This window comes from Sinorhizobium kostiense, from assembly GCF_017874595.1.
GTDB classification, from domain to species: Bacteria; Pseudomonadota; Alphaproteobacteria; order Rhizobiales; family Rhizobiaceae; genus Sinorhizobium; species Sinorhizobium kostiense.
Genome location: NZ_JAGILA010000001.1, coordinates 1,074,481 through 1,189,823, shown reverse-complemented (window position 1 = coordinate 1,189,823; position 115,343 = coordinate 1,074,481). Strand labels below are relative to the sequence as shown.

Genomic DNA, 115,343 nt, shown 5'->3' with positions numbered 1-115,343 from the left:
AACCTGCTCGTCTTCTTCCTCGCCTTCTTCCTCGACTATTTCGAGCTGGCCTTCATCATCATCCCGCTGCTCGCACCGGTCGCGGAAAGCCTTGGCATCGATCTCATCTGGTTCGGCGTGATGTTGGCGATCAATATGCAGACAAGCTTCATGCACCCGCCCTTCGGCTTCTCGCTCTTCTACCTCCGCTCGGTGGCACCGGCTCGCGCCTATCGCGACAAGGTGACCGGCGAGACCATCCAGCCGGTCACCTCGGGCCAGATCTACAAGGGCGCGCTCCCGTTCCTCGCAATCCAGCTGGCAATGGTCGCGCTCGTCATCTCCTTCCCCGGACTCGTGACCCACTACAAGGCCGGCCAAGTGGAGGTGGACCCGTCCGAGATCCAGCTCGACGTGCCGATGCCGGGGGACGCGGAAAGCAATCCCTTCGGCACCCCGGCCGCGCCCTTCGGCACGGAAGACGGTGGGACGAGCCCCGACCTCTCATCCGTGGACTTCGGCTCGCCCACGCCGGATTTCAGCGCCCCGCAACAGTAAGCACCCCGTTACCACGTCCCACTGCCGCTTCGGCGCGGCAGCCGGCCGGAATCACCATCCAAAACCTGAGGAGGACCACGCATGCCCCATACTCTCAACAGACGGAACTTCCTGTCGAAAGGCGTGCTCGCCGGCGTCGCCACCGCCGCCGGCTCGACGCTCGCGGCCCCAGCAATCGCCGAGGAACTGCCAACGCTTCGCTGGCGGCTAACCTCTGGCTTCCCGAACAACCTCGACACGATTTACGGCGGAGCCGTCGTTATGGCCGAGACGCTGTCGAAGATCACCCAGGGCAAGTTCCAGATCCAGGTGTTCCAGGCCGGCGAGATCGTGCCCGGGCCGCAAGCTCTCGACGCAGTGAACGCCAACACGGTCGAGATCGCTCATACATGCGGCTATTATTTCACCGGCAAGGATCCGACATTTGCGATCGGCTCGACCATTCCCTTCGGTATGAACGCACGCCAGCAGAACGCGTGGCTTTATCATGGCGGGGGAAATGAGCTCTATAACGAGTTCCTCGCCGACTACGGCGTCGTTGGCATTCCGGGCGGCGCGACCGGCGCCCAGATGGGCGGCTGGTTCCGCAGCGAGATCAAGAGCCTCGCCGATCTCCAGGGCGTCAAGATGCGGATCGCCGGCATTGCCGGCCAGGTGATGGCGAAACTCGGTGTCGTGCCGCAGCAATTGCCGGGCGGCGACATCTATCCGGCGCTCGAACGCGGCACGATCGACGCCGCCGAATGGATCGGTCCCTATGACGACGAACGCCTCGGCTTCTACCAGATCGCGCCGAACTACTACTATCCCGCCTATTGGGAAGGCGGACTGACCGTGCACTTCTTCGTCAACAAGGCGCAATACGAGGCGCTGCCCGAAGCCTACAAGGTCGCGCTCGATACCGCCTGCAAGGCGGCCAACGTCAATATGCAAGCCATGTACGACGTCAAGAACACGACGGCGATCCGCACTCTGGTCGGCAAGGGCGTGAAGCTCAGGCCGATGCCACGGGATGTCCTTGATGCGGCCTACAAGGCCACTTTCGAGCTCTACAGCGAATTCGAGGACAAGCACCCCGCCTGGGCGAAAATCTATCCGCAGTGGAAGAAGTTCCGCGACGAGTCCTTCCAATGGTTCCGCGTCGCCGAATACAGCTATGACAGCTACAACTACGCGGCACAGGCAGCGGGGAAGTAAGAGCCCTCACCGGCTCCAGGCTCTTACAGTGCCGCGCGTTATCAGAGGCGCAAAGGTCGCTGTAACACTTTGAACTGCTGCATGTCTCTTTGCTTAAGTCGAGGTCGATCTAAGGAGACATGCAGCAGCGCCCGGAGCCAGGCTCGACGTGCAGGAGCTAGCGTGACATCCGCGCATCAGCGGCGGGCCTTGACCCACGCGATTATCTTCGGCCAAATCGTCCTAAAAGCCTCGCGCCCGACCAGGATTCCCAGGTGCTGCAGGCAAACGCCCGTCTCGCCTGGATATTCGATAATCTGCGCTTGCCCGCGCGGCATGGCCGCAACAAAGGGCCTGATCGACATCGGCGACGCCACGTCGTCATCGCTGTTGACGACGACAAGCGTGGGAAGAGACAGGTTTCCGGGACCAATCGCCTTGCCGCCGATCTTCAGGGTGCCGCGATAGAGACGATCCTCCCTGTAGAGCCAGTCGAGGATCTGATGGACCAGCCTCCCGGGGAGCGGCACCTCGTCGAGTGACCAGCGCTCGACGCGGCCATGGATTTCCATTGCGCGATGGTCGGACATGCTGAGACCTGCATCCATCAAGCGCGACCAAACGAACGTGTCGGGAGACGCCATCGCGCTCACATACGACAGCAGCGAACCTGGAAAAGACCCCGCCCCGGAAAGGCCTGGCGGAACCAGCGAAACCAGACCGTCGCGAAACCGGCTGGTTCCTGGCTGGAAGCAGAGCGGTGCGTCAAGGAGAATGAGACCCTTGGCGCTCTTCGGTGCGGAGGCACCGTAGATCGCGGCAAGCGTGCCGCCGAGTGAATGACCCGCCAGAACGGGTTTCGAATTCGAAGCATCTTTCGATACTTTCGCAATGCTGTCGGCAATGGCCTGCATATATTCATCCAGGCCGGGGTTGCCCGTCAGACGCGATGCCGGTTTCCACTCAAGCAGGTTGACGCGCAGGCCTTGCCGCAGGCAGTAGCGAACTGCACTCGCTGCGGGAGCGAGATCCCAAATATAGGGACGCTTGATCGGGGCCGCGATCAAAAGCAGGGGGGTGGCCGATGAGCCGCGGCCGCCGTAATCACGCAGCCGCCAATACGGTCCTGACGCCAGCACACGATAGGAGCGCTCCCTTGGATCAAGGCCAAACGCGCCGACGACATTGCCCTGCGCTCGACGCAGGATGTCGCTCCAGGCAAACTGCGCGCGTTGGACAATGTCCAAAGGCGTGTGCTTGAAGGTGGCCCGATCCGGCACAATCCCCTCCCGGTCGCGAACTTCGGGGGGTTCATTCTCGGCGCAAACCCCGTCGGGATCAACCGGATCGCGCGCTAATCAGGACGCTGCCTGAGCCTTGAGGTTGAGAAGCAGCCGTTCCTGTCCGACGCGGATCACGTGCTCCATCGCATGGCGCGCGCCCTCCTCGTTTCGGCGCCCGATTTCCTCGACGATGCGGATGTGGGCCATGGCGACGCGGTCGATCTCACTCCCGTCATCCGAGGGGCTGGTCCGCCTGAAGACGCCCACCAATGCGGCCTCTATGAGGCTCCCCACCGTATGCATGAAGGGGTTGAGCGAAGCCTCGAGCAGGCTCAGGTGAAATTCGAGGTCGGCCTGGGCGAGCGTCTGAGCGCTGTGTTCCGCATCGCCCATGGCAACGGCAAGCCGCATCATTCGCGCGATGTCCGCATCCGTGGCGCGCCGCGCCGCAAGACCGGCTGCATAGGGTTCGAGCGCCAGGCGCACTTCGCAGACATGACGCAGGAAACCCTCGTCTACCCCCGCATTGAAGTGCCAGGTCAAGACGTCGCTATCGAACAAGTTCCATTTTGGCCGCGGAAGGACGCGCGTGCCGATGCGAGCTCGGGCGAGAACAAGGCCCTTGGCAGCAAGCGTCTTCATTGCTTCGCGCAGCACGGTGCGGGAGACACTGAAACGGGCCGCAAGCTCCAGGTCGCCTGGCAATATGTCGCCGACGGCGAATTCGCCGCTGACGACCGCCTGCCCCAGCTCGTCAACAACGAGCCGGTGGCTTGTTCTCTTACCCGTCTGCCTGCCAAAACGTGACGCCGGCATTCACGCGGTCCTCCGCCTGGTCATACGTGTTGCCTGTCGCCGCGCGATATCCTGATGATGCCCTTCTGAAGGAGGATGAAGGCGAAGAGCAGCAGACCGATCAGGATCTTCGTCCACCAGCTCGATAGGGTTCCGTCAAAAGTGATGTAAGTCTGGATCAGCCCTTGGATGAGGATGCCGACCAGCGTTCCCGCAACAAATCCGGATCCGCCAGTCAGCAGCGTCCCGCCGATCACGACGGCGGTGATCGCATCGAGTTCGACGCCGACGGCGGCAAGCGAATAGCCGGCCGAGGTATAGAGCGAGAACACGATGCCGGCGAGGCCCGCGAGCAGTCCCGAAAGCGCGTAGATCCCGACGGTCGTGCTCGCGACCGGCACCCCCATGAGTTTCGCCGTCGCGGTACCCCCGCCGAGCGCGTAGACATTCGTGCCGAAACGGGTGCGATGCGCAACCAGGATGCCGAAGGCGAAAACAAGCAGCATCACGCCGCCGATCAGGGTGATGCGCCCGCCGCCGGGCAGCTTGTAGTAGAGCCCCTTCAGTGTCGCATAGAAAGGATGCTTGATCGGGATGGAATCGATCGAAAGCACGAAGGCCATGCCGCGGGCGAGGAACATGCCGGCCAGCGTGACGATGAAGGCCGGCATTTCCAGATAATGGATGATCGCCCCCATCAACGCCCCGAACGCCGTGGTGATGGCGAGGACCATTGCGAAGGCGACGAGCGGGTGCACGCCGCCCTGCTCGAGCACCACTGCCAGGAAAACACCGGCGAAGGCGATCACCGCGCCGACCGACAGGTCGATGCCGCCGGAAAGGATGACGAAGGTCATCCCGACTGCGGCGATGCCGAGGAAAGCGTTGTCGGTCAGCAGGTTGCCGATCACCCGCGTCGACAGCATGTTCGGGTATTGCCCGACGCAGAGCGCGTAGCTCAGAACGAAAATCAGGATGGTGGCCGTAAGCGGAAGATATTTTTGCTTCATTTCGCTTCTCGCTCGGTCGGTTTTCCGGCTGCGCGCGGGATTTGAAGGAATGTGAAGGCGCTGCGGAAGCGCGGCGACTGCAGCACCAGGATGAACACGATGATGGCCGCCTTGATGATCAGGTTGAATTCCGGGGGGAAGCCGGACAAGAGGATGCCCGTATTGATCGCCTGAATAATGATCGCCCCGAGCACCGACGCGGCAATGCTGAAGCGTCCGCCGAGAAGCGAGGTGCCGCCGACGACGACTGCCAGGATGGCGTCGAGCTCGAGCCAGAGCCCGGCATTATTGGCATCCGCTCCCTTGATGTCGGCAGCGGCGATGATGCCGGCAATCGCCGCGCAGAGCCCGGAAAGCACATAGGCAGCGACAAGGAGCACTGGAGTCAACACGCCGGAAAGCGTGCTCGCCTGGCGGTTGACGCCGATCGCCTCGATCAGCATTCCAAGCGCCGTCTGACGAACGAGCAGCGCGACAAGCACCCCGAAGACGAGCCAGATGACCACCGGCATCGGCAGCCAGCCAAAGGAGCCGCTGCCGACAAAGATCAGGCCGGCATCATTGAAGGTGAGGATTGCGCCTTCCGTGATGAGCTGCGCAATGCCGCGGCCCGCGACCATCAGCACGAGCGTTGCGATGATCGGCTGGATGTCGAGAACCGCAACAAGGAAGCCGTTCCAGATGCCGCAAAGAATGCCGACGGCAAGTGTGGCAAACAGCGTCTCGAGCAGCGAATGCCCCGAGGTGATCAGCGATGCGGCAACGGCGCCGCATATTGCCATGACGGCGCCGACGGAGAGATCGATGCCCTTGGTGGCGATGACGACGGTCATTCCGATCGCCAGCAGCACGACGGGGGCACCGCGGTTCAAGATGTCGATCAGGCTGCCATAGAGGCGACCGTTCTGGATCTGCAGGTTGAGGAACCCGGGGAACACCATTGAAATCGCGAAGACAATTGCCGCAAGTACGATCAACTGCGGCAGCAGCCGGCCGAGATAGGTTTTCACGGTCGCGGTCACGATGCCCTCCCCTGAGTGGCTGCAGCGATCGCTTCAACGATCTCATGTGCTGTAATCCGGTCGCCGCTAAGTTCCGCGACATGGGCGCGATCGCGCAGCACGACCACGCGCGTGCTGTAGGCGACCAATTCCTCGATTTCGGACGAGATGACGATCAGCGACATGCCCTTCTCGCGTAAGCTCTCGATAAGCCTGACGATCTCGGCATGGGCGCCGACATCGATGCCGCGCGTCGGTTCGTCCAAGATCAGGAATTCGGGTTCCGTCGCAAGCCAGCGGGCGAGAATCGCCTTCTGCTGGTTGCCGCCCGAAAGCAGCTTGATGGGCTTTTCCCGGTCGGCGGTGCGGATGTCGAGCGCCCGGATATAGTGGTCGGCCAGCCGGTTCTGCTCCGCCCGCGAGATCGGCCGCGTCCAGCCACGCCGCGCCTGCAAAGCCAGGACAATGTTTTCCCGTACCGAGAGGTCACCGACGATCCCGGCCGTCTTGCGGTCCTCGGGACAGAAGCCGAATTTCTGGCGTATGGCGGCGCGCGGCGACGACAGTTCCACGGCGCGGCCGTCGATTTCCGCCGTGCCGCTGTCAGCGCGATAGGCGCCGAAGAGCACCTCGGCCGTTTCCGTTCGTCCGGAGCCGAGCAGGCCAGCAATCCCGACCACCTCACCAGCCCTGACATCCAGATCGAAAGGGTCGATCCGGCCGCGACGGCCGTAGTTGCGGAAGCGGTAACGAAGCCTGCCCTCGTCCGCGGGGGTATGACGCGACTGGATTTCAGCCGCTAGTTCGCGACCGATCATCATCGCGATCAGTTCGCGCCGGTCGAGCTCCGCGGTCTCGCGCGTGCCGACGAGTTGGCCGTTGCGCAGCACGGTTATGCGGTCGGAGATCTCGTAGACCTGTTCGAGGAAATGGGTGATGAAGATGATGCCGAGCCCGCGAGCCTTCAGCCGCCGGACGATGCGGAAGAGCATCGCCACCTCGTGGGCGTCGAGACTCGCCGTCGGCTCGTCGAGGATCAGGACCTTGCCGGAAAGGTCGACGGCTCGAGCGATCGCCACGACCTGCTGGATCGCCACCGAGTAGCTGGCAAGGTCGCGAGTGACGTCGAGATCGAGCTCGTATTCCGCAAGCAGCTCGCGCGCCTTGCGATTCATCGTGCGTGTATCAGTCATGCCGAAGCGGCATGGTTGCCGGCCGAGAAAGAGGTTTTCGGCGACCGTCAGGTTCGGCAGCAGGTTCACCTCCTGGTATACGGTCCCGATGCCGAGCCTCTGGGCATCGAAAGTGTCGCGCGGATCGACCTCGGCGCCATCGAGCAGGATGCTGCCGCCGTCGCGCCGATAGGCCCCGGTCAGGCACTTGATCAGCGTCGACTTGCCTGCGCCATTTTCGCCGAGCAGCGCGTGAACCTCGCCGCGACGCAAGTGAAAATCTACCTTGTCCAAGGCCTTCGTGCCGGGAAAGCCCTTCTCGACGCGGATCGCCGAGAGAATATTGTCGCTATTGCCGTGCATGGATACCGTCTCTTCGCACCGACCGCCTGGCGACGGACGGAATAAGGAAGGCCCGCGCCGAAACGAGCGCGGGCCGTTTGTCGAGATCAGTAGCCGAGGCCTTTCTTTTCCTCATAGACCTTCATCGGGTCGTCGGCCTGGGTGTACAGCTTCGATTCCGTCTGGATCCACTTCGGCGGCTCCTTGCCGTCCTTGAGGTAGGCGTCGAGAGCATCGAAGGCGGGACCTGCCATGTTCGGCGTCAGCTCCACCGTCGCATTGGCCTCACCCGCAGCCATAGCCTGGAAGATGTCCGGAACGGCGTCGATCGAGACGACGAGGATATCTTTGCCTGGCTTCAGGCCGGCCTCCTTGATCGCCTGGATCGCACCGACGGCCATGTCGTCGTTATGGGCATAAAGTGCGCAGATGTTCTTGCCGCCGTCTTCCGCCTTCAGGAAGCTTTCCATGACTTCCTTGCCCTTGGTGCGGGTGAAGTCGCCAGTCTGGCTGCGAACGATCTTCAGGTTGTCATTACCGGCGAGAGCCTGTTCGAAACCTTTCTTGCGGTCGATCGCGGGGGAAGAGCCGGTCGTACCCTGTAGCTCGACAACGTTGCAGGGCTTGCCCGCCACCGTATCCACGAGCCACTTGCCGGCGACGCTGCCTTCATGCACGAGGTCGGACGTGACGGCGGTCAGGTAGAGATCTTTGGACGCATCGACGGTGCGGTCGAGCAGGATGACCGGGATTTCCGCGTCCTTTGCCTCCTGCAGCACTTCGTCCCAGCCGGTGGCGACGACCGGCGCGAGAAGAATGGCGTTGACGCCCTGCGCGATGAAGGAGCGGATCGCCTTGATCTGGTTTTCCTGCTTCTGCTGTGCGTCGGCGAACTTGAGATCGATGCCGCGCTGCTCCGCCTGCTGCTTCGTCAGCGTCGTCTCGGCGGCACGCCAGCCGGATTCCGAACCGATCTGGGAAAAGCCGACGACGAGATCGGCGGCCGAGGCGCTTCCGAACATGCAGGCAGCAAGGATCGTGGCACTCGCGAGTGCTTTGCGAAATTTCATGATTTCCTCCCAAAGAAAGCTGCTCTCCAGCAGCCCGTTAGGAAAAAATCATATAATATTACTTTTGTAAACTCAGATTCGTATTCGCACCCTTGCTTCTGCCAAGATAATTGGGGGAACACCCGCCGCCGGCCCTTCCGCCGCGGGAAGGCGAAAGCGGTACGGGCAGATGCGCCACCACCCGCCCGGCCGCGCCGTTCGCACGGAAGTGACGCAAACCACATGCGATCCGCGCCTACGCGCGATTGATCGTGGGCAGGTAGAGCTGCACTTCCCTCTGCATCTCGGGGCTCAGCGTCTCGACATAGCGCCTCCAGAACGCTTCGGCCTCGACCGGCTCCGGCTCCCAGTTGCGAATCGATGTCTGGTTATCGTCGATCACCACTCGGCGGTGCCCGCCGAGACGCAGATATTCATCCGCCAGCCTACGCGCGTGTGTCGGTTCCATGGCCGTCCTCCAGGTCTTAATCCCGGATTGCCCAGCTCGGCGCCTCCGTGTGCAGGGCCTTTCGGGGACATGTAACTCCAAACGTTATACCCGTACCGAGGTTCCGGTGCTTGGACTTGGCTCCGATAGCGCCGCGCGAGTCAGACGCACAAGGATTGCTGTGGCAGCTCGAAATGCTGAAATCGAGGTGAGGAAGCCATGCAGTAGCGGTCAGCGGCCCCGACGACGCAGAGTCACCCATCCGTCCTCGCCGAGCCGGGCCTCCACCTCGGTGTAATGCGGAAGCGTGACGTGCGTCGTATCGCCCGCCGCTCTATGCGCTCCGGTGATGACGACCACCTCCGCGCCAGCGGACCTGCCGGCGAGGATGCCCGCCGGAGCGTCTTCGAAAACGAGGCAATCCTCAGCCCGGACGCCGAGCCTCTCCGCAGCCAGGCGATAGCCCTCGGGATCTGGCTTGCCGATCGACACGTCCTCTCCGGTCACCATGTGGCGCGGAACCGGGATGCCGGCCGCCGCAAGGCGGCGCACCGCCAGCTCGAGCGGCGCCGAGGTGACTATCGTCCAGCGCTCCGGCGGCAGTGAACTCAGGAATACGCTGGCACCCGGAATTTCAACGATTCCTTCCACGTCCGCGACCTCCGCGGCCGCGAGTGCGCGCGCTTCATGCTCGGCGTCGACGGGCAAACCGAGCTTGCGAATCGTATCGACCGCACGAACGCCGTGCACCGACTGCAGCAGCCACACCGGATCGATCCCGTTGCGGACGGCCCAGGCACCCCAGACCCGCTCGACGACTGCCATGGAGTTCAGCAGGGTGCCATCCATATCGAACAGGAGCGCGGCGAAATCATTCGGGAAAATCGCTGAGGACGACAAAGTAGGCCCGGGCTCCTTTCGGTCGGAATGCCGGCAAAATTGACGGTCTAAGGCCAATAGGCATCTTGCTCGCCGGCGACAAGAAACTCGATCGGGCCGCCCGGCACATTGTCGTCGAAGACGGCGCAGGAGAGAACACCGCCGAAGACAGCGCCCGAGTCGACATTGGTCCTGTTGCCGACGGTCCTTGGGTTGGAGCGGCTCGGCGTGTGCCCGTGGCACAGATGCTTGCCCCAGTAATAGCCGGAATAGTTGGGCTCGGTGCGCATCCAAAGCAGGATCTCGTCCCCCTGTTCCTCCAAAGGGAGCGTCTCGTCGACACCCGCATGGGCGAAAATGCGATAGCTCTCCGTGATGATCGATGGCCGCTCAGCCATCCACACCAGGTGACTCAAGGGTATGGCTCCCCCATAGGATTCCAGGGTCTCGTAACCGCCGTTCGTCAGCCACAAACTCATTTCAGCGATGCCTTTGCGCGCGGCGACGAGCATTGCCTCGTGATTTCCCTTGAGCGTGATCCATTCCCATCCCGGCTTGGTCGGACCAGCCATGATCCTTTCGACGACGCCCCGGCTGTCGGGGCCGCGATCGACGAGGTCGCCGAGAAAGACTACCCTTCCTCCACCGGGCGCTGCGGACTCTATCGCCGCCAAGAGAGCCTCAAGCTGCTCCAGGCAGCCGTGAATGTCGCCGACTGCGAAAGTGAAATGCCGGCCATTCATTACTTTACTCCTATGGCCGCTCAATACGGTATTCTCCACCTGCAATTGACGAGGCGCCGCCCGACATCACTCGAATATCGCGCGTCAATACTTCAAAGGGAATTCCGCCGCATCGTTGCCGCGCGGAAATCGATGTCAGAACAAAATACAGAAACTCAAAGGGTTACGGCAATCCCAACATTTTGCCAGGTAACTGGCCGACACGGCACCCGGCACACCTCGGCAGGGGCCGGCCCCGCGAAACTCCGACCCGCTGAAATTGTAACGGCTCAACGCCGCGGCGTTCGCCTGGGGATCGTCGAACTGGTGATGGAGACGGGATCGCTCGCTGGAAACGTGTCCTCGAGCCCCTCCTCCAATTGTTCTTCCATCGCGTCCTGGTCATGGGCCTGGCGGGCGCTTGCGAGCGCCCCATCCGGCACCGAGGAAGATCGCCTCGTGCCGGTGATGCCGAGCGGAGCCTCATCCGCTTGAGCTGCGGCAGCAAGGATTTCCTTCGCCCGTGAAACGGCGTTCATCCTGTTGAGTGAACCCTCCGCGTCTTGCGGGCAGAGGATCGTCACGATCTCGCCGTTCTCGCCCACGAATTCGACGGTATATCCCGCTTTGCCGCCGCGCTCTGGATGGACCTGTATCTCAACGATCCGCATCGGTTCGCTCCCTTGAAGGGCAATGCCGCGCTTACGGAAAATGAACCGGAAAGGCCGCGGCTCCTGCGCTCAAGTCTAGCAGATTTGGCCGATTCCCGACAGCTTGCGCTCCAGCGCTCGACGGGATCGCGGCGGGTCCTTGGATTATCGTTCGGTTAGAGGGAACCCGCCGATGCCCCCGCGGCACCGTGTGACGCGTGATATCCCGATATGCCGTTCTTCCTCTCATTGGCCACGGGCCGCGTACAGGCGGCGAAGGCATCGAGGGAGCGGTCATAGACGCTCGTTCGCACGTCCATCATGCCGAGCACGGTGTGAAAGAGATTGTCGTGCGACTTCGGCTTATCGGCATCCCTGGCGAGACAAGCGGTATCGACCCCCATCGTCTCCTGGTAGGACTTGGAGAACCAGGCGACGAAGGGGACCTGCGTCTGCTCCTTGGGGGCGATCCCATAGGGCGCGCCGTGCAGATAGATGCCGTTCTCGCCCAGAGATTCTCCGTGGTCCGACATATAGATCATCGCCCCGGCAACATGGTCCTGATGCTTCTCGACGAGCCGTGCGACGCTCGCCAGGATATGGTCGGTGTAAAGGATGGTGTTGTCATAGGCGTTGACGATTTCATCCGTCGTGCAGCGCATCAGTTCCGGCGAGCGGCAGTCAGGCGTGAAGCGGCGGAAGGCCTCCGGATAGCGCAGATAGTAGGAGGGCCCGTGGCTGCCGAGTTGGTGCAGCACGATGACGCTGTTCGTCGTCACAGCGCCAAGTTTTCGATCCAGTTCGCCGAGCAGGATTTCGTCGAGGCATTCGCCGTTGTTGCAGAGCGGACTCCCCTTCTGGCGCGACATGCTGGCGTAGCTGATGAGGTTGGCGATGCCCTTGCTACCGGTGTTGTTGTCCCACCAGGTGACGGAAACGCCTGCATGTGTCAGGACGTTGACCAGATTCTCGGTGGAGCGCGCCTTCCAATCGCTGTACTGCTTGCGCCGATAAACGGAGAACATGCAGGGCAGCGAGACGGCGGTCGCGGTACCGCAGCTCGTCGTGTCACGATAATTGACCACGCCGAGCGCTTCCAGTTCCGGATTCGTCTCGCGCTTATAGCCGTTGAGCGAGAAATTCATCGCCCGAGCCGTCTCGCCCGCAACCACCACGACGACGACCGCCTTCCCGGCATCGGCAATGCGTGGCCCTTCCGTTGCGTCGGTCCCAAGCGGCTGTACCACCAGATTGCGCTCGCGGTAGGCGGAAAGGCCATAGCGCACCGCCGCCGAGATCGGTCCCGCCGGATTGAAGCGGGGCATCAAGTCCCTGTGCTCCCGCAGCGCATAGGCGATGGTGGCGAAATTGCCGTAGATGAGCAGCCCGCTCAGCACGAGTGATGGAGCGATGAAGAGGAAATTGACGCCGGCCTTGGCGAAGAATCTCCTATGAGTGATTTTGATCCAGCCGATCAGAAGCGTGGGAATGAGGGCATATAGCGCGAGATGAAGCGCAAGACTGCCGGTCAGCAGATGGCTCGCCTCCGCCCCGGTCGTCGCCGCAACATTGCCGATCATGTCCTTGTCGATTATGACGCCGAACCGATCGACGAAATACGAGCTGGAAGCCGAGACGAGAATAGAGAATATCAGGACCGGCTTCGTCACGTACTTCATCGAAAGTGCCGTGAGGGCTGAAAAGGTCGTGAGCCAGAGTGCCGCACCGAGCGCCAGTAACCCCGTCCACGCGCGATCGAAATAGATCACCGCATGGCTCCAGAAAGCCTTGTTTGTTGCTACCAGCAGATAAAGCGTCACAAGGGCGCTCAGCGCCACGCTTCCGATTTCGGGTGGGCGAATTCTGAAGGCAGCCAAAGCATCTTCTCCAATGGGAGCTCGTCGCTCATTAAGTCGCGGCGTCTCGGGGCGGCATCGACAGTGCGCGGATTGCAGCCGATCGCCGGCCGGTCTCGACACATCCGCCAGTAACGCGGGCTAACTGTCGAACTTCTGTCAGGGGTCGCCGCGGACGCGCGGGCGCCTCTGCTGGTGAAAGCCGCGGACGGTGTTTCGACAGCTTCGCGGCGGCACGGTCCTCTAGCCGTCGCGAAGGCGGCCTTTTCGTCAAAGGAACCGTTCATGAAATCGCTGTTGATCTATGCGCTGGCGGCGGCTGCTCTCCCTGGTTTTGCCAGGGCCGACAACGATGCATCCTGCACCAATGAGCCTAGATCAGCCTGGATGACACCGGAGCAAGCCGCCCTGAAGCTTCAGCAGGACGGCTATTTTGACAGGGCATCAAAACGGCAGGGAGCTGTTATGAGATCTACGCCTTCACGGCAAAGCACGAGCGCGCCGATGTCTACATGAATCCCGTCAACGCCGAAATCGTCAGGGCGAAGATAGAAGACTGATGCTCCTTGTTCCCTGAATGTTGCACTTCCGGAAAAACCTCATATGGTCCCGACCGTAAGAAGGTTTGCACTCAAGGAAGCGCATGCGCCTGCTGCTCGTTGAAGACAGTCGACGCCTCATCGAACTCGTGGGCGAGACCATACATGAGGCGGGCTGGCGACTCGATGCGGTTTCCAGCGTCCGCTCGGCAGAGGCCGCTATTGCCGAACGCGAGCACGATCTTGTGCTTCTCGACCTCGGATTGCCGGATGGTGACGGGCTCGATCTGTTGAGATGGATAAGGCAGGAGCATGCTGGCCTGCCTGTATTGATCATCACCGCCCGCGGATCGGTCGACGAGCGCGTTCAGGGATTGGACGCCGGCGCCGATGATTATCTGGTGAAGCCGTTCCATCATCGGGAACTGCTATCGCGATGCAGGGCCATGCTCAGACGCAACCCGCACGCAATCCAGCCTGTTCTCGAGGCCGGCGCCTTGCGCTTCGACCCGGCCACGGCGGAACTCCGTTGCGATGGCGTCGTCTTGCCGCTGCCACCGCGAGAACGGTCCTTGATCGAGATACTGATGCGTGAGGTCGGCCGCGTCGTTCCGAAGCGCCGACTTGAAATCGCGCTATCCGAATACGGGCAGGAACTCAGCGCCAATGCGCTGGAGCTCGCCGTTTCCCGCGTCCGCAAGCGGCTGCAGCCGCTCGACACGGGCGTGTCGATCGAAACCGTGCGCGGCATCGGCTATCTCCTGCGGACAGCCGCATGAAAAAGCGGAATCCCTCGCTGCTTGGCATCGTCGCGCTACGAATTTTCGCGTTTTCGCTGCTTGCGATGGTTCTGCAGATCGGCGTCGTCTTCGCCGATTATTGGTTCGACGATTACAAGCTCAGCATTCTGATGCTGCAGCAGGAGACGGAGACCCTTTCGCGGGCGATCACCAGGCACGAGGGACGCCTGACCTACACGCCGGACGAGGAGTTGCGGCAACGCTATCTCGACCATGACGGCAATGGAGCCGCGATTTATGTCCGGGTGCGCACCGCCTCGGGCTCGGTGCTCTTCTCCAACTGCACGACTGAGTGCGCCGAGCACTTCCTGCCCTTGAGCGTCGACGTACCGAGCTTCTGGAAACGCGTGATCGAGCCGGGAAAGCCCTTCAGCGTTGCCGGCGGCCAATCATTCGATCATGGCGGCGTCCCGGTTCTCGTCGAACTGGCGATCATCAATGATCCGAACGGTTTCATGTACAGTGCCCTGCTGCACGAGATGATCGATTCGATGATAGTGCCGATGACGCTCATGTTCTGTCTTGTCATCGGCGCAACCATCTGGTCGATCCGCAGCGCGTTGAAGCCGGTCGCCGCGACAGTCAGGGCCGCGGACGCCATCGACCCGCGCGACAGCGGCGCGCGCCTGCCTGTGACCCGCATGCCACAGGAAATCGAGCGGCTCGTGAGTGCCGTCAACCGGCTGCTCGCACGCCTTGGCGACCTCATCCAATCGCAAAAGGTCTTCTCCGCCTCGATAGCCCACGAAATTCGCACTCCGGTCGCGATCGCCAAGATGGAATTGAGCCGCATCGCAGATCCCCGTGCACGCAATGCCGAACGCGATCTCGATGCGCTCACCCATATCCTGGAGCAGTTGACCTCGCTCGCCCGCGCCGATGCGATCGACCCTTCCGCGTTTCAGCAGGCCAGTCTTTCCGGTCTCGGGGCCGAGATTGCGGAAGCAACGGCGCCTTTCGTCTTCGATCAGGGCAAGTCAATTGAGTTTATCGACCATGGCACCGCGCCGGTGACCATTATCCCCGGTCTGGTCGAAAACATGCTGAGGAACCTGATCGAGAACGCAGTGAAACATAATCCGCCGGGCACCGCAATCGTCGTCGCCTGCGGGCCTGGCCCGCAGGTCACCATCGAGGACAATGGCGGGGGCATCGTCGACCTGCCGGAGCACAGCGAGGAACTAGGCTACGTCAAGCGTTCCGGCCAGGTTGGGCTTGGCCTCAAGATCGTTCGCCGCATTGCCGAACTCCACGAGGCGAAAATCGCGATCGACACGGCGCGTCACCGCGGGACGAAAGTCACCATCAGTTTCGCGGCTCAGTAGTTCCGACCCCTATCACGGTGTGACATTTAATAGGCACGATGCATATTTTTTAACCTGCCGCGCTTTCTTGGACGCAGATTTCGTGCCCAATCTGCAATCGGATGCTATCAGCCTGTGCAGTTTCCGCCTCGCCCACCCAAAGCCCCGAGCATCCATGTCCAAGGCCACTCTCCTGTTTCGCCGCCTGGTTCCGTCTCTCGTGCCGGTCACTCACGTCGAGCGGCTTCGTTCGTCATGCGGCGCTCTGCTCGGGATCTTGTTGACGGGCTTCATCAGCACGATGGCAGTTGGCGACGATGCCAGTCTGCCGCTTCTGATCGCGCCGATGGGTGCCTCCGCCGTGTTGCTCTTCGCCGCGCCGTCGAGCCCGCTGGCGCAACCCTGGTCGATCCTCGGCGGCAACATCGTGTCTTCGGCAGTCGGGGTGACCTCTGCGCTTCTCATCCCCGATCCGGTCGTTGCCGCCGCCGTCGCCGTCGCGGTCGCGATCGGCGTGATGCTTCTTCTCGGCTGCCTGCACCCGCCAAGCGGCGCCGTCGCACTCACGGCCGTGCTGGGTGGTCCGGCCATTCGCGAAGCGGGCTACGCCTTCGTGCTCTCCCCCGTCGCCGTCAATTCGCTGCTCATTCTTACGGTCGCGCTTGTCTTCAACAACCTGACCGGCCGCCGCTATCCTCACCTGGCGCCCACCGCCAATCCGCACAAAACGCAGGATCCGCTTCCAAGCAGGCGCCTCGGCGTCGTGCCGGAGGATCTGCAGGCGGTGTTGGCGCAATATGGCGAGGTCGTCGACGTCAGCCCCGAAGATCTCGACAACTTCATCCATCAGGCACAGGTTCGCGCCTTTACGCGCCGGTCCGGCGAGATCACCTGCGGCGAGATCATGTCCCGCGACGTGGCTACCGTTGCGCCGGAAGCGCCGCTGCGCAAAGCGTGGCGCATGCTTGTCGATCACCGGATCAAGGCGCTTCCGGTCGTCACCGAAAAGGACGGCCTCGTCGGCATCATCACCCAGACCGACTTCATGAGGCACGCGACACTTACGCCGGACGGCAGGCTCCAGGTCGGTCTGCGCGAGCGGATCGGCAACATCATTGGCCTGCCGGTGAAGTCGCCTCGCCTCGTTTCCGAAATCATGACGCGGCGCGTCCAATCCGCCTTGCCGGAGACAATGATCGCCAAACTCGTTCCGCCGATGGCCGACATGGGGCTGCATCACATGCCCGTGGTGGACGCGGACAATCGCGTCGTCGGGATCGTCACCCAGTCCGATCTGATCGCCGCGCTCTTCCAGCGGCGGCTCGATACCGGTGAGAACTCCCGCGACGTCGCCTGAACAGCATCGACCTATTCGCCCGTAAGCAGCCTCTCACGAGGGCTCCGGATCGGCGCAATTGCGCTCTCAATCAAAATTCATTCGATTGACTTAGTCATGTGAGTGATGCATGATGAACGCCATGACAAAAACTGATCCCATTGCACAGCCCCGCGGTGACGCCACGCGCGACAAGCTTCTGAACGCCGCTATCGATGTCTTCGGGCGCTACGGCTTCGACGGGGCAACAACCCGAAAGCTCGCCGATGCGGCGGGCGTCAATCTGCAGGCGATCCCCTATTATTTCGGCGGCAAGGAAGGCCTCTTCATCGCCGCGGCCGAGCATCTCGCCTTGCTGATCGGCGGCCACGTCGCCGACCTTCGCACCACCCTTGCGCGCCGCTTTGACGAACTTGACCGGAAGGGCGAACAGATGGCCTCCGCAGAGGCGCGCGGCTTCCTCACGCAGATGGCCCAGCGGATGATCGTTCTCTTCGTCAGCGACCGATCCGAAAGCTGGGCGCGGTTCATCATTCGCGAGCAGATGGAGCCGACGGAAGCTTTTCGGCGGATCTACGGCCAGGTCATGCGGCCGATGATCGAGATGGCGCGTCGATTGATCGGCGCCATCCTGAACGATGATCCGGGGTCACAGCACATCAAGCTGAGGACGCTGTCCTTCGTCGGCAGCATCCTGGTATTCCGTACCGCGCATGCCGCCGTCTTTGCCCAGCTCGAATGGGAAAGCTCCGGACCGCGGGAACTCGAGATCCTGCAATCCCATGCGGCCGAGCTCGTCCACGTGCTCGGCGCGGAGAAGGATCGGCAGTCATGAGGAAAGCCGCCATCATAGTACTGCTCCTCCTCGCGGCAGTGCTCGCCGGAGGCTGGTGGTTCGACCTTCCGAGCCGCCTCGGCTGGGAGGAGACAAGCCGGAATACCGTGCTTTATGGCAATGTCGACATAAGGCAGGTGTCGCTCGGATTTCGGGTTAGCGGGCGCATCGCCGAACTCAGCGTCGACGAAGGCGATGCCGTAAAGGCCGGCGACCTGATGGCCCGGCTTGACCCGGACCCGTTCCAGCAGGCGCTGGACGCTGCGGAAGCGGAAGCGGATGCGCTGCGCGCGACGCTTGCCAAGCTGAAGGCGGGCGCCCGGAAGAGCGAAATCGCCCAAGCGCGGGCCACCCATGAGGAGCGGCTCGCCGAGCTTAGAAATGCCGAGCTAGCCTATGAGCGCGCCGAGCGGCTGCGCCCGGCCGGCACGATCTCGCAGGCAGAGCTGGACCAGGCCAGCGCAGCACGGGCGACGGCCACCGCCCGCGCCGCATCGGCGCGCGAGGCCGTCTCACTTTTGGAGGAGGGCAGTCGTGCCGAGGACATAGCTGCAGCGGAGGCGCAGGTCGATGCCGCGGCCGCCAGGGTGGCGAGCGCCCGTACTGCACTCGCGGACACGGAGCTTCGTTCCCCAAATGACGGCATCGTGTTGTCCCGTGTGCGCGAAGTGGGCGCAATCGTTTCCCCGTCGGACAGCATCTATGTTCTTTCACTGACGAAGCCAGTATGGGTCCGCGCCTATGTCGGCGAACCCGATCTCGGCCGCGTCCGTCCGGGAATGAAGGTCAAGGTAACGTCCGACACCAACCCGGCCCGCGGTTACGAGGCGACCGTCGGATTCATTTCGCCTGTCGCGGAGTTCACGCCAAAATCGGTGGAAACGCCGGAGCTCAGAACCGATCTCGTCTATCGGCTGCGGATCATCGTGGCCGATCCGGGCCTGGATCTGCGCCAGGGCATGCCGGTGACGGTGCACCTGCCGCCCGGGGAGGTATCGTGATGTCAGCCGCGGGCGTCGATAGTGCCCCCTTTGTCCGGTTGACAGCTGTCACCAAGCGGTTCGGTCGCGCACCGCCTGCACTTGACGGGATCGAAGGCATTGTGCGAGGCGGACGGATCACCGGGCTCGTCGGACCGGACGGCGCCGGGAAGACGACACTGATCCGGCTGATGACCGGGCTCATGCTTCCAGACGAGGGCACGGTCGAGGTGCTCGGCTACGACACCCGCCGGCAACCGGCCGCGATACAGGCCGCAGTCGGCTACATGCCGCAGCGCTTTGGCCTTTACGAAGATCTGTCGGTACAGGAAAACCTCGAACTCTATGCCGACCTGCGCGGATTGGCGAAAGGAGAGCGCGACCGAACCTTCGCTGAACTGCTCCAGTTTACCGATCTTGCCCGCTTCACGACGCGCCTCGCCGGCAAACTTTCCGGAGGCATGAAGCAGAAGCTCGGGCTCGCCTGCGCGCTCCTGCGCAAACCGCAATTGCTGCTCCTCGACGAGCCGGGCGTCGGCGTCGATCCGATTTCCAGGCGCGACCTTTGGCGGATGGTCGAGAATTTGACCGAGGAAGGCATCGGCGTCATCTGGTCGACTGCGTATCTCGAGGAAGCGGAGGCTTGCGATCACGTATTCCTGCTCAACCAGGGCAGGCTTCTGTTTTCCGGCCCGCCCCGAGAAATGACCGCCAGAGTGGAGGATCGTGTCTTTCGCCTCTCCGGCACCGACGGCCGCCGACGGCACCGGCTGGCACGCCTGCTCGAGCGCGAAGGCGTCGTCGATGGGGTGATCCAGGGCGAGGCCATCCGCCTCGTCATGAAGCCGGGCGTCACCCCTCCCCTCGGTGAGGACGAGAGTGTTGCCTCCAGCCGCACCGCCGCCACGCCGCCGCGCTTCGAGGACGCCTTCATCGACATGCTCGGCGGTGGCCCGGGCGGCCGTTCGAAACTGGCGGAGACACAGCGCTCCTTCGCCGTCGGGGATGGCAAGCCGGTCATTGAGGCGCGCGGGCTGACGAAGCGCTTCGGCGATTTCACCGCCGCCGCCGACATCACCTTCGATATCCCCCGCGGCGAGATTTTCGGCCTGCTTGGGCCCAACGGCGCCGGCAAGTCGACCACCTTCAAGATGCTGTGCGGCCTTCTGAAGCCGAGCGCCGGCGAGGGGCGCGTCGCCGGCTTCGATTTGCGCCGCGACGCGCCCGAGGCGCGCAACCGGCTCGGCTACATGGCCCAGAAATTCTCCCTCTATGGCGATTTGAGCGTCATCCAGAACCTGAATTTCTTTGCCGGGGTCTACGGGCTTTCTGGCATAACGAAACGCGAACGCATCGAGCTTATGAAGGAAATCTTCGATTTTCGACCAATCCTCGACTTGTCGGCAAAGGACCTGCCGCTCGGCCTCAAACAGCGGCTGGCACTTGCCTGTGCCGTGCTGCACGAGCCGGAGGTGCTCTTTCTCGACGAGCCGACCTCCGGCGTCGATCCGATTACCCGGCGGGAATTTTGGACCCATATCAACGGCCTCGTTGAAAAGGGCGTGACCGTGCTCGTCACCACCCATTTCATGGACGAGGCGGAATATTGCGACCGCATTTCGCTGATTTATCGCGGCCGGTCGATCGCTCTCGGCTCGCCCGACGAGATGAAGTCGCGCATTGTCCGCGAGGACCTTCCCGATCCGACGATGGAGGACGCCTTCATCGCCCTCATCGGGGCCTCTGAGGCGGAGGAGGCGGCATGAGAGCGAAGGCGTGGAGCGATCGGGGGCGCGTCGGCGGCAGGCGGCGCTTCGTCGCGCTCATGCGCAAGGAAAGCTATCAGATCCTGCGCGATCCGAGCAGCATCCTGATCGCCTTCGTCCTGCCCATGATCCTGCTGTTCCTCTTCGGTTACGGCGTTTCGCTCGATACCACCCGGACGCGGATCAGCCTCGTGGTCGAGGAGGAAACGCCGCTTACGCGCGACCTCGCGGCGAGTTTTACGGCGTCGCGCTATTTCGCCGTCACCCAGGGCCGCGATCGCCGCGAATTCGACGATGACCTCGCGCTTGGCCGAGTGCGCGGGATCGTGGTCGTTCCGGCAACCTTTGCCGCCGATCATGCGGCCGCACGCCACCCGGCGGTCCAGGTGATCGTCGACGGTTCCGAGCCGAATACGGCGAGTTTCGTCCAGAACTATGCGCAAGCCGCGGCTGCCAATTGGGAACGCCAGCGGTCGAGCGAGGGCAAGGCCAGGCCCCCGGCAATCGCCGTCGAGCAGCGCTTCTGGTTCAATCCGCAGCTGACGAGTCGCAATTTCCTTGTCCCGGGCTCGATCGCGATCGTCATGACGCTTGTCGGGACGCTGCTCACCTCCCTCGTCGTTGCCCGAGAATGGGAGCGCGGCACGATGGAGGCGATGATGGCGACCCCCGTGACGGCCGCGGAACTGCTCACCGGCAAACTTTTGCCCTATTTCATTCTCGGGCTGGCCTCGATGACGCTTTGCGTGCTGCTCGCGGTGTTCCTCTTCGGCGTCCCTTTCCGCGGATCGGTCACCGCTCTTTACGTGCTGTCAGCAAGCTTCCTGATGCCGGCGCTCGGACAAGGATTGCTGATTTCGGCTGCCACCAAGAACCAGTTCCTTGCCTCGCAGCTCGCTCTGATCTCCGGCTTCCTGCCTTCATTCCTGCTCTCCGGATTTCTCTTCGAGATCAATTCGATGCCCACCGTCATCCAATGGATCACCTACGTCGTGCCGGCGCGCTACCTCATTCCCAGCTTGCAGACGGTCTTCCTGGCCGGCGACATCTGGCCGATGTTCGGCCGCGCGATCGCGGTCATGCTTGCGATCGGCAGCATCTTCTTCCTGCTTGCGGCCCGCAGCACCCGAAAAAGGATCGGCTGAAATGTGGTGGGCGCGGCTGAAAGCGTTGATTGTGAAGGAGCTGCTGGCAGTGCTGCGCGATCCAAGGGCTCGGCTCATCCTCGTCGGCCCGCCGATAGTCCAGCTGCTTGTCTTCGCCTATGCCGCGACGCTCGAGGTGAAGAACGTCGATCTCATGGTGCTGAACCGCGACAGCGGTCACTGGGGTCGGGAGCTGGTGCAGCAGATCGGCGGCTCCCCCACGTTTCGCTCGATCAGCCTTGCGAACAGCCCCAACGACGTCCGCCTGGCGATCGACAGCCAGCGGGTACTGGCGGCGCTGGAGATCGGCCCCAGCTTCTCGCGCGACATCGAAGCTGGACGGCCGGCGGAAGTGCAGGTGATCCTCGATGGGCGGCGGTCCAATGCCTCGCAGATCGTCTCCGGCTATCTCAGCCGCATTATCGGCGCGCTTGCCGCCGAAACGCCGGCCGGAGAGCACGCGGCCCCCATGGCGGTCACCGTCGAGGCGCGCAACTGGTTCAATCCCAACCTCATCTACCAGTGGTTCATGGTGCCGAACCTCGTCGCCAGCATCGCACTGCTGATTGGACTGATTGTCACCGCCTTGTCCGTCGCCCGCGAACGGGAGCTCGGCACCTTCGATCAGCTGATCGTCTCGCCGCTGCGCACGCACGAGATTCTCCTCGGCAAGCTCATCCCGCCGATGATGATCGGGCTTTTCCACATCACGATCTATATTCTCGCCGCGGTCTTCGTCTTCGTCGTGCCGCTGCGTGGGTCCCTTTTCCTGCTCTACGGCAGCGCCATCTTCTACCTCGCCGCGGTCGTCGGCGTCGGCCTCTTCATCTCGGCGCTCTCTATGACCCAGCAGCAGGCTATCCTCGGGGCCTTCCTGTTCATGGTGCCGGCGATGCTGCTTTCCGGCTTCGCCACCCCGATCGAGAACATGCCGGCCTGGCTGCAGCCGGTAACGCTGGTCAACCCGCTGCGCTATTTCCTGGTGATCGTCAAAGGCGTGTTCCTCAAGGATCTGCCGGTTGCCGAGGTCGCGCGTCAGACCGTGCCGCTCTGTCTCATCGCCGTCGTCACGCTCTCGTCGGCCGCCTGGCTCTTCCGGCGACGGTTGGAGTGAGGATCAGACAACACGGATCGGGCCGGGGTAACGCCCTACGACCTCGTCCGAAGTGAGCAAACTCAACCCTTCGACAATCATCTGGGCTACAAGTATGCGATCGAAAGGATCCTTGTGGATCTGCGGCAGTTGGTCGATTGCGATCGCATGAGCGCCGGTTACTGCCAGTTCCTCATAGCCGTTATCGAGCAGGCCACGCCGCAGAATTCGCGGATCCACTTCAAAATCCGCCCGCCCGAGCCCCCGTTTAATGGCGACCTCCCACAGACTCGCCGCGCTGAAATAGAGTGCGTTCTCAGGGTCGTTGATCATCGCTCGCGCCTCGTCCGGCAAGCGGTTGGGATCACCGGCCGCCCAAAGAAGAATATGCGTGTCGAGAAGAATATTCATTCGCCGAACAGCTTCTCGATCTCATCGCTGCCCATCCGATCGAAATCCTCCGGAACCCTGATCTGGCCCGCGAGAAAGCCAAGGCGGCGCTTTTCGCCCTCTGGCGGTTGGTCGATCGGCACAACCTTCACCATGGGCTTTCCCGCCTTTGCAATGATGAAAGCCTCGCCGCGCGCAGCCTTCTCAACCAACCGCGACAAATGAGTCTTCGCCTCATGAATATTGATCGTTTCCACCGATGATCCTGACACAGGATAGACTAAGTTCAGTAAACTTAGTCTATCGTGCTCTCAAGTTCAAGCGGTGGTCAAGTGCCCGATCACTTCTCTACGAAGCGCCCGATCGCCGCGATTTCGTTCTGGCGGATGTCGTGACCGCCCGAATGCCACTCGAGCGCAACTACCGCCTTCTGTGATGTGAAATAGTCAGCGAGCGCTTGCGTCAGCGGCGCTGGGCAGATCGGGTCGCGCCCGCCGGCGGTGATCAATATCCTCCGGTCTGCAAGCTCCGGATTGGCTCTCGGCTTGAACGGGATCAGCGGATGCATCAGCACTGCCCTGCCGAACACACCCTCTTCGACCAGCACATTGGCGAGAATATTGGCTCCGTTCGAATAGCCGAGGCCGATGATCTCAGAGGCTCCATGCTCGGCCGCGAGCGCCTTGACAAAGCTCGCCATCTTCCGCGTGGCGCGGGCGAGGTCCGCCATGTCATAGACGCCCTCACCGGTACGCTTGAAGAACCTGGCGGCGCCATGTTCCGACACGTCGCCGCGCGGCGCGACGATGGTTGCATCAGGCAGCAACTCGGCCCCAAAGCCGAAGAACTGGTTCTCGTCGCCACCGGTGCCGTGCAGCACGACGAGAATCGGACTGCCGGGCTTGCCGGCCTTCAACTTGTGTACATAGCCGTGGTTGGCCATTGTCATCTCCTTACCGCTGCTCTTGCGACTGCCTCCCCGCGCGCGGACGATAGGAAGGGCTAGTTTCCGCCTAATCCTCGAGCTTTTGCAGATGGCTTTCGAGAATCGGCCGCAGGTGCTTGTGCTGTTGCGGCAGTTTCAACGCCTCGCCTAGATGGGCGACATCCTCGTCCCGGTCGAAGCCCGGCTCGTTGGTGGCGACCTCGAACAGCACGCCGCCGGGTGTGCGGAAATAGATCGCCCAGAAATAGTCGCGGTCGATGACCGGCGTGACGTGATAGCCGGTATCGACCAGTGCCTTGCGCACTTCGAGCTGCTTTTCACGGTTCTCGACAGCGAAGGCGACGTGGTGGACCGATCCAGCACCCTGCTGAGCGCGGTTGACGTTCGGCATCGTCTCGAGGTCGATGAGACCCGCGCCGTTGCTGCCCGGGACGATCAGCCGTGTGACCCCGTCCTTGCGATCGAGCTCTTCGTACCCCATGAACTTGAGCAATTCGGCCGTCGCACCATTATCGCGCAACCGCATGGCGACCGAATGGAAGCCGCGGATCGCATGATCCTCGGATATCCCGCCCCCGGTCCAGGATGCCCGCGGATCATCGCGGACCTCGACGAGCGCGAAACCATCGCCATCCGGACCGGCGAAGTTCAGGCGCTTCTCACCGAAGGCCTCCTCTTGCTTCAGCCCGTCGACCCCTAGCGCCGCCAGTCTATCCGACCAGAAGCCGAGTGATCCTTGCGGCACAGAGAAGACGGTGGTGCCCACTTCGCCGGTGCCGGCGCGGCCGCGCGGCATTTGCGGAAACGGGAAATAGGTCATCACCGTGCCTGGCGTGCCGATCTCGTCGCCGTAATAGAGATGGTAGACGTCGGGCGCGTCGAAATTCACCGTCTTCTTGACGCGGCGAAGACCGAGGGTGTTCGTGAAGAAACTGTTGTTGGTGCGGGCGTCTTCCGCCATCGAGGTGACGTGATGCAGGCCTTTGATCTGGTCGAGCATTTCTCGCTGCCTTTCTGCCCGCTTGATCCGGGCTCGTTGCTGGCGAATAAATGCGCCCTGCGGAGCCGAGAGAAAAGGTCACGGGGCACAAACGCATTGTCAACACTTCGTTGACGGAAATGCCCGGTCGTTCGCCGCGAGTCCCCTTCTCCCCGCATGCGGGGAGAAGGTGGCCGGCAGGCCGGATGAGGGGCAAATCGCAGTCGATAACCGCATGCGCCGTCCACCGGCTCACACGTTGAACGCGGCACCGATCAGCGTTCTCGTATAGGCCTCCTTTGGCGCCTCGAAGATCGCATCTGTGTCTCCCTCTTCGACGATGCGGCCGTTCTTCATCACGATGACATAGTCGGACATCGCCCTCACCACGGAAAGATCATGGCTGATGAAGATGTAGGAAAGCCCGTGCTTGGCCTGTAGATCGCGCAACAGTTCGATCACCTGCTGCTGGACGGAGCGGTCGAGGGCCGAGGTCGGTTCGTCGAGGATCACCACCTTCGGTTTCAGGATCATCGCCCGAGCGATTGCGATGCGCTGGCGCTGGCCGCCCGAGAACTCGTGCGGATAGCGATTGCGCGAAGCGGGATCAAGCCCCACCTCCTTCAGCGCCGCCACCGCGCGGCGGTCCCGGTCCGCGCGGCTGAGCTCGGGCTCATGCACGTAAAGGCCCTCGGTGATGATTTCGCCCACGGTGCGGCGCGGCGACAGCGAACCGTACGGGTCCTGGAAGACGAGCTGCAACTCGCGGCGCAGGGGCCGCATCGCACTTCGGTCGAAGTTGGAGATGTCAGTCGCTCCAAAGCGGTAATGGCCGCTGGCCGGCAGCAGTCTCAGCAACGCGCGGCCAAGCGTCGACTTGCCCGACCCGGACTCGCCGACGATGCCGATCGTCTGCCCGTGGCGCAGGCGCAGATTGACGCCTTCGACGGCCCGGAAGACGGAGGAGCCGCCGCGAAGAAATCCGGGGGACAGGGTGTAGTCGACCGCGACGTCGCGGCCTTCCAGGATGATGGGGGCATCGTCGGCCGGCGGCGACTTGCGGCCGCTCGGTTCGGCAGCGAGCAACATCTTCGTGTAGTCGGTCTTCGGCCGCGCGAAGATTTCCGCCGCCGTCCCGTGCTCCACCACCTCGCCTCGCCGCATCACCGCGACCAGGTCGGCGAAATGCTTGACGATGCCGAGATCATGGGTGATCAGCACGATCGACATGCCGAAGCGCTTCTGCAGCGTTTTCAGGAGGTCGAGAATCTGTGCCTGGATGGTCACGTCGAGAGCCGTTGTCGGCTCGTCTGCGATCAGAATGTCCGGATCGTTGGCGAGCGCCATGGCGATCATGACGCGCTGGCGCTGTCCGCCCGAAAGCTCGTGCGGATAGCTGTCGATGCGGCGCGCCGGCTCGGGAATGCCGACGAGCTCCAGGAGTTCGAACGCGCGCTTCTTCGCCTCCTTCAAGGTGACGCCGCGGTGATGGACGATCGGCTCGGAGATCTGCCTGCCGATCGTGTAGAGCGGATCAAGCGAGGTCATCGGCTCCTGGAAAATCATTGTGATCTTCGAGCCGCGCACGCGGTTAAGCGCCTTCGCAGGCAGGCCGACAAGCTCCTCGCCGCGATAGCGCGCCGAACCGGTCACCCTGCCGTTCTTTGCGAGCAGCCCCATGATGCCCATCATGGTCTGGCTCTTGCCCGAGCCGGATTCGCCGACCACCGCCAGCGTCTCGCCGGCATGGACGTCGAGATCGATGCCTTTCACCGCCTCGACGGTACCGTCTGGCGTCGTAAAGTCCACCTTGAGACCGCGGACGGTAAGAATAGTTTCCTTCCTATCTGCCATGTCAGCGGTCCTTCGGATCGAGCGCATCACGCAGGCCGTCGCCGACGAAGTTCAGAGAGAACAGCGTGACAACGAAGAAAATGGCTGGAAAGATGAGCAGCCATGGCGCCGATTGGATGTTGTTTGCGCCTTCGGAGATCAGTGCGCCCCAACTCGTCAACGGCGCCTGCACCCCGAGGCCGAGGAAGGACAGGAAGCTCTCGAGCAGGATCACCTTCGGCACCACGACCGTGACGAAGACGATGACCGGCCCGATCGTGTTCGGAATGATGTGGCGACGGATGATCTGCCAGTCCGTGAGACCGAGCGCTTGGGCGGCGCCCACGAACTCCCGCCGCTTCAAGGCCAGCGTCTGGCCGCGCACGATGCGCGCCATGTCCAGCCACTCGACCGCGCCGATCACGAGGAAGATCAGGATGAAGCTGCGGCCGAAGAAGACGACAAGCACGACGACAAGGAAGACAAAGGGCAGCGAGTAGAGGATTTCGACGAGACGCATCATGACGTTGTCGACGCGCCCGCCGATATAGCCGGAGGTCGCACCATAGACGACGCCGATCCCCAGTGAGACGAGGCTTGCGAGCAGGCCGACGGCAAGCGAGATCTGCCCGCCGAGCATGACGCGGACCAAGAGGTCGCGGCCGTTTGAATCGGTCCCGAAGGGGAAGTATTCGCGATCCACCAGTCCCTGAACCTTCATCGTCCGGCCGTCGTCTTCCGTAACGACGACCGAAGTGTTTTCGAACTCGTTGGCCCGATCGAAGTAACGCGTCGAGCGAGGGTCGATCGGCTGCTCCGATGTGACGGTGGCGGTGAAGGTTTCGCCCTCGACGGCGAATTCCGTCAGCGTGACGCGGGCGCGCGTTGCAACACCCTCCATCGCCTCCTGCAGCGTCGAGGCATCCGGCCGTGGCTCCAGGCTCGGCCCGATCGTCACATAGGACGGGAAAACCTGGTCGTAGCTGTGCGGTGAGAAGAAGGGACCGACGAAGGAGAAGATTGCAATCAGCAACAGCATGATGCATCCGGCCATCGCCGCGCGGTTGCGGCGGAAGCGGATCAGTGCCAGCTGGAAAAGACTGCGGCCTTTCGTCTCCGGCGATGCCGCCGGCACCTGCAGGATATCAGTCATGGCGAACCCTCGGATCGAGCAGACCGTAGAGGATGTCGACCACAAGATTGAAGACGATAACGAAGATGGCGACGAGGATCACGGTGCCCATCACCAGCGTATAGTCGCGGTTGATCGCCCCAAGAACGAAGTATCGCCCCACGCCGGGAATGGTGAAGATCGTTTCCACCACCGCGGAGCCGGTGAGAAGGGCCGCGGCGCAGGGCGCGAGATAGGAAACGACCGGCAACAGGGCGCCGCGCATCGCGTGGGTGATAACGACGCTGCGCACGGGCAGGCCATAGGCCTTGGCCGTTCGAATATGGTCCGTGTTGAGCGCCTCGATCATCGAGCCACGGGTGAGCCTCGCGAACACCGCAAGCTGCGGCAGGGCGAGCGCGATGATCGGCAGGATCAGGAAGCGGAAGGAACCGTCGCCCCAGCCGCCGGCCGGCAGCCATGACAGCATGATGGCGAAGATGAGCGTCAGCACCGGGCCGACGACGAAGTTCGGGACCGTCACGCCGATCGTCGATACCGACATGACCGCGAAATCGATAAGACTGTTCTGCTTGAGCGCGGCGACGGTACCGGCGATGACGCCGCCGATCACGGCGAGCAGCAGAGCGTAGAAACCGAGCTCCATCGAATAGGGCAGGCCCTTTCCGATCAACTGCGCGACATTGTTGTCGTGATAGATGTAGCTCGGACCGAAGTCTCCGGTCACGGCATTGCCGAGATAGGTCATGTATTGACGCCACAGCGGCTGATCGAGGTGATAGGTCCTCATCAGGTTCTCCATCGTGGCGGGAGGAAGAGGACGCTCGAGATTGAAGGGGCCGCCGGGCGCAAACCGCATTAGAAAGAAGGATATGGTGACGACGATGAACAGTGTCGGCACCGCACTCGCCAGCCGGCGAAGGATGAAGGCAATCATGGACGTGCTCCGGAAGCGACGCGCGGGCCGCCCGCGCGTCGCTTCAGCTCTTTACTCGGCGACGCTCAGGAACCGGCTCAGATGCTGGTTCGGCGAATTGTCCTGCCAGCCCTTTACGCGTTCCGAGACGAGCCAGAGATCGGCCTGGGTCAGAAGCGGCGCGATCGGCTGCTCCTTCATCAGGAGTGCTTCGGCTTCGTGCAGGACCTTCGAGCGTGCCGCCGGATCCTGCTCCTCATAGGACTTCTTCATCAAGGCGTCGTATTCGGCGTTTTCGAAGTGTCCATAATTGAACGTCTTGTTCGTGCTGACGCTCAGCGCCAGGAAGTTCTCGGCGTCCGCATAGTCGGCGACCCAGCCGGCGCGGGCGACGTTGAACTTGCCACCTTCCTGCAGATAGGCGTAGTGCGACGAAACATCGAGATTGACCAGCGAAACCTTGGCGCCGAAGGTGTTCTTCCACATGTCGGCGACGGCCGTTGCAACCCGTTCGTGGTTCGGGTTGGTATTGTAGCGAATTTCGATGTTCAGCGGCTTGCCGCCCTCGCCGTAGCCGGCTTCCTTCATCAGCTCGATTGCCTTGTCCTCACGGTCGAGCTGGGACGTATCTGCGAAATCCGCCTTGGACGGTTCGCCATAGCTCTCGATGCCTGGCGGCACCATGGAGTAAGCCGGAACCTGCGAACCGCTATAGATCTCATTCGCGAGAAAATCGCGGTCGACCGCCATCGAGAGCGCCCGGCGAACGCGCACGTCGCTATAAGGCTCCTGCCGGGTGTCGAAGGCGTAGTAGTAGGTCGCAAGCGTCGGCGAGACATGGACCTGATCGCCATAGGACTTGCGCAGCCGGTCGATCTGGTCGGCGGAGAAATTGTAGACAAGGTCCATCTCCTTCGCCTCGAAGCGGCGGACAGAGGCCGCCTGGTCGTCGATGGGATAGAAGATCACCTTGTCGAGCTTGACGTTGGCGGCGTCCCAATAATGCGTGTTCTTCTCGACCGTCAGACTGTCGTTCGGAACATGCGCGGTCAGGCGGAAGGCACCGTTCGAGACCATGACGCCGGGCTTGACGAAATCAGCGCTATTCTTCTCGACGCTCGCCTTGCTGACGGGAAGCGCGGTCTGGTGTGCAAGCAGTTCGAGGAAGAACGGGGTCGGGCGTTCGAGGGTGATTTCAAGCGTTTTCTCGTCCACCGCCTTCACGCCGAGCTGGTCGACCGGCAGCTCGCCCTTGTTGACCTTTTCCGCGTTCTTGATCGGGAAAAGGATGTTGGCATATTCCGCCGCGGTCTTCGGATCCTCGACACGACGGAACGAGAAGGCGAAATCCTCGGCCGTCACCGGCGAGCCGTCGGACCACTTGGCATCGGCGCGCAGCTTGAAGGTGTAGACGATACCGTCATCCGACAGATCCCAGGTCTCGGCGGCACCGGGGACGATCTTGCCGGCGGCGTCGTAAATGGTCAGGCCCTCATAAAGATCCTTGAGGATGAATTCTTCGATATTGATCGAGGTGTGCGCTTGGTCGAGGGTCTGCGGCTCGCCGGCATTGCCGCGATGCAGGACGGCCTCGGCGAGCGCCGGGCTTACGCCGATAAGTAGCGAGCCGATGAGCGCAGCGGCGCTGAGCTTGAGTTTCAGTGAAGCCATTTTTCTTCTCCTTCCCCTCGTTTTGAATGTGGTTGATCGCAGGAGAGAAGTGCAATTTCGCGCAAAAGGCAAGGCGATTCCTGCATCCTGTCTTACATGATGAGGTCCTGATTATCGCATAGGTTGCGCCTTTCCACGGCGAAATTCTGCCCGCCTTTCGACCAGGTGCCGGTAAGGAATTATGCGCCGAGCACCGCCAACTGCAACGTTTTAGATGCGCGGGAGGTCGAAACGATTGCCGCTGTCGCAGGGCTGCACGAAGGTCACGCAAATTCCATGTCCCGGTGGAGCACTTTACGTAATATGCGGGAAGTTTTGGCTGCTCATTCGCAATCTTGTTGCGGATGGATCTTTCAAGGCCGCCCATCGGGTCTTGGTCGCGAGAAGGCAGCGCCGCGCCCTGCGGGCTAAATGAGCCTCTCACCTGCGCCCGCTTCGCCGGTCCGCCAACACCAACCAGAAAGCGAACATCGCGCATTCGGGCGGAGGCGTTCCCAATCCACAGCAAATTCCGCTGACGCACGTCCATCAATTGAGCTGTCGCCTCCCCGCCCCGGTTGCCAAACGATCGGCATCAATTATTGTGCCCCTTGACTTTGGACGGAACGTCGGTTGGGAACCGAAGTGGGGCTGAAGCCCTCCCTCGAATGGACCGGCGAGCCAGGCCATACACGCTTCTGCGGTCTCGCCCGCACATTTCGTGGCGCCTGGAGTGGGCGCATCAGCACCAGGGAGATTTCGAATGGCATTGATCACGTTGCGGCAACTGCTCGACCATGCAGCGGAAAACAATTACGCGCTGCCTGCCTTCAATGTGAACAATCTCGAATACATACAGGCAGTCATGCGCGCCGCCGACGCGACCGACTCTCCGGTGATCCTCCAGGCAAGCCGCGGGGCGCGCGCCTATGCGGGCGACGCCTTCCTGCGCCACCTGATTTTGGGCGCAGCCGAAGAATACCCCCACATCCCGATCTGTCTTCATCTCGACCATGGCGACCAGCCGTCGACCTGCATTTCGGCGATCACCAATGGCTTCACCTCGGTGATGATGGATGGCTCGCTCGAAAAGGACGGCAAGACGGTGGCGAGCTATGAATACAATGTGGCGGTCACCGCCGAGGTGGTGAAGATCGCCCATGCGGCGGGAGTTTCCGTCGAAGGTGAGCTCGGCTGCCTCGGCAATCTCGAAACGGGTGCCGGCGACAAGGAGGACGGTCACGGCTTCGAAGGCAAGTTGTCCCGCGAGGAATTGCTGACGGATCCCGATCAGGCGCTCGATTTCGTCTCCAAGACCGGCGTCGATGCGCTGGCGGTGGCGATCGGCACGAGCCATGGCGCTTATAAATTCACGCGCGAGCCGGACGGCGACATCCTGTCGATCGAGACGATCGCCAAGATCAACAGGAGGCTGCCGAACACGCACCTCGTCATGCACGGTTCGTCCTCCGTGCCGGCCGATCTCCAGGAACTGTTCAATGCCTATGGCGGCAAGATGAAGAAGACCTGGGGCGTTCCGGTGGCGGAAATCCAGAAGGCCATCCCGCTCGGCGTTCGCAAGGTCAATATCGACACCGACCTTCGCCTCGCCTTCACCGGCGAGATCCGCAAGCATCACCTGGAACACCCGGACAATTTCGATCCGCGCAACTACCTGAAGCCGGCGATCGCGCATATGACGGAGGTCTGCAAGGAGCGGTTCGAAGCATTCCGCACGGCCGGTCAGGCCTCGAAGATCCGCGTGCTGCGGTTGCCCGAAATGGCCAAGCGCTATGCGTTGGCCTAGCGCATCGGCCCGAAAATCGAACCCGATTTTCGAAAGCGTGATGCGTAGAAGAAAAACTTGTAGCTTCTTTGTGCGTCCTAACCGGCGCACGGCGCTATAAGCCGCAATTTCAAGATAGGTGATGCCGCTCCAAAGAGAGCGTGCGCCGGCAGCTATTGCTGACGCTCCTTCGGCGTTTCGTGTTCGTAGAGCTGGTCCATGCTGAGTGAGGACACCGTCGCAAGCGGCGCCTGGCTTTTCACGCGCCCGCTGCCGAGGACGACAATGTCGTCGCAGAAGGAAATCGTGCTGCGATGATGGCTGATGACAATCGTCGTGCGCCGTCCGGCGCGCAGTTTCAAGGTCTCCACGATGGCTGCCTCGGACAAGCCATCGACAGCGTTCGTGGCCTCGTCGAGGATCAGCACGGCGGGGTCGCGCACCAGCGCCCTCGCAAGGGCGATGCGTTGACGCTGCCCGGCCGAGAGGCTTGCCCCCCTGTAACCGACTATCGTGTTATAGCCGTCAGGCATCTGCTCTACGAAGCTGTGCGCCTCCGCAAGCTTCGCTGCCCGCTCGACCTCCGCAAAGCTCGCATGTTGGCCATAGGTGATGTTTTCAAGAATGCTGCCATCGACCAGTTCCAGGTCCTGGCTGGCAAGGGCGATCTGGCGCCGCCATCCCACGGGGTCGATATCGCATAGCGGCACCCCGTCGATCAGAATCCGTCCGCCGTCGGGTTCGACGAACCGGCACAGGAGATTGACCACCGTGGTCTTGCCGGCGCCCGATCGGCCAATGATTGCCGTCGAGCAACCGCTGCGGATCTCGAAGCTCGCCGAACGCAGTACGATCGAGCGTCCGCCGGACGCGGGGTACTGAAAGCTCACCCGGTCAAATTCGATGCGCTGATGGAGCCCCTTGGCCGGCAGGCTGCCGGATGGCGGCTTCGCCTTGTCAGACGAATCCAGCAGCCACCGCACCTCTTCGAGCGCTCCGCTCCATCCCTGAATCTGGCTCCACGACATTTGCAGCGCCCGTACATGCGGCTGCAGCCGGTAGAGGAGGACGACGAAAGCGACGATGACTGGAAAACTCACGCCAAGGGACCAGGCGCTCACGACCGCGGCCAGGAACAGCGCCGCATGGAGCACTTCGGTCAATGGAGGCAGGGCGCCCTGACGGGTCTGCAGGACGAAACCGGCCCGACGCACGGCATCGGACGCACGGTCGAAAGCGGCCTTTTCGCGGTTTTCCTGGCCGAAGACCCGGATCAGCCGTCCGGCATGCACGAGATGCAGCATCCGGGCGGCAAGTTCGCTGTTGTAGGAGGTCACATTGCGACTCGGTTCCTTGAGCGTGGCCGAGATGGCGGCGTGCGCTACCTGGACCAGAATTAGGCCGAGCGTCACGAAAAGCGTCATCTCCCAGGACAAGAGCAACAGGAAGGCGAGCAGGATCACCGCTGCCGACGCGTGCACGATCGCCGCAACCGTGGTCTGAATTGCGTCGGAGGCGCGCCAGGATTCATTGGAAATGATGTTGAGTAGACGGCCGGGATTCTCCTGAAGGAAAAAAGGATAGCCGATCCGGAGTAACTGATCCGAGAGTGCACTGCGAATGGAGTGGCTGGCCTTTCCGTATATAAATGTCGTCAGCACCGCGTTCGCAAAGACGAGCACGTTCTTCAGCATGATCAGGGCCAGTACAGCCGCTGCGATGGCGAGCAGCCTTTCACCGTCCTCAAGTCCTGCGCCGACCTGCTGAAAATAGCCCGAAATCCCGCTCAACCCGGCAGGGTCGCCTCCCCCAGCTATAATTCCCAGCATAGGGATGATGAGACCGATACCGGCGCCTTCAAGCGCCGCACTGGCAAGACCCAGGAGCACGACCAGCGGCAGCAGACGCAACTGTCCGCCCAGCGCATCGCGCAGAACCTGCAAGCCGGGTACCAGCAGTCGCAACATCACGGACCTCGCTCCTGCTTCGGCGCCACCTCACTCATCGGCTGCAGCGCGGTCGGCGCAGCGCGGCCGACGATAAAAAGGCACAAGAACCTTGCAGCGCCGAGGAGGTTCATTGCCACGACAGGCCAATGCGAAAGCTGCAAGGCCGGGTCGAACCTTGCGCCGCCAAAGCTCTCGAGGCAAGCCGATCGCACCGTCCAGAGGAAATGTTTGACGAGCCACGGGGCCTTGACGAGGTGCTTCAGGCAAAGCGCGCCGTTGCCCAAGCTGTAGCTGCGGTGAAGTTTCTCGATGGCAGCACGCGCCCTTCGGCCGTGATGATGGAAGACCGTCATGTCGGGAACGTATTCGACCGGGATCCCGAGCGCGTAGGCCCTCACCAGATACTCGGTGTCCTCTGCGGAGCACAGCGGCGCGCCGACGCCGAAACGCTCGTCGAAACAGCCTACGCGCAGCGCCACCTCCCGGTCCATCGTCATGTTGCAACCGAGTACGAAACCGCCCGGATGGACATCCGGGGTCAGCCGGGCAGCGGCCTTCGACCGTTTGATCGTAAATGGCAGATCGTTGGGATTGCCGAGTTCGACGCGACCGCCGCGGATGACGCCATCGCCGCTCTGATAGTGCCGTTTGAGATCGCCGAGATAGGCGCGGTCGACTACGCAGTCGTCATCAATGAAAACGAAGATCCGTCCCCTCGCCCGCTCCATTCCGGTGTTGCGCGCGACGGCCAGCCCCTGGCGCGGCTCAGGAACCAGCGTCATCGGCACCTTCGAGGCGGCAGCGATACGTCGGAGTTCCGCATGTGTGCCGTCGGTCGAACCGTTGTCGACCACGATGAGTTCGCTTGCGATGGCAGGGTGGGCGAGGCACGTTGTCTCGATCGATCGGATGCAGGCGACAAGCAACTTCACCCGGTCGCGCGTGCAAACAATGAAGCTGGCGAACGGTCGCGCGCCACCTGAGGCCGCGGAAGCGGGGCCTGCTGCTTCGGACTCCTGTTTTTCGGTCACGGGAGTTACGAGCGCCATCTCAAGCTGAGCCAAATCGTGAAAAAACGGTAGTTGCCGGCACCGACTGCAGGTATCGCGCCACCCCATCAAGCTTACGTGTGGCGGCCAGCGAAATGCGGCTGCACCAGGGTGCGCGGGCGCCGGCCAGCAGGCCGTAGCGCTCGCGGCGGCGGATTAGACCCCACTTTCCCGTCCGGACGAGGAATTCGTGCGTCAGATCCGGACGATCTTCATCGGCAATCAGCTGGTAGAGGAAATAGAAGAAGCAGAGCAGCCCGTCCTCATATGCGCGGCCGTCCATAGCAGGGCGATCCGCGATCTCCTTCTCGAGACTGAGAAAGAATTCGGCCAAGCGCCCTATCGTATCCTTGGAGACAGACCGGCCGATCTCGCCCAAGGCGCTCGTGTCAACCACCAGGCCCTTTCGCTCGAGGTTTTCGGCGACGATCTTCAGATGCGTTTGGCGCATCTGATGCAAGTGCTTGCTCGTGACGCTGCCCTCATGGAGCCGATAGGCAATCAGGGCGTCGTCGACCATCATCACTGGGAGGCAGTCAGCGATACGCCGGAACAGGTCGAAATCCTCGGCATGGGGATAGGCCGGATCATAGCGAAGCACTTCATCGGGGATTGCTTTGCGGTTGTAGACCACGGTCGAGTGAATGAAGATCGTGAAGAACATCGACAAGATGGGCAGACTTGCCGTCTTGTAGATCGGATTTGGCTTGCCCCGAAGAATCCGGTTTCCGATCAGGGTGTCCACGCCGGTACCGCACATTGCAAGCTGAGGTTCCTGCTTGAACAGTGCCAATTGGCGTGAGAACCGCGTCGGGTAAGAAATGTCGTCTGCATCCATGCGCGCGACAAGGTCGCCGCTGGCAAGCGCCAGCCCTTGGTTCAGCGTGGCGATAAGGCCGCGGTTTTCCCGCGAGACAACGGAAATTCTGCGATCGGATCGAGCATATCGATCGAGGATCTCGAGCGAACGGTCGGTCGATCCATCATCGATAGCGATGATCTCCAGGTGCTTGTAGTCCTGGCGCAGAATGCTCACGAGTGCCAGGTCGAGGTAGGCCTCCGCGTTATAGACGGGCAGCAGTACGGAGACCAAAGGCGTATACATGGCTTGGTTCATATCGATCAATTATCCGAATACTGCAAGGCTCTTCCGCACTCGACCGGCGCTGTCAGATGGACCGGACGCACGCCTTCCGCCGCTGCTGGTTCCCTGGCGCTGTTGGCTTGCGGCGGTGCATAGGGGAAATGGCGTTTCAGCCTGTTCAGCGGTTTTTCAAATGTGGTCCAGGAGATCGCGGCGAGGATCAAAGTAGCGGTGCCGACCACCATGAGCCGCCCGGCGCCCTGATCCGAGACGTTGACCGGAATGACAGCTTGTGCCTCGACGAAAAGTGCGAGGACGATGGGGTGATAGAGATAGACGCCATAGCTAATGCGCCCGAGCGCCGTCAAAGGCGGGGATTTGGCCAGGCGACCGAAATGACCGCCAACTCCTCGCGAGCACGTTGCGACGAGCAGCGTCAGCGGCACGAGCGGGAACACCTCGACGCCGATCCAGGCGAGCCACTCGAGCACCGGAGTCGTCGGCACGGCTTTTACCCAGACCAGAAGGAGCGAGATGCCCAGCAGCGGCTTCCAACAGCGCTCCATCCAACGCGGCAGCGTGCCGCCGCTTGACCGATGCACCGCCAACAACGCGCCCGCTGCCAAGGCATCCATCGAAGCGAGCGGCAACAGGTCGCGGGCAAGCGTGGGCTTTCCAGTGAGGGGCCAGTAAAAGCGATAGGCGAGCGAGCAGACGATGATGCCGATGCAGATGCTCGCGATCGATCGCCGCGGAGCGAACAGCACGATCAGTGGCCAGACGACGTAGAACTGCTCCTCGATGCTCAGGCTCCAGCTGTGGCCGAGGACCCAAGGTGTCCATGCGTCCTGAAGCGCGTACCAGAAGTTCGACAGGTATAGTGCGTGCCAGGCAAGCACTTTCTCGGAGCTTTCCAACCCGACCAACCAGACGACCGAGAGAACGGCGAAATAGGGCGGAAAGAGACGCAGCGCCCGACGGGAATAGAAGGCTTTCAGCGCCATCGCCCGCTCGAACTGTGGATCGTCGCGGGCCTCCAGCAGCAATCGCGTGATCAGAAATCCGCTCAGCACGAAAAACAGCCTGACGCCCACATGGGCTCCCCAATGGGACCCGTCGGCCGCATACAAATGCGCGTAAAGCACCGCGGAGACAGCAATGGCTCGCAATCCATCCAGCTGCTGGTCGCGCGCAATCCGCATGAACATCCCCTTCGAGTGAGCGTTTGGGGGTCCCCCGTGGCATCGCTCCGTGAACACGCATCACCCTTGCCGCCGGTTCAGTTTTGCCTCTCTGCCGGCGCGGTGGGTTCAAAAGGTGAAAGAATGGCTAAAAAGCAGTGGGGCCAAATGTATGGTCAAATCAGGCTAAACTTTGGCACACCTGACGCAAGGAAATGCCTCGGTGGAAGAGGACGTCGATGTGCTGTTCGCGCAACGAGTACGAACATCGGAGTTGTTCTTGATGGCTCCCCGCCAACGCGCCTTGCTAGTTACGAAATCTTGGCAATCTGCGAGTGGGCTGCACCCGTGTCGAGCACGCTGCATAAATTCGGCGCCTGGAAGCTTGGAGACTAAATCTAAAATGTCGGCGGCGTATTGATCCAGAGCAGCACGGTTTCGCCATCGTGGCGGTTCGACCATGCGTGGCGGCGGCGGCTCGCGAAATAAAGCGAATCGCCAGGACTGAGATCGTAGAACTGAGCGCCGTCCAAAACGAACTCTACGCGCCCTGAGAGCACGTAGACGAACTCCTCTCCCTCGTGCCCATAGGCTCCTTCGCTCGACGCGCCGGGCGCCAACACGAAACGATGGCAATCCATCTGATTATTGCCCTCAGCGAGAAGCTGGACCGTTACCCCCGGCGTCGTGCGCGGCCAGGTGCGCCACTCGCCGGCCCGGATCAGCGCCCGCTCCTTAAGCTCACTCTCGCCGGAGAGGCTCGACACCGTCGCACCAAAATATTCTGCAAGATTGTGCAAAACGGCGATGGAAACGCCTTGCGAGGTCCGCTCCAGCGTCGACAGCACGGAAGCGGCGATGCCGATATCGCCCGCCACCTGTTCCAGCGTCTTGCCCGCGGCATGACGAAGACTGCGCAACTTGCGGCCAACCTGGAGATCGGCACTGCTATCCGGCGCTGCCGCAGGCGCCATATCCTCGCTCGCGTTCGTTTCCGCTTCCAGCGCTTCACGAATTGCGGCCGGGTTCAGGCCGCGTTCGGAGCGGAACCACGAAATGCGCTTCAAGCGGGCAAGATCGGCCTCGGTATATTGCCGGTGGCCGGTCGGGGAGCGCTCCGGCACGACGAGGCCTTGCGTTTCCCAGAGCCTGAGCGTGGAGGCCGAGACACCGGCAAGCCTTGCCGCCTCCGCGACCTTGTAGCGTATCTCTCCAGCCCCGTTCATTCTTTCCGCCCTCGCTTGGCATGGCGGCGATTGGGTTGCGCGCCCTTCCCTGCCCTCGGCAATCTAGCCGCGAGGCACCTCGTATTACAAGCAGCGCCCATCATTCGCGGTGTTGTCTCGATCAGCAAATTTGATTTGCATTCCACCTCGAAAAGTGTACCACTTCCCGATAAAAGTTGCAGAAAAAATGCAATATATCTCCACAGAACAGGATGACGACTATGACCAGCCTGACCGACCGCAAGAACGCAGCGATCTCACGCGGCGTGGGAATGGCCACGCAGATCTATGCCGACCGTACGGAAAATGCCGAAATCTGGGACAAGCACGGCAGGCGCTATATCGACTTCGCGGCCGGCATAGCCGTTGTCAACACGGGTCACCGGCACCCGAAAGTCATAGCTGCCGTCAAGGAACAGCTCGACCGCTTCACTCACACCTGCCATCAGGTGGTGCCTTATGAGAATTACGTTCATCTGGCCGAACGGCTGAACGCACTCGCACCCGGCAAATTCGCGAAGAAGACGATCTTCGTTACCACCGGTGCGGAAGCAGTCGAAAACGCCGTCAAGATCGCCCGTGCCGCGACCGGCCGCCAGGCGATCATCGCCTTCGGCGGCGGCTTTCACGGCCGCACCTTCATGGGCATGGCACTCACCGGCAAGGTCGTGCCTTACAAGGTCGGCTTCGGCTCGATGCCGGCCGACGTCTTCCATGCGCCCTTCCCGATCGAGCTCCACGGCGTCAGCGTCGAGCAGTCGCTCGCCGCCTTGAGAAAACTCTTCGCAGCCGATGTCGATCCGGGCCGTGTCGCCGCCATCATCATCGAGCCGGTCCAGGGCGAAGGCGGCTTCTATCCGGCTCCGACAGCCTTCATGAAGGCACTTCGCGAAATCTGCGACCAGTATGGCATCCTGTTGATTGCCGATGAGGTCCAGACCGGCTTTGCCCGCACCGGCAAGCTCTTCGCGATGGAGCATCACGCCATCGCGCCGGACCTTACGACCATGGCGAAGAGCCTCGCCGGCGGCTTCCCGCTCGCCGCCGTCACCGGCCGCGCCGAGATCATGGATGCGCCGGGGCCTGGCGGCCTCGGCGGAACCTATGGCGGCAGCCCCATCGGCATTGCAGCAGCCCATGCCGTGCTCGACGTGATCGAGGAGGAGCAGCTTTGCGAGCGGGCGAACCAGCTCGGGAGCCGGCTGAAACAGCGGCTCGCCTCGATCCGCGAGAAGGTGCCGGAGATCGTCGACATCCGCGGGCCCGGCTTCATGAATGCGGTCGAGTTCAACGATGTGACGACGAACCAGCCGAGCGCCGATTTCGCCAACAAGGTACGGCTCAACGCTCTCGAAAGGGGGTTGATCCTGCTCACCTGCGGCACGCATGGCAACGTCATCCGCTTCCTGGCGCCGATCACGATTCAGGATGAGGTCTTCGCGGAGGCGCTGGACATTCTCGAGGCTTCGATCGTCGAAGCCCGCAGTTGACCTGACGCCGGGCCGCCGCTATCGCGGTCGTCCGGCAGGCGAAAGCGCCGGCCCACTGCATGTCTCCTTAAATCGAAGCCGACCTAAGGACAAAGACATGCAGCGTTTCAAAGTTCTACAGCGAACTTCCCGCGTCTTATAAGACGCGCGGCGCTGTAGGGCGTGGGCCGGCAGCCCGCCCGCAAGAAGAACAAGAGCGAGCTTGTAGCTGCGGCAAGCATCGCGGGAGGATACGCCATGGCCCTGACACATGCACTCACCAGACACCTCCGCGCAGCAGACCTGTTCGCGGAGCTCGACCACGTGACCTCGCCCTCCGGCGGGCGGACAGGTTCGGCCTTCGACGTTCTAAACCCCTCGACCGGCGAGTTGCTCGCCACTCTGCCCGACATGGGCATCGAGGAGACGCGCGTTGCGATCGCCGCAGCCCACGCGGCGCAAGCGCTCTGGGCGGCAAAGCCCGCCAAGGACCGCAGTGCAATCCTGCGCCGCTGGCACGACCTGATCGTCGAGCACGTGGACGACCTTGCCGCGATCCTGACGGCCGAGATGGGAAAGCCGCTCGGCGAGGCGAAGGGTGAGGTGCTCCATGCCGCCTCCTATGTCGAGTGGTATGCGGAGGAAGCCAAGCGCGTCTATGGAGAAACCTTCCCGGCACCGGCCAATGATCGCCGCATGCTCGTCATCAAACAACCGGTCGGCGTCGTCGGCACCATCACCCCTTGGAATTTCCCGGCATCCATGGTGGCACGCAAGATCTCGCCGGCGCTCGCCGCCGGCTGCACCGTAGTGCTCAAGCCTGCAGAACAGACGCCGCTCGTCGCGGGCGCAATGGTCGCGCTTGCCGCAAGGGCGGGCTTTCCCGCGGGCGTCGTCAATCTCATCTATGCTGCCGAAGGCGCGCCGATCGGCCGCGAGCTCTGCAGCAATCCAATGGTCCGCAAGATCAGTTTCACCGGTTCGACCGAAGTCGGACGGCTCTTGATGCGCCAATGTTCCGACCAGATCAAGAAAGTGAGCCTCGAGCTCGGGGGCAATGCGCCCTTCATCGTTTTCGACGACGCCGATATCGACGAAGCCGTCGACGGCGCAATCCAAGCGAAATTTCGCAATGCCGGCCAGACCTGCGTATCGGCAAATCGCATCTATGTGCAATCGGCGGTGCATGACGCCTTTGCCGAGAAATTCGTGGCCCGGGTGCGTCAGCTGACCGTCGGCGACGGCTTTTCCGCCGGCGTCGCCATCGGACCGATGATCGACGCCCATGCGATCGAAAAGATCGAAGCGCATATCGCCGACGCGCTCGCGAAGGGCGCCGAGCTTCGCTGCGGCGGCAAGCGGATCGGAACGGTCGGCACCTTCTTCGAACCGACCGTTCTTTCCGGCATCTCGCATCATATGCGCGTTGCACAGGAGGAGACCTTCGGGCCGATCGCCCCGATCATCCGCTTCCATGATGCCGACCAGGTCGTGGCGGAGGCGAACGACACCATCTATGGCCTCGCCGCCTATTTCTATGCGGAGAACCTCAAGCGCGTCTGGCATGTGGCCGAGGCGCTCGAATATGGCATGGTCGGTATCAACACCGGGCGCATGTCTTCCGAAGCGGCGCCCTTCGGCGGCATCAAGCAATCCGGAATTGGCCGCGAGGGATCGCGCCACGGCCTCGAAGACTATCTGGAGATGAAGTATCTCTGCATGGGCAACATCTGACAGACGATTACGCGCCCCTTGAAATTCCCGCTGCGGCTTGCCAATTGGGGCCGAAATGACCGGTTGGGGCCAGATCCCCGCCCGCCTCGCCCGTCAAGTTCGAACGCGATTTCAGGAGGTCCGCAGCGCGATGAGTGATGTCGAAATGTCCGTCGAGAAACATGTCTTCGAAGCCGATGTTGCCAAGCTGCTGCACTTGATGGTGCATTCCGTCTACTCCGATAAGAATGTCTTTCTCCGGGAGCTCATTTCGAACGCCGCGGACGCCTGTGAGAAGCTACGCTACGAAGCGATCGTCGCGCCTGAACTCCTCGGTAGCAATCCGGCACCACGCATCACCCTGACGCTCGACGAAGAAAAAACCCGACTGATCGTCGAGGACAATGGCATCGGCATGAGCCGCGACGAGTTGGTTGAGTCCCTCGGCACCATCGCGCGATCCGGAACGCGGGCCTTCATGGAACGCATCGAGGCGGCGCAGGGCAAGGAAGGTGCGCAGCTCATCGGCCAATTCGGCGTCGGCTTTTATTCCGCCTTCATGGTCGCCGACAATGTCGACGTCGTTTCCCGCCGCGCCGGCTCGGACAAGGCATGGCACTGGACCTCGGACGGCAAGGGCAGTTACACGGTTTCCAGCATCGAGCCCGCGGAGGCGCCTGCCCGCGGCACGCGTATCACGCTGCATCTGAAGGACGATGCCAAGACTTATACCTCTCGCTGGACGGTAGAACGGATCGTCAAGGACCAGTCCGGTCACGTCCCCGTCCCCATATCGATCGTCGAAAAGCCGGGCGCAGAGCCGGCCCAGGTGGCCGACGGTACGGCGCTGTGGACGAAACAGAAGAGCGAGATTTCCAAGGACGACTACACCGATTTCTATCGCGGCGTCTCCGGCCACTACGACGAACCGGCGCTGACAGTGCATTTCCGTGCCGAGGGGCGCCACGAATATACGGCGCTCGCTTTCGTGCCGGGCTCCAAGCCCTTCGACCTGTTCGACCCGGACCGCAAGGGCAGGATGAAGCTCTACGTAAAGCGGGTCTTCATCACCGATGAAGCAGAACTGCTGCCGCGCTATTTGCGCTTCGCGCGCGGCCTCGTCGACACGGCCGATCTGCCGCTCAACGTTTCGCGCGAGATGATTCAGGAAAGCCCCTTGCTCGCAAATATTCGCAAGGGACTGACCAATCGGCTGCTGACGGGCATCGAGAAGCTGGCGGAGAGCGATGCGGATGCCTTCACCAAGCTGTGGGAGAACTTCGGCAGCGTCATCAAGGAAGGCATCTACGAGGACTTCGAGCGGCGGAGCCAGCTCCTGGCCCTTTCCCGTTTCCGCACGACAGCAGAGGACAAGCCGCGCGCCTTGAGCGACTATCTCAAGGACATGAAGGAAGGCCAGACGGCGATCTACTATCTCACCGGCGACAGCCTCGCGCAACTTCAGGCTTCGCCGCAACTGGAGGGCTTCCGTGCCCGCGGCATCGAAGTGCTTCTGTTGACGGACCCGGTCGACAGCTTCTGGGTGACCACGGCGCCCGATTTCGAAGGCAAGCCGTTCAAGTCCATCACGCAAGGGGCGGCCGATCTAGCGGGTATCGCCAAGGATGAGAGCGCCGCCGCGGCGGCAAACCCGTCAATGACCGAATTCGTTGCTTTCGCCAAGACGACGCTCGGCGACGTTGTCTCGGATGTCAGAACCTCCGACCGTCTGACGGAAAGCGCCGTCTGCCTCGTGGCACCCGAGCACGGCCCCGACCTCCAGCTGCAGAAGATGCTGCAGGGCGCCGGTCGGGTCGAAGGCAGGGCGAAACCCATTCTTGAGATCAATCCCGCTCACGCGCTGATCGCGGCCCTCGCCGCGGCCCCGGCGGAGGACGAGGGCTTTCTCCACGACGCCGTCAAGCTGCTCTTCGATGAGGCACGCGTACTCGATGGCGACAAGCCCGAAGATCCGCGCGCCTTTGCCGAACGGCTCTCGCGCCTGTTCGCGCGAGCTTTGAAGCGCTAGCGCATCGGCCCCGCAAAACGGAACCGGAAAGTTCGATGCCAAAAGCGACCCCCGCGCGTCCACGCGGCGCTGTAGTCAGGTCTACCGGCCTCAAGCGCCCGGGGGTCGGAATGGTGCAGTTTGGATCGCACTTGCCGGATGTCCAGGAGAGGCCTTAACCCGGCGCGGCCGATGACGTTGCCGGTTTCGTGCCGAGTTGGGCTGCGAATTTCTTCTGAAATTCGCTTGACTGAATGAGGCCCAGGGCCACGTGCTCCCGGGTCACCGAGCCGCCTTGCAGGTTCGTGGCATAGGTGTGGAGCCCGTACGCATCCGCGGGCCGGCCAAGCAGCAGGAGATAAAGAAAATCGACATAGGCACGGTCGGTCAGGCCAAAGGGTGCATATCGCGCCCTGAACTCATCCGAGTGCAACAGATCGAGCATCATTGCCGTGACATTCACCTTGCCGTTTTCCAACGCCTCTACCCACCGCTCCACCGTTTCTGCGTCACCCTTGCGCCCCAACACGAGACAGACGGCAAAATGCGCCTGACGGGTCGGCAGGGGATCGGAGGCACTACTTTCAGCGGGATCGCAACTCCTTCTGGGTTTTGGCAACCGACGTTCGCCACGAATGAGGCGCCTGACGGCCGCATAAGCCGGCTTGGGCTCCCCGACCGTCCAGCCGCCGTCGCTCCTGGCGATCAATCTCACGAGACCCATGTAGGCCTCGAAGTCGGGGGCCCAATAGGTTTCGTCCAGCAGTTCGTAGATGTGAGCAGCCTTCACATTGTATTTGGCCTGCAACTTGTGCAGGCGCTTCATCGTCTGCCTCAATCCATCCGCCTGCTGCTCTTCGCCGCGCTGACTGCCGAAAGGGTGGTTGAACTCGGTGACCCATATAGGACGGCCGTAGCGAGCGAGTTTCCTGAATGCCGGTTCGGGATCGCCGCCATACATATGCCAAACGGAAATATCCCACTTGATCCCGTCCCGCTTCATCCTTTCGAAGGCACCCGTATGCCCCCAGCCGGCGGTGCCCATTGCCTTGCGGATTTTGGGATCTACCTCGATCATCCCATCGGAAAGGCCCTTCAAAACAGCGCTCACCTTGGCCCAGCGCGGGCCGTAGTAATGCAGGGGGCCGTCTCCACCGGCAGGTCCCCACTCGCAGGGATACTGGCTGCCGTCGTCCCGCATTTCGCATGGTTGGATAATGGCGTAGTTTTCCATCTCGTTCCCCAGTTCCCAGACACGGATGTCGTCCTTGAACTGCGAGCCGAGCGCGACGGCGAGCGCATGAGCTTTGTCGTAAAGTTCATCGACGCTCTCGTTGTCGAGGTCCATACCGCCAGGGGTGATCACCGGAAGGATTTCTATCCCGCGTACCTTGGCAGCCCGTACAATAGGCGCCAGTTGGGACGCCTGTTCCGCCCTGGAAATGTTTACGCGATAGGATTTCATCCCGAGGTCCACCAGAAAATCGAGTTGCCTCTCCATACTGACCCCGGGATAGGCAGAGATTGGATGGCCATTGACGCCCCAGAGTAGTTCCGCGGAAACCAGTATCGTCGTGGCCAACAGACACAAAGTTCCGATTGCCAGCCGAGTGAACATACTCGTCTCCTTCCTCGCTGCGCTGGCTGGAGCATGCCAGCCTCTCACCTGGCGCGGCAATTTACCGAAATTGAGCATCCGGGCCGCCCGCGCTACCACTTTCGACACATTCGATTAGCTCGTGTGGAGAGTGACTCCAGATGATTGCCACGGCCTTTGTCGGCATCGCTCCGGCGTTCCGCAGCACAGCACTGCCACCAGGGTCGGAAGGGTCAGATGATGACGCAATGTTCACCTGACGTTCGTTCGGGATAATTCTACTTTTTCGCTCAAGACCGCTTCTCGATCGCTTCTGTTGAAGCGCAACGACGCTGCCACTTTTTCCCTTATTTCTTCCGCCGATTCTTCGGTTCGCACCGAAGGAATGGAAAAATCGGCGCATACATTCTTTAGCTTTTCGCTCCTGTCCATCCAGACAAGCAGCGGTCGACCGGACAGGAGGGAGAAAATTGCCGAATGGAGCCTGTTCGTCACTACAAAGCGAGCTTGTTCATAGTAGGAAAAAACCGTGTCAAGATCATGAGGTGCGACTACTTGCGCGTCACCCAGACCACACTGGTCCATGATCACGTTTGCCGCGCGTTTATCCATTTCCTCCCGTATATCGTGACATAAGACGACCATCTCGGAACGAGGGAAGACCCGCCTCAGTGCCTCGATCAATTCACGAAGCGCGGGTCCAGCCATCACCCGTTCCCCGTCAATACATGGCGCGATAATAACGCACGCCGATTCAGATGGGCTTACATCGGCTGCGTTGCGCAGCCTTTCAATTTGCTTGCTTGGATAAAATCCCATGTCGGCAGCGAGTTCTATTTTTGATCGCGCAACCAACTGCGAGGCATTTGCAACGGATGTAGCGTCACGGACGACGACCCTGTCGCAAAACCGCAAAACTCTCCTCCACAGAGCCTTGACCTGGATCTTCCGGATCGGACTCACACCTATTCCACGGGCTGTCACCCCGCCGCCGGAAAGACGAGCCAGAGCCAATCCGAAAACCAGGATGACCAGTCCTCTCAAGGACACATTGTCACGGACCAACTGGCCGCCGCCGATTACGACGTTGGATCGCCAGCAGGCGGCCAAAAAACTCGGAAAACTCCTGCTGTTGATGAGATGAACTCCAAGTTCCTCCAACCGCTTTCGAATTTGTGGCGCAATAGCTCCGTGTTGCCTGACAAGCACAAGCGAATCTTCCTTAGAGACCAATTCCAGGTTCTGAAACAGAAGAAACAGGTCACCCAGATTATTTAGGTCATCACTAAAGAATAGTATTTTTTGCCGCTTCATTTACGTAATTTTCCAGTAGATTATCCATTCGTACGCTCAACTGGATCCCATAACCTCTCAAAACACCTATACCACCAAATACAATCACCGGGCAGCTACATAATAGTACTAGATAGCATTACAGCTCAGAAACAGAGCTCTGCGCGACCTGAGCTTTTAGCCAATGCGCTGGTAGCAGCAATGTTGCGGGCTGAACATTGGTCCGCACCGCGGCGCGTCATGCCGAGGGAATCGAGTTGCTGTGCAATCCCAGTGCCGGGGCAGGCGGGATGGACGGTGACGCTCCGGAGAAGATCTGCAGATGCAGAGGCGGCGGTGATCGCGAGACATGCCGCTCCGATTGCCAGCCGAGTAAACATAGTAAGAGACCTTACTAGCCACGGGGCATCGACCATGCCGTCCCTTGGCAGCTTCGGCAATTCGCCGAAATGGAGGAACGAGCCGCCCCCGCTACCTCTTTCGTTGGCGATTCGTATCCTATTTTCCGTCAAGGCGCGGCAACGGCTTCCGCAGATGGGTATAAAGTTGCCGCCCGTACTCCGTTTGCAGTGCTTGTCGGCGGCAGTTCGTTTAACGAGGATTCTGGCTGGCAAGCTCGCACGGAATGTTCGATGCCCCTGAACAGGGTCAGCCGCCCAAGAGCTCGGGCTCCGCACATCGCCCACGGCAACCCGGCATCGCCGGGGTAGATGTGTGCATTTTGAGTGGCTGCGCCGCAACATTGGAACCATGGCCCCATGCAGATCTCGTTCATCGGTCTTTTAGTCTGCGCGGGAATTTTGCTGGTCGGAGCTTTTTGCCGGTCCCCCTTCATCATCGGGCTCATCGTTTCGTTGGCTTTCGGCGCGACAGCGTTCGTGACACTCACCGCAGTTGGCGGATCGTCGCCGCTGATCTACACCTTCTTCGCCGCCCTTCTGATATCGGCTGTCGCTGCAAGGCGCCCGTTTCCGCGGGAGCTCGGCAACGTGTTCGGACAGATCCGCGTGCTCTGGGTCCTTTGCAGTCTCATGGCCTACGCCGTGGTCGGCTCGTGGTTGTTTCCGCGCCTTTTCGCGGGACAGACGAGCGTTTTCGTCCAGTCTGCGATGCGCCGTGGGGTCGTGGAGGCTTCGCTTGCGCCCGTATCCGGCAATATCACACAGACTGGCTATTTCGTCCTGGGTGGACTCACGGCAATTGCGTTGTCCATTCTGCTTCTGCATGAAGACAGGATGGACGGAGTTCGCCGAGGCTTTCTCGTCTGGTGCGGTGTCCACGCCGGGTTGGGGCTGATTGATCTTTTGGGCAAGATCGCTGGAGCCGGTGACGTCCTGGGGCCCATTCGGACAGCCAGCTACGCTATGCTTACAGAGGTCCAGGAAGGTGGTTTTTGGCGCATCACCGGCGTCAATTCGGAGGCATCGACCTTTGGTGGTCTGTCACTCGTCTGCCTGTCGTTCTGTTATGTTTACTGGCGCCGGACCAAGTCACGCCTGGCGCAAGGGCTCGCCGCGTTGCTGCTGGTCCTGCTTGTGCTTTCCACATCCTCGACCGCGTATGTCGGTCTGGCATTATTAGGGATTCCCGTCGTGTTTTCGATCATGCGCTCTTTTCTGTCTGGCCGCGTCGACAGGGACGAGATTTTAATTGTGGCACTCCTCGGAGTCGCTGCAGTCACAGTCCTCACCATAATTTTTTTCGATCAGGGATTTTTCTCTCCGTTTGTCCATCTGATGGATTCCACGATTGTCAACAAGGCCGCCTCAGCCTCCGGCCAAGAGCGCGCCTATTGGAACATCAAAAGCCTCCAGGCATTCGTCGACACAAGCGGACTCGGCGTTGGTCTGGGCAGTTCACGTGCATCGAGCTGGGTAATCGCGGTGGTTTCACAACTTGGCCTCGTAGGCGGGGTCATGATGGCGACACTGTTGCTGGTGGTGGCGAGGGGTATGGGAAATCTCAAGCGCTACGCAGATCCAGAGACAAACGTGCTGGTCTCGAGCATTCAGGCAGCCGCTCTGGCTTCAATAATCGCCCAATCGTTGGGCGGCGGGAGCGCCGACCCAGGAATGTTTTTCTTTATTGCCTTTGCCGTCATTGCTGCGAGCAGGGCCCGTGCCCGCAGCCAGAAACGCGCCGCAACGCACGCCTCGACGCCCCTGAGGCCTGCCTTCCAGACCGGGCGGCGGAATGACTATGCCGGTGCCGGCGGCTGGCGATAGCAAGGGATCGAGCTACTTCGTGTGAGCTCCGGAATGAGCTTGATGTGAATTGCTAGGTCTAAGGGTCTTGTCCCGCCGTGTGGTGTAGCTCGGCAGCACACGACCCGAACCAGGTCGAGAACAGCTGGAACGCGCTGCAAGCTCCTGTGCCACTTTCCCCAGCAGTCCCCGGCAGGATCAGGGAGCGCTCTTTCAGTGGAGGATGGCCGCCTCACAGGAAGCGCTGTCGTCGCAGATAGCTGGCGAAGTATCCGCGAGCTCACTTAGGAGATCGTCCAGCGAGTCATATTGCGCTTGTAGCGACGAGTCAGCCTCGTGCCAAGCCGGCCGCGTTGAGAACAAGCCGAAAATATCGTCGGATACGAATTGCGGCTTCCAGGCCAGGGATCCCAGCAGCGAACCTTCGTAACGCGTCGCGATCTCGGATGGCTTGTACCCCATTAGCTCGAGCAAGGTCGGCGCAATCGCGAAATGGCTTGCGTGGCCCCGGTATCGGTCGGCAACGTCCCGGAAACGGTCTTGGAGTTTGGCATTCCCGGAGACGACCATCAGCGGCACGATTGCCTCCTGCGGATCGACATTTCCGGAAGTGGTGCAATGCGTCAGGCGACCAGGGCTGAAGTTCTGCCCGTGATCGGACGTATAGATAATCGTCGCGTCGCTCCCATCCGTATCGCGGATCAATCGGGAGATTGGCCGATCGGTCGACCAGCGGACAGCCTTCGCATAACTCTGGAGTTCCGCCGTGAAGCCGCGTGTATCCGCCCCGGCTGCGTGGTCGGAGGGAAGGCCCTCAGGCGATCCGTCGCTGTATGGGAAATGCGCGCCATTCTTGTTTGCATAGATGAAAACAGGGTCGCCGCCGCTCATTTCCTCCAGGGCGATGCGGACGAGTTCGTCATCGACGGCATGCAGCGGCAATGTGCCGTCGAACTTGTAGAACCGATCGATCAACATCGCCTCGGCGGGAGTCATGTAGTTTTGGAGTTTGCCATTGACGGCGTCGAAGTGGCTTCTCGGCTGTGCATCGATAAAAACCGTGCGGAAACCCGCCTTCTTGGCGTATTGCCAAACCGTCGGGCTCGTGTGGACAGAGCGGACAAGATTACGGCGATCAACCATGAACCGAAGCAGAGCGTTCGACAGGTGCGAGCAATTGCCGCTCGATACCGCTGGACTGAAGTCGATCAAACGGTCGCGAAGGGTGGCCAACTCCGGAGTAATCGTATTTCCAGGTTTTAGGCTCACGAAATCGGAGCGGATGCTCTCATCGACGACTAACACCACGGCACGCGCCAATGGCGGGCCCGCTGTCATCGAAACGGCGTGTCGCTCCTCGTATACGCCCGTGTTGATCTTGTAGGCCGCGACAGCAACCAACGAAAGCGGAGCGAACTGCATCGGCATCCCTTGGGAGCCTTTGCCGTCCCGGGCAATGACGACGCCTGCTATGAGGAGAACCGGCAGCATGGGCAGCCAGGGCGACCAGTAGCGGGTCATGCGCATGCGCCACGGGCCGATGGCGGGAGGCATCGCAATTGCCACTATGCCTAATACGAAAACGGAGAGGGCGGACCAGACCGCATCCGAATAGAACTCTGACGCCCTTTGCATTTCATGGCGAGCCGCCCAAAAATTCAGCATGTCGAATATGTAGAACTCGGATCCTTGTACCAGATAGTAGCCGTAGGCAGCAGCACTCGAGCTGGCCAGAGGGATGGCCCAGAGAAGCCGAACGAAGAGACGGGGCTGAAAGGCGGCAGCCAGCGCGGCGGCCAGCGAAACAAGCCAGACCAGACTGAAGATTACGAGGCTCAACAGCCGCTGGTCGGAAAGCATCACTCGCAGGCGTTCCGCCACGCCCTGGTTGGTGAGAACGATCAATGTGAGCAACAGCCCACATTTCAGAGCAAGACTGATGTTATGCCTCGTCATCAGCGCCCCCGTTATTGCGAAGACTTGCCGCTCATGGTCCCTTGGACCGGCGCCGATTCTATTGCCGGTTAGGCATTCATAAAGTTGTCACAATGGAGGATGGCTCCCCCGAAGGAGTGGAGATCGGGCGTCGATTAGACGTAGGAGAACGAGGGAACGGAACACCTTCAGCGCGACTGTTTCGGATTGACAAGCGCGCGCAGTTTTCCTGATCCCGCGCTAGAGCGGGATCAGCTCCGTACCTGTGCGATGTCGGGTGATTCCAGTTACCGCAAGAATGCTCTAAAGTCCGGCGCTTTCGCTGACTGGAACGTCCTCGTGAACCCTCTGGTCGTGCCGAAAACTGAGGCAACTGATCGGAATCGAGGAGAGATATAGGACCGTAAAGGTCACCAGGAATTCGCGCGGATACAGGACCAAGGCTACCGCCAGCACGGCAATGGCTGCGAGAACGCCAGCGCGCGATGATCTGAATGGAAGAACCCAGTTCTTCCCTGAGAAGGTCGGGACTCTCGACACCATCAGAAGGGCGATAAGCAGCGCATGCAAACCCATCCACTGCAGGGCGCCTGGCGTCGGCATCGTCAACGAGACCGGCAACAGGACGGCCAGCGCGGCTGCGGGTGTCGGCATGCCGGTAAAGTAAGCCTTCCTCCAAGCCGCTATTTCCACGTCGGATTGCGCGGTGAAGCGAGCCAGGCGTATGGCCGAGGCAAGGGCGAACACCATCAGGCACAGGCTTATCGGACCGGTTATCGCATCGCCGGCCCAGAAGAACAGAAGCACGATGGGCGCGACGCCAAAACTGAGGAAGTCGGCGAGGCTGTCGAATTCGGCTCCAAAGCGCGACGACGCATGAAGGCGTCGGGCGAGCCGGCCATCGAGGCCGTCGAGGATTGCCGAGGTGACGATCGCGACCAGCGCATAATCGTATGCACCGTCAACCGAAAACCGGACCGAGATCAGCCCCGAGCAAAGCGCCAGCGCCGTGACTGCATTCGGCAACAGCCGGGCTATTCGGGGAGAATTCTCCTGTCCATGCAACGAGCGCCAAGCAACCATGGAATGCCTCCTCCGCCCTGACAATGATCGGCGACCATCCAGCCCGGATGTGCCGACTACCCTCTGCGCGAACTCCTATGAGACGGTGTCAAGCTTCCGCGGTCAATTAACGAAATGGACTTAGCTTCGGCGAAGATGAGGTATCCCTCGCCCATCTGGCGATGAATTCGCGTTATCATGCGACCGAGAACAAGACGGAGAGTGGATCGACCTTACCCCTGTTCCGCCGGAACAGCCATCCCGATTTCCGCCAGCACCTCGGCCGTGTGTTCGCCGAGCCGCGGGACTCCGCGATCAAGCGCCAGCGAGGCGCCGGAGAAGCGGATGGGCGTGCGAACCCCGGGTGAGGTGCCGGATGCCGCGCCGGTGTGCGGCGTCTCGATACGCATCTGTCGGTGAAGAATCTGCGGATCGGCGAAGACGTCTGAGACGGTGTTGATCGGGCCACCCGGCACGCCGGCTGCCTCGAGCTCCGCCAGCAGCGCATCCCGCTCGAACTTTGCCGTTTCGAAGGCGAGCTCCGGGGCAAGATTGTCGCGGTGCTGCACGCGGCCGGCATTGGTCCGGTAACGCTCGTCGGCTGCGAGATCGGGCCGCCCGAGCAGTTCGCAAAACTTGACGAACTGCCGGTCGTTGCCGACGGCGACGATCAGGTGGCCGTCGGCGGTCGGGAACACCTGATAGGGGGCGATATTCGGATGGGCGTTGCCGAGCCTGCGCGGTGCCCTACCCGAGACGAGGAAATTCAGCGCCTGGTTGGCAAGCACCCCGGTCATGCAGTCGAGTAGCGCCATGTCGATGTGCTGACCCTCGCCCGTGCGCTCGCGTTCAGCGAGCGCCGCCTGCACCGCGATGACGCCATAGAGCCCGGTGAAGATATCGGCAAAGGCGACGCCGATCTTCTGCGGCTCGCGGTCCGGCTCGCCCGTGAGGTCCATGATGCCGCTCATGCCCTGGATGATGTAGTCGTAGCCGGCGCGGCTCGCATAGGGGCCATCCTGCCCGAACCCTGTGACGGAACAGTAGACCAGCCGCGGATTGAGCTTCTTCAGGCTCTGATAATCGAGGCCGTATTTGGCGAGCCCCCCGACCTTGAAATTTTCGAGTAGAACATCGGACTGTGCCGCAAGCCGGCGCACGGCCTCCCGCCCCTCCTCCTTCGTGAAATCGAGGACGACCGAACGCTTGCCGCGATTGCAGGCATGGAAATAGGCCGCGTCGAGCTTCTCGCCGCCTTTTCCTTCAACGAAGGGCGGCCCCCAACTGCGGGTGTCATCGCCAGCTGGGCTTTCGACCTTGATGACATCGGCGCCGAGATCGGCGAGCGTCTGGCCGATCCAGGGGCCGGCGAGAATGCGTGCGAGTTCGAGGACCCTTATCCCTTTCAGAGGCGCTTCCATCGTCGCCTCGCTCAGAAGAAGGCCTGCAGCCCGGTCTGGGCGCGGCCAAGAATCAGCGCATGAACGTCGTGGGTGCCCTCATAGGTATTGACGGTCTCCAGGTTCAGCATATGGCGCATGACCTGGTACTCTTCGGAAATACCGTTGCCGCCGTGCATGTCACGAGCCATTCTGGCGATATCGAGCGCCTTGCCGCAATTGTTGCGCTTGACGATCGAGATCATCTCCGGGGCCATTCGGCCCTCGTCCATCAGCCGGCCGACACGCAGCGAACCCTGCAGCCCGAGGGCGATCTCGGTCTGCATGTCCGCAAGTTTCTTCTGGAAAAGCTGCGTCTGGGCGAGCGGGCGGTCGAACTGCTTGCGGTCGAGGCCATATTGCCGCGCCGCGTGCCAGCAGAATTCCGCCGCACCGAGTGCGCCCCAGGAAATACCGTAGCGGGCGCGGTTGAGGCAGCCGAAGGGTCCCTTCAGCCCCTCGACATTCGGCAGCAGCGCCTCGTCGCCGACCTCCACGTTGTCGAGAACGATCTCGCCGGTGATCGAGGCGCGCAACGAAAGCTTGCCGGCGATCTTCGGCGCAGAAAGACCCTTGAGCCCCTTCTCGATGACGAAGCCGCGAATGGCGTTGCCATCCGCCTCCGACTTCGCCCAAACGACGAAGACGTCGGCGATCGGCGCATTGGAAATCCACATCTTGGAGCCGATCAGGCGGTAACCGCCGTCGGTTTTCACCGCCCTCGTCTTCATGCCCGCCGGATCGGAGCCGGCATCGGGCTCCGTCAAGCCGAAGCAGCCGATCCACTCGCCGCTGATCAGCTTCGGCAGATATTTCTGCTTCTGCGCCTCCGAACCGTAAGCGAAGATGGGATAGATCACGAGCGAGGACTGCACGCTCATCATCGACCGATAGCCGGAATCGACACGCTCGACCTCGCGAGCAACAAGGCCGTAGGCGACATAGGAAGCGCCGACCCCACCATAAGTATCGGGGACGGTAACGCCGAGCAGTCCGAGATCGCCCATCTCGCGGAAGATCGCCGGATCGGTCTTTTCCTCCCGGTAGGCTTCGATCACACGCGGCTGCAAGTTTTCCTGGGCATAGGCACGCGCCGTATCGCGGATCATCCGCTCGTCTTCGGTCAGTTGATCCTCGATGAGGAAGGGATCGTCCCATTGGAATTGGCTTTTGCCGGCCATGTCTATCTCCCGTCGTATTCCCATGCTTGCGCGTTATCGCAAGCGGGCGGCAGCGTTTCAAACGAAATTGAGGCACTGGCTGATGCGCCTGATGCATGAGTCGACCAATCAGCACGGTCTTCGAGTTGGAACCGGGAACTTGCTACCCTCGCCGCTTGCGAAAGTAGCAACGCATGAACGTGATTCCCGCTGTGATAGCGGCCGTGCCCGTCTGACTGTGAGGTGTAACAGAACCTACAACAAACTGACATTTGACCTTCACGAAGGGCGGATATGGCAGCTGTCATATTTATCGGTCTCGCAGAGAGGACCCTGCCCCATGTTTCACCTGAGGGATGTGACCCGTCAGTTCGGCAAGAAGACCGCGGTCAGTTCGGTGACGTTCGACATCCCTCCGGGACAAATGGTCGGCATCATCGGCCGCTCCGGCGCCGGCAAATCGACGCTTCTGCGCATGATCAACCGCCTTGTCGATCCCTCTTCGGGCGAGATCGAATTTTCCGGCGTGAAGGTCTCGTCGCTGAAGGGCGCGGCATTGCGCAACTGGCAACGCGATTGCGCCATGATCTTCCAGCAGTTCAACCTCGTGCCGCGGCTCGACGTGCTCACCAACGTGCTGCTCGGCCGGCTCAATCACCGCTCTACGATTTCGAGCGTCCTCAACATGTTCAGCCGCGAGGAGCGGATCATGGCGGTCGGTGCGCTCGAGCGGCTCGGTATCGAACAGACGGCGCTGCAGCTTGCCGGCACGCTTTCCGGCGGTCAGCAGCAGCGCGTCGCGATCGCCCGCGCCCTGATGCAGCAGCCGAAGGTGCTGCTCGCGGATGAGCCGATCGCGTCGCTCGATCCGCTCAACGCCAAGATCGTCATGGACGCGCTGCGCGACATCAACGAACGCGACGGCATAACGGTCATCACCAATCTGCATACGCTCGATACGGCACGCAACTATTGCGAGCGCATCATCGGCATGGCCCATGGCCGCGTCGTCTTCGACGGCCAACCGAAGAACCTGACGGCCGCCGCCGTTGCCGAGATCTACGGCGCCGACACCGCCATCGAGGAATCGATGACCTCGACAACCATCAACATTCCCGCGGCCGTTCCGCAGGAACAAACGGCATCGGCCAGCTTGAAGCCGCTGGCACTGGCCGGCCTCTGAGGCCCGCCGCGATCGAATGCCCGCGTCAAGGGCGCCCAAATCTCTGCACATTCGCAAAAACGGGAGACGAACCTCATGTTGAAGAAATCCCTTCTCGGCGCCGTTGCGCTTCTTGCCCTTATCGGCCATGCCCAGGCCGAAGATCTCAAGGAATTCCGTATCGGCATCCTCGGCGGCGAAAACGAAGCCGACCGCCTGCGCAACTTTCAATGCCTCGTCGACAAGCTTCCCGCGGCCATTGGCGTCGAAAAGGTCTCGCTTTTTCCGGCGGCCGACTATGACGGCGTCATCCAGGGCCTGCTCGGCGGCACGCTCGACTATGCTGAGCTCGGAGCTTCCGGCTACGCCAAGATCTATCTCGCCAATGCCAACGCGGTCGAGCCGATCCTGACAACCGTCCAGACCGACGGTTCGACCGGCTACCATTCGATCATGGTCGCCCGCAAGGACTCCGGCATCACCAAGCTCGAGGACCTCAAGGGCAAGAAGCTCGGCTTCGCCGACCCGGACTCGACCTCTGGCTACCTCGTTCCGCTCGTCACCCTGCCGGAAGCCATCGGCGCACCGGTCAAGGAATTCTTTGGAGAATCCGGCTTCGGCGGCGGCCACGAGAACCTCGTGCTAGAAGTCCTGAAGGGCAACTTCGACGCCGGCACGACCTTCGGCTCCGGCGTTGGCGAATTCAAGGACGGCTACACCTCGGGCAATCTGCACAAGATGGTCGAGAAGGGCATTCTCGACATGAACGAGTTGGTCGAACTCTGGCGTTCGCCGCTGATCCCGAACGGCCCGGTCGTCGTCCGCTCCTCGATGAACGACGACATGAAGGCGAAGTTCAAGCAGTTCATGATGGACCTGCCGAAGACCGACGCCGCCTGCTTCTCCGCCATCCAGGGCGGTGACTTCACAGGCTACGTCGAAGTCAACAGCGACTTCTATAAGCCGATCATCGACGCCCGCAAGGCCACGATCGGCGGCTGATCGTCATTTGAACGTCCTGACGCCGGCTGCTGCCGCAGCCGGCGTTCGCTCGCATGGCGGCGCTGCCATTTGCGTCACCGCCACATCTATTGATTTGCCGCATTCGCGCGAGTCCGGGCTGTCTCGCCTGATTGCCGATGCTCAGAGAGGCCGGTCCCGCCGGAATTCCGATGGCCACTTCCATGCTGTCCAAGCCGTTGAGCGAGAGCGGCGCACTCGTCGAGCGTCACTGGCAAGAGCTCAGTGCCCGGCGGCGCATGTACACCGCGCTCGGTGTCGCGCTGCTTGCATTCACGCTCTTTGCATCACTCTGGTTTGCCAACGCGTCGAATGCCGGGAAGTTCTTCGATCGCCTGCCGCATCTCTTCGACTTCTTCGGCGACCTGATGCCACGCGAACTGATGGAGATCCCGCGCGCCCTCTTCGATCTGCCCTCACCCTATAATGACGGCAGCTTCAAATACAATTACCCGGATGGGCGGCTGTATCTGACCGATGGCATTTATGTGCCGGAATATTTCCACAAGATGCTGGAGACGGTGAATATCGCCATCTTTTCGACCGCGATCGGCGCCTTCTTCGGCTTCATTCTGTGCTTTGTCGCCGCGCGCAATCTCATGCCCAATCCGTGGATCCGCGGAGCCGCGCGGCGGATGATGGAAGTGCTGCGCGCCTTTCCTGAGGTGGTGATCGCCGGCTTTTTCCTGGCGATCCTGTCGCTCGGCCCGATCCCCGCGATCGCTGCCGTTTCGATCCATACGATCGGAGCGCTGGGCAAGATGTTCTTCGAGGTGGTCGAGAATGCCGACATGAAGCCCGAGGAGGGCCTGCGTGCCGTCGGTGGCAACTGGCTCGAGCGCGTCTGGTTCGGCATCGTTCCGCAGGTCCTGCCGAATTTCACCAGCTATTTCCTGCTGCGCCTCGAGATCAACGTGCGTGCCTCGACGATTATCGGGGCAGTCGGCGGTGGCGGCATCGGCGAACTTTTGCGCCTGTCGATCGGCCAGAACCATCCAGCGAAAACGCTGGCGATCGTCATGCTGCTCTTAACGACGATCATCGCCGTCGACCAGTTTTCCGCCTGGCTGCGTCGCCGCCTCGCCGGCGATCAGGCCTTTGCGTTTGACCGGTAAGAGGAGCGGATCATGATCGCCTCGACAAAGCCCAGCGTCCTCGAAATGGAAGCGATCGCGGCCCGCCACCCGCATCTTCTGAGGTCCTCCTCCGAGAAGCGGTTGAAGCCACTTCTGATCGGCATCGGTGTGGTGGCCTATCTCGTGTTCAGTTGGTGGTTTTTCTCGATCGGCCACGTGCTTGCCACCGCCAATTGGGGCATCGCCGGCACTTATCTTGCCGACTGGGTCTCCTACGAAATCCGGCCCGATATCGAAATTGCCCCCGATGGCGCGATGAGCGTTTCGTATCAGCGCAATTCGCCGCTGGGCAAGAATCCGGCTCCGAAATGGGTCTCGCTCGAAAGGCATACCGTCACCCGGACAATCGAGCTGCCGGCGGCGGACAAGGTCGAGAAGCCGAAGGCGAATTCCTCCTTCAGCTTCATGGCGCCGCGAGCAGCGCTCGGCAAAACGGCAGAACCGGCGCCGCGGCCGACCCTGAACCAAAGCCGCACGGAAGAGATCGTGACGCGCGCCGTTGTCATCTATGACCGATTGACGCGGATCGAAGTCGCCGACAAGCTGGTAACGGCAAGCCACGCCGGCGAGACTTTCAGGATGACGGTCGACGGCGGCGCCGCCGTCACGCCGCTAGGCCCCCTACCCCAATGGGCGACGCAGAAACGACCGGGCGAAAAGATCATCTTGTCCTTTGGCCTCACCGGCTGGGCGGAGGTGGAGGGTGACGAGGTCTCGATCCGCAATCGCTTCTTCGGCTGGGCGAATTTCCTCTTCGACGCCAACTCGCCGTTTTTCGGCAAGTCCTACGGCGAGGTCGCGTCGCTGATGCTCTTTGGTGAAAGAATCGACCCGCACCGCTCAAATCTTGCACTTGCGTGGAACAACATCCTCTACAATGCGGAGTGGCAGCATCTCGACGTCTGGACCAAGCTCCTGCAGACGATTGTCATGGCCTTCGTCGGGACGTTATTCGCATCTCTGGCGGCCTTCCCACTCTGCTTTCTTGCCGCCCGCAACATCACGCCGAGCGGCATCGCCAACCAGGCCATCAAGCGCTTCTTCGACTTCCTGCGCTCGGTGGACATGTTCATCTGGGCGCTCTTTTTCACCCGCGCCTTCGGGCCGGGTCCGCTTGCGGGCATCTCGGCGATCTTCTTCACGGACACGGGCACGCTCGGCAAACTCTATTCCGAGGCGCTCGAAAACATCGACGACAAGCAGCGCGAAGGCGTGAAGTCCGTCGGTGCGGCGCCGATCGCGGTGCAGCGCTTCGGCGTATTGCCGCAGGTCTTGCCTGTCTTTGCCAGCCAGGCGCTCTATTTCTGGGAATCCAATACGCGTTCGGCCACGATCATCGGCGCCGTCGGGGCCGGCGGCATCGGCTTGAAGCTGTGGGAGGCGATGCGCACCAATTCCGATTGGGAAAATGTCGCCTATATGGTGCTTTTGATCTTGATGGTTGTCTTCATTTTCGACAGCATCTCCAACGCGTGCCGGTCACGGCTTATGGGACGCAAGGTACAGTGATATCCCGTTCGCATTTTTGCGGGATGCCATCACGATGTTGTCACGCAAATCGGCTAGCTGCGCATATCACCCCAAACAATCGACCCACCGGGGCGGCGGGTCGCTGACGAAGAAAGCAGGACCCGTGCGCTACGCAATCTTTTTCGCACCGCCGGCCGATGACCGGCTGTCGGTGACAGCCTCCCATTGGCTCGGGCGGGATGCCTTCACTGGCGGCGCCCTCGCATGGCCGGAGACCTCCCAGCTGCCACCGGAACAACAGCTGGCGTTGACGGCCGAACCGCGCCGATACGGATTCCACGGCACGTTGAAGGCACCCTTCGCGCTGGCGCCCGGCCGCAGCGAAGCCGAGTTGATCGCGGCACTCGACGAATTCGCTGCCGAGATCGAACCCTTCACGGTCCCAGAAATCACACTTCAGCAACTCGGTCCGTTCTTCGCACTCGTCCCCTCCTGGGACTGTCCTGACCTCGACGGCTTGGCAGCGCAGGCGGTCCGCCGCTTCGAACCGTTGCGGGCGCCGCTTTCGGAAACGGACATTGCCCGCCGCAATCCCGAGAGACTGACGGAGCGCCAGAGGGACTATCTCACCAGCTGGGGCTATCCCTATGTCTTCGAGGAGTTCCAGTTCCACCTGACGCTGACCGGTCCGGTCCCTGAGGAAATGCAGGGCCTTGTCCGTGAGACGCTTGAACACGCCTTTGCCGATTTCATCGGCAAGCCGCTTGTCGTCGAAACGGTCGCGCTCTTCCATGAGCCCGGCCGCGGCGCGCCCTTCACCGTTCATTCCCTGCTGCCGCTTGGCGGCACATCCACACGAAAGATCGCATGACATGAGCAATGAACAGGTTCTGACCAATGCCCGGATCGTTCTTGAAGACCGCATCGTCGACGGTTCGGTGCTGATCCGCGACGGCAGGATTGCCGATGTTTCGGAAGGGGTGAGCCGCACCGGCGAGGACTTCGAAGGCGATTATCTCCTGCCGGGGCTGATCGAGCTCCACACCGACCATCTGGAATCCCACTATTCGCCGCGCCCGGGCGTTCGCTGGCTGAAGATCGCCGCCATCCAGGCGCACGACGCGCAGGTCGTCACCTCCGGTATCACCACCGTGTTCGATTGCCTGCGCCTGGGCACCGACGAGGACAACGGCTTTCCGAAGGGCGAGATGCGCAGCATGGCCGATGCCTTGATGCAGGCCAAGGAGGAGGGCCGACTGCGCGCCGACCACCTGATCCACCTGCGTTGCGAGGTCTCGACCGCCGACGTGCTCGATCAATACGAGGATTTCCACAATGATGCGCAGGTTCGGCTTGTCTCGCTGATGGATCACGCGCCCGGGCAGCGCCAGTTCCAGACGATGGAGCAATACACCCTCTACTACAAGACCAAGCGCGGCCTGTCGGACGAAGCCTTCGCCGCCTTCGTCGAGCGCCAGCAGGCGCTCTCCGCCCGTTATGCGGCGCCGCATCGCACGGCACTCGCCAAGGCCTGCGCCGAGCGTGGCATCACCGTTGCAAGCCACGACGACGCGACGATCGACCATGTGGAGGAATCGATCGGCTACGGCGTCCGCCTGGCGGAGTTCCCGACGAGCTTCGAGGCGGCGGAAGCGTCCCACCGCGCCGGCTTAAGCGTCCTGATGGGCGCTCCGAACATCGTGCGTGGCAAGTCGCATTCCGGCAACATCGCCGCTCGCGACCTCGCCGAGCGCGGCGTGCTCGACGTCCTGTCATCGGATTACGTTCCGTTCAGCCTGATCCATGCGCCGTTCGTGCTCGCCGACGAAGTCGAGCCGATCGACCTGCCGATGGCAATCGCAATGGTGACGGCAACGCCGGCGCGCACCGTCGGCCTTGATGACCGCGGCCGGATCGCCGTTGGACTGCGCGCCGACATCGCGCGGGTGCATCGACGGGAAGGCATACCGGTCGTACGCTCGGTCTGGCGCGAAGGGAGACGTGTCGCATGATGGCAGCGAAAGGATCAGGCGGAGCTCTTATCGTCGTCGTCGGCCCGAGCGGGGCCGGCAAGGATAGCGTCATGGGCTTTGCCGCCCGGCATTTCGCGCATCGGCCCGACATCCTCTTCGTCCGCCGGGTGATCACGCGTCCGTCGGATGCCGGCGGCGAGGTGCACGAAAGCGTGTCGGCAGCAGAATTCGAAGCCATGCGCCAAGAAGGGGCGTTTGCCGTTTCATGGCAAGCGCATGGGCTGAGCTATGGCGTTCCTCGTGAAATCGCCGCCAAGGTCGAAAGCGGCATGACGGCAATCGTCAACGGCAGCCGCACGGCCCTGCCGGCTTTTCGCGCCGCATTCGGCGCAATTACCGTGGCGCTCATCACTGCCGAGCCCGCCGTTCTCGCCAGGCGTCTGGCCGAGCGCGGGCGTGAAAGCGAGGAGGATGTGCTGCGCCGCCTGACGCGCCAAACGCCGGAGATCATCACCGAGGCGGATGTAACGGCGATCGACAATAGCGGTCGGCTCGATATTGCCGGGAACCGGTTCATCGCGCTTGTGGAGCGCTGCTGCGAGAAGTCCCACCACGCCGCGTGATCCTTTCGCCCGGGACCGTCGCGTCCGGCCAGCGGCGGGCACTCGAATCGGCGCCCCGTCAGACTTTGCTTCGTGGCCCTGGCCCATTGGCCGGGGCTTTTTTCATTCCTGTCTTTCTGGCTCGGAGCCCGCGCCGCGTTACCTCTCTGGTAAAGTCCTGCCATTTTCCCTTGCCATTGGCTCTATTATGTATATACATATGTTAGCAGGGAGCGCAACGGATGAGCAAAACCGAAATCGCCAGCGCGAAAGGAACCAGCCTCTGGCGCAATGTGCGGATTGCCTCGCTTCGCGAGGAGCTGGGTCCGCTCGGCATCATCGAAAACGGGGCCGTCGCGGTACGCGAAGGCCGGATCGTTTATGCCGGCGTTGAGAACGAATTGCCGTCGGAAATTTCCAAGGCTGATGAAGTGATCGACTGCGAGGGCCGCTGGATGACGCCCGCGCTGATCGACTGCCACACGCATATCGTCCACGGTGGCAACCGCGCGCGGGAGTTCCAACTGCGCCTCGAAGGGGCGTCCTACGAGGAGATCGCCCGCGCAGGCGGCGGTATCGCCTCGACCGTCAAGGTCACCAACGCCCTCTCCGTCGATGAGCTGGTCGATTCGGCACTCCCGAGGCTCGACGCGCTCCTATACGAAGGCGCCTCCACCATCGAGGTGAAATCTGGCTACGGCCTCAATATCGATGCGGAGCTGAAAATGCTGCGGGCGGCGCGGCAGTTGGAGCAACGCCGCCCGGTACGTATCATCACCAGTTACCTCGCGGCCCATGCCACGCCACCGGCTTATAAGGGGCGGAATGTCGATTACATCGAGGAGGTCGTCCTGCCCGGTCTCGCGGAGGCGCATTCCGAAGGCTTGATCGATGCGGTTGACGGCTTTTGCGAGGGCATCGCCTTCTCGCCGGCCGAAATTGCGCGTGTTTTCGATGAGGCGAAGGCGCTCGGGCTGCCGGTCAAGCTCCATGCCGAACAGCTTTCCGATCTCGGCGGCGCCAGACTCGCGGCGTCCTATAATGCGCTCTCGGCGGATCATCTCGAATATCTCGATGCCGAAGGCGCTGACGCCATGGCAAAGGCCGGTACGGTCGCCGTCCTCCTTCCCGGAGCCTTTTACACCCTGCGCGAGACGCAATTGCCGCCCGTCGAAGCGCTGCGGGCCGCCGGCACACGCATCGCCATCGCCACGGACTGCAATCCGGGTACGTCACCGCTGACCTCGCTGCTCTTGACGATGAACATGGCGGCGACCCTCTTCCGGCTGACGGTGGAGGAATGCCTCGCAGGCGTCACGCGGGAGGCGGCGCGCGCGCTCGGCATCCTTGGCGAGACTGGCACGATCGAAGCGGGCAAATCGGCGGACCTCGCGATCTGGAACATCGATGAACCGGCGGAATTGATCTACCGCATCGGCTTCAACCCCCTCCATGAGCGGATTTTCAAGGGCGAAAGGATTTCGCGATGACCATTGTTCTGACACCCGGTTCGGTACCGCTCAAGGACCTGGAGACGATCTATTGGACCGGCGAGCCAGCCCGCCTCGACCCCGCCTTCGATGCCGGCATCAGCAAGGCGGCGGAGCGGATCGCCGAGATCGTTGCGGGCGATGCGCCCGTCTACGGCATCAATACCGGCTTCGGCAAACTCGCCTCGATCAAGATCGACAGCGCCGATGTCTCGACCTTGCAACGCAACCTGATCCTTTCGCATTGCTGCGGCGTCGGCCAGCCGCTCTCGGAAGACATCGTGCGGCTGATCATGGCTTTAAAGCTGATCTCGCTCGGCCGCGGCGCCTCCGGCGTACGTCTCGAGGTCATCCGGCTGATCGAGGCGATGCTGGAAAAAGGTGTCATTCCGTTGATCCCCGAAAAGGGCTCGGTCGGCGCCTCGGGAGATCTCGCGCCGCTCGCCCACATGGCAGCCGTGATGATGGGGCATGGCGAAGCCTTCTTCGGCGGCGAGCGCATGACGGCGACGGCAGCGCTGAGCGCAGCCGGGCTCTCGCCGGTGATTTTCGCCGCCAAGGAAGGCCTGGCGTTGATCAACGGCACCCAGGTTTCGACCGCTCTGGCGCTCGCCGGTCTCTTCCGCGCCCATCGCGCGGCGCAAGCCACCCTGATCACCGGCGCGCTTTCGACCGATGCGGCCATGGGGTCGTCGGCTCCCTTCCATCCCGATATCCACACGCTGCGGGGGCATCGCGGCCAGATCGACACGGCCGCTGCCCTTCGCCGGCTGCTCGAAGGATCCGCGATCCGACAGAGTCACATCGAAGGCGACGAGCGGGTGCAGGACCCCTATTGCATTCGCTGCCAGCCGCAGGTCGACGGCGCCTGCCTCGATCTCCTGCGCTCGGTCGCCGCCACGCTGACTGTCGAGGCCAATGCGGTCACCGACAATCCGCTTGTGCTTTCCGACAATTCCGTCGTCTCCGGCGGCAATTTCCACGCCGAACCGGTCGCTTTCGCCGCCGACCAGATCGCGCTTGCGGTCTGCGAGATCGGCGCGATCTCACAGCGCCGCATCGCCCTTCTCGTCGACCCGGCGCTGAGCTACGGCTTGCCGGCTTTCCTGGCGAAAAAACCCGGGCTCAATTCAGGGCTGATGATCGCCGAAGTCACCTCCGCCGCGCTGATGTCGGAGAACAAGCAGCTCTCGCATCCGGCCTCGGTCGATTCGACGCCGACCTCCGCCAACCAGGAAGACCACGTATCGATGGCCTGCCATGGCGCCCGCCGTCTCCTGCAGATGACCGACAATCTCTTCTCGATCATCGGCATCGAGGCACTGGCCGCGGTCCAGGGCATCGAGTTCCGCGCACCGCTGACAACCAGCCCGGAACTGCAGAAGGCCGCAGCAATAGTGCGCGCCGTGGCACCGACGATCGAGGAGGATCGCTACATGGCCGACGACCTCAAGGCCGCAGGCGTACTCATCGCCTCCGGGCGGCTTGCTGCCGCCGTCTCCGACGGCATCCTGCCGAAGCTGGAGAACTGACATGGCCGTTTTCGAAGTCCGGCGAGGCACCTCGCCGGTCATCCTCGCCTTTCCGCACACGGGGACGGACGTGCCGCCCCCGATCTGGCTGCGGCTGAACGGCAACGGCCGGCTGCTTGCCGACACCGATTGGCACATCCACGAACTCTATGAAGGCCTGCTGCCGCATGCGACGACCGTCCGCGCGACCTTCCATCGCTATGTGATCGACGCCAACCGCGATCCGGAAGGCGTCAGCCTGTATCCTGGTCAGAACACGACCGGCCTCATACCGCAGACCGATTTCGACGGCGCGCCGATCTGGAACGAGGACGAAGGGCCGACCGAAGCCGATATCGCCGCCAGGCTTCGCGACTTCCACGCGCCTTATCATGCGGCGCTTTCCGCCGAGATCGTGCGCGTCAAGGCGATCCATGGCGTCGCCGTCCTCTATGACTGCCATTCGATCCGCTCGCATATTCCTTTCCTCTTCGACGGCAAACTGCCGGACTTCAACATCGGCACGGATATGGGCAGGACCTGCTCCCAGTCCATTGAGCAGTCGACCTTGGAAATTGCGGCAAAAGCAGAAGGTTACAGCCATGTCCTGAATGGGCGCTTCAAAGGGGGCTGGACCACCCGCCACTATGGCCGACCGGAAAGCGGCGTGCACGCGATCCAGATGGAGCTTGCGCAGTCCACCTATCTCGCGTCGGAAGCGCCGCCCTTCGCCTTGGACGCCGCAAAGGCCGAAAGGCTTCGCAGCCATCTGAGCAACATCCTGCAAGCCATTGAAACAAAAGCATTCGACCTCAAACTGACAGGGAGTGAGGCATGAACATGAACAATCCGCGCCACAATATCCGCGAAGTGCGCAGCCCGCGCGGAACCGAGCTCAACGCAAAGAGCTGGCTGACGGAGGCGCCGCTGCGCATGCTGATGAACAATCTCGACCCGGAGGTCGCCGAGAATCCGCACGAACTCGTCGTTTACGGCGGCATCGGCCGTGCCGCCCGCACCTGGGCGGATTTCGACCGGATCGTCGCCACGCTCACGGACTTGAACGACGACGAGACCCTGCTCGTCCAGTCCGGCAAGCCGGTCGGCGTCTTCCGCACCCACAAGGACGCTCCGCGCGTCTTGATCGCCAATTCCAACCTCGTGCCGCATTGGGCAAACTGGGATCATTTCAACGAACTGGACAAGCGGGGCCTCGCCATGTACGGCCAGATGACGGCCGGCTCCTGGATCTATATCGGCACGCAGGGCATCGTGCAGGGCACCTACGAGACCTTCGCCGAGGCCGGTCGCCAGCACTATGGCGGCAATCTCAAAGGCAAGTGGATTCTGACCGGCGGTCTCGGCGGCATGGGCGGCGCCCAGCCGCTCGCGGCCGTGATGGCGGGCGCCTGCTGCCTTGCAGTCGAATGCAATCCGGACTCGATCGATTTCCGCCTGCGTACCCGCTATCTCGACGAGAAGGCGGAGACGCTCGAAGAGGCGATGGCGATGATCGAGCGCTGGACCGAGACCGGCGAAGCCAAGTCGGTTGGACTGCTCGGCAACGCCTCGGAAGTCCTGCCCGAGATGGTCCGGCGCGGCATCCGCCCCGATATCGTCACCGATCAGACCTCGGCGCACGATCCGATCAACGGTTATCTGCCGAAAGGCTGGACGATCGCCGAATGGAAGGCCAGGCGCGAGAGCGACCCGAAGGCAGTCGAAAAGGCTGCGCGCGCCTCGATGCGCGATCATGTCGAAGCCATGCTCGCCTTCTGGGATGCAGGCATTCCGACGCTCGACTATGGCAACAACATCCGCCAGGTGGCAAAGGACGAAGGGCTCGAACGCGCCTTCGACTTTCCCGGCTTCGTGCCCGCCTATATTCGCCCGCTCTTCTGCAAGGGCATCGGCCCCTTCCGCTGGGCAGCCCTTTCCGGCGACCCGGAGGATATCTTCAAGACGGACCAGAAGGTCAAGGAGCTCTTGCCGGACAACGAGCACCTGCACAACTGGCTGGACATGGCGCGGGAGCGCATCGCCTTCCAGGGACTGCCGGCACGCATCTGCTGGGTCGGGCTCGGCGACCGCCATCGCCTCGGCCTCGCCTTCAACGAGATGGTCAGGAGCGGCGAACTGAAGGCGCCTGTCGTCATCGGCCGCGACCATCTCGATTCGGGCTCCGTCGCCTCGCCGAACCGCGAGACGGAAGCGATGAAGGACGGCTCGGATGCGGTCTCCGATTGGCCGCTCCTGAACGCGCTGCTCAACACCGCCTCGGGCGCCACCTGGGTCTCGCTGCACCATGGCGGCGGCGTCGGCATGGGCTTTTCCCAGCACTCCGGCATGGTGATCTGCTGCGACGGCACCGATGACGCCGCCCGGCGCATCGAGCGGGTACTATGGAACGATCCCGCCACCGGCGTCATGCGCCACGCCGATGCGGGCTATGACATCGCTCTCGATTGCGCCAGGGAACAGCGTCTGCGCCTGCCGGGCATCCTCGGGAATTGATCGGCCGGAAGTTGGGATCGGAAGTGGCCGCATCACCCCTTCTGGCCTGCCCGTCCTCCGCAGCAGCTGCTGAGGGTGGACCGGCCAGAGGGGGAGCGTCGGTCACCGGGCGCCGTATTTACCACTGCCTCTGGTTTCTGATTCCACTAGTTCCACCGCGCCGAGACCCGAGCCTCCGGCACGAAGTCGAACTCGCGGTCGAAGGGGAAGATCGGGCGTCGCCGACGCTCGCTCGAAAGGTTCTCGATGTCCTGGTTGACGGCGCCGTCGGTCAGCGCCATCAGGTTCGGATTGGCGATCGGGGCCAGTTCCGGAGAAAGATAGCCGGACTTGACGACGAGTAGCCGTACCGCCGTCGGATCGAGTCCGAGACGACTGAAATCCTTCAGACAGTGATAGGGGCGGCGCCGCGCCGAAAGCACGATCAACATGTGGTCGACGCGAATGACGGCCTGCCGTTCCAAGGCCGGCCCCGGATCGTCAAGGCGCACGACTTCAGCCGTGACCTCCACCACTTCGCCCGAGGGATCGAGGCTACCGCCGATCCGCAGAGGGAGCCTCGCGCCCTCACCGGCCGCGAAACAGGCTTCGGTGGCTGGGCGATCGGCAATGCCTGCGACGAGCGCATCACGCCAGCCGCGGGCAAGAAGCGCCTTCAAGACGTCGGCCCTGTCGCCGACACCGCCGCCGGTCGGGTTGTCTCCGGAATCGGCGAGGATGACGGGCCGGCTCGCTGCCCGTTCGGCGATGTCGAGCATCGCGTCCAGCGCGCCGGTCACCGGTCCAAAGCGAAAGTTTTCCCGCGCATCCCAATAGCTTGAGGCGATTTCTTCGGCCGCTTTCGAGGCTGCGGCCTTGTCCGAGCCGGTCACCACGGCGCAGGCGGTCACCCGCGGTTCGTCCGCCCAGACATAGCCGACCATCAGGTTGGCATCGAGAATTCCGGGGCGCCGATCGACTTCCGGCAGTGAGCGATAAAGTCCTGCCGCCGGCTCATCCTCCGTCGAAGTGCGCTCGCCGGGCAGGAGCACCGGCACGGGCGCCCAGGCGACGCCGAGACGCCTTCCGGTTTGTAACGCCTCGACGAGCATGGACCAGGCACGCACCATTGTCTCGCGGGTGTCGATATGCGGCGCCGTGCGATAGGCGGCGAAGATATCGATGTTATCGATGACCCGCTGGCTCACATTTCCGTGCAGGTCGTAGCTGATGGCAATCGGGCAATCCGGCCCGATGATGGCGCGAGCGGCGGAAATCCAGTCCCCTTCCGTATCGTCCATGCCATCCACCTTGATGGCACCGTGCATGGCCAGATAAAGGCCGTCGATGGGCAGGGCGGCCTCAAGTCTTTCCAGAAACTCCGCCTTGAAGACGTCATAGGTCGGCCGCGATACCGGCCCGCCCGGGACCGCCCGAGCGTGGAGCAGCGGTAGATGCACGACGCCATCGGCAGAGAGAAAGCTGAAATAGTCAGACCGTAGCAGTTCATCTCCCCTCAGCACGCGAAAATCCTCGGCCGTCATGAGGACCCGCGAATAGGTACTGCATTCGGTATGGATTCCACCGACGGCGATCCGCATGGGGTCACCTCAGAGCATCGGGCTCAAGGGCGCGATTGCCGCGAAACGCAACCAGTCCTTCTTCTCCGCGGGTGTCCAGGCCGCCTCGGCGATGGCGGGCAGACGCGGGAAGACGAGGTGGTTGAAGTAGTCACGCGACAGGAAATGCTCGGACCAGATACAGGCCTGAACGCCCTTCAGGCGGCTCTTCAGCTCTTCCGGAAACTCGCCCTCCGCCTCATAGGCATAGGTGTGGGCCGGGGTCGCCGTTCCGGCCCAGCTCGCGCCTGGCTCCTGCCAGGCGTCCGCCTGCGCCATGTCGAGATAATAGGCCTGGCCCGGCGTCATCACGACGTCGTAGCCCTCGCGCGCCAGTTCGATCCCGACCTTAGGATTTTCCCAAGCCATCAGGAGCGTGCCCTCCGCACCGACGCCGCCGCCATGGGCGACCTCGTTCCAGCCGACGAGCATGCGGCCGCGCGCCGTCAGCATCTGCTTCACCTTATTCAGCAGATAGGATTGCAGCGCGAAGGTGCCGGAAAGGCCCTCCTCTTCCATCAGTCTGCGTGCCAATGGGGAGGCGAGCCACGATCCGTCGGCCACTTCGTCGCCGCCGATATGAACATATCGGCTCGGAAACAGCTCGACCAGCTCGTCGAAGACCTTTTCCAGGAACTCATAGGTCAGCGGGACCGCGGGGTTGAGCGCATTGTTGGGGTAACCCTGCACCGAATGATAGCTTTCCGGCGCTTCCTGCCCGTCCGCAAGTTGCGGGAGGGCGACGAGTGCCGCAGTGCTGTGACCCGGGATATCGATCTCGGGAACCACCTCGACATGGAGCCCCGCCGCATGGGCGACGATCGCCTTGACCTCATCCTGGCTGTAGAAGCCACCGACCGGTTCGGCGCCATTGCCGAGCTGCGGTAAAAGCGGCTCGTCTGGACCGCGCAACACGCCAAGCGTCGTCAGCGTCGGATAGGCCTTGATTTCCAGCCGCCAGGCTTCGTCGTCCGTCAGGTGCCAATGGAAAATGTTGAGCTTGAACCAGGCAAGTACGTCGATCAGACGCATGACGTCGGCAGTCGGATAGAACTGCCGCGACACGTCGAGATGGCAGCCGCGCCAGCCATAGCGGGGCCGATCGGAAATGCTCCCTGAGGCGAGAAAGCGGAATTTCGAGGAATCGGTTCGGGCGCCGTGGAGAAGCTGCGCCAGCGTTGTAAGCCCATATTGCCGGCCGGCCGAGGACGCGTAATCGAGCCGGATCTCCCCGCTGGAGAAATGAAGCTCGTAACCCTCCGGCTCGAGGTCGCCGTTTTTGGCGAAGACGATCGGCCGTCCCTGCCCTGACGGCATGAGACTGAAAGGTGCATGCGACCCGGGAAAAAGCCGATGAAACAGCGCAAGCACTTCGGAAGCCGCCCGCACATCCTCCGGGCGACTACGTTCCGCCGGATAGAGCACGACCGGCAGGCCCTCGCCCGGCAGGGCGTCGATCATTGCCGGCCAGGGCTGCAGGGCGAAGGGAAGATTGAGCCTGCCCGCCAGCAAGCGCACGGCTGGCGGTTCACTGGTCTCTCCTTCGAGGAGAAGATCGGATATCGCCACCGGTAGGTGGCGGCCGTCCGAGAGCGTGATGTAGGCCGATTTTGCGCCGTCGGTGCAATGTCTCGCCTGGCGATGCAGTCCGCCGACTGTGAAACTCCATCCTTCGCCGGGCTGAAGCGTCAGGCCCTCGGGCGGAGCGAATTCATGGAAATTGGCGTTGCGGCGCAGGAACGTCGCGTTCTTGCAGGCATCCGCATCGATGACGCGGGTGAGCGAGGTGTAGACGAGGCGAAACTCTCTGAGCGGTGCCTCAGACAGATTGAAAAGCGTGAAGGTGAAGCATCCGTTCGGGCCGCCATCCGGCTGCCAGGCAGATTCCAGGCGATAGGCAACAGGCTGCATCGGCATTCTCCAAAAGGATCGGTCAATAATGGCCGGATTGCGAAAAGGTGCGGGCGAGTTCGGACTGGCCTGCGGTTAGCCCGCAGTCGACCGGCAGGCAAACGCCGGTAATGGCGCTCGCTTTGGGACTTGCCAGGAAATGAACGGCATTGGCGACGTCTTCCGCGTCGACGATGCGCTTGAGCGGATACCAGCGCTTTGCTTCCTCGAAGACCTGCGGGTTGGCTGCAGCGCGCGCTTCCCAGGCCTGCGTGCGGACGGTGCCGGGCGCCACCGCATTGGCGCGGATGCCGAACTTGCCGTATTCGACGGCAATGAGGCGTGTGAGGTGCAGGAGCCCGGCCTTGGCGGCGCTATAGGCCGGATGGCCGAAGACACCGATGCCGTTGACCGAGGCGATGTTGATAACAGCCCCACGGCTTTCCTTCAGCGCCGCCTCGACCGCCCGGAAGCAGAGGAAAGCGGCTTCGAGGTTGAGGGCGCTATCGAGGCGCCAGGTCTCCGGCGTCGCCTCGTGAAGGCTGGCGGCACACGCACCGCCCGCATTGTTGACGAGCGTGCGCACCACGCCAAGCTGGGCAGCCGTCGCCGCCATCGCCTCCACGCTCGCGGCATCGGTCACGTCGCAGGCAACCCCGGTGAAACGATCCTCTCCGCCGAGATCCTGCGCGACCCTGGCGGCGGCGTCGCCGTCGATGTCGACGAGCAGGACCACCTCGTGGTCCTCGCCCAACCGCCTCGCTATGGCGCCGCCGATATCGCCGGCGGCTCCGGTGATGATTGCGACAGAGTTTCGTGACGAGATTTCCTGTGCCACGTCAGTCCCCAAGTAGCTGGCGATCGTCGCCGTCCCTGTGCACCACCAGCTGCTGCTTTATGCGCCGAAGCGTCGCGGTCGCCTGCGGCTGAACCCGGTAAGCGACGAGACTGGCGAGGATGTCGACCAGCGCCAGATAGGCGATGCGCGTGGATGTCGGACGATAGATGTTGTTGCCCTCCGGCAGATCGACGGGAACGGCGATATCGGCTGCCTCAGCCACCGGACTGCCGCTCTGGGTCAGCGCGATCGTCGGCACCTTTGCCTCGCGGGCAAGCGTGAGGGCACGCACGAGCTCCGCATTGCGCCCCGAAAAGGAAGAGCCGATGATGACGTCGTCTTGTTTCGCCGCTGCCGCCAGCATGAGCTGCATGCCGTGGTCTGAACTGGACGTGATACGCAGTCCCAGCCGGAAGAGCCGGTTCTGCAACTCGCCGGCGATCATCGAGGAATTGCCGCCGGAGCCGAAGGCATAAACCATTCCCGCCGCAGCAAGCCTGTCTGCCGCTTGCTCGATCGCGGCGAGGTCGAGCGACCGGTGGAGCAGAAATAGAGCATTCTGCGCCTTGTCGATGATGTCCCGTGCAACGTCGACCGGCTCCTGGCTCTTCGGTTCGGGCTTCAGGTAACGCATGCCGACATAGGCGGTGCGGGCAAGCTGCACCTTGAAATCGGAAAAGCTCTCGCAGCCGAGCCGCCGGCAGAAGCGCGTCACCGTCGGCGGCGAGACATCCGCCTTGCCGGCGAGTTCGATGATCGATGCGTTGACCGCGAATTCAAAATCGTTGAGCAGGATATCGGCGATACGGCTCTCCGACTGGGACAGCCGCTCCTTTTCCTGCAGCAAGGTTGCGAATATGTCCATTTGAACGGCCACTCTCCTCAGAGCATCACGCAACGACGTGCTATCATCCGCAGGCAGGCGCATGGGGCGGATGCGCCTTGCATCAATGCCCCCCCTCCTTCCCCGCGAAGACATTGCGATGCAAATTATTTTCACTTTTCGTTGACAAATCACCACATAAAGCGGAATTTGGCCAGAGAAAAGCGCGTTCCATGAAAAGAATTTCAGAACGGGGGCAAACACGTGCGCGATCCGCTGCAGAATCCATTTCCACCGGGCGACGGCGACCGGCATTCGATCTGGGAGATGTTGGTCAGGCGTGACATCGACGCTTTCCTGGCCGCCGACTGGGCAACCGTTGCAGGGGATTTCATCGAGGAGGGCTTCATCGGCATAGATGGCAGACGTGAGGCAAATCCCGATCAGTGGCGGCTCAGCTTTCCATCGCTTGCCGCCTACCGCGACGAGTGGCTGCGCCAGGCGCGCGACTTCGCGGGCCAATCCTTTGCCGAGGATGCGCGCGCGGCGATCTTTGCCACCACGACGCTGGAGGACGTCGAGATCAACGGTGACCTCGCGCTCGCCCGCAAGAAGTTCGATGGCAGCCTCAGGAAGGCGGACGGCCAGATCGATGTCATGAAGTGGCAGACGGTCTATTATTGCCGGAAGCATGAGGGTCGGTGGAAAATCTGCGGTTTCACCGGCTATCTGCCGAACCCCATGGGAAATTGAGCGCGGGGAAGGCGACGGCATTGCGGATCTTCACGGCAGCCCTGGCGACTGAAACGAATACCTTTTCTCCTATCTGCATCGACAGGCGCGCCTTTGAAGCTTCGCTCTATGCGCCGCCCGGCAAACATCCGAAGACGCCCACGCTCTGTACCGCGCCGATCACCGTGGGGCGGCGCGTCGCGACGGAAAAGGGTTGGCGGTTGATCGAGGGCACGGCCGCCTGGGCGGACCCGGCCGGACTCGTCAACCGCCGGACCTACGAGACACTGCGCGATGAGATCCTCGGGCAATTGCGCGAGGCGATGCCTGTCGATGCCGTCGTCCTCGGACTCCACGGCGCGATGGTGGCGGAGGGCTACGAGGACACCGAAGGCGACCTTCTCGCCCACGTGCGCGATATCGTCGGCCCCGACGTGCTTGTCTGCGCCGAACTCGATCCGCACAGCCACTTGACGGAAAAGCGCGTCGCGGCGGCCGATTTCTTCGTCTTCTTCAAGGAGTTTCCCCATACCGACTTCGTCGACCGGGCCGAGGACCTTTGGCGGATCGCGGTCGACACGCTTGAAGGCCGCGTCCGGCCGGTGATGTCGGTGTTTGACTGCCGTATGATCGATGTCTTCCCGACATCGCGCGAACCGATGCGCAGCTTCGTCGACAAAATCATGCAGATCGAGAGGGACGATCCCGACGTGCTGTCGCTTTCGGTGGTGCACGGCTTCATGGCCGGCGACGTCCCGGAGATGGGTACGAAAATGGTTGCGGTCACCAACGGCCGTCCGGAAAAGGGTGAGGAGCTTGCCAGGGAACTCGGCCTGGAGCTCTTCGCCCGACGCGGCACGTTTCGGATGCCGGAAATCGACGAGCGGCAGGCCGTCGCGGAGGCAATTGCCGCGCCCGCCGGCCCGGTGGTGATCGCGGACATGTGGGACAATCCGGGGGGTGGCACTGCGGGCGATGCTACCGTGGTGCTGCAGCAACTCATCGCCAACAAAGTCACCAATGCCGCAATCGGGACTATCTGGGATCCGATGGCCGTGCAGATCTGCATTGCGGCCGGCGAAGGGGCGGAGATCCCGCTGCGCTTCGGCGCGAAGTCCGCTCCGGGCACAGGCAATCCGATTGACGGGATTATCAAAATCGTGCGGCTCGTTCGCGATGCGCAAATGCGCTTCGGCGAGAGCTTCGCTCCTTTTGGCGACGCAGCTCACATCCGCCATTGCGGCATCGACATCATTCTCAATTCAACGCGCGCCCAGAGCTTTGACCCAAGCCTTTTCACGATCATGGGCATCGACCCGCTGTCGAAGAAGATCCTCGTCATCAAGTCGACGAATCATTTCTACGCCTCATTCTCGAAGATCGCGTCGAAGATCATCTACTGCTCGGCAGGAACCCCTTATCCCAAAGATCCGAAGAAGACACCCTACCGGCGTGCACCCCACAACATCTGGCCGATCGTGAACGATCCGCATGCGCCGGAGCGAGGCGCGGCTTGATTGGCCGCTACTGCATGTCGTCTTGAATCAGGCCGATTGAAGCGACGTGCAGTGGTCGGCGCTTGCAGTCGCCGCCTCCCCCTTCAGCCACGTCGCGAAGGTTTCGGCGGCAGTGCTATGCCGGCCATTTTCCGGCATGACCAGCCAGTAGGCTGTGTTCTCGGGGCGGACGATCTGTGGAAACGGCCGCAGCAGGCGTCCGGCAGCGAGGTGATCGCGAACGAGAAGCATCCGGCCGATCGCCACACCCTGGCCGTTGAGAGCCGCCTGCAGCGCGATGTTGTAATCCGTCAGCTGCAAGAGGCGAGCTTGGCGAAAATCGACTCCGACTTCGCCGAACCAGAGCTCCCAACCCAAGGGGTTCATGGAATCGAACAATGTCTGGGAAAGCAGGTCGGCCGGATCGGCGAAGCGAGCGCCGTCGCCGAAAAGAACCGGGCTGAGCACCGGGCTCAGTTCTTCATCCATCAACCGCTCTGCCCTGACGCCCTCCCAGCGACCGGCGCCGAAGCGGATGGCGAGGTCGACCTCGTCGGCAGCAAAATCGGTGAGGCGCAATGTCGGCTCGAAATCGATCTCGATATCCGGATGCTCCTGCATGAAGCGCGGCAGCCGTGAGACGAGCCAGTTGGCGGCGAATGAGGGCAGGACGCTCACACGCACTTTAACTACCCCCGCCTGCCGACGCATCTCGGTGGTCGCCCTCGCGATGATGCCGAAGGCCTCCTGCGCGCGGGCGAGATAGGCGGTGCCCTCGGGCGTCAGCTCTATGCTCTTGGCGTTGCGGATAAACAGCCGCACGCCGAGCGTTCCCTCGAGCTGCTTGATGTGGTGGCTCACGGCGCTTTGCGTGATGAGCAACTCCTCGCCAGCGCGCCGGAAACTCAACAGTCGGCCCACCGCCTCGAATGCCCGCAGCGCCTGCAGCGGCGGCATGGTCGTCGATGCGCGCATGCGTTCCCTTGAGACATTAGCCAGATCGATCGCACCATAGCGAAGTTTGAATTGGAAGCAATCCGGGCTCCCTTGCATTCTCGCTCCAGTTCCAAGGGAGATCGCCATGTCCGAAACCTTCGCATCCAGACTTGCCATGCTGGGCCATTCTCTACCGGCGCCTTCGGCCCCTGCGGCCAACTACGTCTCCACGATCAGGGCGGGCAACCTGCTGATCGTCTCCGGCCAGATCAGCACCACGAATGGTGACGTGCTGACGGGAACGGTCGGCGCCGGCGTTTCGGCGGAGGAAGGTCGCCTCGCCGCCGAATACGCGGCCGTCGGCGTCCTCGCGCAGATCGCTGCCGCAACCGACGGGTCGCTCGCCAGCATCCGGCGGGTCGCTCGCCTCGGTGTCTTCATTGCGTCGGCACCGGACTTCACGGATCATTCGCAAGTCGCCAACGGCGCCTCGGACCTTTTCGTCCATGTCCTCGGAGAAGCGGGGCGACACGCGCGCGCCTCAGTCGGCGTTGCCTCATTGCCGGGCGGCGCCACAGTGGAGGTGGAAGCGCTTGTGGAACTGGAGCCCGCGGCATGAATACGTTCGACGTGGAAGAGTTCCGCTCCGAAACGCCTGGCTGCGAATCCGGCGTGCATTTCAATCACTCCGGCGCCTCGCTGCCTTCCCGATCGACCCTCGAGACGATCTGGGATTACCTGCGCAGGGAGGCCGCAGACGGCCCGATGGAAGCTGCGAATGGGGCGAGCATGCTATTGGAGGATGTCCGAGCGGGTGCAGCTTCGCTGATCGGCGCCGCGCCCGACGAGATAGCTTTCATGGGCAGTGGCAGTGCCGCCTGGGGCGCTGCATTCGCGGCGCTGCCGCCGCTCGCCGCCGGCGACCGGATCCTGGTCGGTCGCCAGGAATGGGGTGACAATCTTGCAACGATGCAGGCAGCCGCCGCACGCGCCGGGGCGCGCATAGAGACCATTCCGGTTAGCGAGGACGGCAGCGTCGACACCTCGGCGCTCGCAAGCATGATCGACGATCGCGTGCGTCTCGTCTCGCTGACATGGCTCCCGGCGAATGGCGGATTAATCAATGACGCGGCGGCGGTCGGACGCGTCACCAAGGCGGCCGGTATTCCCTACTTCATCGACGCGGCGCAGGCTCTCGGCCACATCCCGATCGATGTCGCCGCGCTCGGCTGCGACGTCTTGAAGGCGGCCGGGCGGAAATTCCTGCGCGGTCCCCGCGGCACGGCGATCCTCTATGTCAGGCGGGAATTCCAGCAGCAATTGGTGCCGCCCTATATGGACGTCGTCTCCGGACCGATCGTCGACGGGGTCGTGACCATTCGCAATGATGCGCGCCGCTTCGAAGCCAGCGAGAATTCGCCAGCCCTGCTTCTCGGTCTCGGCACTGCGATCCGCCAGGCAAGGGTGCTCGGGATCGACGTCGTCCACGAGAGGATCACGGCGCTCTCACGCACGCTGCGGGACAACTTGCGCGGCATTGCGAAAGTGACGGTCCGCGATCTCGGCACCGATCTTTCCGGCATCGTCTCCTTTACTATCGACGGCATGCCGTCGAGCGAAGTCCGTGCAGCGCTTGCTGAGAGGCAGATTGCGATCGGCGCAAATGGCGTCCCCTATACCCCGCTCGACATGACGGCGCGCAGGCTGGACCAGATTGCGCGCGCATCGGTCAGCTACCTCAACACGTCGTCGGAAGTGGCCCTCCTTTCCGAAGCAGTGGCAGAGATTGCTGCAAGAGCATGAGGCCGCCATCTTGATCGGACGGGCTGGCATGGCCAGTCGGCTTGTCCGGACTTAAAGACCGCTGCATGCCTCCTTAAATCGACCTCGATTTATGGAAAAAGACATGCAGAAATTCAAAGTGCTACAGCGACCTTTGCGCCTCTGAGAAGACGCGCGGCGCTGTAGAAGAACCTTAGTGGAGCACGCAATGGATTTGGGTATCAAAGCAAAACGAGCGCTCGTTTGCGCCGGCTCAAAGGGACTGGGCCGGGGTGTGGCGGAAAAGCTCGCCGAGGCGGGCGTGAACTTGACGCTCAATGCCCGCGAGCCGAAGCAGCTTGGTGAAACGGCCCGGGCCATCAGCGAAACCTACGGCGTGCACGTCGGGATCGTCGCCGCCGACGTAACGACAGAGGAAGGCCGGAATGCGCTCCTCAGGGCAGAGCCACAACCGGACATCCTGATCACCAATGCCGGAGGACCGCCGCCCGGCGATTGGTCGACCGTAACCGAGGCCAACTGGCAAGAAGCGATCAGAGCCAACATGCTTGCACCAATCCTGCTCATGAAAGCCGTGCTTCCGGGCATGATCGAGCGGAAATGGGGACGGATCGTCAACATCACGTCGGCCTCCGTCAAGTCCCCGATCCAGGAGCTCTGTCTCTCGAATGGCGCCCGCAGCGGTCTCACGGGTTTCGTCGCCGGGACGGCCCGCCAGGTGGCTCGCCACGGTGTGATCATCAACAACCTGCTGCCGGGCTCTCACGAGACGGAGCGGCTGGAAAAGCTTTTCGAGAAGACAGCCAAGACAAGGGGCATCTCGCTTGAGGAGCTGCGCGCCGAGGAATATGCCCAAAACCCGACGGGCCGGATCGGCACGCCGGAAGAGTTCGGCGCCGCGGCGGCTTTCCTCTGCAGCCAATACGCCGGCTACATCGTCGGCCAGAACCTGCTGATCGACGGGGGCGCTTTCAACTCGACGTTCTGAGATGCGTGCTGCCGCGGGCGTTTAGTCGACGATGCGCCGAACCATGATGAGGTCGTCGACTTCCCGGCCATTGCGAATGCAGCCGCCGGGAATACGGCCGACCTCAACAAAGCCCTCCCGAGTGTAAAAGCTGATTGCTTTCGGGTTTTCAGCGCTCACGGAAAGTTCCAATTGCCGGATGCCTTGGCTCCGCGCATGGTCGACCAGTGTTTGCAGCAGCATCCTTGCAAGACCGCTTCCACGCAGGCTTTCCCGCACGTATACCATGACGACCGTGGCGCGATGTGCCATCTTGCTGGCACGCTCGCGCGACAAGCCCATTATGCCCACGGGGTCGCGGTCGCGAAAAGCGACAAATACGGCGGCGGCGGTGATCCGCTGCCGCCACTCGTCGTCCGACAGCTTCTCCCAATCTTCGGCGCTGCTCGCAAAGGCGTCGGGCTCCGCGCGCAGCGCTTCGAACCGAATGCGCCGAAAAGTCTCGACATCCTCGGGGCCAAGCAGGCGGATCATTGCAGCCATGTTCATGCCGCCGGATCGAAGAGCGCCATGTCAATATCCGTCATATCGACCCGACGTTCGAAGGCCATGCCATTCTGATCGAAGAGGTGGCAGTCCGCCGCGCGGATGCCGGTCTTCACCGGCTCGTCGGTGCGTAGCGCCACTGTGCCCGGGAGCATGGCGCAATAGTTCTCGCTATCTTCCCCAAGCGAAGCGTAGGCGACAGTATTCGCCCCCAGGCGCTCGACGACGGAAGGCGTGATCGTCAGGCTCAGGTCTCCGGAACCGATCGCTATGTGCTCCGGCCGGATGCCCAGTGTCAGTGTCGCGCCGACCATGCCGGCGCGCGGATGAACCGGGATCAGGGCGGTCTGGCCCAGGAAGTCGATCTCGATCCCGGCATCGCTCGCGCCTTTGCAGGTGACCGGCAGGAAATTCATCCTCGGGTGGCCGATGAAGCCGGCAACGAAGACATTGGCCGGTTTGTGATAAAGTTCGAGCGGCGCGCCGGTCTGGGCGATCTCCCCCGCATTCAGCACGACGATCCGGTCCGCCATCGTCATCGCTTCGACCTGGTCGTGCGTGACGTAGATCATCGTCGCCTTCAGCTGCCGGTGAAGTTTTGCCAGCTCGATCCGCATGTCCGCCCGCAATGCGGCGTCGAGATTCGAGAGCGGCTCGTCGAAGAGGAATATCTTCGGCTCGCGCACGATCGCCCGGCCGATCGCGACGCGCTGGCGCTGGCCGCCCGAAAGCATGCCCGGCTTCTGCTGCAGCCGCTCACCAAGATGGAGGATGCGGGCGGCATGCTCCACTTTTGCCTTCAATCTCTCCTCGGGCATCTTCTCGACGCGGAGCGGAAAAGCGATATTCTCGAAGACCGTCATGTGCGGATAGAGCGCGTAGGATTGAAACACCATGGCGATGCCGCGCTTGACCGGCGGCAGATCGTTGACCCGCTTGCCGTCGATGAGGATGTCGCCAGCCGAGGTCTCGTCGAGACCCGCGATCATCCTGAGAAGCGTGGACTTGCCGCAGCCGGACGGGCCGACAAAGACCACGAACTCTCCGTTCTTCACCTCGAGCTCGATCCGTTTCAGCACCTCGTACGTGCCGTAGAATTTCTGAACCTTCTTGAGAGTGAGCTGTCCCAATAATCCCGTCTCCAGCTGCCTTACACCACTGCGCCACCTTGAGGAGGTACAAAGGGCGCTTAAGTCTACTTTCCGAAAGTCGCTTTTTCCGGCGATGCGCTAGCGTGAGGCGGGACCGCGGAAGCCGAAGCCGCCGCGGTCCCAATGAGCCTACTTGTACTGCTCGAGTTCGCCAGCCGCCTTCTTGAGAGCGTCCGTCGGCTCGGCCTTGCCGGTGACGACCGACTGCACCATCTCGATCATCGCGTTTTGGAAGCCTCTGTAGTCCCTGAAGAGCGGCTCCGGGCCACCATAGGCGATCCCGTCGATCAGAGGCTTCCAGGACGGGTCGGCCTTGACGAATTCGTCGACCTTCGGCGAAGGGCGTAGCGGCGTCAGACCCGCGCCGCCTTGCAACTCGTATTCGCCCTGCGGACCGGGAGATGTAATGAACTTGGCGAATTCGATCGCTTTCTCCTCGACGCCGCTATCCTTGAAGATCGCAAGGCTGTCGGTGATCAGCAGCGTGCCTTCACCTTTGGCCGAGGGGCCGAGCGGCAGCGGTGCGATACCCCAGTCGATCTTCGTATCCTTGAGGAGCGCTGCGGCGCCGGAGCCCGACTGGATCATCCCAGCCTTGCCGTCAAGGAAGATGGCACGAATTTCATTCTGCTCGTAGGCCGTCGCCCCTTCGACGGAATATGGCATGATGTCCTTGTACGCCTGTAGGGCGGCCAAGACCTCAGGGCTGTCCATGACGATCTCGTCGCCATCGATCACCTTGCCGTTATTGGTGTAAACCCAATGCATGAACTGGTGCATCGTGTTGTCGAAGGTCTTGGCCGGAAGGCCGTAGCCGGCGATACCGGTCTTTTCCTTGATCTGCTTGGCAAAAGCGATTTCCTCGGCCCAGGTTTTCGGCGGGGTTTCCGGGTCGAGGCCGGCCTGTTTGAAGAGATCCTTGTTCCAATAAAGGGCCTTGGTCGAAAAGGCGATCGGAACACCCCATTGGGTGCCCTCGAATGTCACTGTATCGACGATATTCGGGTAATAGCTCTTCTTCTCTTCCTCGGTCATTGGAACCGGAACGATCAATTCGTTCTCGGCGAATTCCTTGAGCGTTCGCGATCCGACATAGGCCATGGCGACCGGTGTACCGGCGACGGCGAGCGTCGTCGCCTTGTCCTGGCATTGGGCCCAGCCGACGACTTCCGGTAGCACCTTCCAGCCCGGATTCTGGCCTTCCCACTCCTTGATGTATTTCTCATGGATCGGATCGATCTTGTCGCCGCAATAGATCCAGCTGATCTCCTGGTCGGCGGCCTGTGCAGCGACGCTGCCAAGCGCGGTCGATCCGAGCAGGGCAAGCGTAAGAAAAGCGGCCTTGTAAGCGATTGTCACTGTTATGACTCCCCTGTTCTGGTGGTTGCTTATTGCTTCACCGCGCCGGCGGTCAGTCCGCTGACGAGATATCGTTGAAGGTAGAAGATCACGATCACGGCGGGCGCGATGCCGACGAAGCTCGCCGCCATGAGCTCGTTCCAGACGACCTCCTGCCGGCCGAAATAGGCGTAGAGCCCGATCGGCAGCGGCATGTATTCGGTCTTCGAGTTGAAGGTCAGCGCGAAGATGAACTGCTGGGCATAGGAACCGATGAAGGTGGTGATCGCGACGACCGCGATGCCGGGCATCGCTATCGGCAGGATGACGCGGCACAGTGTGTAAATGTGGCTCGCACCATCGACGAGGGCGGCCTCGTCGAGTTCGCGCGGGATGCGCATCATATAGGTGCGCAAGAGCCAGATGGCCGAGGGAATGAGGAAGGCGACGCCCGGCACGATCATGGCGAAATAGGTGTTCAGCACGCCGAGGCTGCGCATCAGCCGGAAGAGCGGAATGAGCAGCACTGCGCCGGAAAACATGTTCACGGCAAGGAAGGCGGCAAGCAGTGCGGCGCTGCCGCGGAACTTGAACCGGGCAAAGGCATAGGCGGACGGCACGACGAGGAGGAGCACGACCACCGTGACGACCGTGGAGATCAAGAAGGAATTGAAGATGTAGCGGGCAAAGCCCGGCACGCTCACCCACATGGTGCGATAGGCCTCGAAGGAGCCGTTTTCCGGCCAAAACCGATAGGGCGAGGAAAACAGGAGGCTGAGCGGTTTCAACGAAACGAGGAAACCTTCGACGAACGGGGCGAGAATGAAGCTGAGGAAAAGGAAAATCCCCGCATAGATGCCGATGAGTTCGTACCAGCGATAGCGATTGATCATAGCCGGCTGGCTCATCGGTGCTCTCCCGAGGCAAGGCGATGGGTCACGCGGAAATAGGCGACGCAGAAGATCGACAGGAAGATGCAGATGAGCACGGCGCGGGCCGCCCCTTCCCCATATTTCTTCGAGCCGATTGCGGTGCGGTAGGTATCGATGATCATCGTCGTCGTATCGCCGTTGGGACCGCCTTGGGTCAGAATCCAGATGATGTCGAAGGAGTTGAAGGTGGCGATCAGCGACAGCATCGACATGGTGATCATCGCCGGTACGAGCAGCGGCAGGGTGATACGGCGGAAGCGGTAGAAACGTCCGGCGCCATCTGTCCAGGCGGCCTCATAGAGGTCCTGCGGGATAGCCTGCATCGAGGCGAGCATGTAAAGCGTCACCATCGGCACGCCGATCCAGACGTCGGTGATGATCGTTGCCCAGAAGGCGGTGGAGCCATGGGCAAGGAAGGCGACCGGCCCGTCGACCAGTCCCCAATTCTGCAGCATGCCGGAGATCATCCCGAACTGGCCGTTATACATCCAGCCCCACATGAAGATGCCGATTGCCATCGGCACGATCCAGGGCGGCATGGTGAGCACGCGGAAGAGCGCCCTGCCCGGCACCGCCGCGTTCAGCATCAGGGCGCCGAAGGTCCCGATGATCATCTTGATCGCCACGGAAAAGGTGGTCCAGACGAAGGTGCGGACAATCACCTCGGCGAAGGTGCCGTTGAAGATCTTTTCGTAGTTGGCGGTGCCGACCCAATTGGTCGTCTTCTTGAGCGAAGCGTTCGTGAAGGAGAGGACGAACGTGTCTACCAGCGGATAGGCAACTATCACGGTCACGTAAAGAACCGCCGGCAGCAGCAGGATCCAGGCGAAGATGACGGTGCTGCGCCGCACGCCCATGGCTACCCTCCCTCAGGCCGCTCGGGCATGCAATGCTTCGTCGAAGCGATCCCAGAGGGGTCTCAGGTCAACCACCGCCCGCTTCAGTCGCGCCTCATCCATCGACAGCGCCAATATGCCGGCCTCGAGCGCGTCGAGCGGCGAGACCGGAAGCGGGCCGCCATCCCTGACATGGGCGATGATCTCGGCTGCCATCTGCTCGTCCGCGCCGTAGTGCTGCGACAGCGCCGTCTCCTGGGCGTAGCGCTTACCGACGACCTTCTTGCCTGAAAGCGCCTCGTGCACGTCGAGATAACCGCGGATGAAATCGCCCTCCGCCATGCCGCGAGAGCCGATCACGCAGAAGCGGCGGAACTGGTCCGGCACATTGAGGTTCGTGTGGAAGTTCATCGCGACGCCGTTGGCATATTCGACGATCGCGACCTGATAGTCGATGATGTCGCCGTCGCTGTCGAACACCTTGTCGGCACCGAGCCAGCCACTCGGCTTGCGATGGAAGAGCTGCAGGTCGTTTACGCCTTCGCGGGTGGGGTCATTGGCGGGGACAAAGCTCTTGCGGCCGCCGAAGCTCGCCACGCGTTCGGGCCGGGCGCCGACGACGCCATTGTAGAGATCGAGATCGTGGCAGCATTTCTCGAGCATGAAGCTGCCGGCATAGCGCCCGTAGCGCCGCCAGTCGCGCATGAAGAATGCGCCATGATAGGGCTCGATATGCTCGGACGCCTCGATCGAGACGATCTCGCCGAGCGTTCCTGCCGTTTGAGCCGCGCGAAGATCCCGGTACATGGGAGCATAGCGGAGAACGAGGCCGACCATCAGCCGTTCGTGGCCGTGTTTCGCCAGCAGAGCCGCCAGTTCCAGGCTCTGCTCGACGGTGCTGACGATCGGTTTTTCGCAAAAAACCCTGAGGCCCGCCTCGACGCCGACGCGGATATGGTCGAGATGCATGTGGTTCGGCGACCCGATCATCAGAAGGTCGAGCTTTTCGTTGGCGATCAATTCCTCCGTGGTCGAGTAGCGCGTGCCGGCGGAGATTCCCTTTTCAGTCAGACTCGCAAGACCTGCGGGCGCCGGGTCGACATAGCCGGCGATCTCGAAGCCAGAGTCGATCGCCTTGAAGACATGACCCAGATATCCGAGACGGAATCCGAGTCCGATTATCCCGACCTTCATGCCGATGCCGTCCCCTGCTTCGTAATTTATTTTCGTAGACTGTGGCAGAAATTCTCATGCGTCAACCGAAATCCCAGCATTCTGGCAAAGTGTGAAATTCATTTTCACAATTGGACGTGCGGCGTTCGACGGCAATTATCGGTCGACCCTGCTGCGCATGAAGGATCCGCGCGCGAACTGGCTATTGGCGCAGGTCTCCTGTGGCCGCTTGCGCGTTATCAGACATGCGCGCGGCCTGCGAGCGACCGCTCCAACGCTTGAAGCGCGTCATGGATGAGCACGGCAAGGACGGCGACGATGAACCCGCCCTGAAGCACGAAGGCGAGGTTGTTCGACTGCAGGCCTGCAATGATCACCTCACCAAGCGTCTTTGCCGCGACGGTCGAGCCGATCGTCGCGGTCGAGAGGCTGATCACGACGGAGAGCCTAATTCCGGTGAGGATCACCGGCAGCGCCAGCGGAAGCTCGATCCTGAGTAGCCGCTGGCGCTCCGTCATGCCTGTGCCGCGTGCCGCCTCCATGACCGCAGGCGGCAAGCTCGTGAGGCCCGTCAGCGCATTCTCGAAGATCGGCAGCAGTCCGTAGAGAAAAAGTGCGATCAGCGTCGGATTCTCGCCGAAACCGTAGATCGGCACGGCCAGGGCCAGAACGGCCACCGGCGGGAAGGTCTGGCCGATATTGACGAGACTGCGCGATAGCGGCAGGAATTCCGCCCCCGCCTCGCGCGTGACGAGAATCGCCAGTGACACGGCCACGAAAGTGGCGGCGAGCGTCGCAACAAACACGGTTCTGAGATGCAGGACAGTCAGCCAGAAGAGGCTGCCGCGATTGTAGATCGCCGGCGCGTTTTCCTGAACCAGCGGCTTCAGCAATGGCTCGAACCAACCGGGCAGCAGCAGGAACACGAGCAGCAGCATCAGCGCTGTCAATCGGAGAATGGTTGCCAGTCGGAGGAAGCGAAAGGGGCTCGGCATCAGCGCGGTCTCGCGGCGCGCCTGATCAGGCTGTCGAGACTTAACCGGCCGACGATAGACCCGTCTGACGCGGCAACCGGCAGCGCCTCCCGCCCGGACCAGAGCAGTTCGGAGAGTGCCTCTCGTTGGCTGAGGTCCTCAGCTATTGGCGGGCCCTCCGCCGCGCCCGGCTCGACAGCGGCGCCAGCCCGCTCGATCGCCAGCAGACGGAACGGCCGTTCGCTAGCGCCGATCAGTTCCTCGACGAAAGGGGTGGCCGGACGCACCAGCATCTCCTCCGGGGTCGCATACTGCACGACCTCGCCCTTGTCCATGACGGCGATCTTGTTGGCGAGGCGAAACGCCTCTTCCATGTCGTGCGTCACGAGGATGATCGTCGTGCCGAAATGTTTCTGGATGGCGATCAGGTCCTCCTGTGCCTTGGCGCGGATGATCGGGTCGAGGGCGCCGAAGGGTTCGTCCATCAAGAGCAGGTTCGGTTCCGCCGCGAGCGCCCGTGCAACGCCGACCCGCTGCTGCTGGCCGCCGGAAAGCTCGTGCGGGTAACGCGCACCGAAGAAGTCCGGATCGAGTTGGAACAGCGTCAGCAATTCCTCGACTTTCGCCCTTATGCGCGAGCGGTCCCAGCCGAGCAGCGTCGGCACCGTGGCGATGTTCTCGGCGACGGTACGGTGCGGGAAAAGGCCGTGACCCTGGATCGCGTAGCCGATGCGGCGGCGCAATTCGAACTCCGGCACAGACCGATTGTCCTCGCCGTCGATCCGGATGATGCCGGAGGTCGGCTCGACCAGGCGGTTGACCATTCTGATGAGCGTCGTCTTGCCGGAACCCGACGTGCCGACGACAACGGTAACCGTATGCGGGGCGACCGCCATCGACACGTCGCGGACGACCGCGGTATCGCCGTAGCGCTTGGTGATGTGCTCGAACTCGATCATGGGGACCCGCCCGGGCTGCGTCCTGTTGCGGTGATCTCGATCACGGCATTGAGCGTGATGGCCACGACGAAAGCGAGGATGACGGTCGGCGCGGCCCCAAGCAATACGAGATCCATCGCGGTCTGGCCGATGCCCTGGAAGACGAAGACGCCGAAGCCGCCGCCGCCTATGAGGGCGGCAATCGTCGCCAAGCCGATATTCTGCACGAGCACGATGCGGATTCCGGCAAGAATGACCGGAAAAGCCAACGGGAACTCGACGGCAAACAGCCGTTGCCGGTCGGTCATGCCGATGCCGCGGGCAGCGTCATTGGCAGCCTGCGGTACGCCGGCAAGCCCGACGACGGTATTGGCGACCATGGGCAGCAGAGAATAGAGAAAGAGCGCAACGAAGGCCGGCGCAACGCCGATGCCACGCACGCCGATCGCCATCGCTCCGGGCACGTTGGCCGCGATCCAGCCGAGTGGGCCGATCAGGATACCGAAGAGGGCGATGGAAGGAATCGTCTGGATGGCGTTGAGCACGTTCAGAACAGCGTCGCGCAGACCATCGACGCGATGGCAGAGGATGCCGAGCGGCAGACCGACGAGCGCCGCCGCGGCAAGCGAGCCGAGCGCCAGTGTCAGATGGCGGCCCGCCTCCGCCCAGAACGTATCGGCGCGGCTTGCATATTCCTTCAGGATCGAGAGCCCGTCCCAGCGGCCGGTCGCCAGCAGCCCGCTCATGACCGCCAGCACGCCGGCAAGGAACAGGAGCCGAATGCCTGGTCCAGGGCTCATCCGCGTCAGCGCATCGGCGGCCAGCAGAGCAAATGCAAAGAAAAGGATCCAGAACCCTGAAGCGGGTGAAATTCGCGCGTAGGCATTATCGGCCGGCATCAGATGATCGGCGGCGATGCCGATGAGAAGAGAAAGCGCGACGAGCACCGCGGATGCCGCAAGCATGCGGAAAGCCGCCGATGTCTTGAAAAGCGCAATGGCGGCGCCCGCGCTCACCAGGGCAACGAGGCCATAGCCGAGCGACGGCGGCAGGGACTCGAGGATCGTCCTTGCTTCGCCCTGAACGATGCGGTTGGCTCGATAGGTCACAAAGGTAGCGAGAAAGGCGCCGTAGACCGCGAGAGCCGCCACGATCACGCCAAGCTTGTCGACAGGCAGCGACCCGCCTTCTTTTTCCCGGATGCTACCTACCGTCATGAAATGATCCGCGCGACGCCTGTTCAGCGGGCGTTATCCCATCCCGTTCTCGCCAACTTACTTCAAGAAGCCGTTTTTTTTCAAAAAGTCCTCGGCGACGGCCTTGGCCGGTTCTCCGCCCACCTGCACGCGGCCATTGAGTTCCTGGAGCGTCATCAGGTCGAGCTTTTCGAAGACCGGCTTCAGAAGCGTCTCGATTTCCGGATTCTCCTTGAGTGCCGCTTCGCGGATGATCGGTGTCGGCTGATAGACCGGCTGCACATTCTTGTCGTCTTCGAGAACGACGAGACCGGAAGGCGCGATGCCGCCGTCGGTGCCGTAGACCATTGCCGCATTGGCTCCGTTCGTCTGGTTGGCGGCAGCCGCAATGGTCGCAGCCGTATCGCCGCCCGAAAGCGTGATCAGTTGCTCCGGCTTCAGCGCGAAATCATAGGCCTTTTGGAATGCCGGCAGGGCGGCGGCCGAGTTCACGAATTCGGCGGAGGCCGCAAGCACGACCTTGCCGCCCCCCGTCACATATTTACCGAAATCGGACAGCGACTTGAGCTTGTTCTCGTCGGCAACCTCCTTGCGCAAGGCGATTGCCCAGGTGTTGTTGGCGGGCGACGGCGTCAGCCACACGATCTTGTTGGCGTCGTAATCGAGCTTCTTGGCAAGTTCATATCCTTTGGCCGCGTCCTTCCAGACGGGATCGTCGGCCTTTTCGAAGAAGAATGCGGCGTTGCCCGTATATTCCGGATAGATGTCGATCTCGCCGGCGGTGATCGCCTTGCGCACGACGGGCGTCGCGCCGAGTTGGACGCGATCCGTGGTTGCTATGTTGTTGGCATTGAGGACGGCGAGGATAATATTGCCAAGCACACCGCCCTCGGTGTCGATCTTCGAGGAAACCACGACGTCCGCCTCGGCGGCTGCAGCGGTAATCGCAAAGGCCAAGGCGGTACCGATTAGTGTCTTAACCACGGTCAGGCGCATGATTTTCTCCCTCGATTGACAGACCGCATTGTCGAAACCCGAATGCCCCGTTCGCGGCCGGACCATCCCATATATGGCACGGTTCGGCAAAACACAGATCGCCCCTCTCATCGATCCTGCGATTTAAAGGCGAAGGCCCGTAAATTTGCTTTCGAATTCGAAGTCGGTCACTCTTGCTCGGGGTCCACGTTAGCGCCGATCTTGGCCGCCCCGCAAGAAGCCGATTTTCTACAACACGCAGCCTGATCCGAGACGGCTGAAAGCCACATGCTTCCCTAGCAGCCGTCCACGGGTCCCTTGAGCTGCCAATGGAACGGTATCGTCATGAGCACGCATTTCGACGCAATCATCATCGGCGCCGGCCAGGCCGGACCATCTCTTGCCGGTCGACTGACGGAGGCGGGCAAATCCGTGGCGCTCGTCGAGCGCAAGCTTTTCGGCGGGACGTGCGTCAACACCGGCTGCACGCCGACCAAGGCGATGGTCGCAAGCGCCTATGCCATCCATACGGCCCGCCGCGGCGCGGAGTACGGTATGACGACCGGGCCCATTTCCGTGGATTTCGCCCGCGTCATGGCGCGCAAGGAGAAGATCCGGCTCGATTCCCGCACCGGCGTCGAGAATTGGCTCAAGGGCATGAACAACTGCACCGTCTTCGAAGGCCATGCACAATTCGAGAGCCCAAGGGAGATGCGCATCGGTGGCGAACGGATTTCCGGCGAGCAGATCTTTCTGAATGTCGGCGGCCGCGCGGCCGTCCCCGACCTGCCAGGCATCAATGATGTCCCTTATCTCACCAACAGCTCGATCATGGACATCGATCATCTGCCGCAACACCTCGTTATCGTCGGCGGCAGCTATATCGGGCTGGAATTCGCGCAGATGTTCCGCCGCTTCGGCTCCGAAGTCACCGTCATCGAGAAGAGCCCGCGCCTGATCGCCAGGGAAGATCCGGAGGTCTCCGACGCGATCCGCGAAATTCTCGAAAAGGAAGGCATCCATATCCGACTCGCCGCGGAATGCATTCACTTTGCGAAGCACGCGGACGGCATCGCTGCCGGCGTCGACTGTACTTCGGGCGAGCCGGAGATCGTCGGTTCCGACGCGCTGCTCGCAACGGGCCGAAAGCCCAATACCGACGACCTCGGCCTCGACAAGGCAGGCGTCAAGATCGATGAGCGCGGCTATATCGAGGTCGATGAGTGCCTGCGCACCAACGTGCCGCATATCTTCGCGATGGGCGACTGCAACGGCCGCGGCGTGTTCACCCACACCTCCTACAACGACTTCGAGATCGTCGCCGCCAACCTCCTCGACAATGATCCGCGCCGGGTCAGCGACCGGATCCAGACCTATGCGCTCTACATCGATCCGCCGCTCGGCCGCGCCGGCATGACGGAAACGGAGGCGCGCAAGAGCGGTCGCAAGCTGCTGATCGGCACGCGGCCGATGACACGGGTGGCGCGCGCGGTCGAGAAGGGCGAAACCGAAGGGTTCATGAAGGTGATCGTCGACGCCGACACGGAGGAAATCCTCGGCGCCGCCATCCTCGGGACGGGCGGCGACGAGGCGATCCAGAGCATCCTCGATATCATGTATGCGAAGAAGCCATATACGACGATCAGTCGGGCGATGCATATCCATCCGACGGTCACGGAGCTGATCCCGACCATGCTGGGGGCGATGTCGCCGGCGTAAGGCGGAACCTCCTGCATGTCTCCTCAAATCGACCTCGATTTAAGGACAAAGACATGCAGCGATCCAAAGTGCTACAGCGACTTTGCGCATCTGATGGACGCGCGCCGCTGGAGGTGCGACGGGTCGGAATCGATCACTCTCAGCCCGTGCGCCCGTGCCAGGGGTCAGGCCCCGGATCGCCTCCGGCGGCAGCCACGCCCAGCCGGTCGAGATAATGCGCCCAACCCTCCGCATGGCCGGCGCATTGGTCTTCATTGGGCAGGCCGGAGTGGGTCAGCCGTAACAAAGTTCCGTCCGGCTTTTCGATCAGGTCGATCTCGACCAGGCTCGACGCCGGCGGCACGATGTCGCTGTCGTCCCAGCCGAAGCTATATACCAGGCGATGCACGGGAACTACTTCGCGGAAAGACCCGCGGGCGCAACGGGCGCCGGTGACATTGACAAGATACAGGCCGCCGGGATGCGGCTCGACCTCAGCCTCCGTTCCCATCCAGCGCAGGATCTTGTCGGGATCGGTCAACAGGGCGAACACCGCGGCGGGCGGCGCCGCGATGTGCGTCTCACGGCGTACGACAAGGGTCTCTTGCATCGGCCTCCCCATGGTTTGCACGGCTTGCCCGGAGATAGAAAGAATTTGGACAGGCGCCGGATCGATCCGCTGCACGTCTCCCAGATCGCCTCGATTGGAGGAGAGATGCCGCGTCTCAAAGTAGTGCAGCGACTTTTGCGCATGTGCGGGACGCGCGGCGCTGTAGCGCGATAATAACCCACCAGAGCCGGTCGTGCCACCGCCGATGACAGGCGCGTGCCCATGGCGGTATGATCCGCCGCATGGACCTGCCCGCACCCCTCGCCTGGCTGTTGGACGAAGCCGTCGCCTCGCCGGATCCTGATCGTTTCCTCGCCGAGCTCGGTGGCCGGCTGTTGGCCGATGGACTTCCATTGGCCGGCGGCGCCCTCACACTTGCGGTGCCGCATCCGGTCATTGCTCGTCGGACCTGGCTTTGGCGAGCGGAGACCGCGGTGGTGATCGAGGCTCTGGGCTTTGCCGGCAGCCCGCCCGATCAGGCAGGACGCGACTGGCTGGCCGGGCTTGGGCCGGTGGAGGAGGATACCATCGGGAGAGTGCCGGACAGGCTGGTGCTCGGTTGGGCCGGGACCAGAACATTCAGTCCTATGGAGGTCGATCGGCTGCGCCAGGCGGCGCGCTTTGCGGCGGCCCCCTTGGCCGCCTTGGCCGAACGGGTGGCACTGGCAGCGCTGCTGGAGGCATATCTCGGCCGGCGCAGTGCAGCCCGGGTGCTGGGCGGCTCGCTCAGCCGGGGCGATGGAGAGGTTATCCGCGCCGCCCTGCTCTATGCCGATCTGCGCAACTTCACCGCCCTATCCGAGACCACGGATCCGGCTGCGATGATCGAGTTCCTCGACGCCTGGTTCGACCGCGTCGCGGGTGCGATCCACGCCTTCGGCGGCGAGGTGCTGAAGCTTATTGGCGACGGCGTGCTGGCAATCTTTCCGGTTACGAACACGCCGGCCGAAGCCTGCGAGGCGGCGCTGCGCGCAGTCGTCGCCGCACGCGCCGGGATGGCCCATCTTGATGCCCTGCGGCAGGAGCAGAACCTTCCGCCGCTCAATTTCGGCACGGCACTGCATCTCGGCGAAATATTGTGGGGCAATGTTGGCGCGGCCGATCGGCTGGACTTCACCGCGATCGGCCCCGCCGTCAACCTGGTCAGCCGGCTGGAGGGGCTGTGTCGGCCGCTCGGCAGGCCGGTGCTGATCTCCGGTGCGGTCGCCGCCGAAATCTCCACAACGCTGGTATCCCTTGGCGACCACGCGCTGCGCGGTATCTCGGCGCCTTGCGCCGTCTTCACTTTGCCGGATGCTTGAACGGCTCGCGCCGGCATGGTTTTCGCGCCGACGCGCTAAACAGTCTTGCGCCGCCTCAGATGGTCTTGCTGAACCACCGTAGCGACATGCAGGACAGTCCAGCATCGATCTTGCCGATCTCCGTCGTCTTCAGCGGCACGACGGCGTAGCCGGCCCTGTCGAGCATCTCGATCGTGCGGGGAAAATCGGAGCCGACCATGACGACGTCGTTGATGCGAAGTGCGTTGGCCGCGGGCTCCTCGCCTTCCGGGATGATCACCTGCCGGAACCTCTCAAACACGCCCGAACGCGCGAGACGATTTGTGCAAAGGATCGTCTCGTCATCAAGGAGCGAGCAATCGGTCTTGAAATGAAGCACGCCTTCCGGCGTCGCGACGATCTCGCTCCGGCGACCGAGCTTTTCCAGGCACAGTTGCAGTGCCTCGGCGCCCGCCCTGTCGGTGCGGGCCGAGAGGCCGATCATCACGGTTTCACCGGTCGTCAGCACGTCGCCGCCGTCCGCATATCCCACAGGCAGCTCCAACACCGTGTCGAACATCTCCCGCAGCGCCGGGGCGATTTCCTCCACCTCCCGCACGCGTGAGGCCGCACCGGGACGCAGCAGAATCGCGCCCTCCGTGAAGACAAGCGCCGGATCTTCGACGAAGATCGAGTCCGGAAAGGTCTCGAGCGGCGGCAGATTTCTTACCCTGACGCCGGCAGAGCGCATCGCCTCGACATAGGCATCATGTTCGCCCCTGACGCCCTCATAGGTCGGGCTGCCCCGGTCCTCCGCGCGCAAGCCGTTGACGACCGAGCGCGAAGGCGCGCGGACAATGACGTCGGTGAAATGATGGACGGAGCGTGGCTTCGACATTCCTTCGGCACCTGCGGTTCGGGTGGATTGGTTGGAGCGGTTCGCTCGAATCGAATAGGTGGAGCGTAGCCCAGGCGCAAAAAATGTGCAGCAGCCAAGCGGGCGCTGAAGCTCGGAGCTAGCCGTGGACCGTGCTTGCGAATTCCGGGCTGCCGCGCAGCGTGTTGCTGATGGTGCAGAGTTCGTTTTCCGCGGCATTCGCAATCGCGTGTCGAACGGTGTCGTCGATATCGCCTTTGATGACGAACTCGACGTCGAAACGCGCCACACGGCTCGGCTCGTCATGCGCCTTTTCGCCGGTGATCCTGGCGGATATCTCGACAACCCTGTCGAGCACACCGAAGCGGCTCGCGGCGAGCCTGGCGCTCAACACCAGACAGCCGGCAAGCGAGGCGTAAAGAAGGTCGAGCGGACCGAAGCCCGGCTGCGACGGGCTGGTGACGATGTCGAGCACGCCGCCCGACAGCGACGTCACATTGGGAAAGCCCGTCCGGCCGACAACGGCGATTGCACCCGTCGGACGCGTCTTCACTTTCAACTCGGCCATGCTCGGTTCCTCCGCTCGCATCCCGCGCTGATTTCCAGAATCGTGATCCCGGGCTTCGCCCCCTCGTTTCAATCCGGCTCCGGGGGGATGACGCCCTTGGTAAGAAGGAAACAGCCGTAAAATCGTGTCTCGCCGGTGGTGATGACGCAATAGGCTTTCTTCGCCTCTTCATAGAAGGCGAAACGCTCGATGCCGTACATCGGCGCCGGCTTGCCCTCGGCCCGGTCGACTTCAGCCTGCACCTCCCGTTGTACCGCCGGAATTTCGTCCGGTGCACCCATCACCTCCATGCGACCGACGGAAGGCTGCAGCGGCGTGTCGAGCGGCAGAACCGAGAGAACGGCCCTCATTGCCCTCGCGGCCGAGACGTTGTCGATGCGCAGCAATTTGCCGCGGGTCGTCCGGCGCGCGATGGCATCCGACGGAAAATTGGTGTCGGATATCACCAGCGTGTCGGCATGCCCCATCGAGCGGAGCGCATGCAGCACATCCGCGTTAAGGGCCGGGTCGATATTCTTGAGCATTCCTGTCCTCCTCCAGGGACCTTGGCGGCGTCAGGCCGCTTCCACAACGCCGCGCGTCTCATCGGACGCGCAAAGTCGCTGTAGCACTTTGAATCGATGCATGTCTCCCTAATCGAGATCGATCAAGGAGACATGCAGTAGCGCCCGCCGTCAACAGGCGTCTCCATCTCTCCACGCCTGCAGGTGATTACTATTCGCCATAGGGGATCCAGATATTCTTCACATCCACCGCCCGGCGCAGAAAGGCTTGCCCCTCGGCGGCGGACCGATCCATCCAGTCGATCGCCTTGCCATAATCGACGAAGGTGCGCTTCAGATTGCCGACTGACAGCTTCTCCACCAGCATGGATAGCTCCGGCGACCCGAAGGCCCAGAGGGCGTCGACATCGTTGTGGGCGGCGAGCGTCGTCGCAAGATCGATGGCCGAGCCGGTGACGATGTTGACGACCCCGGCCGGGACATCGGAGGTTTCGAGGACGGAGTAAAAATCGGTCGCGGCAAGTGGATGTGCTTCGCTCGGAACGGCGACGACGCGGTTGCCCACGGCGATCAGCGGCGCAACCAGGCTGACCAGTGCAAGCAGCGGCGCCTCGGGCGGGCAGATGACGCCGACGACGCCCTGCGGCTCCGGCATCGCGAGCGCCACGCCGCGCAAGGGCGGCTGGTGCACGCTACCCTCATATTTGTCCGCCCAGGCGCCATAGCTGAAAAGACGTGCGATCGAGGCTTCGACCTCCGCCTTGCCACTGGCGGCGGAAGCGCCCGTCATCGCGGCGATGCGGTCGGCGAATTCCGTCGCGCGAGCGCTCAGGTTCTCGGCAAGATAATAGAGGATCTGCGCGCGGTTGTGTGCCGTTGCCGAGGACCAGGCGGAGGCGGATCGCGCCGCCACGACGGCGTTGCGGATGTCCTTGCGATTGCCCTCGCCGACCTCGCCGATCACCTTGCCCTTCGGCGATAGCACGGGTCGCGAATAGTTTCCGTCCGGCCGTGCCTGTTTGCCGCCGATGAAGAGCTTGGCGGTGCGGTCGAGCGCCGGCATGGCGAAATCGCCCGCGGCCGGTTTCGCCGCCGGCCGGGGAGGCTCGGGGCGCAGCTTGCGGCCGAGCCAGGCCTTGGGCTTCAGATATTCATAGCAGCCTTCCCTGCCGCCTTCACGGCCGAAGCCGGACTCGCGTTTTCCGCCGAAGCCGCTCGATGCGTCGAAAAGATTGGTCGCATTGACCCAGACGACGCCGGCGGCAAGCTTCGCCGCGACATGCAGAGCCAGCCCGATTGTCTCGCTCCAGACGCTTGCGGCAAGCCCATAGCGGGAATGATTGGCGAGTTGGATCGCCTCTTCCGGAGTGCGGAAAGTCATGGAAACAGCGACTGGCCCGAAAATCTCCTCCGTCGCGACGATCGAGGTCGGCTGGACGTTTGTGAGGAGGCTCGGGGGATAGAAGCTGCCGCCCTTCGGAAGCTCGATCTTCGGCTGGTGCAACGCCGCACCTTCGGCGACGCCCTGTGCGATCAGGCCCTCGATGCGCTGCAACTGCACAGGAGCGACGATAGCGGCCATGTCGATGGCCTTGTCGAGCGGTTGCCCGACGCGCAGCGTCGCCATCCGCCGCTTCAACCGTTCATGGAAGAGCGGCGCAACGCCTTCGTGGACCAGAAGCCGCGAGCCCGCGCAACAGACCTGGCCCTGATTGAACCAGATCGCATCCACAACGCCCTCAACCGCGCCGTCGATGTCAGCGTCGTCGAAGACGATGAAGGGCGACTTGCCGCCGAGCTCCAAAGTCAGCGACTTGCCGCTGCCGGCGGTCTTCTCCCGGATCAGGCGCCCGACTTCCGTGGAGCCGGTGAAGGCGATCTTGTCGATATCCTCGTGCTCGACGATCAGCGCGCCCGTCTCGCCCTCGCCGGTAACGACGTTCAGCACACCCGGCGGAAGCCCGGCCGCACTCGCCAATTCAGCAAAGAGCAGCGCCGTCAGCGGCGTGAACTCCGCCGGCTTCAGAATGACCGCATTGCCGAGTGCCAGCGCCGGCGCCACCTTCCAGGCGAGCATCAGGAACGGAAAATTCCACGGGATCACCTGGCCGACGACGCCGACCGGCACTTGGTCGGCGAATTCCGTTTCCTGCAACTGCGCCCAGCCTGCATGGTGATAGAAATGGCGCGCAGCCAGCGGGATGTCGATGTCACGGGTTTCACGGATCGGCTTACCATTGTCGAGCGCTTCGACCACGGCTATCAGACGCGCATGGCGCTGGATCATCCGGGCAAGCGCGTAAAGGTGACGGGCACGGGCATGGCCGGGCAACTTGGCCCAGGGACCTTGCGCCTTGCGCGCGGCGGCCACGGCGGCGTTCACGTCCTCAGCTCCTCCGAGCGCCACCTTTGCGAGAAGTGTGCCGGTCGCCGGCTCGAAGCTGTCGAATGTCTTTCCCGACGCTGAAGCGACAAAGGTACCATTGATGAAGTGGCCGAATTTGCCGCTGTGGCGCGCAAGCCATTGGCGCGCCTCGGTGTCGGCTTCGGGTGCGGGACCATAGGACATTTCGTCGAAAAACCTGGCGACGCTCATCGCTTCATCCAATCGGGTGTCTGTGGAGGGCCGAATAGGCGCCGCTGGCGTGATGCTCGAGCTGGCGCTCGATGTCGGCGAGCAGGCTCGATGCGCCGATCCGGAAAAGGTCCTGCTCGAGCCACTCCCGCCCAAGCTCTTCCTTCATCAGGAACTGATAGTTCAGCACGTCCTTCGCCGCGGAAATGCCGCCGGCCGGCTTGTAGCCAACCTTGATACCCGTCCGCTCCTGATAGGCGCGGATCATCCTGAGCATGACGAGGGTCACGAGCAGCGTCGCATTGACACCCTCCTTGCCCGTCGAAGTCTTGATGAAGTCGGCGCCGGCCATCATTGAGACGAGCGAGGCACGGGCGACATTTCGGAGCGTCTTGAGATCACCGGTCGCCAGGATCGCCTTCACATGCGCATCGCCGCAGGCCTCGCGGAAATCGCGCATCTCGTCATAAAGCGCCTGCCAATTGCCGCTCAGCACATGCTCGCGGGTAATGACGATGTCGATTTCACGCGCGCCATCCGCAACCGACGCCTCGATTTCCCTGAGCTTGACGTCGTGCGGCACGAGCCCGGCCGGAAAACCGGTCGAAACCGCGGCAACGGGAATGCCGGAGCCCGCAAGCGCTTCGACGGCAGTCGAAACGAAGCGATGGTAGACGCAGACAGCACCGGTCGTGATGCCGCGATCGCCCATGCCGAGGGCATCAAGAATATCCTGGCGCACCGGCTGGCGCGCCTTGGCGCAGAGGCGCTTGACACGCTCGGTCGTGTCGTCGCCATTAAGGGTGGTCAGATCGATGCAAGTCACCGCCTTCAGGAGCCAGGCGGCCTGCGCATCCTTCTTGACCGTTCGCCGGCCCGGCAGCGTCGCCACGCGCCGCTCCGCAGCCGAAAGATTGATTCGCTGGTCCAGCACCCAGGCAAGGTCAAGGTCGATCCCGTGATTGCGCGGCCAATTGTGCCCCGCACCGGCGGGAGCGGGAACCGCAGTTCTCTGAGCAAGCTCCTCCAAGCGACTACTCCTCGGGCTTTGTTCCATCGCCGGCACCCACTCGCCGTGGTCGGCTGTTTGTGATATTTCTATCTTTTGTTATAATTCCATCACCATTCGACCGAGTCAAGCGACGGCTAGACCAACCTGGCGGCCAGCATACCTCAGATCCCCCGGATCGTAGATTCCCCTTCTTCCGTGATCATGGACCGGAAGGCGCTCATCCGCGCGAAGAAGGCAGGCTTCAGCTTGCCGATCTTGCTCCTGTCCACCACCAGGTAGTTTTCGCGAGCCATCGATATGACCTTCTGCTTGATTGGCACCTCATGAAAATGCTCGCAGCTCGCGCCGCGCGCGAGGTCGACGCCTGCCGCGGAGAGGAAAGCGACGTTGATGCCGAGCTGATCCAGCGTCTCCAGCCCGGCATCGCCGGAAAAGGAAGCCGAGGACGGATGGTAGACACCGCCCAGGAGTATCAGCCGCACGTTTCGCCTGCGCGCCAGCTGCTGGGCTGTGTTCAGCGCGTAACATACTGCTGTGACCGGATAATTTTCCGGAACGAGGTCGACGAGATATTCGAGCGTCGTGCCGCAATCGATGAAGATCGTCTCGTCCGGGCGGATGTAGTTCGCCGCGTGCGCGGAAGCTTCCCGCTTTGCTGCGGCATGGCTGTCGGCGGCGCGCGCAAGCTCGTAGGGCGCGTCGCCGTCAATGTCGGCGGCCGGGACGATGTGACCTCCGAGATAGCCGAACAGAGCGGGATTGTCAGCAATGTCGCGGCGGACGGTCATCTCCGACACACCGAGAAGCGCGGCCGCATCCTTCAAATGCAACACCCGCCGCGCCGAAAGCGCGTCCGCCAAAGTTGTGATCCGAGTTGCCTTGCGGTTGGCCATGGTCCTTCCGGAGCAGCGACTTGCCGGGTTTGTTAACTTTTGTGAGAAATATCACAAAGCAGGTCCCGCAAGCAAGGCACGTCGACCTCCGTAGCGCCTGAACCTCACAGACCAAAGGCGTCCTTGAGATTGCTGCTCTTGGTCGCCGGACGAAGATCGAGGTCCGCTTCGATATGATCGATATGTTCGAGCATCAACTCACAAGCCGTGTCGACGTCGTTTCTCTCCAGCGCGTCGACGATCCGCTGGTGCTCGCTATGGCCGCAACTCGAAACCACCGACTGGCCGTAAAGCGCTATGACGAGAGAGGAGCGGGCGACGAGTTCGTCCATGAAGCGTTTGAGGATGGCATTTCCGGTCATTTCTGCTATCGCCAGATGCACGTCGCCGGAGGCCTTGATCTCGGCACGCCGGGCGGAGGCGCCGCGCTCGCGGGTCAGCCGCTCCTCGTCCGCGAGCAACAGCCGCAACCGTTTGATCTCGGGCTTGCCGATGTGTCGCGCCGCCTCGCGCAGGACGACCGGTTCGAGCAGCCGCCGGGTCGCAAAGATCTGCCGCGCCTCGGCTATCGAGGGATGGGCGACGAAGGCGCCGCGGTTCTTTTCGACGTTGACGAGCCCCTCGTAGGAAAGCGCCTGCAGTGCGGCTCGCACCAGAGTGCGGCTGACGTTGAACAGGCCACCGACGTCGTTCTCGGAGAGCTTGGTGCCCGGGGCCAGCCGGCGCTCGACGATCGCATCGCGGATCGCGTCCCGGATATGCTGGGCGTCGATGTCGTTGGCGGGGTCCGCCGAAACTGGATTGGTGGAAGTCATAAGCCTTGCGAATCCAAAGGGAGCGAACATTCGAGCGCTCGACCGTAGCGCGTGCCGCAGCAGAAGTTAACTGCCACTTGCAACCAATTCAATCACTAGATTGTATACGATAATAGGCATGTTCCTGAGACAAACGCCTATATTTTGTGCAAACAATCCCACCTGCCCCATCGACCGGCCGAGCATACGGTTCAGATCTCTGGAAAAACAGCCCTTTAGCAAACTGGCACGCTTGATGCTTCTTCTCCGTTGCAAGGAGAACACCAAACCATGCCCAAGGCAGCAGAGATCGACATCGCTTCCGTTTCCAAGGTGTACGGCACGTCGACGGCGGTCGACACCATCAGCCTGAAAATTCCCGCGGGAAGCTACTGCTGCTTTCTCGGACCTTCCGGCTGCGGCAAGACCTCGACGCTGCGCATGATCGCCGGCCATGAAGGCATCACCGCCGGCGATATCCGCCTCGGCGGCACCATCGTTACCGACTTCCCGCCCGCCAGGCGCGGCACAGCGATGATGTTCCAGTCCTATGCGCTGTTTCCGCATCTCGACCTCGTCGACAATGTCGCCTTCAGCCTGAAGATGAAGGGCGTCGCAAGAGACGAGCGCCGCGCCAAGGCGCTCGAGATGCTGACGCTGATGCAAATGGAGGCCTATGCGGCGCGACGCCCCTCGCAACTTTCCGGCGGTCAGCAGCAGCGCGTGGCACTCGCCCGTGCGCTCATCACCAACCCGGAAGCGCTGCTCCTCGACGAGCCGCTCTCCGCCCTCGATCCCTTCCTGAAGATCCGCATGCGAGCGGAGCTCAAAAAGCTGCAGAAGTCTCTCGGCATCACCTTCGTGCATGTGACGCATAGCCAGGAAGAGGCGATGGCGCTCGCCGACCTGATCGTCGTCATGAACAACGGCCGCATCGAGCAGGCGGCCGCCCCGCGCACCGTCTTCGAAAAGCCCGCCACCGCCTTTGTCGCCCGCTTCATGGGCGACCACAATGTGATCTCTGGGCGCGTGACATCGATCGAGGACGGCATCGTCTCGGTGACGGTGCCGCAAGGCCACACGTTCAAGGTTCGCGACATCGCGGAGATCGGAAAACCGATCGACATTGGCATCCGCACCGATCGCGTGCGCCTCGAGCGGACTTCGGACAAGTCGCTCGGCTTTGAAGGCATCGTCTCGAATATCGAGTACCGCGGCGCTTCGGTGAAGATCGCCGTCATCGGCGCCGGCAGCGAGGACTTCACCGTCGTCATTTCCGATGGCGATTATTTCAGGAAACCGGTGGCGACCGGCGACGCGGTGTCTTTGAGTTGGGCCTTGGAGGACGTGATCCCCCTCGGCCTCGTATCAGCCTGATGCGGGGACAAGAAAGCGGCGAATTAACGCCCGATCCCGCCCTATCCAAACCATGCACCAGCAAAAAGGGGAACGAAAGCATGACGACTGAAACCAAGACTTCGACGCCCGCCAAGGGCATTTCACGCCGCTCGCTGTTGAAAACCGGCGCCGCCGCGGTCGGCGCAATCGCCGGCTCGGGCGCCATTACCGGCTTCCCGACGATCTGGGCGCACAACCCGATCACGCTGCGCCAGTTCGGCACCGGCGTCTCGAACATCAATGCGATCGCCGAGAAGTGCAAGGAAGACCTCGGCATCACGCTGGAGATGACTGCAACAGACTCCGACGCCGCTGCACAGCGCGCCGTCACCCAGCCGGACTCCTACGACATCGCCGATATCGAATACTGGATCGCCAAGAAGGTCTTTCCGAGCGGCGTCATGCAGCCGATGGATGTCTCGAAGATCAAGTATTACGACAAGATCGTGCCGCTCTTCATCGACGGCAAGCTGAAGCCGGAGAGCGTCATCGCGCAAGGCACCGCGCCGCACACGGTCGGCTTCGTCGAGGCGCAGGATTCGAAAACCTTCGCCAAGGCGCCGACGCAGTGGATGACGCTGATCCCGACCATCTACAACGCCGACACCCTCGGCATCCGTCCGGACCTCGTCGGACGCGAGATCACCAGCTGGGCCGACATCATGGACCCGGCCTTCAAGGGCAAGACGGCGATCCTCAACATCCCATCGATCGGCATCATGGATGCCGCGATGATCATGGAAGCCATGGGCAACCTCAAATATGCCGACAAGGGCAACATGACGAAGGAAGAGATCGACCAGACCATCGACTTCCTGATCAAGGCCAAGCAGGACGGCCAGTTCCGCGCCTTCTGGAAGTCCTTCGACGAAAGCGTCAACCTGATGGCATCCGGCGAGGTGGTCATCCAGTCGATGTGGTCGCCGGCCGTCGCCGCCGTTCGTTCGAAGGGCATCGCCTGCAAATACCAGCCTCTCAAAGAGGGCTACCGTGCCTGGGGCGGCGGTCTCGGCCTGGCAGCCCACCTCCAGGGCGCACAGCTCGATGCCGCTTATGAATATATCAACTGGTATCTCTCGGGCTGGGTCGGCGCCTACCTCAACCGCCAGGGCTACTATTCGGCCGCCATGGAAACAGCCAAGGCCCACATGTCCGAGGACGAATGGGGCTTCTGGGTCGAAGGCAAGCCCGCCAAGGGCGACATCCTCTCGCCGGAAGGCAAGGTCATGGAAAAGGCCGGCGCCGTCCGCGATGGCGGCTCCTTCGAGGAACGCATGGGCAAGGTCGCCTGCTGGAACTCGGTGATGGACGAGGACCGCTACATGGTCCGCCGCTGGAACGAGTTCATCGCGGCGTAAGGCTGCTCCACCGCATTCCCCTCCCCAAGCCTCCCACAAAAGGGGAGAAGTTCGGTGAGGGTGCGGCACGAAAGCTCCCTCCCCTTGCGGGAGGGTTGGGGAGGGGTCTTTCGGCTCCTCCTCCACCACAGAGGTTTCCGCAATCTCCCGGAAGGACGGCAGATGGCAATGATCGCTTCCACAGAACCGAATGAGAGGATCGGGCGAGGGCGAAGCCGCGGTCTTCGGCTGCCGTTTGCCGCCATATGCTATCTCCAGGCCACGCCTCTCCTGCTGATCCTTGGTTTCTTCTTCATCCTGCCGATCCTGATGATCATCGTCGTCAGCTTCTGGGATTACGACTTCGCCGGCCTCTATCCCGATTTCTTGACGATGAACTACACCGACACGCTCGGCTCCTGGGTCACCTGGAAGACCTATCTCAATACGCTTAAGTTTACCGTGCTCACCTGGGCGCTGACGCTCGTGATCGGCTTCGGGGTCGCCTATTTCCTTGCTTTCCACATCCGCACGACGACGATGCAGATGGTGCTCTTCCTCGTCTGCACCGTCCCCTTCCTCACCTCGAATATCGTCCGGATGATCTCCTGGATTCCGGTTCTCGGCCGCAACGGCCTCGTCAATTCGGCGCTGATCAAGCTTGGCATCGTCCCCGAGCCGATCGAGTGGCTGCTCTATTCCGATTTCGCGGTCGTGCTCGCCCTGGTGCACCTCAACACGCTGTTCATGGTAACGCCGATATTCAATACGTTGATGCGCATCGACCGCTCGCTGATCGAGGCGGCGCGCGACTGCGGCGCGTCCGACTGGCAGGTGCTCTGGAACGTGATCCTGCCGCTCGCAAAACCCGGCATGGCCATCGGTTCGATCTTTGTGGTGACTTTGGTGATGGCGGATTTCTCGACCGTGCAGGTCATGTCCGGCGGCCAGAGCGCATCGGTCGCGCTGATGATGAAGAACCAGATGTCGCTGCTGCAATATCCCGCCGCCGCCGCCAACGCCGTCGTGCTGCTGTTCGTGGTCCTGTTGATGGTGGCCGCCATCCTCCGGGTCGTCGATATCCGGAAGGAACTCTGACATGACCCGCGAGACACGATCCAAGGAATTCCACATTCTCGCAGCTTTTTTCGCGCTGTTCGTCCTCTTTCTGTACGGCCCGCTCTCAGCCATCCTCATCCTGTCTTTCCAGGGGCCGGATGGAGGCCTCACCTTCCCGCTGAACGGCGTATCGCTGCATTGGTTCTACAATCTCTTCGAGAAGCAGGCGGTCGGAGATTTCGGTGCCTCGTTCCGACGTTCCTTCGCGCTCGGGCTGATGGTGATGGTGGCGAATGTCGTCGTGGCGCTGCTCGCGGGGCTCGCCTTCCGAAATCGCTTCCGCGGTTCCACCGCGCTGTTCTACCTGACCGTCGCGAGCCTCGTCGTGCCTTCGATCATCATCTCGCTCGGTATCGGCGTCGTCTTCCAGCAGTTGGGGCTGAAGCCCGCCTGGCATTCCTCGGGCTTCGGCGCGCATCTGACCTGGACGCTGCCCTTCGGCGTGCTGATCATGTTCGCCGTCTTCAACCGCTTCTCGCCTGCCTATGAGGAGGCGGCGCGCGATCTCGGTGCCACGCCCTGGCAAACCTTCCGCCATGTGGTGCTGCCAATGATCGCCCCCAGCCTCATCGGCGTCGGCCTCTTCGGCTTCACCCTCTCCTATGACGAGTTCGCCCGCACGCTGATGACCTCCGGCACCTACAACACGCTGCCGCTCGAAATCTACGCCATGACCACCAATGTGACGACGCCGGTGCTATACGCGCTCGGCACGGTCACGACGCTCTTCTCCTTCACAATCATCCTCGTCGCGCTCGCGATCATCCTCGTGCTCCGGCGCCGGCAAGCAAAGACAAGCTGACAATCGATGCGCATTCTAATCGTCAACCCCAATACCACCGTCTCGATGACCGAAAAGGCAGCAGAGGCTGCGCGAGCAGTGGCCGGGCACGGCACCGAAATCATCGCCGCCACCTCGAAGAGCGGGCCGGCATCGATCGAGGGACACTATGACGGGGCGGTCGCGGTACCCGGCCTGCTCATGGAAATCCGCGACGGCGAGGCCGCGGGTGCGGATGCCGCCGTCATCGCCTGCTTCGACGATACGGGGCTGGAGGCCGCCCGGGCGCTGGCTGATATTCCGGTCGTCGGGCTTTGCGAAACCGCGGTGATGACCGCGGCCCTTGTCGCCCAGCGCTTCACCGTCGTCACGACGCTCGAACGCTCCCGTATTCTCATCGAGAACCTGGTCCGGCATTACGGCATGGGCGCGCGGGCGAAAGTCCGCGCCGCCGATATTCCGGTCCTGGAACTGGAGGACGAAGGCTCCGGCGCGCTCCACAAGCTCATGCGCGAGATAGAGCGCGCACTCCAGGACGACGGCGCTGAGGCGATCGTGCTCGGCTGCGCCGGCATGGCCGATCTCGCCCGGTCGCTTCAACGGGAATACGGCGTGCCGGTGATCGACGGCGTGGCGGCGGCGGTCAAACAAGCCGAGGCGCTGGTCGCGCAGGGACTTCGGACCAGCAAGCGCAGCTCCTATGCCGCACCGCTTCCGAAAATCTATACCGGGGCAATGAGCGCCTTCGCGCCGAGACCCTCATGACCTTCCGCCGACCAGTGCCTATGGTTGCAACAGTGGCATTGTTTAATGCTCGGTTGACAATGCTTGGGGAAGGTTGGAAGAGTGATGCTCACTCGAAGCGGGCAGCCTTGGGAGGACATCATGTCGGTGCGCGCGTTTCTCGGCCTTTCCACTTTTCTTCTCACGCTCATTCCCCTCGGGACGCCCGCAGCAGCCGCCGAATCTCAGCGACAAATCGAGATCACCAGCGATGCCGATTATTTCGGCTTCGACCTGCGCACCGAGCAGAACGTCTCGCTGGATCAGTGCCAGGCCAGCTGCATCGCCGATCGCTCCTGCAGGGCCTTCACCTACAATCCCAAGGTGAAATGGTGCTTCCTCAAGTCCGACTTCAACCAGCTGAATACATTCAACGGCGCGATCGCCGGTAAGATCGTCGAAACCGCGACCGGCGAAATCGATATCGGCGCCCCGCCCCGCCTGTCGTTCATTTCGGATGACCTCCTGCAGCAGGCGCGCGACGTAAAGGCAAATCTCGCCTTGGCCGACGATCAGCTCGGTTTCGGCATCAATGGGCTGATCGAAACGGCGCGCGTCGCGTTGACAGCCGGCAACTTCGTTAGCGCACTCAAGGCCTTTCGCGGCGCCCTGGCGATCGCCCCGGACGATGCTCAACTGTGGCTGGAAACGGCCCGCGCCGCGAACCGCTTCACCAGCGGCACGGACATGGCGAGCGAGGCGGCGCTCACCGCGCTCAACGCCTACCAGTTGACGCGCACGACCGAAAGCCGCGCCGACGCACTTGCCGTCCTCGCCCGGGCCCTCGAAAACTCGGAGAACTTTCGCGCCGCGCTCGGCGCCTACAAGGCAAGCCTAGAACTCGTGCAGGCGAAGACCGTAGAGACCGCCTATCTCGACCTCAAGGCGCGGCAGGGGTTCCGGGTCACCGGTCACACCATCGATGCCGACGGCGCCAGCCCGCGCGCCTGCGTTCAGTTCTCCGAGCCGCTCCTGAAAAACGGTCCCGATTACGCGTCCTTCGTGACGCTCGACGGCACGGCGCCAAAGGCGGTCGAAGCCAAGGGCGCCGAGATCTGCGTCGAGGGATTGATACACGGCAAACGCTACAAGCTGGCGCTGCGCCCGGGGCTGCCCTCCTCCGTCGACGAGATCATCGAAACGCCGGTCAGCCTCGACCTCTATGTCAAGGACCGGGCGCCGATGGTGCGCTTCACCGGCGACAGCTTCGTGCTGCCGTCGACCGCACGGCGCGGCATTCCGATCGTTTCGGTGAATAGCGAGAGCGCCGACCTCAAGCTCTACCGCATCGGTGACCGCAACATTGCGTCGTTGCTCACCAGTTCGCAATTCCTGACCCAGATCGACGGTTATAACGCCCAGCGTATCGAGGACGAGAGCGGCGAGCTCGTCTGGCAGGGCAGCATCGACATCGAAACCGAGCTCAACAAGGAAGTGGTAACGAGCTTCCCCCTGGATGAGGCGCTGCCCGAGCGCAAGCCCGGCGTCTACGTGCTGACAGCCGCCGCGACCAACGGCCTCAACCAGGAATGGGATGCGCGCGCGACGCAATGGTTCGTCGTCTCCGACGTCGGAATTTCGACCTATGCCGGCACGGATGGGCTCTCGGTCTTTATCCGGTCGCTTGCCAGCGCCAAGCCGCTCGGCGACGTCCGACTGCAACTCGTCGCCAAGAACAACGAGCTGCTCGGCACCGCGACAACGGACGCAGAAGGACGTGCGACGTTCGATGCCGGGCTGATCCGGGGCACGGCGAGCATGACGCCGGCGGTGATCACCGCGCAAAAGGGCGACGACGACTTTGTCTTCCTCGATATGACCCGCGCTGGCTTCGATCTTTCCGACCGCGGCGTCACCGGACGCGCCGCACCTGGCGCGATCGACATTTTCTCCTGGACCGAGCGCGGCATCTATCGCGCCGGCGAGACGGTGCATGCGGCCGCGCTTGCCCGCGACGTGAATGGCGAGGCGATCGAGAACCTGCCGCTCACCTTCGTCTTCCTGCGGCCCGACGGGGTCGAGGACAGGCGCCTCGTCAGCAATGGCGGCAAGCTCGGCGGTCATGCGCTCGATCTGCCGATCCCGGAAAACGCCATGCGCGGCACCTGGACGATGCAGATCTTCGCTGACCCGAAAGGCTCGGCCATCGGCGAGAAGCAGTTCCTCGTCGACGACTTCGTTCCGGACCGCACCGAGTTCGACCTGACGAGCGAAGCCAAGGAGATCGCGGTCGGCACACCCATAGAGGTCGCCGTCGATGGCCGGTTCCTCTATGGCGCGCCGGCCGCGGGGCTCATGCTCGAGGGCGAGGTCTCGGTCAAACCGACGCGTGAGCGCGAAGCTTTCAAGGGTTACCTGTTCGGACTCGCCGACGAAGAGGCAAGCGAGGAGATCCGCGTGCCGCTCGACGGACTTGAGCCACTCGACCAGGACGGCAAGGCCGTCTTCGCCGTGGACCTCGGCGAGGTGCCCTCGACCACCCAATTGCTGAACGCCAAAGTGACCGTCCGCATGCGCGAAGGCGGCGGACGCGCGGTCGAGCGCTCTCTGACGTTGCCTGTGAGAGCGGAAACCCCGATGATCGGCATCAAGCCGGAATTTTCCGGCGATCTCGCCGAGAATTCGGTCGGCAAGTTCCGCGTCATCGCCATAGCCCCGGGCGGGGCGAAAGTATCGATGCCAGGCGCGCTCTGGAAGCTGATCAGCGTCGAGCGCAATTACCAATGGTACCGGGAAGGAACCGCTTGGAAATACGAACCGGTCATCTCCACTAAACAGGTGGCGAACGGAACGATAGACTTGGGCGAAGATGGCGCCGAGATCGCCGTGCCGGTCGGCTGGGGCCGTTATCGACTGGAGGTCGAAACGGCAGCAGCGGATGGCCCGGCCTCCAGCGTCGAATTCGACGCCGGCTGGTACGTCGAGGCGACGTCGACAGAGACGCCGGACGGGCTCGAGATCGCGCTCGACAAGGAGAACTATGCCATCGGCGACACCGCCAAGCTCAAGGTCTCGCCGCGCTTTGCCGGCGAACTGCTGGTGACCGTCGGCACGGAAAAGCTGATCGCGACGGAGAGCGCGACCATTACCGAGGCAGGCGGCGAGGTGGAACTGCCGGTGACGGCCGACTGGGGCGCCGGCGCCTACGTCACCGCGACGCTCTACCGTCCTGGCGATGCAAGAGAAAGCCGCATGCCGATGCGCGCCATCGGCATCAAGTGGCTCGCCGTCGACCCGGCGGAGCGCAAACTCGCCGTCGCTATCGAACCTCCCGACAAGGCGGCGCCGCGTCAACCGCTCGACATCAGCGTGAAGGTCGAGGGCGACGGCGTTGCGGAAGAGGCCTATATCACGATCGCGGCTGTCGATGTCGGCATCCTCAATCTCACCCGCTACGAGGCGCCGGATCCAGACGGCTGGTATTTCGGCCAGAGGCAGCTCGGCCTCGAGATCCGCGACCTCTACGGCCGCCTGATCGACGGCTCGCTCGGCGTCGCGGGACGGCTGCGCACCGGCGGCGACGGCGGCCAGATGCCGCTGCAGGGGAGCCCGCCCACCGAAAAGCTCGTCGCCTTCTTCTCCGGCCCGGTAAAGCTCGACGCGGATGGCCGCGCGAATGTCAGCTTCGGCATCCCGCAATTCAACGGCACGGCGCGCGTGATGGCGGTCGCCTGGACGAAATCCGGTGTCGGCCACGCGGCCAAGGACGTGGTGATCCGCGATCCGGTCGTCGTCACCGCGAGCATGCCGAAATTCCTGGCGCCCGGAGACCGGGCGGAGTTCAGGCTCGACATCGCCAACACGGACGCCCCGGCCGGCGACTACCAGCTGCAGGTGACGACCAATGGTGCCGTGACCGTCGAACAGAACGGGCCATCCGAGACCATTCAACTCGATGCCGGCGGCAAATCCACGATAACGTTTCCGCTCGCGGGTCAACACCCGGGCAACGGTATCGTCACGGTCAATCTCTCGAATGCCGGAGGACTATCGCTCGAACAGGCGCTGGCCGTTGCGGTCCGCCCTGCCGCGCTGCCCGTCACCCAGCGTCAGGTGGTGTCGGTGGCCGCCGGCAGCAGCCTCACCATAGACGAGCAGCTGCTGGCGGACAGCGTGCTCGAGGGTGCCTCGGTCAGCCTCAATGTCGCGCGCTCGGCTGCCTTCGACATCCCTGCACTTCTGATGACGCTTGACCGCTATCCCTATGGCTGCGCCGAGCAGACCACGAGCCGCGCCCTGCCGCTCCTCTATTTGAGCGAGCTCTCGAAGCAGTCAGGGCTTGCAGAGGACGACGCCGTTGGCAAGCGCGTGCAGGAAGCGATCTACCGCGTGCTGTCCTATCAATCTTCATCCGGAAGTTTTGGCCTCTGGAGTCCGGGATACGGCGATCTCTGGCTCGACGCCTATGTCACCGATTTCCTGACCCGCGCACGCGAACAGAAATATGAGGTGCCCGAGCAGTCGATGGTTCAGGCGCTCGAAAACCTGCAGAATGCGTTGAGCTACGAGACCAATGTCAAGGACCGCGGCAACGAGATCGCCTATGCGCTCTATGTGCTTGCGCGCAACCGCAAGGCGGCGATCAGTGATCTGCGCTACTACGCCGACACGATGCTCGGCGACTTCCCTACCCCGCTTGCGAAGGCGCATATCGCCGCCGCACTAGCGCTCTACGGCGATGGCCAGCGCTCGCAGGACATTTTCGCAGCCGCGGCGAACATGTCGACGGGCCTCGTCAATGTCAGCCTCGCCCGCTCGGACTACGGTTCTTCACTTCGCGACGATGCCGCGGTGCTGGCGCTTGCTGCCGAAACCCGGCCAGTGCCGCCGATCATTCCCGAGCTTTCCAAGATCGTCGCGAAAGAATGGCAGGAGGCGAAATATACGAGCACCCAGGAGCAGACATGGATGCTGCTTGCCGCGCGGGCGATCCAGGGTGGCGATCAGGACATGCGGCTGGAGGTGAACGGCGCACAGCGCACGGGCAGCTATGCCGCGCACATTTCCGGCGAGGCGCTGATCGAGCATCCGGTTGTCATTCGCAACAACGGATCGGACGCGGTATCCGCTGTTGTGACGACCGTTGCGGCTCCGGCTCAACCGCTATCGGCCAGTGGCGACGGGTTCTCGATCGAGCGGACCTATTACACGCTGGACGGCGTGGAGGCCAATGTCAGCCAGGCGCGGCAGAACGAGCGCTACGTCGTCGTGCTCAAGGTCACAGAGAGCAATGCCTGGCCCTCGCGCGTGCTGATCACCGACCTTCTCCCGGCAGGCTTCGAGATCGACAATCCGAGCCTCGTCGACAGCGCCCAGCTCTCGAATTTCGAGTGGGTCGGCCAGGTTCAAGCGGCCCATACCGAGTTCCGCAGCGATCGCTTCGTCGCGGCTTTCGATCGATCGGCGGGCGACAATCGCGAGATCACGCTTGCCTATGTCGTGCGCGCCGTGACGCCGGGCACCTACGATCATCCGGCCGCAAACGTCGAGGATATGTATCGGCCGCAATTCTCGGCCCGCAGCGCCACCGGCCGCATGGAGGTGCTGGCAGCCCAGTAGGAAGCGTGATGTCCATTCTCTGGAAGCGCTTTGTCGGCTCGATAAGGCAGGTGCGCGGGCGATGGCGCGCGGCCATACCCCCCTCTGGCCTGCCGGGCATCTCCCCCACAAGGGGGGAGATTGGCAAGAAGCGCGCTCCAAAGTCCCCCGCTTCAGAAATTTTTGCCTCGTCACGTGACGAGGGATTAGGGCAGGACAGTGCCTCCGTGATCTCCCCCCCTGTGGGGGAGATGGCCGGCAGGCCAAAGGGGGGTAAAGCCGGTGCCGCTGGTTCCGCTCATCCGAGACGTTTTCGAACGGGCGCCCTGATCGCCTTGCCGATCGGCCTTGTCATCACCGCGCTTGCAGCCGTCGCCCTCGATTGGGCGGACCGGACGTTCCCGCCGCCCATCGAGGAAGCCCGGATATTTTCGCGCGAGGTCCTCGACCGGGACGGTCACCTCCTGCGCGCTTTCGCCGCGAAGGACGGCCGCTGGCGCCTGAAGACCACGGTCAAGGATGTCGACCCGCGTTTTATCGAGATGCTGATCGCCTATGAGGACCAGCGTTTTCGCGAGCATCGCGGCGTCGATCCCCTGGCATTGGGGCGGGCGGCGCTGCAGTTCATCACCAATGGCCGGGTCGTTTCCGGCGGCTCCACGCTTTCCATGCAGGTGGCACGGTTGATCGAGCCGCGCGAGCGCCGAACACTGACGGCGAAGTTCAAGCAGATGGCCCGTGCCATCCAGATCGAGCGGCGGCTCAGCAAGGATGAGATCCTCGAGCTCTACCTTACCCGCGCTCCCTTTGGAGGCAATCTCGAAGGCGTCCGCGCCGCGAGCTTCGCCTGGTTCGGCAAGGAGCCGCGCCGGCTTTCAATTGCCGAGGCCGCGCTCCTCGTGGCGCTTCCGCAATTGCCGGAAAAGCGCCGGCCGGACCGCAGCCTTGCCGCGGCCGAGGCCGCCCGCCAGCGGGTGCTGACCCGCATGGCGGTTGCGAAGGTTCTCGGCGAAGGCGAGGCCGAGCGCGCCGCAGTGACGGCAATTCCCAGCCGCCGCCTTCAGCTTCCATCTCATGCGGCACATCTCTCCGAAGCGGCGATCCGCAACGAGCCGCAGGCGCTGCGGCACCAGACGACGCTCCGGCGCGATATCCAGCGCGCACTCGAGGCCGTCGCCCGCCAAGCTGCTGCCGGGCTCGGGCCGAGGGTTTCGGTCGCCATGGTGATGGCCGATATCCGAACCGGCGAAATCGTCGGCGAAGTGGGGTCTGCCGATTATTTCGACGCCAGCCGCTCCGGCTGGATCGACATGACCCGGATCACGCGCTCCCCCGGATCGACGTTGAAGCCGTTCATCTATGGGCTCGCCTTCGAGGAGGGGCTCGTCGCACAGGAGACGATCATCGAAGACCGGCCAGCGGACTTCTTCGGCTACCGGCCAAGAAACTTCGACATGAGCTACCAGGGCGACGTCAGCATTCGCCAGGCGCTGCAACTCTCGCTCAACGTGCCGGCGATCAGGCTGCTCGACGCCGTCGGGACTGCGCGGCTGATGGTGCGGTTCCGGCGTGCGGATGTGCGCCTCGCCTTGCCGGCACACGAAGCGCCGGGGCTGGCTATCGGCCTTGGCGGCGCCGGCATCACGCTGCGCGACCTCGTCCAGCTCTATGCGGGGCTTGCCAATCGCGGCTGGCCGGTGCGCCTCGGCAACGGCATCGAAGGAGAGGCCGGTCTGATCGACGGCGAACCCCTGCTCTCGAACATCGCGGCGTGGCAGGTCGCCGATATTCTATCCGGTGTGCTGCCGCCCGCCGGAAGCCGCCAGCGCGGCATCGCTTACAAGACGGGCACCAGCTATGGCTATCGCGATGCCTGGTCCATCGGCTTCGACGGCCGATACGTGCTTGGCGTCTGGGTCGGCCGACCCGACAATGGCGCTCTCCCCGGTCTGACCGGCTACGGCGCGGCCGCGCCCATCCTGTTCGAGGCTTTCGCCAAATCCGGGATTCCCATTACCCCGCTGCCGGATGCACCCCCAGGCGCGATCCGCATCGCCCAAGCCGAGTTGCCGATGGGACAGCGGCGCTTCACCAGGACGGCAAGCGGCCTGCCACAGACATGGATCCGGGAGGCAGCGCCGCAGATCGTCTTTCCGCCGGAAGGTGCGCGGGTCGAACTCGGCGCCAAATCCGGCGAGGGGATGATGCCTCTCACACTGAAGCTGCAGGGCGGGCGCGCGCCCTTCCGCTGGCTTGCCAACGGTCGAGCTTTGCCGGAGATGACCCGGCGGAGGGTGAGCCAGTGGATGCCGGATGGCGGGGGTTATTCGACACTGACGGTCATCGACGCACTCGGGCGCGCCGCCACCGTTCGCGTGTTCGTGGAATAAGGGAAACATCCAATCGGCCGGAGGGCAGCGCCGCGTCCGGCCGATGAGTCTTCAGTTCAGGCTGACAAGGCAGTCCTCGCTTGGGCGTTCTGCGGCCGCGGCACCGGGGTGGGCATCACCAGCGGCATCCCGGCCTCCAGGCATGCGGCAATGAACGCCTCCCGCGCCACCGCTGCCGGCGTCATACGGTTGAGCGCCCGCCTGCAGGTGCGCAGCGCACGCTCGTAGCGTTCTCCCTTGCGCAACGGCCACTCGTTCTCCAGGAAATCGACCGCCTCGTAAACGGAAGTGAAGGTCCGCGTGAGGCCGTTCGAAAGGCGCACCGTGAGGGGGATTGTCCATGGAATCTCATTGAGAAGCATTTTTCCTCCTTTCTCATGCCGTCAATGGATGTGCACACGGGAAGAGATATTGGCGCTCGAAAGCTAAATTCAAGAAGCTTGGTTAGGCCGCCACAGAGCCGCGCCCCAGCCCGCGGTGCCGTTGCGATTTCCGCCATTTGCCGCATTGACCGAAGTTCGTACAACACCCCTTGAAACCTCGGCCGGAGAACCTAAATCGGGGGTACGAGCCGCCTATCGAGGGGCTCGCAGTCGAGGGGCGTCGGTCTCTTCGGCGCCCCTCATCGTCCATGTTGCTCAAGGAGGATATGGCTATGAGAACAAGCTTCGACTTCTCACCCCTTTCGCGGTCCAGTGTGGGCTTCGACCACCTGTTCGACCTGCTCGACTCGGCAAGCCGGATGGCGCAGACCGACAACTGGCCGCCCTACGACATCATGCGCGTCGGCGATAACGAGTATCGCATAGCGATGTCGGTTGCCGGCTTCGCGCCGGAAGAAATCACCATCACGCACGAGCAGCAGTTGCTGACCATCACCGGCGAAAAAGCCGGCGACGAGGAGGCGGAATACCTCTATCGCGGCATTGCCGCGCGCAACTTCGAGCGCCGCTTCCAGCTTGCTGCCTATGTGACGGTCACCGGCGCGAAGCTCGTCAATGGCTTGCTGACGATCGATCTCGTCCGTGAGCTTCCCGAGCAGATGAAGCCTCGCCGCATTGAGATCAAGCAGGATGCTTTCTCCGCAGAAGGCGGGAAGAAGCGGATCGAGGGCGAAAAGCACGCCGCTTAAACATACGGGCGACGCTATCCTCGGAGCCGCAGGGCGGGCGACAGCCGGCACTCCGGCGCGTTTCGAGGCCGGTGTTCGATGCAGAGGCTTGGAGAGCGGGATGAAAGTCGCTCATGCCCTTTCGTCCCGCTCGAGCGAATGAAAGGAGCCGACTATGAATGTACGTGATCTCATTCCATGGGCCCGCGGACAGGGACAGGTCCCCGCATCCTATCGCGAAGAACGCAACCCCTTTCTCGCACTTCATCGGGAAATGAACCGGCTCTTCGACGATGTCTTCCGAGGCTTCGAAACGCGGCTGCCGTCAGCTTATGGCGGTTTTCCGGGTTTCGGCGCCGCCTGGCCGAATATCGAGGTTTCCGATGGGGAGAAGGAGATCAAGGTGACCGCCGAGTTGCCCGGGCTTGAGGAAAAGGACGTCGAACTTTCACTCACTGATGATGTGCTCTCCCTGAGAGGCGAGAAGAAAGCCGAGACCGAAGACAAGGAGAACCAGTTCTCCGAACGTTTCTACGGCCGCTTCGAACGCCGTATTCCGCTGGGATACAATATCGATGAAGGCAAGGTAAGCGCGACCTTCCGCAACGGCGTTCTGACGGTGACGCTTCCCAAGACCGAACAGGGCCAGACGAAGGCCAAGCGCATCACCATCAGCAGCCAGTAAGATCATTCCCCTCCCCAGATCCAATGGGGAGGGGTTTTCGCTCCGCGGGAACAATTCCATTCCGAAGGCGCAATCCTTCGCACAAGGGCATTAGCACTCTCGGCAGAAGAGTGCTAAAATCGCGCCGCATCCCTCTTGAATCCATTTTTTGGCAGGGCCAGATCAATCATGCGTTGCCTAAAGGAGTTAAGTCACCCGCTTGCCTGAACGGCGGCAGCGCTTTTCCGGGGGCATGCACGAAGCAAGAATCGAGGAGGAAGACATGAAGTTCCAACCGCTCCATGATCGCATTCTCGTCCGCCGCCTCTCGTCCGAGGAGAAAACCAAGGGCGGCATCATCATTCCCGACACAGCGAAGGAGAAACCGCAGGAAGGCGAGGTCATCGCCGCCGGCCCGGGCGCGCGCAACGAGCAGGGTCAGCTTGTTGCGCTCGACGTGAAGGTCGGAGACCGCGTGCTCTTCGGCAAGTGGTCCGGAACGGAGATCAAAATGGAGGGCGAGGACCTGCTCATCCTGAAGGAGGCCGACGTGCTCGGCGTCCTCGAGAATTCAAGCGCCGAAAGGCAGGTCGCCTGAGCCGCCTCGATCCCGCACCAATCATAAGCTGCTGACGAGAAAGGAGTGAACCATGGCTGTCAAAGACGTCAAATTCCATTCCGATGCCCGAGAGCGCCTGTTGCGCGGCGTCGACAC

The 115,343-nt window shown here is 62.4% G+C and carries 99 protein-coding genes (2 of these 99 only partly in view); 45 read left to right on the top strand and 54 right to left on the bottom strand.

All coding sequences use genetic code 11. From position 1 onward, the window contains the following. On the top strand, positions 1-537 hold the end of the coding sequence (locus J2Z31_RS05310) for a TRAP transporter large permease (protein ID WP_209600812.1). It extends 1,014 nt beyond the left edge of the window; only the last 537 of its 1,551 coding nucleotides appear in the window; its start codon lies off the left edge, out of view; its stop codon occupies positions 535-537. Between the two features lie 81 nt (positions 538-618). Beyond that, on the top strand, positions 619-1,734 hold the full coding sequence (locus tag J2Z31_RS05305; protein ID WP_209600811.1) for a TRAP transporter substrate-binding protein: 1,116 nt from the start codon (positions 619-621) through the stop codon (positions 1,732-1,734). A 176-nt stretch (positions 1,735-1,910) separates the two neighbouring features. Here J2Z31_RS05305 and J2Z31_RS05300 read toward each other — a convergent pair whose 3' ends face one another. The 11 genes from J2Z31_RS05300 to J2Z31_RS05250 all read right to left on the bottom strand — a co-directional run bounded on the left by J2Z31_RS05300 (position 1,911) and on the right by J2Z31_RS05250 (position 12,941). Then, positions 1,911-2,993, bottom strand: a complete 1,083-nt coding sequence (locus J2Z31_RS05300; protein WP_209600810.1) for an alpha/beta fold hydrolase — start codon at positions 2,991-2,993, stop codon at positions 1,911-1,913. 78 nt (positions 2,994-3,071) lie between these two features. After that, on the bottom strand, positions 3,072-3,812 hold the full coding sequence (locus J2Z31_RS05295) for a FadR/GntR family transcriptional regulator (RefSeq protein ID WP_209600809.1): 741 nt from the start codon (positions 3,810-3,812) through the stop codon (positions 3,072-3,074). Positions 3,813-3,832: 20 nt separating this feature from the next. Next, positions 3,833-4,801, bottom strand: a complete 969-nt coding sequence (yjfF, locus tag J2Z31_RS05290; RefSeq protein ID WP_209600808.1) for a galactofuranose ABC transporter, permease protein YjfF — start codon at positions 4,799-4,801, stop codon at positions 3,833-3,835. Beyond that, positions 4,798-5,823 carry an ABC transporter permease gene (locus J2Z31_RS05285; protein WP_209600807.1) on the bottom strand — a complete coding sequence of 342 codons (1,026 nt, stop codon included), beginning with the start codon at positions 5,821-5,823 and terminating at the stop codon, positions 4,798-4,800. The genes yjfF and J2Z31_RS05285 overlap by 4 nt, the downstream gene beginning before the upstream one ends. After that, the gene (gene ytfR, locus J2Z31_RS05280; protein WP_209600806.1) at positions 5,820-7,337 is read right to left on the bottom strand and encodes a galactofuranose ABC transporter, ATP-binding protein YtfR; all 1,518 of its coding nucleotides are present in this window, start codon (positions 7,335-7,337) and stop codon (positions 5,820-5,822) included. The genes J2Z31_RS05285 and ytfR overlap by 4 nt, the downstream gene beginning before the upstream one ends. Before the next feature lie 86 nt (positions 7,338-7,423). Further along, complete coding sequence (gene ytfQ, locus J2Z31_RS05275; protein WP_209600805.1) at positions 7,424-8,386, bottom strand: galactofuranose ABC transporter, galactofuranose-binding protein YtfQ; 963 nt, start codon at positions 8,384-8,386, stop codon at positions 7,424-7,426. Between the two features lie 235 nt (positions 8,387-8,621). Further along, entirely contained in the window at positions 8,622-8,834 is a 213-nt protein-coding gene (locus tag J2Z31_RS05270; protein WP_209600804.1) for a hypothetical protein, read from the bottom strand. 210 nt (positions 8,835-9,044) lie between these two features. Then, complete coding sequence (locus J2Z31_RS05265; RefSeq protein ID WP_209601075.1) at positions 9,045-9,662, bottom strand: HAD-IA family hydrolase; 618 nt, start codon at positions 9,660-9,662, stop codon at positions 9,045-9,047. Positions 9,663-9,760: 98 nt separating this feature from the next. Then, entirely contained in the window at positions 9,761-10,435 is a 675-nt protein-coding gene (locus tag J2Z31_RS05260; RefSeq protein ID WP_209600803.1) for a metallophosphoesterase family protein, read from the bottom strand. Between the two features lie 269 nt (positions 10,436-10,704). Further along, positions 10,705-11,085: a hypothetical protein gene (locus J2Z31_RS05255; RefSeq protein WP_209600802.1), complete on the bottom strand. Its 381-nt coding sequence runs from the start codon at positions 11,083-11,085 to the stop codon at positions 10,705-10,707. A gap of 155 nt (positions 11,086-11,240) precedes the next feature. Further along, complete coding sequence (locus J2Z31_RS05250) at positions 11,241-12,941, bottom strand: phosphoethanolamine transferase (protein ID WP_209600801.1); 1,701 nt, start codon at positions 12,939-12,941, stop codon at positions 11,241-11,243. Between the two features lie 422 nt (positions 12,942-13,363). Between J2Z31_RS05250 and J2Z31_RS29715 the strand changes: the two genes are divergently transcribed. The 9 genes from J2Z31_RS29715 to J2Z31_RS05205 all read left to right on the top strand — a co-directional run bounded on the left by J2Z31_RS29715 (position 13,364) and on the right by J2Z31_RS05205 (position 22,739). Then, positions 13,364-13,480 (top strand): PepSY domain-containing protein, encoded by a 117-nt coding sequence (locus J2Z31_RS29715; RefSeq protein ID WP_328243214.1) that lies wholly within the window; start codon positions 13,364-13,366, stop codon positions 13,478-13,480. A gap of 83 nt (positions 13,481-13,563) precedes the next feature. Beyond that, positions 13,564-14,238, top strand: coding sequence for a response regulator transcription factor (locus J2Z31_RS05240; RefSeq protein ID WP_209600800.1), 675 nt, complete (start codon positions 13,564-13,566; stop codon positions 14,236-14,238). Beyond that, the gene (locus J2Z31_RS05235; protein ID WP_209600799.1) at positions 14,235-15,584 is read left to right on the top strand and encodes a sensor histidine kinase; all 1,350 of its coding nucleotides are present in this window, start codon (positions 14,235-14,237) and stop codon (positions 15,582-15,584) included. The genes J2Z31_RS05240 and J2Z31_RS05235 overlap by 4 nt, the downstream gene beginning before the upstream one ends. Positions 15,585-15,738: 154 nt before the next feature. Then, positions 15,739-16,920 (top strand): HPP family protein, encoded by a 1,182-nt coding sequence (locus J2Z31_RS05230; RefSeq protein ID WP_209600798.1) that lies wholly within the window; start codon positions 15,739-15,741, stop codon positions 16,918-16,920. A 121-nt stretch (positions 16,921-17,041) separates the two neighbouring features. Next, positions 17,042-17,734: a CerR family C-terminal domain-containing protein gene (locus tag J2Z31_RS05225; RefSeq protein WP_234939253.1), complete on the top strand. Its 693-nt coding sequence runs from the start codon at positions 17,042-17,044 to the stop codon at positions 17,732-17,734. Continuing rightward, the gene (hlyD, locus tag J2Z31_RS05220; RefSeq protein ID WP_209600796.1) at positions 17,731-18,735 is read left to right on the top strand and encodes a secretion protein HlyD; all 1,005 of its coding nucleotides are present in this window, start codon (positions 17,731-17,733) and stop codon (positions 18,733-18,735) included. Before J2Z31_RS05225 ends, hlyD begins: the two co-directional genes overlap by 4 nt. Next, positions 18,735-20,480 (top strand): ATP-binding cassette domain-containing protein, encoded by a 1,746-nt coding sequence (locus J2Z31_RS05215; protein ID WP_209600795.1) that lies wholly within the window; start codon positions 18,735-18,737, stop codon positions 20,478-20,480. Before hlyD ends, J2Z31_RS05215 begins: the two co-directional genes overlap by 1 nt. Then, positions 20,477-21,625 carry an ABC transporter permease gene (locus J2Z31_RS05210; protein WP_209600794.1) on the top strand — a complete coding sequence of 383 codons (1,149 nt, stop codon included), beginning with the start codon at positions 20,477-20,479 and terminating at the stop codon, positions 21,623-21,625. The genes J2Z31_RS05215 and J2Z31_RS05210 overlap by 4 nt, the downstream gene beginning before the upstream one ends. Position 21,626: 1 nt before the next feature. Then, on the top strand, positions 21,627-22,739 hold the full coding sequence (locus tag J2Z31_RS05205; protein ID WP_209600793.1) for an ABC transporter permease: 1,113 nt from the start codon (positions 21,627-21,629) through the stop codon (positions 22,737-22,739). A 3-nt stretch (positions 22,740-22,742) separates the two neighbouring features. On the opposite strand, the gene J2Z31_RS05200 is transcribed toward J2Z31_RS05205, so the two are convergent. The 8 genes from J2Z31_RS05200 to J2Z31_RS05165 all read right to left on the bottom strand — a co-directional run bounded on the left by J2Z31_RS05200 (position 22,743) and on the right by J2Z31_RS05165 (position 30,585). Beyond that, positions 22,743-23,129, bottom strand: coding sequence for a type II toxin-antitoxin system VapC family toxin (locus J2Z31_RS05200; RefSeq protein WP_209600792.1), 387 nt, complete (start codon positions 23,127-23,129; stop codon positions 22,743-22,745). Continuing rightward, entirely contained in the window at positions 23,126-23,365 is a 240-nt protein-coding gene (locus tag J2Z31_RS05195) for a type II toxin-antitoxin system Phd/YefM family antitoxin (RefSeq protein ID WP_209600791.1), read from the bottom strand. The genes J2Z31_RS05200 and J2Z31_RS05195 overlap by 4 nt, the downstream gene beginning before the upstream one ends. Before the next feature lie 83 nt (positions 23,366-23,448). Then, entirely contained in the window at positions 23,449-24,051 is a 603-nt protein-coding gene (locus tag J2Z31_RS05190; protein WP_209600790.1) for an alpha/beta hydrolase, read from the bottom strand. Between the two features lie 70 nt (positions 24,052-24,121). Then, positions 24,122-25,054: a VOC family protein gene (locus J2Z31_RS05185; RefSeq protein WP_209600789.1), complete on the bottom strand. Its 933-nt coding sequence runs from the start codon at positions 25,052-25,054 to the stop codon at positions 24,122-24,124. 231 nt (positions 25,055-25,285) lie between these two features. Further along, on the bottom strand, positions 25,286-26,914 hold the full coding sequence (locus tag J2Z31_RS05180) for an ABC transporter ATP-binding protein (protein ID WP_408022018.1): 1,629 nt from the start codon (positions 26,912-26,914) through the stop codon (positions 25,286-25,288). Beyond that, positions 26,889-28,019, bottom strand: coding sequence for an ABC transporter permease (locus J2Z31_RS05175; RefSeq protein WP_209600787.1), 1,131 nt, complete (start codon positions 28,017-28,019; stop codon positions 26,889-26,891). The genes J2Z31_RS05180 and J2Z31_RS05175 overlap by 26 nt, the downstream gene beginning before the upstream one ends. Next, positions 28,012-28,935 carry an oligopeptide ABC transporter permease OppB gene (gene oppB, locus J2Z31_RS05170; protein ID WP_209600786.1) on the bottom strand — a complete coding sequence of 308 codons (924 nt, stop codon included), beginning with the start codon at positions 28,933-28,935 and terminating at the stop codon, positions 28,012-28,014. Before oppB ends, J2Z31_RS05175 begins: the two co-directional genes overlap by 8 nt. A gap of 51 nt (positions 28,936-28,986) precedes the next feature. After that, positions 28,987-30,585: a peptide ABC transporter substrate-binding protein gene (locus J2Z31_RS05165; protein WP_209600785.1), complete on the bottom strand. Its 1,599-nt coding sequence runs from the start codon at positions 30,583-30,585 to the stop codon at positions 28,987-28,989. A 742-nt stretch (positions 30,586-31,327) separates the two neighbouring features. Between J2Z31_RS05165 and fba the strand changes: the two genes are divergently transcribed. Continuing rightward, positions 31,328-32,371, top strand: coding sequence for a class II fructose-bisphosphate aldolase (gene fba, locus J2Z31_RS05160; protein WP_209600784.1), 1,044 nt, complete (start codon positions 31,328-31,330; stop codon positions 32,369-32,371). A gap of 152 nt (positions 32,372-32,523) precedes the next feature. Here fba and J2Z31_RS05155 read toward each other — a convergent pair whose 3' ends face one another. From J2Z31_RS05155 to J2Z31_RS05135, 5 genes are all read right to left on the bottom strand, one after another. Then, positions 32,524-34,317 carry an ABC transporter ATP-binding protein gene (locus J2Z31_RS05155; RefSeq protein WP_209600783.1) on the bottom strand — a complete coding sequence of 598 codons (1,794 nt, stop codon included), beginning with the start codon at positions 34,315-34,317 and terminating at the stop codon, positions 32,524-32,526. Then, a complete protein-coding gene (locus J2Z31_RS05150; protein WP_209600782.1) occupies positions 34,317-35,348 on the bottom strand; it encodes a glycosyltransferase family 2 protein in 1,032 nt (343 codons plus the stop codon). The genes J2Z31_RS05155 and J2Z31_RS05150 overlap by 1 nt, the downstream gene beginning before the upstream one ends. 1 nt (position 35,349) lies before the next feature. Then, positions 35,350-36,453, bottom strand: a complete 1,104-nt coding sequence (locus J2Z31_RS05145) for a glycosyltransferase family 2 protein (RefSeq protein WP_209601074.1) — start codon at positions 36,451-36,453, stop codon at positions 35,350-35,352. Between the two features lie 17 nt (positions 36,454-36,470). Continuing rightward, positions 36,471-37,634, bottom strand: a complete 1,164-nt coding sequence (locus J2Z31_RS05140; RefSeq protein ID WP_209600781.1) for an acyltransferase family protein — start codon at positions 37,632-37,634, stop codon at positions 36,471-36,473. A gap of 377 nt (positions 37,635-38,011) precedes the next feature. Continuing rightward, complete coding sequence (locus J2Z31_RS05135) at positions 38,012-38,839, bottom strand: MerR family transcriptional regulator (RefSeq protein WP_209600780.1); 828 nt, start codon at positions 38,837-38,839, stop codon at positions 38,012-38,014. A 221-nt stretch (positions 38,840-39,060) separates the two neighbouring features. Between J2Z31_RS05135 and J2Z31_RS05130 the strand changes: the two genes are divergently transcribed. The 3 genes from J2Z31_RS05130 to htpG all read left to right on the top strand — a co-directional run bounded on the left by J2Z31_RS05130 (position 39,061) and on the right by htpG (position 44,050). Continuing rightward, positions 39,061-40,329, top strand: a complete 1,269-nt coding sequence (locus J2Z31_RS05130; RefSeq protein WP_209600779.1) for a 4-aminobutyrate--2-oxoglutarate transaminase — start codon at positions 39,061-39,063, stop codon at positions 40,327-40,329. A gap of 237 nt (positions 40,330-40,566) precedes the next feature. Then, positions 40,567-42,042 (top strand): NAD-dependent succinate-semialdehyde dehydrogenase, encoded by a 1,476-nt coding sequence (locus J2Z31_RS05125; protein ID WP_209600778.1) that lies wholly within the window; start codon positions 40,567-40,569, stop codon positions 42,040-42,042. A 130-nt stretch (positions 42,043-42,172) separates the two neighbouring features. After that, positions 42,173-44,050 carry a molecular chaperone HtpG gene (gene htpG / locus J2Z31_RS05120; RefSeq protein WP_209600777.1) on the top strand — a complete coding sequence of 626 codons (1,878 nt, stop codon included), beginning with the start codon at positions 42,173-42,175 and terminating at the stop codon, positions 44,048-44,050. 154 nt (positions 44,051-44,204) lie between these two features. On the opposite strand, the gene J2Z31_RS05115 is transcribed toward htpG, so the two are convergent. Beyond that, on the bottom strand, positions 44,205-45,647 hold the full coding sequence (locus J2Z31_RS05115) for a DUF4214 domain-containing protein (RefSeq protein WP_209600776.1): 1,443 nt from the start codon (positions 45,645-45,647) through the stop codon (positions 44,205-44,207). A gap of 231 nt (positions 45,648-45,878) precedes the next feature. Then, positions 45,879-46,940, bottom strand: a complete 1,062-nt coding sequence (locus J2Z31_RS05110; protein ID WP_209600775.1) for a polysaccharide pyruvyl transferase family protein — start codon at positions 46,938-46,940, stop codon at positions 45,879-45,881. A 737-nt stretch (positions 46,941-47,677) separates the two neighbouring features. Here J2Z31_RS05110 and J2Z31_RS05105 point away from each other — a divergent pair. Next, positions 47,678-49,144: a hypothetical protein gene (locus J2Z31_RS05105; protein WP_209600774.1), complete on the top strand. Its 1,467-nt coding sequence runs from the start codon at positions 47,678-47,680 to the stop codon at positions 49,142-49,144. A gap of 192 nt (positions 49,145-49,336) precedes the next feature. On the opposite strand, the gene J2Z31_RS05100 is transcribed toward J2Z31_RS05105, so the two are convergent. The 4 genes from J2Z31_RS05100 to J2Z31_RS05085 all read right to left on the bottom strand — a co-directional run bounded on the left by J2Z31_RS05100 (position 49,337) and on the right by J2Z31_RS05085 (position 54,740). After that, positions 49,337-51,079: a sulfatase-like hydrolase/transferase gene (locus J2Z31_RS05100; protein WP_209600773.1), complete on the bottom strand. Its 1,743-nt coding sequence runs from the start codon at positions 51,077-51,079 to the stop codon at positions 49,337-49,339. A gap of 282 nt (positions 51,080-51,361) precedes the next feature. Continuing rightward, positions 51,362-52,141, bottom strand: a complete 780-nt coding sequence (locus J2Z31_RS05095) for a CDP-alcohol phosphatidyltransferase family protein (RefSeq protein ID WP_209600772.1) — start codon at positions 52,139-52,141, stop codon at positions 51,362-51,364. A gap of 212 nt (positions 52,142-52,353) precedes the next feature. Then, the gene (locus J2Z31_RS05090; RefSeq protein ID WP_209600771.1) at positions 52,354-53,541 is read right to left on the bottom strand and encodes a CaiB/BaiF CoA transferase family protein; all 1,188 of its coding nucleotides are present in this window, start codon (positions 53,539-53,541) and stop codon (positions 52,354-52,356) included. A gap of 11 nt (positions 53,542-53,552) precedes the next feature. Continuing rightward, a complete protein-coding gene (locus tag J2Z31_RS05085) occupies positions 53,553-54,740 on the bottom strand; it encodes an acyl-CoA dehydrogenase (protein ID WP_209600770.1) in 1,188 nt (395 codons plus the stop codon). A gap of 319 nt (positions 54,741-55,059) precedes the next feature. On the opposite strand from J2Z31_RS05085, the gene phnC reads away from it, so the two are divergent. The 11 genes from phnC (at position 55,060) to hutU (ending at position 67,597) form a co-directional block, all read left to right on the top strand. Next, positions 55,060-55,902: a phosphonate ABC transporter ATP-binding protein gene (gene phnC, locus J2Z31_RS05080; RefSeq protein ID WP_209600769.1), complete on the top strand. Its 843-nt coding sequence runs from the start codon at positions 55,060-55,062 to the stop codon at positions 55,900-55,902. A gap of 75 nt (positions 55,903-55,977) precedes the next feature. Beyond that, on the top strand, positions 55,978-56,883 hold the full coding sequence (phnD, locus tag J2Z31_RS05075) for a phosphonate ABC transporter substrate-binding protein (RefSeq protein WP_209600768.1): 906 nt from the start codon (positions 55,978-55,980) through the stop codon (positions 56,881-56,883). 170 nt (positions 56,884-57,053) lie between these two features. Further along, on the top strand, positions 57,054-58,016 hold the full coding sequence (gene phnE, locus J2Z31_RS05070) for a phosphonate ABC transporter, permease protein PhnE (protein WP_209600767.1): 963 nt from the start codon (positions 57,054-57,056) through the stop codon (positions 58,014-58,016). 12 nt (positions 58,017-58,028) lie between these two features. After that, positions 58,029-59,546 (top strand): phosphonate ABC transporter, permease protein PhnE, encoded by a 1,518-nt coding sequence (phnE, locus tag J2Z31_RS05065; RefSeq protein ID WP_209600766.1) that lies wholly within the window; start codon positions 58,029-58,031, stop codon positions 59,544-59,546. Positions 59,547-59,670: 124 nt separating this feature from the next. Then, positions 59,671-60,378 carry a DUF1045 domain-containing protein gene (locus J2Z31_RS05060; RefSeq protein ID WP_209600765.1) on the top strand — a complete coding sequence of 236 codons (708 nt, stop codon included), beginning with the start codon at positions 59,671-59,673 and terminating at the stop codon, positions 60,376-60,378. A gap of 1 nt (position 60,379) precedes the next feature. After that, a complete protein-coding gene (locus J2Z31_RS05055; RefSeq protein WP_209600764.1) occupies positions 60,380-61,519 on the top strand; it encodes an alpha-D-ribose 1-methylphosphonate 5-triphosphate diphosphatase in 1,140 nt (379 codons plus the stop codon). Continuing rightward, positions 61,516-62,103: a phosphonate metabolism protein/1,5-bisphosphokinase (PRPP-forming) PhnN gene (phnN, locus tag J2Z31_RS05050; RefSeq protein WP_209600763.1), complete on the top strand. Its 588-nt coding sequence runs from the start codon at positions 61,516-61,518 to the stop codon at positions 62,101-62,103. Before J2Z31_RS05055 ends, phnN begins: the two co-directional genes overlap by 4 nt. 221 nt (positions 62,104-62,324) lie before the next feature. Then, the gene (gene hutI, locus J2Z31_RS05045; RefSeq protein WP_209600762.1) at positions 62,325-63,572 is read left to right on the top strand and encodes an imidazolonepropionase; all 1,248 of its coding nucleotides are present in this window, start codon (positions 62,325-62,327) and stop codon (positions 63,570-63,572) included. Next, a complete protein-coding gene (gene hutH / locus J2Z31_RS05040; RefSeq protein ID WP_209600761.1) occupies positions 63,569-65,104 on the top strand; it encodes a histidine ammonia-lyase in 1,536 nt (511 codons plus the stop codon). Before hutI ends, hutH begins: the two co-directional genes overlap by 4 nt. Before the next feature lies 1 nt (position 65,105). After that, the gene (gene hutG, locus J2Z31_RS05035) at positions 65,106-65,921 is read left to right on the top strand and encodes an N-formylglutamate deformylase (protein WP_209600760.1); all 816 of its coding nucleotides are present in this window, start codon (positions 65,106-65,108) and stop codon (positions 65,919-65,921) included. Positions 65,922-65,923: 2 nt separating this feature from the next. Further along, positions 65,924-67,597, top strand: a complete 1,674-nt coding sequence (gene hutU / locus J2Z31_RS05030; RefSeq protein WP_209601073.1) for a urocanate hydratase — start codon at positions 65,924-65,926, stop codon at positions 67,595-67,597. A 146-nt stretch (positions 67,598-67,743) separates the two neighbouring features. Here the strand turns inward: hutU and J2Z31_RS05025 are convergent, their stop codons facing one another. Genes J2Z31_RS05025 through J2Z31_RS05010 form a run of 4 tightly spaced genes read right to left on the bottom strand, consistent with a single transcriptional unit; the run spans position 67,744 to position 72,788 of the window. Further along, a complete protein-coding gene (locus tag J2Z31_RS05025) occupies positions 67,744-69,177 on the bottom strand; it encodes a M81 family metallopeptidase (protein WP_209600759.1) in 1,434 nt (477 codons plus the stop codon). 9 nt (positions 69,178-69,186) lie between these two features. Then, positions 69,187-71,106, bottom strand: a complete 1,920-nt coding sequence (locus J2Z31_RS05020; protein ID WP_209600758.1) for a beta-N-acetylhexosaminidase — start codon at positions 71,104-71,106, stop codon at positions 69,187-69,189. 22 nt (positions 71,107-71,128) lie between these two features. After that, on the bottom strand, positions 71,129-71,923 hold the full coding sequence (locus J2Z31_RS05015) for an SDR family oxidoreductase (RefSeq protein ID WP_328243187.1): 795 nt from the start codon (positions 71,921-71,923) through the stop codon (positions 71,129-71,131). Between the two features lies 1 nt (position 71,924). After that, the gene (locus J2Z31_RS05010) at positions 71,925-72,788 is read right to left on the bottom strand and encodes a MurR/RpiR family transcriptional regulator (protein ID WP_209600757.1); all 864 of its coding nucleotides are present in this window, start codon (positions 72,786-72,788) and stop codon (positions 71,925-71,927) included. A 222-nt stretch (positions 72,789-73,010) separates the two neighbouring features. Between J2Z31_RS05010 and J2Z31_RS05005 the strand changes: the two genes are divergently transcribed. Further along, the gene (locus J2Z31_RS05005; RefSeq protein WP_209600756.1) at positions 73,011-73,499 is read left to right on the top strand and encodes a hypothetical protein; all 489 of its coding nucleotides are present in this window, start codon (positions 73,011-73,013) and stop codon (positions 73,497-73,499) included. A gap of 20 nt (positions 73,500-73,519) precedes the next feature. Next, entirely contained in the window at positions 73,520-74,995 is a 1,476-nt protein-coding gene (locus tag J2Z31_RS05000) for a M81 family metallopeptidase (RefSeq protein WP_209600755.1), read from the top strand. A gap of 27 nt (positions 74,996-75,022) precedes the next feature. Here the strand turns inward: J2Z31_RS05000 and gcvA are convergent, their stop codons facing one another. Next, entirely contained in the window at positions 75,023-75,949 is a 927-nt protein-coding gene (gene gcvA, locus J2Z31_RS04995) for a transcriptional regulator GcvA (RefSeq protein WP_209600754.1), read from the bottom strand. A 106-nt stretch (positions 75,950-76,055) separates the two neighbouring features. Between gcvA and J2Z31_RS04990 the strand changes: the two genes are divergently transcribed. The 3 genes from J2Z31_RS04990 (at position 76,056) to J2Z31_RS04980 (ending at position 78,680) form a co-directional block, all read left to right on the top strand. Continuing rightward, entirely contained in the window at positions 76,056-76,529 is a 474-nt protein-coding gene (locus J2Z31_RS04990; RefSeq protein WP_209600753.1) for a RidA family protein, read from the top strand. Next, a complete protein-coding gene (locus J2Z31_RS04985; protein WP_209600752.1) occupies positions 76,526-77,713 on the top strand; it encodes an aminotransferase class V-fold PLP-dependent enzyme in 1,188 nt (395 codons plus the stop codon). Before J2Z31_RS04990 ends, J2Z31_RS04985 begins: the two co-directional genes overlap by 4 nt. Before the next feature lie 187 nt (positions 77,714-77,900). Next, on the top strand, positions 77,901-78,680 hold the full coding sequence (locus tag J2Z31_RS04980; RefSeq protein ID WP_209600751.1) for an SDR family oxidoreductase: 780 nt from the start codon (positions 77,901-77,903) through the stop codon (positions 78,678-78,680). Between the two features lie 21 nt (positions 78,681-78,701). Here the strand turns inward: J2Z31_RS04980 and J2Z31_RS04975 are convergent, their stop codons facing one another. The 10 genes from J2Z31_RS04975 to osmF all read right to left on the bottom strand — a co-directional run bounded on the left by J2Z31_RS04975 (position 78,702) and on the right by osmF (position 88,739). Then, a complete protein-coding gene (locus tag J2Z31_RS04975; protein ID WP_209600750.1) occupies positions 78,702-79,202 on the bottom strand; it encodes a GNAT family N-acetyltransferase in 501 nt (166 codons plus the stop codon). 2 nt (positions 79,203-79,204) lie between these two features. Continuing rightward, positions 79,205-80,335: an ABC transporter ATP-binding protein gene (locus tag J2Z31_RS04970; RefSeq protein WP_209600749.1), complete on the bottom strand. Its 1,131-nt coding sequence runs from the start codon at positions 80,333-80,335 to the stop codon at positions 79,205-79,207. A 150-nt stretch (positions 80,336-80,485) separates the two neighbouring features. Continuing rightward, positions 80,486-81,715, bottom strand: a complete 1,230-nt coding sequence (locus J2Z31_RS04965; protein WP_209600748.1) for an ABC transporter substrate-binding protein — start codon at positions 81,713-81,715, stop codon at positions 80,486-80,488. Between the two features lie 29 nt (positions 81,716-81,744). Beyond that, positions 81,745-82,602: a carbohydrate ABC transporter permease gene (locus J2Z31_RS04960; RefSeq protein ID WP_209600747.1), complete on the bottom strand. Its 858-nt coding sequence runs from the start codon at positions 82,600-82,602 to the stop codon at positions 81,745-81,747. Further along, on the bottom strand, positions 82,599-83,483 hold the full coding sequence (locus J2Z31_RS04955) for a carbohydrate ABC transporter permease (RefSeq protein WP_209600746.1): 885 nt from the start codon (positions 83,481-83,483) through the stop codon (positions 82,599-82,601). The genes J2Z31_RS04960 and J2Z31_RS04955 overlap by 4 nt, the downstream gene beginning before the upstream one ends. Before the next feature lie 12 nt (positions 83,484-83,495). Beyond that, positions 83,496-84,656 (bottom strand): Gfo/Idh/MocA family protein, encoded by a 1,161-nt coding sequence (locus J2Z31_RS04950; protein ID WP_209600745.1) that lies wholly within the window; start codon positions 84,654-84,656, stop codon positions 83,496-83,498. Between the two features lie 218 nt (positions 84,657-84,874). Beyond that, positions 84,875-85,630 (bottom strand): ABC transporter permease, encoded by a 756-nt coding sequence (locus J2Z31_RS04945; protein ID WP_209600744.1) that lies wholly within the window; start codon positions 85,628-85,630, stop codon positions 84,875-84,877. After that, the gene (locus tag J2Z31_RS04940; RefSeq protein WP_209600743.1) at positions 85,630-86,568 is read right to left on the bottom strand and encodes an ABC transporter ATP-binding protein; all 939 of its coding nucleotides are present in this window, start codon (positions 86,566-86,568) and stop codon (positions 85,630-85,632) included. Before J2Z31_RS04940 ends, J2Z31_RS04945 begins: the two co-directional genes overlap by 1 nt. After that, complete coding sequence (locus tag J2Z31_RS04935; RefSeq protein ID WP_209600742.1) at positions 86,565-87,764, bottom strand: ABC transporter permease; 1,200 nt, start codon at positions 87,762-87,764, stop codon at positions 86,565-86,567. Before J2Z31_RS04935 ends, J2Z31_RS04940 begins: the two co-directional genes overlap by 4 nt. Positions 87,765-87,821: 57 nt before the next feature. Then, positions 87,822-88,739: a glycine betaine ABC transporter substrate-binding protein OsmF gene (gene osmF / locus J2Z31_RS04930; RefSeq protein WP_209600741.1), complete on the bottom strand. Its 918-nt coding sequence runs from the start codon at positions 88,737-88,739 to the stop codon at positions 87,822-87,824. Between the two features lie 324 nt (positions 88,740-89,063). Between osmF and J2Z31_RS04925 the strand changes: the two genes are divergently transcribed. Continuing rightward, positions 89,064-90,437, top strand: coding sequence for an FAD-containing oxidoreductase (locus J2Z31_RS04925; protein ID WP_209600740.1), 1,374 nt, complete (start codon positions 89,064-89,066; stop codon positions 90,435-90,437). A 139-nt stretch (positions 90,438-90,576) separates the two neighbouring features. Here the strand turns inward: J2Z31_RS04925 and J2Z31_RS04920 are convergent, their stop codons facing one another. Continuing rightward, on the bottom strand, positions 90,577-91,026 hold the full coding sequence (locus J2Z31_RS04920) for an SRPBCC family protein (RefSeq protein WP_209600739.1): 450 nt from the start codon (positions 91,024-91,026) through the stop codon (positions 90,577-90,579). Between the two features lie 242 nt (positions 91,027-91,268). Here J2Z31_RS04920 and J2Z31_RS04915 point away from each other — a divergent pair, with 242 nt between their 5' ends. Then, positions 91,269-92,327 (top strand): adenylate/guanylate cyclase domain-containing protein, encoded by a 1,059-nt coding sequence (locus tag J2Z31_RS04915; RefSeq protein WP_209600738.1) that lies wholly within the window; start codon positions 91,269-91,271, stop codon positions 92,325-92,327. 55 nt (positions 92,328-92,382) lie between these two features. On the opposite strand, the gene J2Z31_RS04910 is transcribed toward J2Z31_RS04915, so the two are convergent. The 7 genes from J2Z31_RS04910 to J2Z31_RS04880 all read right to left on the bottom strand — a co-directional run bounded on the left by J2Z31_RS04910 (position 92,383) and on the right by J2Z31_RS04880 (position 99,528). After that, a complete protein-coding gene (locus J2Z31_RS04910) occupies positions 92,383-93,183 on the bottom strand; it encodes a dimethylarginine dimethylaminohydrolase family protein (protein WP_209600737.1) in 801 nt (266 codons plus the stop codon). Positions 93,184-93,301: 118 nt separating this feature from the next. Continuing rightward, positions 93,302-93,730, bottom strand: coding sequence for an OsmC family protein (locus tag J2Z31_RS04905; protein WP_209600736.1), 429 nt, complete (start codon positions 93,728-93,730; stop codon positions 93,302-93,304). Positions 93,731-93,798: 68 nt separating this feature from the next. Further along, entirely contained in the window at positions 93,799-94,254 is a 456-nt protein-coding gene (locus tag J2Z31_RS04900) for an RbsD/FucU family protein (RefSeq protein WP_209600735.1), read from the bottom strand. Between the two features lie 190 nt (positions 94,255-94,444). Continuing rightward, positions 94,445-96,829: an aldehyde dehydrogenase family protein gene (locus J2Z31_RS04895; protein ID WP_209600734.1), complete on the bottom strand. Its 2,385-nt coding sequence runs from the start codon at positions 96,827-96,829 to the stop codon at positions 94,445-94,447. Between the two features lie 4 nt (positions 96,830-96,833). After that, entirely contained in the window at positions 96,834-97,838 is a 1,005-nt protein-coding gene (deoC, locus tag J2Z31_RS04890) for a deoxyribose-phosphate aldolase (protein ID WP_209600733.1), read from the bottom strand. A 143-nt stretch (positions 97,839-97,981) separates the two neighbouring features. After that, positions 97,982-98,713, bottom strand: coding sequence for a DeoR family transcriptional regulator (locus tag J2Z31_RS04885; protein ID WP_209600732.1), 732 nt, complete (start codon positions 98,711-98,713; stop codon positions 97,982-97,984). Positions 98,714-98,817: 104 nt separating this feature from the next. Then, entirely contained in the window at positions 98,818-99,528 is a 711-nt protein-coding gene (locus J2Z31_RS04880) for a GntR family transcriptional regulator (RefSeq protein WP_209600731.1), read from the bottom strand. Between the two features lie 270 nt (positions 99,529-99,798). Here J2Z31_RS04880 and J2Z31_RS04875 point away from each other — a divergent pair, with 270 nt between their 5' ends. From J2Z31_RS04875 to pbpC, 7 genes are all read left to right on the top strand, one after another. Beyond that, positions 99,799-100,884 (top strand): ABC transporter ATP-binding protein, encoded by a 1,086-nt coding sequence (locus J2Z31_RS04875; protein WP_209600730.1) that lies wholly within the window; start codon positions 99,799-99,801, stop codon positions 100,882-100,884. Positions 100,885-100,964: 80 nt separating this feature from the next. Then, entirely contained in the window at positions 100,965-102,263 is a 1,299-nt protein-coding gene (locus J2Z31_RS04870) for an ABC transporter substrate-binding protein (protein WP_209600729.1), read from the top strand. Positions 102,264-102,425: 162 nt separating this feature from the next. Beyond that, positions 102,426-103,340, top strand: a complete 915-nt coding sequence (locus J2Z31_RS04865; protein ID WP_209600728.1) for an ABC transporter permease — start codon at positions 102,426-102,428, stop codon at positions 103,338-103,340. 1 nt (position 103,341) lies between these two features. After that, on the top strand, positions 103,342-104,163 hold the full coding sequence (locus J2Z31_RS04860) for an ABC transporter permease (RefSeq protein ID WP_209600727.1): 822 nt from the start codon (positions 103,342-103,344) through the stop codon (positions 104,161-104,163). A gap of 6 nt (positions 104,164-104,169) precedes the next feature. Beyond that, positions 104,170-104,907, top strand: coding sequence for an aspartate/glutamate racemase family protein (locus J2Z31_RS04855; RefSeq protein WP_209600726.1), 738 nt, complete (start codon positions 104,170-104,172; stop codon positions 104,905-104,907). 120 nt (positions 104,908-105,027) lie between these two features. Beyond that, positions 105,028-110,484: an alpha-2-macroglobulin family protein gene (locus J2Z31_RS04850; protein WP_234939251.1), complete on the top strand. Its 5,457-nt coding sequence runs from the start codon at positions 105,028-105,030 to the stop codon at positions 110,482-110,484. Positions 110,485-110,492: 8 nt separating this feature from the next. After that, entirely contained in the window at positions 110,493-112,853 is a 2,361-nt protein-coding gene (gene pbpC, locus J2Z31_RS04845) for a penicillin-binding protein 1C (RefSeq protein ID WP_234939250.1), read from the top strand. A gap of 56 nt (positions 112,854-112,909) precedes the next feature. On the opposite strand, the gene J2Z31_RS04840 is transcribed toward pbpC, so the two are convergent. Next, positions 112,910-113,215, bottom strand: a complete 306-nt coding sequence (locus tag J2Z31_RS04840) for a DUF982 domain-containing protein (protein WP_209600725.1) — start codon at positions 113,213-113,215, stop codon at positions 112,910-112,912. A gap of 293 nt (positions 113,216-113,508) precedes the next feature. Between J2Z31_RS04840 and J2Z31_RS04835 the strand changes: the two genes are divergently transcribed. The 4 genes from J2Z31_RS04835 to groL all read left to right on the top strand — a co-directional run. Continuing rightward, entirely contained in the window at positions 113,509-113,985 is a 477-nt protein-coding gene (locus tag J2Z31_RS04835) for an Hsp20 family protein (protein WP_209600724.1), read from the top strand. Positions 113,986-114,139: 154 nt separating this feature from the next. After that, positions 114,140-114,649, top strand: a complete 510-nt coding sequence (locus J2Z31_RS04830; protein WP_209600723.1) for an Hsp20/alpha crystallin family protein — start codon at positions 114,140-114,142, stop codon at positions 114,647-114,649. 262 nt (positions 114,650-114,911) lie between these two features. Next, positions 114,912-115,226 (top strand): co-chaperone GroES, encoded by a 315-nt coding sequence (gene groES, locus J2Z31_RS04825; protein ID WP_209600722.1) that lies wholly within the window; start codon positions 114,912-114,914, stop codon positions 115,224-115,226. A 52-nt stretch (positions 115,227-115,278) separates the two neighbouring features. Then, positions 115,279-115,343, top strand: the 5' portion of a protein-coding gene (gene groL, locus J2Z31_RS04820) for a chaperonin GroEL (protein WP_209600721.1). 1,564 nt of this gene lie beyond the right edge of the window; only the first 65 of its 1,629 coding nucleotides appear in the window; the start codon lies at positions 115,279-115,281; the stop codon falls past the right edge of the window.

Excerpts from the sequence above, each read along its gene's own strand:
- J2Z31_RS05305 (WP_209600811.1), top strand. The coding sequence starts at position 619 with ATGCCCCATACTCTCAACAGACGGAACTTCCTGTCGAAAGGCGTGCTC.
- J2Z31_RS05295 (WP_209600809.1), bottom strand. The coding sequence starts at position 3,812 with ATGCCGGCGTCACGTTTTGGCAGGCAGACGGGTAAGAGAACAAGCCAC.
- yjfF (WP_209600808.1), bottom strand. The coding sequence starts at position 4,801 with ATGAAGCAAAAATATCTTCCGCTTACGGCCACCATCCTGATTTTCGTT.
- ytfR (WP_209600806.1), bottom strand. The coding sequence starts at position 7,337 with ATGCACGGCAATAGCGACAATATTCTCTCGGCGATCCGCGTCGAGAAG.
- ytfQ (WP_209600805.1), bottom strand. The coding sequence starts at position 8,386 with ATGAAATTTCGCAAAGCACTCGCGAGTGCCACGATCCTTGCTGCCTGC.
- J2Z31_RS05270 (WP_209600804.1), bottom strand. The coding sequence starts at position 8,834 with ATGGAACCGACACACGCGCGTAGGCTGGCGGATGAATATCTGCGTCTC.
- J2Z31_RS05265 (WP_209601075.1), bottom strand. The coding sequence starts at position 9,662 with ATGGATGGCACCCTGCTGAACTCCATGGCAGTCGTCGAGCGGGTCTGG.
- J2Z31_RS05260 (WP_209600803.1), bottom strand. The coding sequence starts at position 10,435 with ATGAATGGCCGGCATTTCACTTTCGCAGTCGGCGACATTCACGGCTGC.
- J2Z31_RS05255 (WP_209600802.1), bottom strand. The coding sequence starts at position 11,085 with ATGCGGATCGTTGAGATACAGGTCCATCCAGAGCGCGGCGGCAAAGCG.
- J2Z31_RS05240 (WP_209600800.1), top strand. The coding sequence starts at position 13,564 with ATGCGCCTGCTGCTCGTTGAAGACAGTCGACGCCTCATCGAACTCGTG.
- J2Z31_RS05235 (WP_209600799.1), top strand. The coding sequence starts at position 14,235 with ATGAAAAAGCGGAATCCCTCGCTGCTTGGCATCGTCGCGCTACGAATT.
- J2Z31_RS05230 (WP_209600798.1), top strand. The coding sequence starts at position 15,739 with ATGTCCAAGGCCACTCTCCTGTTTCGCCGCCTGGTTCCGTCTCTCGTG.
- J2Z31_RS05225 (WP_234939253.1), top strand. The coding sequence starts at position 17,042 with ATGACAAAAACTGATCCCATTGCACAGCCCCGCGGTGACGCCACGCGC.
- hlyD (WP_209600796.1), top strand. The coding sequence starts at position 17,731 with ATGAGGAAAGCCGCCATCATAGTACTGCTCCTCCTCGCGGCAGTGCTC.
- J2Z31_RS05215 (WP_209600795.1), top strand. The coding sequence starts at position 18,735 with ATGTCAGCCGCGGGCGTCGATAGTGCCCCCTTTGTCCGGTTGACAGCT.
- J2Z31_RS05210 (WP_209600794.1), top strand. The coding sequence starts at position 20,477 with ATGAGAGCGAAGGCGTGGAGCGATCGGGGGCGCGTCGGCGGCAGGCGG.
- J2Z31_RS05205 (WP_209600793.1), top strand. The coding sequence starts at position 21,627 with ATGTGGTGGGCGCGGCTGAAAGCGTTGATTGTGAAGGAGCTGCTGGCA.
- J2Z31_RS05200 (WP_209600792.1), bottom strand. The coding sequence starts at position 23,129 with ATGAATATTCTTCTCGACACGCATATTCTTCTTTGGGCGGCCGGTGAT.
- J2Z31_RS05190 (WP_209600790.1), bottom strand. The coding sequence starts at position 24,051 with ATGGCCAACCACGGCTATGTACACAAGTTGAAGGCCGGCAAGCCCGGC.
- J2Z31_RS05185 (WP_209600789.1), bottom strand. The coding sequence starts at position 25,054 with ATGCTCGACCAGATCAAAGGCCTGCATCACGTCACCTCGATGGCGGAA.
- J2Z31_RS05180 (WP_408022018.1), bottom strand. The coding sequence starts at position 26,914 with ATGCGCTCGATCCGAAGGACCGCTGACATGGCAGATAGGAAGGAAACT.
- J2Z31_RS05175 (WP_209600787.1), bottom strand. The coding sequence starts at position 28,019 with ATGACTGATATCCTGCAGGTGCCGGCGGCATCGCCGGAGACGAAAGGC.
- oppB (WP_209600786.1), bottom strand. The coding sequence starts at position 28,935 with ATGATTGCCTTCATCCTTCGCCGGCTGGCGAGTGCGGTGCCGACACTG.
- J2Z31_RS05165 (WP_209600785.1), bottom strand. The coding sequence starts at position 30,585 with ATGGCTTCACTGAAACTCAAGCTCAGCGCCGCTGCGCTCATCGGCTCG.
- fba (WP_209600784.1), top strand. The coding sequence starts at position 31,328 with ATGGCATTGATCACGTTGCGGCAACTGCTCGACCATGCAGCGGAAAAC.
- J2Z31_RS05155 (WP_209600783.1), bottom strand. The coding sequence starts at position 34,317 with ATGTTGCGACTGCTGGTACCCGGCTTGCAGGTTCTGCGCGATGCGCTG.
- J2Z31_RS05150 (WP_209600782.1), bottom strand. The coding sequence starts at position 35,348 with ATGGCGCTCGTAACTCCCGTGACCGAAAAACAGGAGTCCGAAGCAGCA.
- J2Z31_RS05145 (WP_209601074.1), bottom strand. The coding sequence starts at position 36,453 with ATGTATACGCCTTTGGTCTCCGTACTGCTGCCCGTCTATAACGCGGAG.
- J2Z31_RS05140 (WP_209600781.1), bottom strand. The coding sequence starts at position 37,634 with ATGCGGATTGCGCGCGACCAGCAGCTGGATGGATTGCGAGCCATTGCT.
- J2Z31_RS05135 (WP_209600780.1), bottom strand. The coding sequence starts at position 38,839 with ATGAACGGGGCTGGAGAGATACGCTACAAGGTCGCGGAGGCGGCAAGG.
- J2Z31_RS05130 (WP_209600779.1), top strand. The coding sequence starts at position 39,061 with ATGACCAGCCTGACCGACCGCAAGAACGCAGCGATCTCACGCGGCGTG.
- J2Z31_RS05125 (WP_209600778.1), top strand. The coding sequence starts at position 40,567 with ATGGCCCTGACACATGCACTCACCAGACACCTCCGCGCAGCAGACCTG.
- htpG (WP_209600777.1), top strand. The coding sequence starts at position 42,173 with ATGAGTGATGTCGAAATGTCCGTCGAGAAACATGTCTTCGAAGCCGAT.
- J2Z31_RS05115 (WP_209600776.1), bottom strand. The coding sequence starts at position 45,647 with ATGTTCACTCGGCTGGCAATCGGAACTTTGTGTCTGTTGGCCACGACG.
- J2Z31_RS05110 (WP_209600775.1), bottom strand. The coding sequence starts at position 46,940 with ATGAAGCGGCAAAAAATACTATTCTTTAGTGATGACCTAAATAATCTG.
- J2Z31_RS05105 (WP_209600774.1), top strand. The coding sequence starts at position 47,678 with ATGCAGATCTCGTTCATCGGTCTTTTAGTCTGCGCGGGAATTTTGCTG.
- J2Z31_RS05100 (WP_209600773.1), bottom strand. The coding sequence starts at position 51,079 with ATGACGAGGCATAACATCAGTCTTGCTCTGAAATGTGGGCTGTTGCTC.
- J2Z31_RS05095 (WP_209600772.1), bottom strand. The coding sequence starts at position 52,141 with ATGGTTGCTTGGCGCTCGTTGCATGGACAGGAGAATTCTCCCCGAATA.
- J2Z31_RS05090 (WP_209600771.1), bottom strand. The coding sequence starts at position 53,541 with ATGGAAGCGCCTCTGAAAGGGATAAGGGTCCTCGAACTCGCACGCATT.
- J2Z31_RS05085 (WP_209600770.1), bottom strand. The coding sequence starts at position 54,740 with ATGGCCGGCAAAAGCCAATTCCAATGGGACGATCCCTTCCTCATCGAG.
- phnC (WP_209600769.1), top strand. The coding sequence starts at position 55,060 with ATGTTTCACCTGAGGGATGTGACCCGTCAGTTCGGCAAGAAGACCGCG.
- phnD (WP_209600768.1), top strand. The coding sequence starts at position 55,978 with ATGTTGAAGAAATCCCTTCTCGGCGCCGTTGCGCTTCTTGCCCTTATC.
- phnE (WP_209600767.1), top strand. The coding sequence starts at position 57,054 with ATGGCCACTTCCATGCTGTCCAAGCCGTTGAGCGAGAGCGGCGCACTC.
- phnE (WP_209600766.1), top strand. The coding sequence starts at position 58,029 with ATGATCGCCTCGACAAAGCCCAGCGTCCTCGAAATGGAAGCGATCGCG.
- J2Z31_RS05055 (WP_209600764.1), top strand. The coding sequence starts at position 60,380 with ATGAGCAATGAACAGGTTCTGACCAATGCCCGGATCGTTCTTGAAGAC.
- phnN (WP_209600763.1), top strand. The coding sequence starts at position 61,516 with ATGATGGCAGCGAAAGGATCAGGCGGAGCTCTTATCGTCGTCGTCGGC.
- hutI (WP_209600762.1), top strand. The coding sequence starts at position 62,325 with ATGAGCAAAACCGAAATCGCCAGCGCGAAAGGAACCAGCCTCTGGCGC.
- hutH (WP_209600761.1), top strand. The coding sequence starts at position 63,569 with ATGACCATTGTTCTGACACCCGGTTCGGTACCGCTCAAGGACCTGGAG.
- hutG (WP_209600760.1), top strand. The coding sequence starts at position 65,106 with ATGGCCGTTTTCGAAGTCCGGCGAGGCACCTCGCCGGTCATCCTCGCC.
- hutU (WP_209601073.1), top strand. The coding sequence starts at position 65,924 with ATGAACAATCCGCGCCACAATATCCGCGAAGTGCGCAGCCCGCGCGGA.
- J2Z31_RS05025 (WP_209600759.1), bottom strand. The coding sequence starts at position 69,177 with ATGCGGATCGCCGTCGGTGGAATCCATACCGAATGCAGTACCTATTCG.
- J2Z31_RS05020 (WP_209600758.1), bottom strand. The coding sequence starts at position 71,106 with ATGCAGCCTGTTGCCTATCGCCTGGAATCTGCCTGGCAGCCGGATGGC.
- J2Z31_RS05010 (WP_209600757.1), bottom strand. The coding sequence starts at position 72,788 with ATGGACATATTCGCAACCTTGCTGCAGGAAAAGGAGCGGCTGTCCCAG.
- gcvA (WP_209600754.1), bottom strand. The coding sequence starts at position 75,949 with ATGCGCGCATCGACGACCATGCCGCCGCTGCAGGCGCTGCGGGCATTC.
- J2Z31_RS04990 (WP_209600753.1), top strand. The coding sequence starts at position 76,056 with ATGTCCGAAACCTTCGCATCCAGACTTGCCATGCTGGGCCATTCTCTA.
- J2Z31_RS04985 (WP_209600752.1), top strand. The coding sequence starts at position 76,526 with ATGAATACGTTCGACGTGGAAGAGTTCCGCTCCGAAACGCCTGGCTGC.
- J2Z31_RS04980 (WP_209600751.1), top strand. The coding sequence starts at position 77,901 with ATGGATTTGGGTATCAAAGCAAAACGAGCGCTCGTTTGCGCCGGCTCA.
- J2Z31_RS04975 (WP_209600750.1), bottom strand. The coding sequence starts at position 79,202 with ATGGCTGCAATGATCCGCCTGCTTGGCCCCGAGGATGTCGAGACTTTT.
- J2Z31_RS04960 (WP_209600747.1), bottom strand. The coding sequence starts at position 82,602 with ATGAGCCAGCCGGCTATGATCAATCGCTATCGCTGGTACGAACTCATC.
- J2Z31_RS04955 (WP_209600746.1), bottom strand. The coding sequence starts at position 83,483 with ATGGGCGTGCGGCGCAGCACCGTCATCTTCGCCTGGATCCTGCTGCTG.
- J2Z31_RS04950 (WP_209600745.1), bottom strand. The coding sequence starts at position 84,656 with ATGAAGGTCGGGATAATCGGACTCGGATTCCGTCTCGGATATCTGGGT.
- J2Z31_RS04945 (WP_209600744.1), bottom strand. The coding sequence starts at position 85,630 with ATGCCGAGCCCCTTTCGCTTCCTCCGACTGGCAACCATTCTCCGATTG.
- J2Z31_RS04940 (WP_209600743.1), bottom strand. The coding sequence starts at position 86,568 with ATGATCGAGTTCGAGCACATCACCAAGCGCTACGGCGATACCGCGGTC.
- J2Z31_RS04935 (WP_209600742.1), bottom strand. The coding sequence starts at position 87,764 with ATGACGGTAGGTAGCATCCGGGAAAAAGAAGGCGGGTCGCTGCCTGTC.
- osmF (WP_209600741.1), bottom strand. The coding sequence starts at position 88,739 with ATGCGCCTGACCGTGGTTAAGACACTAATCGGTACCGCCTTGGCCTTT.
- J2Z31_RS04925 (WP_209600740.1), top strand. The coding sequence starts at position 89,064 with ATGAGCACGCATTTCGACGCAATCATCATCGGCGCCGGCCAGGCCGGA.
- J2Z31_RS04920 (WP_209600739.1), bottom strand. The coding sequence starts at position 91,026 with ATGCAAGAGACCCTTGTCGTACGCCGTGAGACGCACATCGCGGCGCCG.
- J2Z31_RS04915 (WP_209600738.1), top strand. The coding sequence starts at position 91,269 with ATGGACCTGCCCGCACCCCTCGCCTGGCTGTTGGACGAAGCCGTCGCC.
- J2Z31_RS04910 (WP_209600737.1), bottom strand. The coding sequence starts at position 93,183 with ATGTCGAAGCCACGCTCCGTCCATCATTTCACCGACGTCATTGTCCGC.
- J2Z31_RS04905 (WP_209600736.1), bottom strand. The coding sequence starts at position 93,730 with ATGGCCGAGTTGAAAGTGAAGACGCGTCCGACGGGTGCAATCGCCGTT.
- J2Z31_RS04900 (WP_209600735.1), bottom strand. The coding sequence starts at position 94,254 with ATGCTCAAGAATATCGACCCGGCCCTTAACGCGGATGTGCTGCATGCG.
- J2Z31_RS04895 (WP_209600734.1), bottom strand. The coding sequence starts at position 96,829 with ATGAGCGTCGCCAGGTTTTTCGACGAAATGTCCTATGGTCCCGCACCC.
- J2Z31_RS04885 (WP_209600732.1), bottom strand. The coding sequence starts at position 98,713 with ATGGCCAACCGCAAGGCAACTCGGATCACAACTTTGGCGGACGCGCTT.
- J2Z31_RS04880 (WP_209600731.1), bottom strand. The coding sequence starts at position 99,528 with ATGACTTCCACCAATCCAGTTTCGGCGGACCCCGCCAACGACATCGAC.
- J2Z31_RS04875 (WP_209600730.1), top strand. The coding sequence starts at position 99,799 with ATGCCCAAGGCAGCAGAGATCGACATCGCTTCCGTTTCCAAGGTGTAC.
- J2Z31_RS04870 (WP_209600729.1), top strand. The coding sequence starts at position 100,965 with ATGACGACTGAAACCAAGACTTCGACGCCCGCCAAGGGCATTTCACGC.
- J2Z31_RS04865 (WP_209600728.1), top strand. The coding sequence starts at position 102,426 with ATGGCAATGATCGCTTCCACAGAACCGAATGAGAGGATCGGGCGAGGG.
- J2Z31_RS04860 (WP_209600727.1), top strand. The coding sequence starts at position 103,342 with ATGACCCGCGAGACACGATCCAAGGAATTCCACATTCTCGCAGCTTTT.
- J2Z31_RS04855 (WP_209600726.1), top strand. The coding sequence starts at position 104,170 with ATGCGCATTCTAATCGTCAACCCCAATACCACCGTCTCGATGACCGAA.
- J2Z31_RS04850 (WP_234939251.1), top strand. The coding sequence starts at position 105,028 with ATGTCGGTGCGCGCGTTTCTCGGCCTTTCCACTTTTCTTCTCACGCTC.
- pbpC (WP_234939250.1), top strand. The coding sequence starts at position 110,493 with ATGTCCATTCTCTGGAAGCGCTTTGTCGGCTCGATAAGGCAGGTGCGC.
- J2Z31_RS04840 (WP_209600725.1), bottom strand. The coding sequence starts at position 113,215 with ATGCTTCTCAATGAGATTCCATGGACAATCCCCCTCACGGTGCGCCTT.
- J2Z31_RS04835 (WP_209600724.1), top strand. The coding sequence starts at position 113,509 with ATGAGAACAAGCTTCGACTTCTCACCCCTTTCGCGGTCCAGTGTGGGC.
- J2Z31_RS04830 (WP_209600723.1), top strand. The coding sequence starts at position 114,140 with ATGAATGTACGTGATCTCATTCCATGGGCCCGCGGACAGGGACAGGTC.
- groES (WP_209600722.1), top strand. The coding sequence starts at position 114,912 with ATGAAGTTCCAACCGCTCCATGATCGCATTCTCGTCCGCCGCCTCTCG.